We start from the raw sequence: 88980 nt of genomic DNA, 5'->3' as shown, positions 1-88980 counted from the left end.
ACACGAGAGACCTCCGTTGGTCGAGCAGGTTCCTAGACAGCTCCCACTCGACCCGGAGGTCTCTCGCTATGTCAACAACGTCCCGGGTCAGTACAGCTAGCTCGACGCGGGAGCCCGCAGGCCACCTGGCCTGCGGGCTCCCGTCGTCGTGGTGGTCGACGCGCGACCAAGAATGTCCGAGTCCGATGAGTTCAAGGGATATGTCATGAGTACGAGATCCTCACGTTTCCGACCTGCAGTTTCTGCTCTCGTCGTGTTCTTCGCTGCAGCCCTCGTCGGTGCTGGACTGCTCGTATGGACCGGCTATGTGGCAGACGCGTCGGGCGGCTCTCTACCCACCTGGCGTTTCGTGGTTCCCTGGGCGGTCTTTTTCGGCGGTGTTCTGGGGACCGGCGCGTCGGGCATCGTCGTACTGGTCAAGCTGCTCAGGTCCTAGGAGCGCCTGAGCAATCCGCGTGTCAGTCAGGCCGTCTATCGTTGCGGGGGTGAGCACCGCCCTCTACCGCCGCTACCGGCCCGAGACGTTCGCCGAGGTGATCGGCCAGGAGCACGTCACCGGTCCCCTGATGCAGGCGCTGCGGACCGGGCGCGTGAGTCACGCCTACCTGTTCTCCGGGCCGCGAGGCTGCGGCAAGACCACGTCCGCGCGGATCCTGGCCCGCACGCTCAACTGCGCGCGCAACACCCCCGAGAAGCCGCTCGACCTGCCGTGTGGGGAGTGCGACTCGTGCGTCGAGCTGGCGCGCGGCGGCTCGGGCTCGCTCGACGTGGTCGAGATCGACGCCGCCTCGCACGGTGGTGTGGACGACGCTCGGGACCTCCGCGAGCGGGCCACGTTCGCCCCGGCGCGCGACCGCTACAAGATCTTCATCGTCGACGAGGCGCACATGGTGTCGCCGGCGGGCTTCAACGCGCTCCTCAAGATCGTCGAGGAGCCGCCGCCGCACATCAAGTTCATCTTCGCCACCACCGAGCCGGACAAGGTCATCGGCACCATCCGGTCGCGGACTCACCACTATCCGTTCCGGCTGATCCCGCCCGACGTGCTCGGTCCGTACGTGGAGCAGCTCTGCGTCGCCGAGGGCGTCGAGGTCGGGGCCGGGGTGGTGCCCCTGGTCACCCGGGCGGGCGGCGGCTCGGCTCGCGACACCCTGTCGGTGATGGACCAGCTCATCGCCGGTGCCACCGAAGGCATCGTGGACTACGACCTCGCCGTGGGGCTGCTCGGCTTCACCCACGCGTCGCTCCTCGACGACGTGGTGGACGCGCTCGCCGCCCGCGACGGCGCCTCGATCTTCCGGGTGGTGGACCAGGTCATCGCCACCGGTCACGAGCCGCGCCGGTTCGTCGAGGACGTGCTGGAGCGCCTGCGCGACCTCATCGTGATCTCGGTCTCGGGCGACGAGGCCGACGCCGTCCTGCGCGGCGTCCCTGCCGACCAGCTCGAGCGGATGGGGGTCCAGGCCTCGCGGATGGGGATCGCCGAGCTGTCGCGCGCGGCCGACCTCGTCAACACCGCCCTCACCGAGATGACCGGCGCCACGTCGCCGCGGCTGCACCTCGAGCTGCTCTGCGCGCGGCTCCTGCTGCCCGGCGCGGACGACGGCGCGGCGGGGCTGGCCGCCCGGATCGAGCGGTTGGAGCGCGGCGGTCTTGTCGCGGGGTCCGCAGGCTCTGCAGGTCCTGCCGTGGCTTCTGGTGGGGTCGCACCCGGGGCGGACGAGGGCACAGCCTCGGCGTCGAGCGGCCTCTCCGGGGCGGCTGCCGCGCGTGCAGCGCTGGAGGCACGGCGCGCGGCGCGCGGCGGTCAGGCCGTCGCGGCTCCGGCCCCGGTCGCGGCTCCCGCCCCGGTCGCGGCTCCCGCCCCAGTCGCGCCCGCGGCGCCTGTGGCGACCCCCGATCCTGCTCCGACGGCGGAGCCCCCGATCCCCGCGCCCGCCGTCCCTGAGCAGCGCGAGCCGGTTGCTGCCGCCCCCGAGCCCGAGCCCGAGTCCGAGCGTGCTGCCGCGGCACCCGCCACCGGGGTGACCACCGAGGTGGTGCGCCGGCGCTGGGACGAGGTGCTCGGCGCGCTGGCGAGTGCTCGCGTGACGTGGTCGCTGGTAGGACCCAACGCCCAGGTCGCGGCGCTGGAGGGTGGGGTTCTCAAGCTGGCGTTCGCCACGGAGGGCATCGCCCGGGCCTTCTCGAACCCGCGGCACGTGAGCGCCGTCGAGGACGCGGTCTATCAGACGCTCGGGATCACCGTGAAGATCGAGGCGATCGTCGGCGACGTGCCGCCCCCCACGGGTGGTGGTGGGTCCTCGGCGCCTGGCGGTACCCCGGCGCCCGGTGTGCCCGCCGCCTCGGGCTCGGACAACACCAGCTCGGGCTCAGGACCCGCCTCTCCGGGACCGGGCCGTCCCGCGACCCCTGCGGCGGACACGGCCTGGCCGGAGGTCGCGCCGCCCGGCGGGAACGGCGCGGGCGCCGCCGTCGCCCAGGCCACCGTGTCGGCCCCGGGAGTGTCGCCGGCGCAGGGGGCAGGTCGCGGCACGCGTGCGACGGTGTCCGTCGCGTCCGCGCCAACCCAGGTCTCTGCACCGGTGCAGGCCTCGGCCTCGGTCGGGTCCGCCGTCGCGGTCGCTGATCGCCCGGGAGCCCCGGAGCGCCGGACGGAGGTGGCCGGGACGCCGTCGGCCGCGACGGTGGCCGACGAGGCCTGGCTCGCGGGTGTGTCACTGACGGAACCGCCCCCGGACTATGACGACGCACCCGAGCCCGCGCCGGTCTTCGACGAGCCCGCGGAGGTGCCCGCGCCCCAGGAGACGCGACCGGCTGCGGCGAGCCCCGGTCCGGCCGGTGCGGCTGGTCCGGCGCCTACGAGCACCGCCCCCGCCCCTGCCCCCGCTTCCGGCGGCGGTGCCGCGCGCGCCCGCGAGGTGCTGCGTCAGGCCCAGCAGCGCGGAGCCGAGGCGGGCGGCGCGAGCGCGGCCGGGAGCGGCGCGGCCGGGACCCGGACGCACGGGGCGGCCGGGACGACGTCGGGCGGCGGGGTCGAGCCTGACTACGACGAGTCGTCCGTGGACGACCCGGACATCGCCTCGAACGGGCTGATGGGCGTGCCGCTCGTGGTGCAGGTTCTCGGGGGCACCGTGATCGACGAGATCGTCGACCAGGGCTGATGAGTGTGCCTGTGACGACGCTGCGGATCGTCGCGGCCGTGGTGGTGCGCCCGGACGGGCGGCACCTGCTGGTGCGCAAGCGTGGAACATCGGCGTTCATGCAGGTGGGCGGCAAGATCGAGCCGGGTGAGGAGCCTCTGTCGGCGCTCCTGCGGGAGTTCGAGGAGGAGGTCGGGATCGTGCTCGATCCCGCGGCCGTGGAGCCGCTCGGGCGCTTCTCCGCCCAGGCGGCGAACGAGCCCGACCACGAGGTCGACGCCTACGCCTACCTTGTGCGTCTCGGCGACGGTGTCCAGGTCGAGGTCCGGGCCGAGCTGGAGGAGCTCGTGTGGATCGACCCGGCCGCGCCGGTGACGAGCCACCCCGTCGCGCCGCTGTCACTCGACCTCCTCGCCGCGGCCGGTCACTGAGCCGCCTACTCGCCCGCCCGGTACCGCGCCACGCGCTCGGCGCGCTCCCGCTCGAGCCGGCGGCGGGGGTCTGCGTCGCCGGACAGCTGGGCCGGCCCGGCCACGTGCAGCAGCAGCCAGTTGAGCCGCCAGGTGAACCGGTACCAGAGGGTGAGGCCGTCGCGGTCGCGCATGCCGTCTCCAATCAGTTTGTGTACCAACAGTTTGTACCCCAACTGATAGCCTGGTCAACATGACCGATCTCCTCGCGCTCGACCGTCAGGTCTGTTTCGCCCTGGCGGTGGCCTCGCGGAGCGTCAACGCGCTCTACCGCCCCCTGCTGGAGCCGCTGGGCCTCACGCACCCGCAGTACCTCGTCATGCTGGCGCTGTGGGAGCGGTCGCCGCTCTCGGTCAAGCAGCTCAGCGGGCTACTGCAACTCGACCCCGGCACACTGTCCCCCCTGCTCAAGCGGCTGGAGGCTGCCGGGTACGTGGTGCGGCGGCGCGACCCGCGCGACGAGCGCGCCCTGGCCGTCGAGCTCACGGAGACCGGCCGGGACCTGCGGGAGCAGGCGCTGGCCGTCCCGCCCGCGATCATGGCGCGCCTCGGCATGTCCGTGCCCGAGCTCGAGGCGCTGCACCGCAGCCTGGGCCGCGTCATCGCGGCGGTGGCGGGATGACGCGCGGCGCGCTCCACCACGTCGAGCTCTGGGTCCCGGACCTGGTCCGGTCCGAGCGGTCGTGGGGCTGGCTCCTCGCCAGCCTCGGCTACGCGGAGCACCAGCGCTGGGAGCACGGCGTGAGCTGGATCCTCGGCGGCACGTACGTGGTGGTGGAGCAGAGTCCGGCGCTGACGTCGTCGGACCACGACCGCACGCGGCCCGGGCTCAACCACCTCGCGTTCCACGGCGGCACGCGCGAGGAGGTGGACGCCCTCGTCGAGGCGGCGCCCGCCCACGGCTGGGCGCTGATGTTCGCGGACCGGCACCCGCACGCCGGTGGACCCGACCACTACGCGGCCTATCTCGCTGACGAGGACGGGTACGAGGTGGAGGTCGTCGGGGGCTGACAATGGGCCCGACCATCACTCAGAGAGGATCGCGATGACGCGCAGCCTTCCCCGTGCCACCCCCGAGTCCCAAGGTCTCGACCCGGCCGCCGTGAGCCGGCTCGTCGCCGGCCTGGACGGGCTCGAGGACGTGCACAGCTTCATGCTCCTCCGCCACGGCGCGGTGGTCGCCGAGGGCTGGTGGGACCCGTACGGCCCGGACCTTCCCCACGTGATGTTCTCCGTGAGCAAGAGCTTCGCGTCGACCGCCGTGGGGCTTGCCGTCCACGAGGGACTGCTCTCCCTCGACGACCGGGTGATCGACCACCTTGCCGCGGAGGCGCCCGCCGAGCCCTCCGAGAACCTCGCCGCCATGCGCGTGCGCCACCTCCTCACCATGACCTCCGGCCACGCCATGTCCACGATGGAGGCCGTCGACACGACCTCGATCGGCCGCGAGGGCGGCGACTGGGTGCGCCAGATCCTCGCGATGCCCGTGGACCTGGAGCCGGGTTCGCGCTTCGTCTACAACACGGGCGCCACGTACCTCGCGGGCGTGATCGTGCAACGGCTCACGGGGCAGCGCCTCGTCGACTACCTGCGCCCCCGCGTGTTCGACCCGCTCGGCATCACGCGCGCCACGTGGGAGCAGGACCCGGACGGCCTGGACGTTGGCGGCTACGGCCTGTCGGTGACCACGGAGGAGCTCGCCGCCTTCGGGCAGCTCTACCTGCAGCGCGGGGAGTGGGAGGGCCGGCAGCTGGTCCCCGCCGAGTGGATCGACGAGGCCACGTCGGCACAGGTCGTGAGCGAGCATCCCGACTGGCCGGAGTGGCGGCAGGGCTACGGGTACCAGTTCTGGCGCTCGCGCTTCGGGGCGTACCGCGCCGACGGCGCGTTCGGCCAGTACGCCGTCGTCTGGCCCGAGCACGACCTCGTCCTCGCCATCACCTCGGGCATCCAGAACCTGCAGTCCGTCCAGGACGCCGTCTGGGCGGCGCTCCTGCCGACGCTCGACCCGGGGGCCGCGGCCGAGGCGGGCTACGCGGTGCCCGACGCCGAAGGCGCCCCGGGGTCCCCGCGAAATGCCGCAGCGAAGCCAGGCATTTCGTGGGGTGGGGGTGCCGGTCCCGCACCTTCCGGCCCCGCCGCGCCTCGTGAGGGAGTCACCTGGGACGTCGCCCTCCGCGTCCCCGAGGGCGCTGCCGCCTCGCCCCTCGAGGAGTCGGTGCTCGGCGTCACGTACGAGCTGGCGGAGAACGACGAAGGCCTCCGGTCGCTCACGATGACGCGCGACGGCGAGCGGCTCGTTCTCGCCCAGGACGTCCGCGGGACGGTCCGGACCGCAGCCCTGGCCCACGCTGCGTGGGAGGTGGCCGACGCCTCGCTCGCCAAGGGGCCGGTCCGCCTCGCATCGGCCTACGCCTGGGCCGACGACACGACGCTCAGCCTCCGGATGGTCGACACCGGTTCACCGTTCGGGTGGACCATCCAGCTGCGGTTCGACGGCAGCGGTGCGTCGGTGGCCGTCCTCCACGACCAGAACGTGTCCTTCGGCGGCGAGACGCGCCTGCTCGACACGACGGGCACGGCGACCACCGCGACCACGACGGCTAGCTGAGGGACAGCACGTACGGCGTCGTCGTCGAGACCTGGTGCAGCCCGGCACGCTCCAGCACCGGCCGGGAGTCGCGGGACGCGTCGACCCGGAGGTACGGGTGGCCGGCGTCGAGCGCAAGGCGCGCCCGGTGCGCCACCGTGGCCCGGTAGAGGCCACGGTGGCGCCAGCCCGGGTGCGTCGCTCCGCCCCAGAGGCCGCCGAAGTCGGTGCCCTCCACCAGGCGCAGCCAGGACCCGCACAGCGCCGGGCCGTCGCGCGACTCCTCCACGAGGCATCCCATCACCAGGTCCGGGCGGGCGCGCATCTCGGCGCGGAAGTGCTCGGAGACGGCGCGGGAACCGGGCCACACCAGCTCGTGCAGGTCGGCGAGGCGGTCGACGTCGGCGTCGTCGTCCACCGCACGGACCGTGAGCCCGGACGGGAGCGGCGAGGCCACCTCCACGACGTGCGCCGTCTCGCCGAGGATCAGCGCCTCGTCGTCCTCCGGCACAAAACCGGCCGCGACGAGGAGCATCCCCAGGTCGGCGGGCTCGTCGTAGGCGTAGGTCTTCCACTCCACCGGCTGGCCGCGGTCGAGGAAGAAGTCGCGCTGGCGGGCGATCGTGGCGGCAGGGTCGTCACCGAGGCCCTCGGGCGACTCGACGTACGCGGTCCGGACGCCCACCTCGGCGGGGTAGTGGCGGCGCACGGGCCCGTCGTGCTCGACGACGTCGCCCTGGTCGGCGTCGCGGTCGGCCAGCCGGACCTGCTCGTGGAAGGCGGCGCGAAGCTCTTCGAGGGTCATCTGCCGAGCCAAGCAGACAGGTGCCGGGGCGCGACACCTGATTCTTGGTGGGGAACGGCTACCGTCGTGGCGTGCGCAGCATCCCCGGCTCGATGGACCCCGCGGTGGTCGCCGCGATCGACGACAGGCTCGACCGTGTCGAGTCCGACCACGGCGTCCGTGTGCTCTGGGCGATCGAGAGCGGGAGCCGGGCGTGGGGATTCCCCTCGCCGGACTCCGACTACGACTGCCGCTTCCTGTACCTCCATCGGGTCGAGGACTACCTGGGCCTCCGTGCCCGCCGCGACGTGATCGAGACGCCGCTCGACAAGGTGTTCGACGTCAACGGCTGGGACGTCCGCAAGGCGCTCGCGCTCATGGTCAAGGGCAACGCGACGGTGGGGGAGTGGCTGAGGTCGCCGATCGTGTACCGGGGCGACGCCGCGTTCCGCGACGAGCTGCTCGCCGTCGCCGACGACGTCGTCGACCGCGCCGCGCTGGTGCGGCACCACGTGCACGTCGCGCGGAACAACCTCGGGCTGCTCGACTCGAGCGGTGCCATGAAGAAGTTCTTCTACGCCCTGCGGCCCGCGGTCACGCTGGTCTGGCTGCGGGAGCACGAGGAGGCGGCGGTGCCGCCCATCGACTTGGGCACTCTCCTGGTCGAGGTCACGGCGCCCGACGACGTCCGGGCCGCCGTCGCCAACCTTGTCGCCACCAAGTCGCGCACCCGGGAGATGGGGACCGCGCCCGTGCCCGGGCTGCTGCGGGCGTTCGTGGACGCCGAGCTGGAAGCGGCGGAGGCATCGCTGCCCGGCCTGGAGTCCGCGCGGGAGGACCCGTCGCGCGAGCGGGAGTGGGCGCGCGCGGAGGAAGCGTTCCTGAGCCTGCTGGAGCGGGCGGTGGACTGAGGTCACCCAGCTGTCGTCGGTGTCAGGCCGCTGTGGTGGGTGGTTCGACGGCCTCGGGGAACCCGAGGGCGTCGAGGAGGTCGAAGAAGATGTCGTCGCCGCCCTGCTCGGAGCGCATCACGTTCTCGATGGCTGGCTCTGTTGTGTCTCCGTAGCCGGCTCTGCGGGCCCAGGCAAGAGCCCCCGTGACGGTCCGAGGCAGCGATTCCTCGAGCTGTGCGAGGACGCTCGGGTCGCCTTCCTCATCCGCGGCTGCCGTCCACATGCTGATGACGCCGTCCCAGCAGACGCTCTCCGCCTCCGGGCCGCCGGGAGCTGCGCCGTCGACGACGGCGAGGTCGCTGTCCATGATCCACGCCACGCAGGCGGGAGCCCCCGTCCAGGTCGCGAGTGCTGCGACCTCCTGCTGTCGGAAGTCCAGGCCGAAAACTTGGAGCGTCTGCCAGCCACCGGGGCGCGGCCAGAGGTCATGGATGTCCACGTGGCGCCCAGTCTGGTTCGCCAGCTGAGCGAAGATCGGCGCTTCGCGCAGCGGACGGTCGCTGCGGCCGAAGATGTAGTGGCCGGTGAATCCCATGCCGCGCACCCTAGATGGGACCGCTGACATGCCACGATGACGTCAGACGCCGAGGGTGAGCCGGAGGCCTTCGTCGATCTCGTCGACGAGGTACGTCGGCAGGCTGCCCACCTGCGAACCGAGGTGTTCCTTCGACAGGGTGACGATGCTGGTCAGGTTGACCGCGGAGTCCTTTGGCAGGCCTGACGCGGATGCCGACACGAACACGTTCCCGGGGTGCTCTGCTACCTGGGTGTTCGACGTGATCGCAGCGACGACCACGGTGGCGATACGGCTCGCGTTGAACCGGTCGCTCGAGATGACGACTACCGGGCGGTGCTTCGCCGGTTCACTGCCGCGAGCGGGGCCGAGGTCGGCCCAGTGGACGTCGCCCCGGCGGATCACCACTCGTCGTCCGCGGTCAGTCCAGCCAGGTGTGCCCGCCCGAGCTCGGCGAACTCGCGCGACTCAGCCTCTACGGTGTCCCCTCCGCGCTCGAGGGCCTCGTTGATGCGAAGCGTCAGGTCGTGTTCGTCGAGCTCGTTGATGTAGTGCTCCGCGGCGCGCGCGAAGAACTCGGAGCGGCTCATCCCGAGCGCCTTGGCGCGTGACTCGATGCGCTTGAACGTCGCATCCGGTACGGAGATGGCTGTCTTCATGATTCGAGTATGACTCGGTTATACCCGCGCGGCAAGGGACGAGCGGCTGGCACACTCCACGCATGAGCTCGCCTGCCACGCCCGCCCAGGCCCGGTCCGTCGCCGACCTGATCGCCCTCGTCGACGCCGGCGTGCTGGTGAAGTACCTGCACTTCTGGGGCCACCAGCCTGAGCTTCATGGTGGGCCGGGCCGAGGGTGCCTGAGCCAGTGGTGGCCGTCGACCTTCACCGTCGACGGGATCCCGTACGCCACCGCCGAGCACTGGATGATGGCGGAGAAGGCGCGGCTCTTCCGGGACAAGGACGCGGAGCAGCAGGCGATCGACGCGCCCAACCCGGCACTGGCCAAGGCGGCAGGCCGGACTGTGAAGGGTTTCGACGAGGCGGTCTGGCAGCGCGAGCGATTCGAGATCGTGGTGCGGGGGAGCGTCCACAAGTTCTCGTCCGACCCAGGATTGCGCGACTACCTGCTGCGGACCGGTGACCGGGTGCTCGTCGAGGCGAGCCCGCGGGACCGGGTGTGGGGAATCGGCATGGGAGCCACGAACGACGATGCCGAGAACCCGTCCGCCTGGCGCGGCCTCAACCTGCTGGGCTTCGCCCTCATGGAGGCCCGTGCCTGGCTCCGCGCGATCACGTGAGGCTGGCCCCCTGGCCCGAGCCTGGCTCGAGGTACCGTTCCAGGCCGTCGAGGAGGCGTTCGAGGCCGAACGAGAAGTGGTCCCGGAGCAGTGCCGATTCCTGGAAGTGCCCTTCGGTGACGAGGTCGGCGAGGGCGGGGAACCGCTGCATGGCGCCGTCGTCGGCGAGGAAGGTGAACCAGAGCGGGTCTTCTTGGCCGCCGTGGAGCTCGGGTCGGACAGCGCCGCCGACGTAGTTGTTGACTGCCATGACCGAGGCGAGGCTGAGGTCGGTGGCGAAGCCGGATGCGCCGACCGCGCGCATGGCGGAGTCGAGCCAGCCGGCCTCGCCGGGTCCCAGGACGTGGTTGACGGTGGCGAGCGGGAGCGCCCAGGGGTGGGCGAGGAACAGGTCGCGGACGGCGTGGGCCCATGCGGTGAGCGCGGCGCGCCAGCCTTGGTCGGCCGGGAGGTCGGGGGGTGTGCTCATGATCGAGTCGTACATGAGGGCCACGAGCTCGTCCTTGCCCGGGACGTGGCGGTAGAGGGACATGACGCCGCTGCCGAGGCGTTCGGCGAGGTGCTTCATGGAGACTCTTGGGAGTCCTTCGGCAGCGGCGATGGCGACGGCTTCGGCCACGATGCGCTCGCGGCTGAGTCCGGCGGGTCGGCCGCGCCCGGGCCCGGCCGGGTTGCCCCACAGCAGTTCGTACCCGCCTTGTCCCACTGGTGCCTCCCGCTCCGTTCTCAAACCGTCTGCAGCCTACGTGGTTGGCCGTGCCGGACGGGTCCGTCACGTGCGCGTATGCTGTACGCTAATTAGCGTAGCGCGTACGCATCGGTATCGGCCGGTGCCACTGCAGCGATCGGAGAACACCGTGGCAACCTCCCCCGTCCTCACGCGCCCCGAGCCCGAGTCCCCGCCGGCCGAGACCAGGCCGAAGTGGTACCGCCGCCCGTGGATCGTGCCGCTGTTCGTCATCGTGGGACTCTTCGTGGCCCTGCGCCTCCCCGACTACCTCGCCTTCGACACCAGCCGGTCCCTCGTCCCGCTCCAGGAAGCCTTCCCCGAGACGCACTACCTGATGCTGACCGGGCACATCCTGTTCGGCTCGATCGCGATCATCACCTGCTCCCTGCAGGTATGGCCGTGGCTGCGGCAGCACCACCCGAAGGTCCACCGCATCTCCGGCCGCGTGTACGTGTTCGCCGGGGTCATCCCCTCAGGGCTGTTCGCCCTGGTCGTCGGCGTCATGACCGTGATCGGCCCCGCGGGCAAGATCGGCAACGTCCTCCTGGCGGTCCTGTGGCTCGGCACCACCGTCGCCGGCATCGTCGCCGCCCGCCAGCGCCGGTACCAGGATCACCGGCGGTGGATGATCCGCAGCTTCGCCCTGTGCACGTCCATCGTGGCCAACCGGGTGTGGGTGACCCTGCTCGTGCTCGGGCTCATGCCCTTCCTCGACACGTACTACGGTGGTGAGATGGACCTTCTGATCCAGGACGCGGCGCTCGCCTCGATCTGGATCAGCTGGATCGTCAACCTGATGATCGCGCAGTGGTGGCTCGACCGGAAGCCGCGCCGCGGCAAGAGCCGGGTCCGCGCCTGAGCCCAGCTCCGCCCGCCGCGCCGCGAGGTACGCCCGCTCCCGTTCGTGGCCGCACAGCGCCAGGGCGCGGTCGTACTCGGTGCGGGCCTCGGCGGGCCTCTCGAGCCGGGCGAGCAGCTCCGCGCGCACGGCGGGCAGCCGGTGGGACCGGGGGAGGAGCGGGTCGAGCCCGTCGAGCAGCTCCAGCCCGGCCTCGGCGCCGGACGCCTCCGCCACAGCGACCGCCCGGTTCAGCCGCACCACCGGTGACCCCGTCAGCTCCTCGAGCTCCGCGTACGAGCCCGCGATGCGGTCCCACCGGGTCGCGGCCGCGGTGGGCGCGACGGCGTGCTCCGCCGCCACGAGCGCCTGCAGGAAGTACTCCCGGGCGAGGCGCGCCTCGGCGGGGTCGGCCCCGGCGTCGGCCCCGGCGCGAGCGTCGGCCCCGGTGCCACCCCCGAACACCTCCCCCTCCCGCTCGACCAGCGGCGTGAGCACCTCCAGCGCCTCGGCGATCTCGTCGTGCCGCCAGAGCGACCGGTCCTGGTCGGGCAGGAGCACGGGCTCGCCGTCGGCCCCGGTGCGGGCGCCGCGGCGGGCGTGCTGCAGCAGGACGAGGGCGAGCAGCGCGTCCAGCACCGGCCGGCCGGGCAGCAGGGTACGCACGACCCGGACCAGCCGGACCGCCGGCTCGGCGAGCGACGCCCGCAGCACCTCGTCCCCCGAGCCGGGTGCGTAGCCCGCGGTGAACGCCAGGTAGGCGACGGACGCCACCACGGCGACCCGCGCCCCCAGCCGGTCGGGTGCAGGTACGGCGAGGGGCGCCCCGACAGCAGCGAGACGTCGCTTCGCCCGGGTGAGCCGAGCGGCCATCGTCGGCTCTGGCACGAGGAAGAGCCGCGCGACCTCCGCCGTCGGCACGCCGAGCACCAGGCGCAGGGACAGGGCGGCCGCAGCCTCCGGCGCGAGCGCGGGGTGCGCGCACAGCAGCACCAGACGCAGGAGGGCGGCGTCGTCCGGGTCCACACCGGGGACCACCACACGCGGCCCGACGGCGGACCGGTCGCCCGGGTGCACCGGCTCGTCCATGGTCTGCTGCGCGCTCAGGCGCAGCTCCTCGGCCACGACGAGCAGCGGCTCCTTCCGCGCGGCGACCGCCTCGGCCCGGAGCCGGTCGAGGATGCGGCGCCGGGCGGCGGTGAGCAGCCACGCCGCGGGGTTGGCGGGCGCGCCGTCGGGCCAGGTGCGGGCCGCGGCCTCGAAGGCGTCGGCGAGCCCGTCCTCGGCGAGGTCGAGGCGCCGGTACCGCGCGACCAGCAGGGCCAGGACATGGCCCCACTGGTCGCGGAAGGCGGTCTCGACCGGGGTCACTCAGCCCTCGAACCCCTCGATCGTCACCACCGGCCGGATCTCGATCGTGTACGACGCCGGAAGCAGCGCGCACAGGTCGGTGACGATGTCCAGGTTGTCGGCGTCGAGGAGGTAGAAGCCGCCGATCTGCTCCTCCGTCTCGGCGAACGGCCCGTCGGTGAACGTCACCCGCCCGTCGGTACGGCGCAGGGTGGTGGCGGCGTCCGGCTCGGCGAGGGCCTCTCCGGCGACCATCGTGGCGCGCTCGCCGACGGCCTTGGAGAACGCACTGTGCGCGTCGAAGTACGTCTGACGCACCCCCTCGGTGGCCGCCGCCCAGATGCCGGGCTTCTCAGCCGTGAGGACCAGATATCTCATCGGGTCGCCGCAGCCGCGTCGTCCGTGCTCGCCGCGCCGTCCGACGGGTCCCCCCTGAGGCACTCGCGCACCTCGACGCCGGCAGAGCCCGCGATCAGGGCGCAGATCTGCAGGAGGTCGTCGAGGTCGTCGGTGTCGACGACGTAGAACCCCGTGAGCTGCTCCACGGACTCCGCGTAGGGCCCGTCGGTGACGGAGCCGTCGGCGCGCACCACCTTGGCCTGCGACGACGGCGCGAGCTCCGCGCCCCCGGTGATCTTGTGACCGCGCTCCGCGAGCGCGCGCGAGAACTGGGTGTGCTTGCCGTAGACCGCGGCCCGCTCTTCGTCGGTGGCGTCCAGCCACGGCTGCTCGTTCCCGGGCAGAAGGACGACGTACTCGGTCATGGTTCCTCCTCGGTGGACCTGAGGACCGGTCGGCCCTCACCACCATGACGGGTGACGCCGAGAAAATCGACAGGAGCGCCGAACTTCCGCCCGGGGAGGTATGGCGGCAGGATGAGCCGATGCGCAGCCCCACACAGCAGGACCTCCAGCCGGAACAGGTGTCCCGTCTCGTCCGCGACACGGTCGGCGCCGAGCCGGTGCGGTGCACCGAGCTGGCGGGCGGCGGGTTCGCCGCGGTCTGGCGTGTGGACCTGGCGGAGCCGGTCGCCGTTCCGGGCGCCGAGCCGTCGTCGGCCCTCGTGCTCAAGGCGGGCCCGCCGCCCGGCACCCCGCTGCTCACCTACGAGGCCGACCTGAGCACCGCGGAGGGCGAGTACCTCGACCTCGTCGCGGCGGGCGCGCCGGAGGTCCCGGTGCCGCGGGTCGTGGCGCGAGGGTCCGCCGCCGACGGCGCGCCGGACGGCCTCGGGACGGACTGGTTGCTCACCAGCTTCCTTCCGGGCACGTCGCTCACGGACCTGCCGGCGGACGCGGCGGGGCCGGTGCGCCGCGACGTGGGGGCGGCGCTCGCGGCGGTCCACCGCATCAGCGGCGACCGGTTCGGCTACAGCGGTGCCCGCCCGCACGGCGCCACGTGGGGTGCGGCCTTCGCCGCGATCCTGGGCGCGCTGCTGTCCGACGCCGAGGCGTGGGGCCTCCCGCCGGCTCACGTCGAGGAGGGGCGGGTCCGGGCGGCGCTCGACCGGCACGGCCCCGTGCTCGACGCGGTGGACCGGCCGGCCCTGCTGCACTTCGACCTGTGGGACGGCAACGTGCTGGTGCTCCCCGGGGGCCGAGGCGAGGGGCAGCGGATGTCCGGGCTCGTGGACGGGGAGCGATACCTGTTCGGCGACCCGCTGGTGGACCTCGTCTCTCCGGTGCTCTTCGGCAGGATCGAGGACGTGCCGGACCACCCGGTGCTCCGGGGGTACGCGGAGGCGGCCGGGGTTCCGCCGGTGCTCGACGCGTCGGCACGCACCCGGCTCGGGCTCTACCGGGTGTGGCTCTACGTGCTCATGCTCGCCGAGATGCCGAGCCGCGGGATGGACGGGCCGGAGCACGACGGGCGCCGTGAGCACGTCGCGCGCCTCCTCGACGAGGAGCTGACCCGGCTGGGCGCCTGAGGTGGGCGCTGACCTGCACCAAGATCATCCTGTGGGCTGACGGGCGGCGAGGACGGCGGCGGCTACTCTCGCCGCATGGTCAATGAAGGTGGCGGGATCCGCGCGCAGGGCGTGCGGCGGGCGTTCGGCATCGTTCAGGCCGTGGCTGATGTGGACCTGGTTGCCGAACCGGGTCGTGTCACCGCGCTGATCGGGCCCAACGGCTCGGGCAAGACGACTCTTCTGCTCATGCTCGCGGGGCTGCTGCAGCCCGACGCGGGGAGCATCCGGATCGGCGGGTTCGACCCGGTGACGGAGAGCTACGCGGCGCGCTCGCGGACCGGCTGGATGCCCGACGTGTTCGGCACCTGGGACTCGCTCACGGCGCGCGAGGTGCTCACCACGGTGGCCGCCGCGTACCGGATGGACCCGGCGGCCGGCGAGGCGCGGGCGGCGGAGCTGCTGACGCTCGTGCACCTCGGCGACCTCGCCGACGCGCCCGCGCACGTGCTGTCCCGCGGTCAGAAGCAGCGCCTGGGGCTGGCCCGGGCGCTCGTGCACGACCCCGAGGTGCTGCTCCTGGACGAGCCGGCGTCGGGCCTCGACCCCAGGTCCCGGGTGGACCTGCGGATCCTGGTGCGGCAGCTGGCGGCGTCGGGCAAGACGGTGCTGGTGTCGTCGCACGTGCTGACCGAGCTGGACGAGATGGCCGACGACGCGGTGTTCATCTCGGGTGGCCGCACGGTCGCCACCCAGTCCGTGACGGGCGCGACGGGCGAGGCGCGGGAGTGGCGCGTCACCGCGCTGGACCCCGCTGTGCTGACGACCTGGCTGGACGGCGCCGGGCTGACGTACCGGACGGAGGACGGCGGCGCCGTCGTCGTCCGCCTGGCCGGGGACGCGGCGGCGGCCACGCTGCTGCGCGACGCCATCACGGCGGACGTCCCCGTGGTGAGCCTCGCCCCCGCGGGCGGCGTGCTGGAACAGGCCTACCTGGCCCTCGAGGAGGAGCGGCGATGAACGTGGAGACTGCCCGCGGCACCTGGTCGGTCACGTGGCACGGGCTGCGTACCGTCGCCCTGCTCGAGCTGCGGCAGCGGCTCCGGTCCACGCGGTGGAAGGTCGCGCTCACGGTGTGGTTCGTCGCGGTGGGCGGCATCACCGCGCTGACCTCGGGTGCGCTCCCCCTGTACGGCGGCGGTGACGACGCCGGCGGGATGATCTACACCATCGTCGTGTTCTTCGTGCTGTTCCTCGGCCTGCTGGTAGCACCGGCCCTGACGGCCGCGTCGATCAACGGAGACCGGAACGCAGGGACGCTGGCCACTCTCCAGGTGACGCTGCTGACGCCCGCCGAGATCGTGTTCGGCAAGCTGCTCGCGGCGTGGGCCGCCGCGCTGGCGTTCCTCGTCGTGAGCGTGCCGTTCATCGTGTGGGCGCTGCTCGAAGGTGGCGTGGAGCCCTTCTCGATCGTGACGACCATGCTCATGCTGGCGCTCGTGCTGGGCGTGGTGTGTGCCATCGGCCTCGGCTTCTCGGCGCTCGTCAGCAAGTCTTCGGCGTCGGCCGTGCTCACCTACCTGACGATCGGCACCCTCACCGCGGTGCTCCCGGTCGTGTTCGGGCTGCTCGTGCCGCTGACGACCACGCAGGACGAGGTCCGGGTCTGGGCCGTGCCGCACGGCTTCGACTGGGCGGTTGACGAACGCCCACCGGAGTGCGAGTGGCGCACGGAGACGGAGCACGTGTGGCACAGCGAGCGGACGTGGTGGCTCCTGGCGCCCAACCCCTTTGTCGTGGTCGCCGATGCGCAGCCGCTCGGGGACCCCGACGACCAGGGGAGCCCGCCCAGCGGTCTGAAGGACCTGCAGTACGGCGTGCGGTACGCGCGCACGGGCCCGTCCCTGGAGATGGACTACTGCGGAGGGCTGGACCGGGCGCCCTCGCCGGTCGAGGAGGTGGAGCCCACCGACGCGATGGTGTGGCCCTGGGGTCTGGGCCTGCAGCTCCTGCTTGCCGGGGGAGGGGTCGTGGTGGCCGTGAACCGGCTGCGCATCCCGCAGCGCGTGCTGCCGCAGGGGACGCGGGTGGCCTAGCTCTCAGCCTCGGCCCTCAGGCGTGGAGGGCGTCGTACTCCGCCTCGGTGGCGACGTCGTCCTCCACGTCGAGGCGCAGGTGTGCCAGGACGGCCTGGAGCACCCGCAACGCCGAGGCGGCGCGCTCTCCCCACAACGAGAAGTAGGAGAACTGCCACCACCACAGGGCCTCGAGCTCGTGGCCGCCGTCGAAGTGCTGCAGGCCCTTGGCGACGGCCTCGGTCACGCAGGCGAGCTCGCCGGAGAGGGTTGTGCTCTCCACGTCCGGGCCGAGCACGGGGTCGACGACCTCGAAGTACTCGTCGAAACCGTCGAAGATCTTGCCGAGCGCCTCGCGCAGCGGGTCCATGTCGGTGTCGGGGCCGGCGTCCGGCTCGAACCGCTCCAGCGGCACCACGTCCACGATCGCGGCCAGGCGCGCTCCGGCGGACAGAAGGTCTGACGTCGCGAGGATCAGCAGGGGCAGCTCCGCCCCCGGCAGCGCCCCGGCCGCGACCTGGGTCACGGTGCTCAGGAACGTCCGCACCTGCCCGGACACCTGGTCCGCGACCTCCTGGAGGTCATCGCCTGCTGCGATCTCGCTCACCTGGACCACCCTGCCCGTCTGTCGTGTCGGTGCCGTGCTCTTTCTCGTGATGCCGTAGGCCGGTCAGCCGCCGACGACCCTGCGCCCCTCGAACGCCCGGCCGAGCGTGACCTCGTCCGCGTACTCCAAGTCTCCCCCGACGGGCAAGCCGGAGGCCAGCCTCGAGACAGTGATACCGATCGGGCCGATGAGCCGGGCAAGATAGGTGGCCGTCGCCTCGCCCTCGACGTTGGGGTCCATCGCGAGGATGACCTCCTTGACCGCGCCGTCGGCCAGCCGGGTCAGCAGCTCCTTGATGCGCAGGTCGTCCGGGCCGATGTTCTCCATCGGGTTGATGGCGCCACCGAGCACGTGGTACCGCCCGCGGAACTCCCGGGTGCGCTCCACGGCGACCACGTCCTTGGGCTCCTCGACGACACAGATCACCTCGTCGCTGCGCCGCGGGTCCAGGCAGACGCGGCACCGCTCGGCCTCCGCGACGTTGCCGCACAGCTCGCAGAACCGGACGCGCAGCTTCACCTCGGTCAGCGCGTCCACGAGCCGCTTCACCTCGTGGCCCTCCGCGGCGAGCAGGTGGAACGCGATCCGCTGCGCGCTCTTGGGGCCCACGCCGGGTAGCCGGCCGAGCTCGTCGATCAGGTCCTGGACCGCGCCTTCGTACACGGCCCCCAGCCTACGGGCCGTCACCCACAGCCGTGCGTGGGGGAGGATGCCCCTGTGCTCGAGCTCGACGTCCTGACCATCGTCCTCCTCCTCCTCGCGGGTCTCGCCGCCGGCTGGGTCGACGCCGTGGTGGGCGGGGGCGGGCTCATCCAGCTGCCGGCGCTCCTCCTGGTCCCCGGGATCACGCCGGTCCAGGCCCTCGCCACCAACAAGCTCGGCAGCATCATGGGCACGTCCACGAGCGCGATCACGTACTACCGGCGGGTCCAGCCCGACCTGCGCACAGCCGCCCCCATGGCGGTCACGGCGCTCGCGGGCGCCGTCGGCGGGGCCGCGCTCGCGTCGCGGATCCCGTCCGAGCTCTTCACGCCGATCATCCTCGTGGTCCTGGTCGGCGTGCTGCTGTGGACGCTCCTGAAGCCGAGCGTCGGTGCCCACGACGACCTGCGCTGGGTGGGCAACGGCCACAAGCGGATCGCGGCGGCCATCGGCCTGGTGATCGGCTCCTACGACGGGCTGCTCGGGCCGGGGACCGGGACGTTCCTCGTGATCTCCCTGGTGAGCGTCCTCGGGTACTCCTTCCTGCCGGCGTCGGCCATCGCGAAGATCGTGAACTTCGCGACCAACGCCGGCGCCCTGATCTGGTTCGTGCCCAGCGGGGCGGTCATCTGGGGCCTCGGCCTGGGGATGGGGGTGGCCAACCTGGTGGGGGCGTACATCGGGGCCCGCATGGCGGTGGCACGCGGCTCACGCTTCGTGCGCGTGGTGTTCGTGCTGGTCGTGGCCGCGCTCGTCTGCAGGTTGGGATGGGACGTCCTGACGCGCTGAGCGGGTCGTACCATCGACGGGCAAGCACACGCACCCGGCGGGCCGTTGAGAGAGACGGAGGCCGGCGACAGATTGGTAGCGAGCATGGCACTTGTCGTGCAGAAGTACGGTGGATCCTCGGTGGCGGACGCGCACAGCGTCAAGCGGGTCGCCAAGCGGATCGCCGAGGCCAAGCGGGCGGGGAACGACGTCGTGGTGGTGGTCTCCGCCATGGGCGACACCACCGACGAGCTCCTCGACCTCGCGCAGCAGATCACCCCCCTCCCGCCGCAGCGGGAGCTCGACATCCTCCTCACGGCGGGCGAGCGCATCTCCATGGCGCTCCTCGCGATGGCGATCAACAACCTCGGGGTCAAGGCGAAGTCCTTCACGGGCCAGCAGGCCGGCGTCATCACCGACGCCGTGCACGGCCGGGCCCGCATCGTCGACGTGGTGCCCCACCGCATCCGCGAGACGATCGAGAAGGGCCAGGTGGCGATCGTCGCCGGGTTCCAGGGCGTCACGACGGAGACCAACGACGTCACCACGCTCGGCCGCGGCGGCTCCGACACCACGGCCGTGGCGCTCGCGGCGGGCCTGGGCGCGGACGTCTGCGAGATCTACACGGACGTGGACGGCGTGTTCACGGCTGACCCGCGCATCGTCCCCGCGGCCCGCAAGATCGACCGCGTCACCTACGAGGAGATGCTGGAGCTGGCGGCCAGCGGCGCCAAGGTGCTGGCCCTGCGCAGCGTGGAGTACGCGCGGCGCTACGGCGTCCCGGTGCACGTGCGCAGCTCGTTCAGCGCCGCGTCCGGCACCCTCGTCACGGCCGCCGAGGCCGCTCACACGCCGGTGCCCGGCGTCATCGTCACAGCTCCCCAGGAGGATGCAGCAGTGGAAGCCCCCATCATCTCCGGCGTGGCGCACGACCGGTCGGAGTCCAAGATCACCGTCGTCGGCGTCCCGGACGTGCCGGGTACCGCTGCGCGCATCTTCGAGGTCGTCGCCGGAGCCGGCGCGAACATCGACATGATCGTCCAGAACGTGTCGGCGGCCGCGACCGGCCTCACCGACATCTCGTTCACGCTGCCCGACGGCGACGGCCCGGGCACCATGGCGGCGCTCGCCGGCGTACAGGCCGAGATCGGCTTCGCGTCGCTGCAGTACGACGACCAGATCGGCAAGCTGTCGCTCGTGGGCGCCGGCATGCGGTCGCACCCGGGCGTCTCGGCCCGGCTCTTCGGCGCGCTGCGCGACGCCGGGATCAACATCGAGATGATCTCCACCTCGGAGATCCGGATCTCGGTCGTGACCCGCGAGGACTCGCTGGACGACGCGGTGCGCGCCGTCCACAGCGCCTTCGGGCTCGACACCACCGACGGCGAGGCCGTCGTCTACGCAGGGACGGGGCGCTGACATGGTCGAGGTGAGCTCTGTAGGGGTCAACGTCGCGGTCGTGGGTGCGACCGGTCAGGTCGGTGCGGTCATGCGCCGCCTCCTGGAGGAGCGCGAGTTCCCCGTGGCGTCGGTCCGGTTCTTCGCGTCGTCCCGGTCCGCCGGGACCACGCTGTCCTTCGCGGGCTTCGACGTGCCGGTCGAGGACACGGCGGCCGTGGCCACCGACGACCTCGCCGACATCGACATCGCCCTCTTCTCCGCGGGCGGGTCCACGTCCCGCGAGCACGCGCCCCGGTTCGCGGAGGCGGGCGCCGTCGTGGTCGACAACTCGTCGGCCTGGCGGCTCGACCCCGAGGTGCCGCTCGTGGTCTCCGAGGTCAACCCGGAGGCGATCGGCGACGCGGTCAAGGGCATCGTCGCCAACCCGAACTGCACCACGATGGCCGCCATGCCCGTGCTCAAGCCCCTCGCCGACGCGGCGGGCCTCGAGCGCCTGAAGGTCGCCACCTACCAGGCGGTCTCCGGCTCCGGCCTCGCCGGCGCGGAGGAGCTCGAGGGCCAGGTCCGCGCCGCCGTCGGCCAGGACACCCTGGGCGGCCTGGTGCACGACGGCGGGGCGGTCACCTTCCCCGACCCCGTCAAGTACGTGGCGCCCATCGCGTTCAACGTGCTGCCGCTGGCCGGCTCCCTCGTGGACGACGGCTCCGGCGAGACCGACGAGGAGCAGAAGCTCCGCAACGAGTCCCGCAAGATCCTGGGCCTGCCGTCGCTGGCCGTGGCGGGCACCTGCGTGCGGGTGCCGGTCTTCACGGGCCACTCGCTCGCGATCCACGCCGAGTTCGCCCGGCCGATCTCGCCCGAGGAGGCCCGCGCGCTGCTCGAGGGCGCGCCGGGCGTGGCCCTCGCCGACGTGCCGAACCCGCTCCTGGCGGCCGGTGCGGACCCGTCGTTCGTGGGCCGGATCCGGACGGACCAGTCGGTGCCCGACGGGCGCGGCCTGGTGTTCTTCGTGTCCAACGACAACCTGCGCAAGGGCGCGGCGCTCAACGCCGTGCAGATCGCGGAGCTCGTGGCCGCCGACCTCGCGGAGCTGAGGGCCCTGGAGGCCGTCGACGCGGAGTGACGCGCCGCTCGCCCCCCGCTCGTCCGAAGCTCCCCGGTGAATGCACCGGGGAGCTTCAGACGTCTCCGGGGTGATGGGGCTTGCGCGCGCCCGTGGGTCTGTGGTTCATTGGTGGAGTAATGAACCACAGAACGTCGGTACCGCGATGAGCGAGGCAGGGGGTGAATCGGGTGTTCGACGGGCCTGAACCCATCTACGTCCAGATTGCCCAGATGATTCGCGGCCAGGTGCTCGCAAGAGAGCTCACGGAGGAGGACCAGGTCATGTCGACCACGCAGTTCGCCACCACGTTCCGCATCAACCCCGCCACCGCGGCGAAGGCGTTCGGCCAGCTGGTGGACGAGGGCGTGCTCTACAAGCGCCGGGGCCTCGGGATGTTCGTCGCTCCCGGCGCGCGGGAGCGGCTGCTCGACGAGCACCGCCGCAGGTACTTCGCCGAGGTGCTCGAGCCGGCACTGGTCCAGGCCGAGCTCCTGGAGATCCCGCTCGACTCGATCGTCGACCACGTCCGGGGCCGTGCGCACGGCACGACCCGGGGTACCGACCCGGAGGTGTCCTCATGACCGCGCCCTTCGGCGCCCGCCTGGACGACGTCGTCGTCCGCTATCCCGCCCCGGCGCGGCTGCGCCCCTCGCCCGACGACGCCCCCGCGCTGGACGGCGCCACCTGCACCGTCCGGGCCGGGTCCATCACCGGCGTGCTGGGCCGGAACGGTGCCGGCAAGACGACCCTCCTGTCGCTCCTCGCGGCGTTCCGGCGGCCCACCGGCGGGACCGTCCTCGTCGGGCCGGACGGCTCGCTGGAGGACCCGTGGGAGAACACGTGGATCACGTCGGGCGTCCAGCTCGTCCGGGAGTCCGGTGACGTCTACCCGGAGGAGGCCGTGAGCGAGACGTTCGAGTACCTGGCGAACGTCCGCCCCGACTGGGACGGGGACCTGGCGTCCCGGCTGCTCGACCAGTTCGAGGTGGACGTGCGGAAGAAGCCCGCGGCGCTCTCGCGCGGCAAGCGCTCGGCCGTGGGCGCGGTGATCGGCCTGGCCTCGCGGGCGCCGCTGACGATCTTCGACGAGGTGTACCTGGGCATGGACGCACCCACCCGGTACGCGTTCTACGACGCGCTCCTCGAGGACTACGCCGAGCACCCCCGCACCGTCCTGGTGTCGAGCCACCACGTCGAGGAGGTGGAGCGGCTGTTCGAGGACGTGATCGTCCTCGACGAGGGCCGGGTGCTCCTCGCCGAGCCGGCCGACGACCTTCGCGCCCGCGCCGTCTCGCTCACCGGGCCGTCGGCCGCCGTGGAGCGCGTGGCCGACGGGCGGCCGGTGCTCCACCGGCAGCAGCTCGGACCGACGCTCCAGGTCGTCGTGGACGGACCGCTCGCTCCGGACGAGCGTGCCGCCGCCCAGGACGCCGGGCTCACCCTCGGCCCCGTGCCGCTGCAGGACCTGTTCGTCCACCTGACCCGGACGCCGGCAGGCACCACCACCGAGGAGGTCCCCTGATGAGCGCCCCCACGGACCGCACAGCGGTCGAAGCGCTCCGCGCCCGCGCGGACGACGTCCACAAGCGGGCGGTGAAGGCCGTCGAGAACACGGTGGCCGGTGCCGTCATCGTCGTCGGGCTGTGGTTCTGGCTGATCCTCCTGCTCGTGGCCGCGGTGCTCGTGGTGATCGAGCTCCGCACCGGGTCGATCGGACCGGGCAGCGTCGTGGAGAACATCCTCGTGAGCCCGCGGTGGTTCGCGCTGGTGATGGGGCTGATCGTCCCGGTCGGCGTCCTGACGGTGCACCTCGCCGCCGGTGGGACGCGTAAGGCGCTGGTCGACGGGATCGTCCGGGCGGCGCTGTTCTCGGGAGGCGCGTACGGGGTCGCCACCGCCGCCCTGCTGCTCCTGGAGCGCCTGGCGTTCTTCCTGGCCGACCGGGAGTGGTTCCGCGGCGACGGGTCGGCGGACGCGCGAGGGTTCTCGATCAGCATCCTGTCGGAGGGTCTCTCGATCGCGACCTACCTGCTCGTGGGCGTCGCGATCGGCATCGGCTACTACCGGTACGGCGGCTGGCTCGGGACGGTCCTTATCCCGCTCTTCCTGATCCCGTGCGCGGTGGCCGACGCGTTCCGGCTGGAGCGCCTGCGCGACCTGGTCGAGCCGTTCCCCGGACCGCTGGGGCCGCTGTCGCTCCTCCTGCTGGGCATCGGCGGTGTCCTGCTGGCGATCCTCGCCGCCGAACGGCTGCTCCGCGACGTCCCGGTACGGCCCTCCCGTTGACGGGATGGGAATAATGTCCGATAAGCAACTCCACAGGAGGAGCGCACTCATGACAGACCCCGCACCGCCCGTCATCGACGTCCGCCACCTACGCAAGACCTATGCGGGACCCGAGGGCACCACCAAGGTCGCGGTCGACGACGTCTCGTTCACCGTCGGCCGCGGCGAGATCTTCGGCATCCTCGGTCCGAACGGCGCAGGGAAGACCACCACCGTCGAGTGCGTCGCGGGCCTGCGCCGTGCCGACTCCGGCGAGATCAGCGTGCTCGGGCACGACCCGCAGGCCGATCCGGCGTCGATCCGAGAGAGCGTCGGCGTCCAGCTCCAGGAGTCGGCGCTGCACGACAAGATCACCGTCGACGAGGCCATGCGGCAGTTCGCGGCGTTCTACGAGCACCCGTCCGACGTCGAGGAGCTGCTCCGCCTCCTCGACCTCGCCGACCACCGCGGCGTGCAGTTCGCGAACCTCTCCGGAGGTCAGAAGCAGCGGCTGTCCATCGCGCTCGCCCTGGTGGGCAACCCCCAGGTGGCCATCCTGGACGAGCTCACCACCGGCCTGGACCCGGCTGCGCGGCGCGCGACGTGGGACCTCGTGGAGCGGGTCCGCGACAGCGGGGTGACCGTCCTGCTGGTCACCCACTTCATGGACGAGGCCGAGCGGCTCTGCGACCGGCTCGTCATCATCGACGGCGGGACCGTCGTGGCTGAAGGCACCCCGGCAGACCTCATCGACGGGCTCGACGGCTCCCGGGCGGTCCGGCTCCGCTTCACACCCGACCGCACCGACCGGGCGCTGGCCGTCCTCACGGCGCTCGCGGCGGACGGCGCCGACGTGGAGTCGGTCAACCGCAGCGGGAGCGAGATCGAGGTGACCGGCACGCGCAAGGTCCTGTTCGCAGTCGTCCAGGCGCTGGCTGCGGACGACCTCGTTCCCGAGGACGTCCGCACGGTCTCGCGATCCCTGGAGGACGTGTTCGTCCAGTTCTCCGGCCGGACGTACCAGGACGAGACCACGGCGGAGGTGGCGGCATGAACCGGGGTTTCGGCACTCTGCTCAGTACGGAGGCCAGGGTCTGGCTCCGGGAGCCCGTCGCGGTGTTCTTCGCGCTCGCCTTCCCGGTGGTCCTCCTTGTCGGCTTCGGCTACCTGATCCCGGGCCTGCGCGAACCCATGAGCGACGCACCGCCGCCGTGGAACGACGAGTCGGCGATGTCCTTCTACCTCCCCTCGGTGCTCGCGCTGTCGATCGCCACCGTCGCGCTCACGGTGATCCCGGTGACCTTCGCGACCTTCCGTGAGAAGGGGGTGCTGCGCCGGCTGGCGACCACCCCCATGCGTCCGCAGGCGATCGTGGGGGTGCACCTCGTGATCAACCTCGCCGCGGTGCTCGTGGCGTCGCTGCTCGCGGTGGCCGGGGCGATGCTCGCCTTCGGGGTCCCCCTCCCGGAGAACCCCGGGGTGGTGCTGCTCAGCTTCGTCCTCGGGGTGGCCGCGATGTACTCGCTGGGGCTGCTGGTCTCCGCGCGGGCCCCGCGTGGCACGACGGCGTCGGGCGTCGGCATGCTCCTGTACTTCCCGTCCATGCTCGTGAGCGGCCTCTGGACCCCCGGTCCGGCCATGCCGGACTGGCTCGAGACGCTGGGGAAGTTCACGCCCATCGGCGCCTCCGCACAGGGGATGACCATCGGCTGGCTCGGGGAGGTCATGACCGGTGAGGTGTTCCCGGCCGTGCAGATCATCGTGATGGTGGTCTGGACCGCCGTCCTCTTCCCCCTGGGCGTGAAGCTGTTCCGGTGGACCTGAGGCCGGACTGAGAGGAACGCCTCTACCCTCTTCCCATGAAGCCGTTCCTGCTGCTCGCCACCCGCGCGGAGGACGCCGCGGCCGACGGCGAGTACGAGGCGTTCCTCCGGTACGGCGGGCTCCAGCCGCGCGAGCTGCACCGCGTGCGGCTGGAGTCCGGTCCTCTCCCGCCGGTCGACCTCGACGACTACTCCGGCGTGCTCGTCGGCGGCAGCCCGTTCAACGTCGCCGAGGCGCCGGAGCGCAAGGGACCGGTCCAGCGGCGGGTGGAGGCGGAGGTCGCTGCGCTCCTCGACCACGTCGTGGCCCGCGACTTCCCGTTCCTCGGCGCCTGCTACGGCGTGGGCACGCTCGGTGCCCACCAGGGCGCGGTGATCGACGGCACGTTCGCCGAGCCGGTGGGTCCCGTGACGATCGAGCTCACGCCCGAGGGGACGGACGACCCGCTGCTCGCCGGGATGCCCGCGCGCTTCGACGCCTACGTGGGGCACAAGGAGGCAGTCCGGACGCTCCCGCCCGGCGCGGTGTGCCTCGCGACGTCGGCCGCGTGCCCCGTCCAGATGTTCCGCGTGCGCGAGAACCTGTACGCCACCCAGTTCCACCCCGAGCTGGACCTCACGGGCCTGCTGCAGCGCATCGACGTCTACCAGGGGTTCGGCTACTTCCCGCCCGGCGAGGCTCACGCCGTCGGGTCCAGGGCCCGCGCGGCGTCCGTGACGGAGCCGTTCCGGATCCTCAAGGCGTTCGTCGAGCGGTACGCCCGCTGACCGAGGCCGGCTACGGCGCGAACCAGGCGCCCGCCGCCGGGTCAGCGGCGAGCCGCAGCCCCAGGGCGAGGTGGTGGCGCACGTTGCGCCCCAGGTTCTCCGGCAGGTCGTCCGGGGCGAACCAGCCGACGGCGAGCGACTCGTCGTCGGCCACGTGCAGCGCCGCGGCGGCCTCGGGCGACTCGGGCCGGCACAGGAACGTCAGCGTGAGGTACTGGGCCCGGTCACCGTTCGGGTAGACGGTCACGTCGTTCGACCCGACCGCGGCCAGCCCCTCCACCCGCACCGCGACCCCGGTCTCCTCGAGCACCTCCCGGACGATCCCGGGCGCGGGCTGCTCGCCCGGCTCCAGGAACCCCGCGATCAGTGACCAGCGGCCGTCGTCGCTGCGCTCGCCCAGGAGCACGCGCCCGTCGTCGTCCAGCACGACGGCGTTCACGCCGGGGAGCCACAGCAGGTCGTGACCGACCTGCTTGCGCAGGCCGAGGATGTACTCGGGGACAGGCATGCCGCGAGCCTATCGGCGCCGGCCCCTGGTTCGACCGGACCGGGCGGCCCGCCCGCATGATGGAACGGGGTGGACAACGTCCAGGGCGCGGGTGCTACCGTCGCTCCGTGATCATTCGTTGGTATTGGCGCTTTACGCCGGCTCCTGGTGGAGCCTGGCGGGCGTCAGCCTGACCAACCTTCACCGGAGCCACCTGGGCCTTGGACACCACAGTGTCCGGGCCCTTCGTCTTGAACAGACGGGCCGCTCCGGACCACGAGGCGGCAGCGGCGCCGTCTGGGACCTTCCCGCACGTACCCAGAACACGCTGTCACCTCACCAGGAGTCTTGATCATGACCCCCACGGCCCCCGTCAGTCCCGCTGATACCGAGCCCGCCGCGAGCACCCCGCCCGGGCAGCGCGGCGAGCTGCGAGCCCGTACGTCCGACCTGCGGATCCGCGCCCTCGACGCCCTCCCCGCGCCGCAGGACCTGCTCGCCGAGATGCCGTTGAGCACCCAGCAGAGCGACCTCGTGACGACGTCCCGCCGCGAGGTGCGCGACGTGCTCACGGGCGACGACGACCGGCTGCTCGTGATCGTCGGCCCGTGCTCCGTGCACGACGCCCAGGCCGCGCTCGACTACGCGGGCCGCCTCGCCGCCCTCGGCCAGGAGCTGGCGGGCGACCTCCTGACCGTCATGCGCGTGTACTTCGAGAAGCCGCGCACCACGGTGGGGTGGAAGGGTCTCATCAACGACCCGCACCTGGACGGCAGCCACGACGTGCACCATGGCCTGCGGCTGGCCCGCGAGGTCCTGCTCGGCGTGCTGGACGCGGGCGTGCCGGCGGCGTGCGAGTTCCTGGAGCCCACCAGCCCCCAGTACATCGCGGACGCGGTCACCTGGGGCGCGATCGGCGCCCGTAACGCGGAGTCGCAGGTGCACAGGCAGCTCGCCTCGGGCCTGTCCATGCCCGTCGGCTTCAAGAACGCCACGGACGGCGACGTCCAGATCTCCGTCGACGGCTGCGTCACCGCCGCGAGCGAGCACGTGTTCTTCGGCGCGGACGCGCAGGGCCGGGCCGCCGCGGTCGCGACAGCCGGCAACCCCGACTGCCACGTGATCCTGCGGGGTGGCCGCAGCGGCCCCAACTACGGGGCCGACGACGTCGCGGCGGCGCTGGCCGTGGCGCGCACCTCGGGACTGGGCGGGGCTGTCGAGACCGGGGTGATCGTCGACGCCTCGCACGGCAACTCGGGCAAGGACCACGTGCGGCAGGCGGGCGTCGTGCGCGAGGTCGCCGGGCGCCTCGCCGCGGGGGAGCAGGGGATCACCGGCCTGATGATGGAGTCGTTCCTGGTCGCGGGTGCGCAGAATCCTGCGCCGCTCGCGGAGCTCACCTACGGCCAGTCGGTGACCGACAAGTGCATGGACTGGGACACCACGGAGGTGCTGCTGCGGGAGCTGGCGGCCGCGGTGCGGGAGCGGCGGGCGCTGGAGTCCTGACGGGGCCGGAACGACACGGGGCCGCTCACCGGACGGTGAGCGGCCCCGCGTCAGGACTCGTTCGAGTCACTTCACGATCTGGACCTCGACGAGGTACTTCGTCGGCTGGCCGTTGTTCACGGCCATGAAGTTGATGATGCCGTAGATGAGGCCGACGATCCACGGAACGAAGATCAGCCAGGCAAGGACCACGGTGATCGTCAGCACGACGTAGACGATCGCGATGAGGATGCCCCAGTTGAGGGCCTTCTTGGCCTCAGCGTTGAGATACGCGTTGTTGCGGTCCTTGAAAACGAGCCAGATGACAAGCGGCGCGACGAAGCTGAGGATGCCGCCGAGGAGGTGGGACAGACCTGCCCACTGCTTGGCCTCGGCATCGGAGAGCGGCTGCTGGGGCACTGCAGCCGGCGTGGGCTCGGACAAGGGGTTCTCCTTAGATTGGTCTGACGAACGCATCGAATCGTAGAGAACCCCGGCGTTTGTGAACAGGCCGGAAACGGAACGTCTCAGAACACGGTGATCGCCGCGGCGAGAACGTATAGCGCACCGAGGGCGCTGAAGAGAGTGATGACAGTCCTCGCGCGTGGATTCACCCGCCGAATGGTGCCAGAGATCCGTTACGCCGTAAATCCTTCGAGCTCGTCGCGCGGCACCTGCCGTCCGGAGCGGATCAGTTCCTCGATGCGTTCGGTCTGCTCCCAGACGTTCACGGCCATACCGGCGGCGACGCGCCCGTCGGCCACCCAGAACGCCACCAGCTCCCGGTTCTCCCGCGACCCGGAGATCACGACGTCGTCGTACCCGCCGGGGACGTCGACCCAGCCCACGTACTCCATCCCGAGGTCGAACTGGTCGCTGTAGAAGTAGGGCAGGCGGTCATAGTCCCCGGCAAGACCGAGCATCGTCCGCCCCGCGTGCGTGCCGCCCTCCTGGGCCGCGGACCAGTGCTCCACCCGGAGCGGGCGGCCATAGTGGGGCGACGGGATGCTGGCGACGTCCCCGGCGGCGAACACGTCGGGATGGGAGGTCGCGAGGGTCCCGGACACGGCGATCCCGCCTCCCTCGGCGGCCGACCGCAGCGTCAGGCCGCCCGCCTCCGCGAGCCCGACGTTGGGCGCCACGCCGACGCCCACCACCACCACGTCGGCCTCGACGTGCGACCCGTCGGACAGGTCGACGCCCGTGACCCAGCCGTCGGTGTGCGAGAGCGCCGCCACCGTGGCGCGTGACACCAGGCGCACGTCCTGCTCCTCGTGCAGGTCGCGGAAGACCGCGGCGAGCTCCGGCCCCAGGACGCCACCGAGCGGGATGCTGCCACGCCCGATCACCGTCACGTTGAGGCCCAGCTGGCGGGCGGACGCCGCCACCTCCATGCCGATCCAGCCGTCGCCCACGACCGCCACCCGGCCTGCTCCCTCGAGCGAGGCGTCGAGCAGCCGCCCGGACAGCCGGTCGGCATCGTCCAGGGTCCGGAGGTAGTGCACGCCCGACAGGTCCATGCCCGGGACGTCGAGCGTCCGCGGCGTCGACCCGGTCGCGAGGAGGAGCTTCGCATAGGTGAGCACGCCGCCGTCGGACAGCGTGACGCGATGCTCGCCCGGGGCGAGGCCGACCGCCGTGACCGAGGTACGCATCTCGACGCCGTTGTTCGCGTACCAGGACTCGTCGAGCGGGAACACCGACTCCCGGTCGTCGTCGCCGCGCAGGTAACCCTTGGAGAGCGGCGGTCTCTCGTACGGCCGGTGCGCCTCCGTGGTCACCACGACCAGGTCGCCGTCGTAGCCCTCCTTGCGGAGCGTCTCGGCGGCGCGTGCGGTGGCCAGGCCACCTCCGAGCAGGACGTACGGGTCGGCGGTCATCCGGTCTCCTCGGCGTCGGCAGGACGGGTGGGACCCCGCCCGGACAGTTTCGCACCGGGGCAGGGATCCCGTCGCGCCGCAGGACGGCCGTGCGCGAGCCTCAGTCCGTGCCGGCCTCCATCGCGGCGCGGTCCAGCATCTCCTCGTCCTCGGACACCTCGCCACGGGACGCGATGGCCTCCGCGCCGCCCTGCGGCATGCTGCCGATCAGCCCGGTCGCGGCCGCCTGGGCGGCGCCGATCGAGGGACCGCCCACGCCGATGAGCCCGAGGCTGGCGTACTGCTCCAGCTTGGCGCGCGAGTCGGCGATGTCGAGGTTGCGCATGGTGAGCTGGCCGATGCGGTCCACCGGGCCGAACGCCGAGTCCTCGGTGCGCTCCATCGACAGCTTGTCCGGGTGGTAGCTGAAGGCCGGGCCCGTGGTGTCGAGGATCGAGTAGTCCTCGCCGCGCCGCAGCCGCAGGGTCACCTCGCCCGTGACGGCCGCGCCGACCCAGCGCTGCAGCGACTCGCGCACCATGAGGGCCTGCGGGTCCAGCCAGCGGCCCTCGTACATCAGCCGGCCGAGGCGCCTTCCCTCGTTGTGGTACTGCGCGACGGTGTCCTCGTTGTGGATCGCGTTGACCAGACGCTCGTACGCCGCGTGCAGCAGGGCCATGCCGGGAGCCTCGTAGATGCCGCGGCTCTTCGCCTCGATGATGCGGTTCTCGATCTGGTCGGACATGCCCATGCCATGTCGACCGCCGATGGCGTTGGCCTCCATCACCAGGTCGACGGGGGAGGCGAACTCCTTGCCGTTGATCGTGACCGGGCGGCCCTGGTCGAAACCGATCGTCACGTCCTCGGCGAGGATCTCGACCGAGGGGTCCCAGAACCGCACGCCCATGATGGGGTCGACGGTCTCCACGCCCGTGTCCAGGTGCTCCAGGGTCTTGGCCTCGTGGGTGGCGCCCCAGATGTTGGCGTCCGTCGAGTAGGCCTTCTCCGCGCTGTCGCGGTACGGGAGGTCCCGGGACGCGAGCCACTCCGACATCTCCTTGCGGCCGCCGAGCTCCGTCACGAAGTCGGCGTCCAGCCAGGGCTTGTAGATCCGCAGGTGCGGGTTGGCGAGCAGGCCATAGCGGTAGAACCGCTCGATGTCGTTGCCCTTGAACGTGGAGCCGTCGCCCCAGATCTGGACGTCGTCCTCGAGCATCGCCCGCACCAGGAGGGTGCCGGTGACGGCACGGCCGATCGGCGTCGTGTTGAAGTAGGCCCTACCACCCGAGCGGATGTGGAACGCGCCGCAGGTGAGCGCGGCCAGGCCCTCCTCCACGAGCGCCTCGCGGCAGTCCACGAGGCGCGCGATCTCCGCGCCGTACGTCTTCGCGCGGCCGGGCACCGAGGCGATGTCCGGCTCGTCGTACTGGCCGATGTCGGCGGTGTACGTGCACGGGACCGCGCCCTTGTCGCGCATCCATGCGACCGCCACGGACGTGTCGAGACCACCGGAGAAGGCGATGCCGACGCGCTCGCCGACGGGGAGGGAGGTGAGGACCTTGGACATGGCAGAAGTATGCAGAGTTTCGCATGAGTATGCAACGTGGCTCGTCGAGGTCGTGCCGCTGCCGTGGGTAGGCGGCCAGGTCCGGGCAACGCGAAAGGCCCTCCGGTGCAGCGTTTCCGCTGCCCAGAGGGCCTTTCACATGGTCGGGGTGACAGGATTTGAACCTGCGACCTCTTCGTCCCGAACGAAGCGCGCTACCAAGCTGCGCCACACCCCGAGGGATCACTCCCGCTGGCAGGGACTGAACCCAGCGGCGGAAGCGTGCCCAGAATAGCCCACGTTCGGACCGGAACGGAAACTGAAAGCCCGTGGGCAGGATCACGGCCCGTCGCGGATCTCAGACGGACGACGCCACGAGGGTCAGGAGGGTGGCCTCGGGCCGGCACGCGAAGCGGATCTGCCAGTAGGGCGACGTGCCCGCACCGGCAGAGACGTGCAGCCAGGTGGAGCCCTCGCCCCCGTCCCGGTCAGGTCGGGGGCCCGGCCAGCCGTGCAGGCCGCTCGCCCTGCGGCGGTCGACGTCGCAGTTGGTCACGAGGGCGCCGTAGAAGGGGACGCGGAGCTGCCCGCCGTGCGTGTGGCCGGCGATGATCGCGTCCACGTCGTCCTCCCGCAGGGCGTCGAGCGCGCGGACGTACGGTGCGTGCACGACGCCGAGGCGCAGCACCGCCCGGTCCTCTCCAGGCGCGCGGCCCGGGGCGGGCATGGTGTCCCGGTCGATGTGCGGGTCGTCCATCCCGACGAACCCGATGAGCCTGCCGTCCGCGAGCTCGACGGCGTCCCGGCGGTTGTTCAGGTCCTTCCAGCCGGCCCGGGAGAACGCCGTCGCCAGGGCCTCTGTGGGCAGCGCCTCGGGAGCGGCCTGCTCCACGCGGGCGTCCGGGAGGAGGTACCGGGCAGGATTCTTGAACTGGGGCGCGAAGTAGTCGTTGGAACCCATCACGAAGGCTCCGGGCACCTCGAGGAGCGGGCCGAGGGCGTCGAGCAACGGGGCGAGGGCCTGCCGGTGGCCGAAGTTGTCGCCGGTGTTCACCACGACGTCGGGACGGAGGTCGGCCAGGGACCGGATCCAGGCCTGCTTGGCCCGCTGGCCGGGCGTCAGGTGCAGGTCGCTGATGTGCAGCACCCGGACCGGGCGCTCACCGCGGGGCAGGATCGGGAGCGTGGCACGCCGGACCGTGAACAGCTTGGTCTCCAGGTGCGCGTACGCCAGACCGCCGACGGCGATGCCGCCGGCGATCCCGAGCGCCTTCAGGACCCCCACGCCGTTCAGGGCCGGCCGCCGTTGCCGCCGCCAGGGGGCGGGAGCGGGCTGCCGTTGCCACCGGGGGGCGGGAGGATGACGACACCGCCGCCGTCACCGCCGTCATCGCCGCCGCCACCGCCGTCACCACCGCCGTTACCGCCACCGCCACCACCGTCGCCGCCACCAGGGCCGGGACCGCCGGGTGTCGGTGCGGGCGGCGGAGGCGGGGGCTTCGGCGCGCCGACCAGATTCGGGTCGGGCGGTCCGAAGCCGACGTGCGGCATGCCTACGCTCGCGGCGTTGGTGTACTGCTGCCAGATCGGCGCGGCGACGTAGCTGCCGTACAGGTAGCCACGCCAGTACTTGCCGTTGACGGTCATGTTCTTGTGCTCGATGGAGCCCTCGACGTCGCCCACCCACACGGACGTCGACAGCTGGGCCGTGTAGCCCGTGAACCAGGTGTGCGACGACAGCTGGGTGGTGCCGGTCTTGCCGGCCGCGGGCCGTCCACCCTCGGGACCCTTGCCGATCGCGGTGCCCTTGGTGAACACGTTCTGCATCGCGAACGTCATGGTGTTGGCGATGTTCCCCGCCAGGGCGTTCGGGTTGCAGTTCGCCGAGGGGACCGGGAGCTCCTTGCCGTCGGTGTTCGTCACCTTCAGGATCGCGACCGGCTCGCAGTGGGTGCCGCCGCTGGCGATCGTGGCGTAGGCCGCGGCCTGGAACAGCGGCGAGGACTCCTGCGTGCCGATGATCATGGGCGCCTGCACGTCGATGTTCTCGACGGTGGCGTCGTACACCGTTCCACCCTGGGAGTCCGTGGGCCGGAACCCCACATGCCAGGCGGTCTGCCGTAGGTCGCACAGGTTCAGCTGGAACCCCATGCTTGCGTAGGCGGTGTTGACGGACTTGTACGTTGCCTCCAGCGCCGACATGGTGCCGCCGCCGTTGCCGTCGGAGTTGGCCGGCGCCCAGGCCTTTCTGTCATACAGCCGTGCGCACGGCGCGTTGAAGTCCTGTGGGAACCGCTCGACCTTGCTCGCGTTGACGGTGTCGTACAGCCGGTGACCCGAGCGGAGCCACTCCGCCAGGACGAACGGCTTGAAGTTCGAGCCCACCTGGAAGCCGTGCGAGCCGCCGTGGGCCGCGTCAGCGGCGTAGTTGATGGCGGTGGTCCGAGGGGCAGGTTCCTTGTTGGCGTCGAACGGAACGTTCTGGGCCATGGCCAGGATCTTCCCCGTGCCCGGTTCCACCGACGCGATGGCCGCCTCCAGCTGGCTCGCGTCGCCCGCCGGTACGGCACTGCTCACCGCCGCCTCTGCCGCCACCTGCTTGGTGATGTCGAGCGTGGTGATGATGTCGAGACCGCCGCGGTAGAGCAGCGCCTGCCGGTCGGCCGGAGTCTCCCCGAACTCGGGGCTGAGGATGATCTCCTTGATGACGTACTCGCAGAAGAACGCGGACCCGCCTGCGGACTGGCAGCCGAGGTCGACCGGCGTCACCTTGAGGGTGTCGGCGATCGGCGTCGCGATGAGGGCCTCGTACTCCTCGCGGGTGGAGATGTAGCCCTCCGTGTACATCGCGTACAGCACGAGGTTGCGCCGCTCCTGGGCCTTCTCCGGGTTCGTCAGCGGGTCGAACTGCGTGGGCGCCTTGGTGATGCCCGCGATCGTCGCCGCCTCGAGCTGGGAGAGCTCGGACGCGTGCTTGCTGAAGTAGTAGCGGGCCGCGGTCTCGACGCCGTACAGGTTGACGCCGAACTGAGCGATGTTGAGGTAGCCCTCGAGGATCTGGTCCTTCGGCGTCGTCTTCTCGAGCGCGATCGCCAGCTTGGCCTCCCGCATCTTGCGCTCGAGCGAGTCCTCGCGCGCCTTCATCACGCCGAAGTCGTCCCCGGCCTTGTCGGCCTCCTCGATGAGGACGTTCTTCACGTACTGCTGCGTCAGCGTCGACGCGCCCTGCGTCGCCTCGCTGCCGCCGAGGTTCTTGGCCGCCGCACGCATGATGCCCTCAGGGTCCACGCCGCCGTGCTCGTAGAAGCGGCGGTCCTCGATGGCGATGGCCGCGTCCTTCATGGCCTGCGACACCTGGTCGAGGGGCACCACGATGCGGTTCTGCGAGTAGAACGTGGCGAGCAGGGTGGTGCCGTCGCTCGCGTAGACACGGGACTGCTCCGACAGCGGTGCGCGCACCAGCTCGTCCGGGACCTCGTCGAACAGCTTCACCGCGGTGTCCGTCGCGGCGTCGGCGCCCGCCGCGAGCGGGATCACCAGACCGGCGGCGAGGACACCGCCCGCGGCCGCCGTGAGGACGAACGCCAGCAGCAGCGCGATCAGCTGCGTGGCGGGAAGCGTGCGTGTGATCCGACGTGGCTCGCGGGGGTTGGCCATGTGCCTAGGTTAAGGGTTTCGGCCCGACGGGTGCGCCGTGAGCAGCCCCTGGGCCTGTGCAGGTCCTGTGGGGGATCGCGGGCTAGCATCGGGCACATGGCAACTACGTGGGAGTACGCGACGATCCCCCTCCTCATCCACAACACGAAGGCGATCCTCGACCAGTGGGGCGCTGACGGCTGGGAGCTCGTCCAGGTGGTCCCCGGACCCGACGGCACCGGCCTCGTCGCCTACCTGAAGCGCCCGACCGGCGGTCAGGGCTGACCGGGATGGGCCACGAGGCACGTCTCGCCGAGCTGGGCATCACCCTGCCCGAGGTTGCCGCGCCGGTCGCGGCCTACGTCCCGGCGGTGCGCTCGGGAAACCTGATCTTCACCTCAGGCCAGCTGCCGTTCGTCGACGGCGCCCTGCCGGAGGCCGGCAAGGTGGGCCTGGGCGACGGTCTGGTGTCCCCCGAGGACGCCGCCGCCTATGCCCGGACCTGCGCGCTGAACGCCCTCGCCGCGGTCCGCTCCGTGACGGGCAGCCTGGACGCGGTCGCCCGCATCGTCAAGGTCGTCGGTTTCGTCGCGAGCGACCCGTCGTTCACCGGGCAGCCGGCCGTCATCAACGGCGCCAGCAACGTCCTGGGCGAGATCTTCGGCGACGCGGGCGTCCATGCCCGCAGCGCCGTGGGCGTCTCGGCCCTCCCGCTCGACGCGCCGGTCGAGGTGGAAGTGATCGTCGAGCTGGCGTAAGGCACCCGTAAGGTCCGGCCTGCCGGGTTCGGGACGAGACTGGGTACATGCGACGACCGGCTGTTCCGTTGATCCTGCTCGCACTCCTCCTCGGCGGGTGCGCCGGCAGCCCCGAACCCGGCGCGGGTCCGGGACCCGGCGCCTCGCCCTCGGCGGCCGCCTCGAGCGAGGCCGCCGAGGGCGCGGCCTCGTCGAGCGAGGCGCCCGGTCCCACCCCGGAAGGGGCAGGACCCGTCCCCGAGGTCTACGCCTTCACGGGCACCACGCCGGACGGCGCCACGTTCTCCGGCGAGGAGCTGGTGGGCAACCCCGCCGTGCTGTGGTTCTGGGCGCCGTGGTGCCCCACCTGCCGGTCCCAGATACCCACCGTCACGGCCCTGGCCGAGGAGTTCGACGGCGAGGTGGCCGTCGTCGCCGTCGGCGGCCTCGACGGGGAGGACGCGATCCTCGACCTGGCGGGCGACATCCCGCACGTGGTCCACCTCGTCGACGACGAGGGCTCGGTCTGGCGGCACTTCGGCGTCACCCAGCAGAGCACCTACACGGTCCTGGACGCCCACGGCGAGGTCGTCTCCGAGGGCTACCTGTCCGACGGCGACATCTCCGCGCTGGTCGCCGACCTCGCCGGCTGACGGGGCCTGACCGTGTCCCAGGATCTCGCCCTCGCCCTCGGCGCCGGGCTGGTGGCCGCGGCGAACCCGTGCGGGTTCGCGCTGCTGCCCGCCTACCTCTCGCTGATGGTGCTCGACGGACCCGGCGACCGGCGCTCCGCCGTCGGCCGGGCCCTGCGCTCGACGGCGGCGCTCACCGCCGGGTTCGTGGCGGTGTTCGCGGTCTTCGGGCTCGTCGTCGCCCCCGTGGCGAGCGCGGTCCAGCAGTACCTCCCCGCGTTCACCGTCGTGCTCGGCGTGGCGCTCGTCCTGGCGGGCGGCTGGGTCGTCGCGGGGCGGGAGCTGCCGGGTCTCCGCCTCGGTCGCGGCCCGGCGCGCCCGGTCACCGGGTCGCTCGCCTCGACGGCCGCCTTCGGCGCCTCCTACGCGATCGCGTCGCTGGGCTGCACGATCGCCCCCTTCCTCGCCGTCGTCGTCACCGCGTTCCGCTCCGGGTCGGTGGGGGAGGGCATCGCGCTGTTCGCGGCGTACGCCGCAGGGATGGGTCTGCTGGTGGGCTGCGCCGCCGTCGGTATCGCGCTCGCGGGGAACGCCTGGGTGGCGCGCGCCCGGAGCGCGGGCCGCTGGCTCCCGCGGGTCGGGGGAGCGCTGCTCCTGGTGGCCGGCGCGTACGTGGCCTGGTACGGCGCCTGGGAGCTGCGGGTGCTCCACGGGGGAGCGGGGGCGGACCCGGTCGTCGAGGCGGCGGGACAGGTCCAGCGGTCCCTGGCCGGGGCCGTGGAGTGGATCGGACCGGCGGGGCTCGTCGTGCTGCTGGTCGTCCTGGCGGCGCTCGGCCTCGGGATACGGGCCGTCGGGATGCGGAGCCGCCGGCTCCGGGAACGCCGGCGCGAGGACGCCTGACGGGGCACGACGAAGGGGTCGCCTCCCGCGGGAGGCGACCCCTTCGTCGTCGGGCAGCGGGCGGCTAGCGCGCGCGGCGCTCCAGGCGGTCCAGGTCCAGCAGGACCACCGCGCGGCCCTCGCGCCGGACCCAGCCGCGGGTCGCGAAGTCGGCCAGGGCCTTGTTCACGGTCTCGCGAGAGGCGCCGACGAGCTGGGCCAGCTCCTCCTGCGTGAGGTCGTGCGCCACGCGGATGCCGTCGTCGTTCGGCTCGCCGAAGCGGGTCGACAGGTCCAGCAGCGCCTTGGCGACGCGGCCGGGGACGTCCGAGAACACGAGGTCCGCGAGCGAGTCGTTCGTGCGGCGCAGCCGGCGCGCGAGCGCTCCGAGCAGGCGCATGGCCACGTTCGGGTGCTCGGCGACCCACTTCACCAGCGCGTCGTGGCGCAGCTCGTAGACCATCGCGTCCGAGACCGACGACGCGGACGCCGTACGGGGGCCCGGGTCGAACAGCGAGAGCTCGCCGAACATCTCACCGGGGCCGAGGATCGACAGGAGGTTCTCGCGGCCGTCCGTGGAGCGGCGGCCGAGCTTGATCTTGCCCTGTGCGATGACATACAGCCGGTCGCCCGGCTCGCCCTCGCGGAAGAGGACGTCGCCTCGGACCAGCTCCACGGGAACCATGGAGTCGAAGAGCGCACGGGTCTCCTCGCGGTCCATGTCCGCGAAGAGGGGGGCAGAGAGTACGACGTCGTCGTCCACCAGGGGTGTCCTCACGTGTCGGGGACTTTCGTCCATAGGGGTTTCCACCAACCAGTCTGCCTTACCTTGGCGAGTTTGCCGGGCATTAGCCCCCCGGCGCCCGACGCCGGAGAGCAGGTTGGGCGATTATGTCGCCTTTGCGAGGGCTGCGGTCAGGGCACGTCCCGTCGCTCGGCGCCGACGTACGCGCACACGGGCCGGATCAGCGCGTTGGCGGCGCGCTGCTCCATGACGTGCGCCGTCCAACCGGTCACCCGGGAGGCGACGAACAACGGCGTGAAGATGTTCGTGTCGAACCCCATCAGGTGGTACGCGGGACCGGCCGGGTAGTCCAGGTTGGGCAGGATGTTCTTGCGCTCGGTCATGGCAGCCTCGAGTGACCGGTAGAGGTCGAGCAGGTCCGGGCGGTCGTAGTGGGCCGAGAGGTCCTCGAGCACGCCGCGCATCGTGGGTACGCGCGAGTCGCCGTGCTTGTAGACGCGGTGGCCGAAGCCCATGATCTTCTTCTTCTGCGCGAGGGCGTCCTCGAGCCAGCCCTCTGCGCGGTCCGCCGAGCCGATCTCCTCGAACGTGGCCATGACGGCCTCGTTGGCGCCGCCGTGCAGCGGGCCCTTGAGGGCACCGATCGCGCCGGTGACCGCCGAGTGCAGGTCGGACAGCGTGGACGTGATGACCCGCGCGGTGAACGTCGAGGCGTTGAACGAGTGCTCGGCGTACAGCACCATCGACACCTCGAAGCCCTTGACCACCGTGGGGTCGGACTCCTCGCCGAACGTCATCCACAGGAAGTTCTGGGCGTAGCCCAGGTCGTCGCGCGGCTCGACGAGGTCCTGGCCGCGCCGGCGGCGCTGGTCGTAGGCCACCACGGCGGGCAGCACCGCGAACAGGCGCAGCGACTTGGCGAGCTCGGCCCCGGGGGACGAGTCCTCGGCCTGCGGGTCGTGGGCGCCCAGGACCGACACCGCGGTGCGGCACACGTCCATCGGGTGGCAGCCGAGGGGGAGCGCGTCGATCGCCGCGCGGACCTCCGGCGTGAGCGCGCGGTGCGCCCGCTCGACGGACGTCTGGTCGGCGAGCTGGGCCGGCGTCGGCAGCTCGCCGTGCCACAGCAGGTACGCCACCTCCTCGAACGAGGTGCGGGCCGCGAGGTCCTGGACCGGGTAGCCCCGGTAGAGCAGGGAGTTGGACTCCTGGTCGATCTTCGAGATCGACGTGGTGTCGGCGACCACGCCGGCAAGGCCCTTGCGGATCTCGGGGGTGGGTTCGGCGATCGTCATACGGTCACTCCTTCGTGAGCGGGTGGTCAGGGTCGGTAGGTGAAGACCTGGTCGTCGAAGTGGTTGTAGCCCGCGTAGTCCACGAGCTCGTACAGGCGGGCGCGCGTCTGCATCTGCGGCACCAGCGCGTCCTGGGTGCCCGCCGACGCGATCTCGTCGAGCCCTCGTTCGGCGGCACCCATCGCGATGCGCAGCAGGGTCACCGGGTAGATGACGATGCGGGCGCCGGCGTCGGCCAGCTGCTGGGCGGTGAACAGCTCCGACTTGCCGAACTCCGTCATGTTGGCCAGGACGGGGACGTCGAGGGCGGACGCCACCGCCTCGAACTCCGACAGGTCGCTCATCGCCTCGGGGAAGATCGCGTCGGCCCCGGCGTCGGCCAGCGCCTTGGCGCGGTCGATCGCGAGCCGCAGGCCGCGCTCGCCGGGCTCGGTGCCGCGCACGTCCGTGCGCGCCATGATGAGGAAGTCGGGATCGCGGCGCCCGTCGACGGCGGCCCGGACGCGGCGCACCGCGTCGCCGAGCCCCACGACCTCCTTGCCGTCGAGGTGCCCGCAGCGCTTCGGGTTGACCTGGTCCTCGACGTGGATGCCGGCCACCCCGGCGTCTTCCATGGTCTGGACCGTGCGCGCCATGTTCATCGGCTCGCCGAAGCCGGTGTCGGCGTCGACGAGCGTCGGCAGGTCGGTCACCCGGGCGACCTGCGCGGCCCTGCCCGCGACCTCGGTCAGGGTGGTGAGGCCGATGTCCGGCAGACCGAGGTCGGCCGACAGCACGGCGCCCGACACGTAGACGCCGTCGAACCCCTTCTCCTGGATCAGCCGCGCGGAGAGCGGGTTGAACGCGCCGGGGAGGCGCAGGATCTCGCCGCCGGCGAGGCCCTCCCGCAGGGCACGCCGCTTCGCCGCGGGGGTGGTCCGGCTGAACAGCATCACGCGACCCCGAGGTCGAAGAGCCCGCGCGGGGAGCCGGCCGACTCGAGGAGGCCCGGGCGGGCCACGATCGTCAGCTCCCGGACCTCGGCCGCGGTGAGGTCGGGCAGGCGCTCGGCCAGGGCGAGGAAGCGCTCGATCTCCGCGTCCTCCAGGACGCCGGCCGCCAGCGTGCGGAACTTGGCGACGTACTGCGCGCGGGCGAACGGGCGTGCGCCGAGGGGGTGCGCGTCGGCCACGGCGATCTCGCGCGTCACCACCTCGCCGCTCGTCAGCGTGATCTCGACGCGGCCGCCGAACGCCTTCTCGGCCGGGTCCGTCGAGTGGTAGCGGCGGGTCCACTCCGGGTCCTCGGCGGTGGTGACCCTCTGCCACAGGTCGACCGTGTCAGGGCGTTGGGCGCGCTCGGGGGCGTAGGAGTCCACGTGGTGCCAGCCGCCGTCCTGCAGGGCCACGGCGAAGATGTACGGCACCGAGTGGTCGAGGGTCTCGCGGGACGCCGTCGGGTCGTACTTCTGCGGGTCGTTCGCACCCGAGCCGATCACGAAGTGGGTGTGGTGGCTCGTGTGCAGCACGATGCTCGCGACGTTCGCCGGGTCGCGGACCTCTGGCCGCTCGGAGCCGAGCGCGCGGGCCAGGTCGATGATCGCCTGCGCCTGGTACTCGGCGCTGTGCTCCTTCGTGTAGGTGTCCAGGATGCCGGTGCGCGGCTCGCCCGGGGAGGGCAGGACGACGTCGTACGCGGCGTCCGGGCCGTCCAGGAGCCAGGCGACCACGCCGTCCTCACCCTCGTACACCGGCTCGGGGGAGGTCTGGCCGCGCATCGCGCGGTCCACGGCCTCGACGGCGATCTTGCCGGCGAACGCCGGGGCGTGGGCCTTCCACGTGGAGATCTGGCCCTTGCGGGACTGGCGGGTGGCCGTCGTGGTGTGCAGCGCCTGCCCGATCGCCTGGAACACCGTCTCGGTGTCCAGGCCCAGGAGCGTGCCGATGCCGGCCGCGGCGCTGGGACCGAGGTGGGCCACGTGGTCGATCTTGTGCTTGTGCAGGCTGATCGCCTTCACGAGGTCCACCTGGATCTCGTAGCCGGTGACGATGCCCCGGACGAGGGCGCGGCCGTCGCACCCCGCGTGCTGCGCCACGGCGAGGACGGGCGGGATGTTGTCGCCCGGGTGGGAGTACTCGGCGGCGAGGAACGTGTCGTGGAAGTCGAGCTCCCGCACCGCCACGCCGTTGGCCCACGCGGCCCACTCGGGGCTGCTCGTCGCCTCCGGCGCGAGGCCGAACACCGTGGAGCCGGGCCGGTACGGGTGTGCGAGGGCCTGGGCCCGGGACGCGACGGCGGGCCCACGGGTGAGGCTGGCCGCGGCGACCGCGGCGTTGTCGATCACGCGGTTGATCACCATGTCGACGACCTCGGGCGCCGGCTCGACGGGGTCGGTGGCGAGCTCCGCCAGCTTCCAGGCCAGCTGGTCCTTGCGGTCGAGGTTCTCGGCGCTCTTGTAGACGCGGAGGTGGTGCGTGTACGGCATCGGTGCTCTCTTCTCGGGTACGTGCCCGCAGTCAGGGGGTCGTGGACGTCTGGTCGGTCAGGGCCTGCTCGGTCATCTCGGCGCTCCGCTCGATGTGCGCGCGCATGGCGGCCTCGGCCGCGGCGGGGTCGCCGCGCCCGATCGCACCGGCGACGGCGCGGTGCTCGTCGACGTGGTCGGTGGTGCCGGCGCGGCGCCGGGCCGCCAGCAGGCGGTAGCGGTCCACGTGGCCCCGGATCTGCCGCAGCAGGGCCGAGCACCACGCGTTGTCCGCCATGCGCTCGATCTCGCCGTGGAACTGCGCGCCGAGGCGCAGCACCTCCTCCTCGTGGCCGCGGACGGCCGCCATGAGGTCGACGAGGCGGTGGAGCCGGGCGACGTCCTCCGGTGTGGCGCGCTCGCACGCCTCGGCGGTCAGCAGGCCCTCCAGGCGGGCTCGCACGGCGGACACCCGCCGGGCGTCCGCCAGGTTCAGGGGAGCGACCCGGACGCCGCCCGTCGGCAGCTCGTCGACGAGGCCCTCGGCCTGGAGCAGGCGGAGCGCCTCGCGGAGCGGGGTACGGGAGACGCCGAGGCTGCCGCTGAGCAGCGGCTCGGTGAGGCGCTCGCCGGGCGCCAGGGTGCCGGCGATGATGCGCTCGCGGAGCAGCTCGTAGACAGCCCGGGCGCCGGACTGCCGCCGCGGGGCGGGTCCGGGGCGGACCTGCGGCTGCGTCGTCATGCGCCCACTCTTGCACCGTTGTGCACTTGTATACAACCCGTGGGCGCAGCGGGTGTGGGTAGCCGTGGCTAGCCTGTCGGACATGACGGAGAAGCTTGCGGGGGAGAGTCGCCTGGCACTCGTGCGCCGGGCCCGGCGCATCAACCGGGAGCTGGGGCAGACGTACCCGGACGCGCGAGCCGAGCTCGACTTCACGACGCCGCTCGAGCTGCTCGTCGCCACGGTCCTGAGTGCCCAGACCACCGACCTGCGCGTCAACGCCACGACCCCGGTGCTGTTCGCGCGGTACCCGGACGCCGAGGCGTACGCGTCGGCGGACCCGGACGAGCTCGAGGAGCTCCTCAAGCCGCTCGGCTTCTACCGGTCCAAGGCCAAGGCGGTCATCGGCCTCGGCAAGGCGCTGGTCGAGCGGTTCGACGGCGAGGTGCCGCCCCGGCTCGCCGACCTCGTGACGCTCCCCGGCGTGGGGCGCAAGACCGCCAACGTGGTGCTCGGCAACGCCTTCGGCATCCCGGGCATCACGGTGGACACGCACTTCGGCAGGGTCGCGCGGCGCCTGGGCTGGACCACCGCAGAGGACCCGGTCAAGGTCGAGACCGAGGTGGGAGAGCTCATCCCGCGCCGCGAGTGGACCGACCTCAGCCAGCGGCTCGTCTGGCACGGCCGGCGGGTCTGCTTCGCCCGGCGTCCGGCCTGTGGCGCCTGCACGGTGCGGACGTGGTGCCCGTCCTACGGGATCGGGGAGGTGGACCCGGAGAAGGCGGAGCTGATGGTGAAGACGAGCCCGGTCCGGCCGGTCCCGGACCGGCTCACATCCCCGCTGTCGCCCGAGGGAGCCAGTCCAGCAGGATCCCTGTGACGTCGTCGGGCGCCTCCTCGGGAAGGAAGTGCCCGGCCCCACGGACCAGCTCGAAACGGAAGTCGCGGGCCAGCACCGCAGCGTCGGCGTCCGCGACGTCGCGGCGCAGCAGGCCGTCCCGGGCGCCGTGCACCTGCAGGGCCGGGACGTGGAAGGGCCGGCGGAGCGCGGCGAGGTACCGGCGTCCGGCCGGACGTGAGCGGGACCGCACCGACCAGCGCAGCGCCTCCATGGCGGTGTGCGCGGCGAAGGGGATCCGCACCACGTCCCGGTATCTCGCCACGACGTCCTTGTCGAAGGGCGACGCGGCGCCCGCGGCCAGCACGCGGTCCACGAGGTCGGCCTGGACGAGGGCGCGCTCGGGGAACGTGGGCACCTGGTAGAACGCCAGCTGCCGGCGCGCGACCGGGGTGAGCAACGAGTACGGCGCCACGCGCACGCCGGCGGGGTGCGGCGCGGCGAGCGCGGCCACCGCGGCGGTCACGTCCGGCTGCAGAGCGGCCATGCCCCAGGCGAGGGTGCCGCCCTGCCCGTGCCCGACGACGACCGCCCGTTCCCGGCCCAGCGACCGGATGACCCCGGCGACGTCGCTCGTCCGGGTGGGGGCGTCGTAGCCCCACGGCGGCTTGTCCGACGCGCCCGTGCCCCGCAGGTCCATCGCCGCCACCCGGTACCCCGCGTCGGCGAGGGCAGGAACCTGGTGCCGCCACGTCCACCAGAACTGCGGGAACCCGTGCAGGAGGACGACGAGCGGCGCGCTCCGTTCGTCGGGCCCCGCGAGGGCGACATGGAAGCGCGACCCGTTGGCCGGCACGAACTCGTGCCGCCACGGGCCCTCGACGAGAGCCGAGGTGTAGTCGCTCGTGGTGGCCGAGGTCACCGGCTGCCGTGCGGGCGCGGAACGATTCGGGTCCGCGTCCGTGCGCGCGGTGGCGCTGTCGACTGCCGTCACGAGAACGAACCTACGCGGCAACCGGTGAGGTCGGCCACCGGCGCGCGGAGCGGTCAGCCACCCGCCGGGGCGGGAGCGGCCGTCTCGGCGGCGGCAGCAGGGCCGGCGTGGGCCGCCGGGCCAGACCCGGTGCCGATGGTGCCGGACGCGCCCGAGGAGGCTCCGTCGTCGGCCGTGCGCTGCTCCTTGGGCGGGTCGAAGCGGTAGCCGACGTTGCGGACCGTGCCGATGAGCTGTTCGTGCTCCGGGCCCAGCTTGGCGCGGAGGCGACGCACGTGGACGTCGACCGTGCGGGTGCCGCCGTAGTAGTCGTAGCCCCAGACCTCCTGCAGCAGCTGGGCGCGCGTGAAGACGCGGCCCGGGTGCTGGACGAGGTACTTGAGGAGCTCGAACTCCTTGTAGGTCAGGTCGATGGGGCGGCCGCGGAGCCGGGCGGTGTAGCCGCCCGCGTCGATCGCGAGCTCGCCCGCGGAGATCTCCTGCTGGCTCTCCTCGGCGTGACCGCGGGCGGAGCGCTCCACGACCAGGCGGAGCCGCGCCTCGACCTCGGCGGGGGAGGCGTTCTCGAGCAGGAGGTCGTCGGCGCCCCACTCGTGGGTGACGACGGTGAGCCCGCCCTCCGTGAGGACCAGCACGAGCGGGACGGTGAGCCCCGTGGCGTGGAGGAGGCGGCAGGTGGTCCGTGCCGCGACCAGGTCGCGGCGCGCGTCCAGCAGGACGACGTCGGCGTCGGGGGCGTCGACCAGGGCCGACGGCTCCATGGGAAGAACCCGGACGCGGTGGGACAAGAGACCCAGTGCTGGAAGCACCTCGGCCGAGCCCCCCGTCGCGGGAGTGAGGATCAACAGCTCAGCCATACTCGACGCACCTCCTCTCGGACCGGCGCCATGCAACCGTCCCGGCTCGACAACATCCGCGCGAGCGACGCCGCCCCGTAGCCTCCGTGGCTTCCGGAAGTCTGCCTTGTTGCTTGTTGCGTGCATGTTACACGCCCTTTTCCTTCGTACCACGGTGCAGGTCAGGGGCATGTGAGTTGGTTGTGACCTGGTCGTCACGAGGGGTGCCTGAGGCCTGTGCGTGGCCTTGGCCGCCCGATCTGGGACACTCGGGGTCGTGTCTGTCTCAACCCGTGCCGTCGTGACCGCCGCGCTTGCCGCAGGAGTGGCCGCAGCGGCCTTCGTCAGCACGCTCGCGCTCGCCGGCGCCGCCGTCGCCCTCGTCGTGCTGCTCGCGCTGGGCTGGCCGGGCCTCCTGCGGCTCCCCGCCGAGGGCGGAACGCGTCTGGTCGTGATGCTCTCCGGCATCGGTTCCGTGGCGGTCGCGTACGCGACCCCCGGAGAGCCGGTCCTGCGGTACCTGCCCATGGTGCTGGCGGCCGGCATGGTGCTGGCGTTCCTCGCGGAGATGATGCGCCGTGGCGGCCGTCCGCGGCTGGTGGAGTCGGTCTCCGGCTCCGTCGCGGGCGTCGTGGTCGCCCTCGCGTGCGCCGGGTGGGTGGCCGCCGGGCGGTCCGAGGCCGGTGCGGCCCTGGTGGTCACGAGCGCGGCCGCGATCGCGCTCGCGGCGGCGCTGTCCGCGGTGCCGCTCAAGGGCTGGGCCCGGCTGGCGGTCACGCTGGGCGCGGCGGTGGTCGCGGGCGGGGCGGTGGCCACGGTGCTGCCGAACATCGACACGGTGAGCGGGCTCTGGTCCGGCGTGGTCGCGGGTCTGGTGGTGGGGGCGCTGCACCTGCTGCTCGAGCAGCTGCCCGCGCTCCGGCGCCGCCTGCCCGGGCTCGCTGCGAGCGTGCTCCCGGTGGCGGTGGGCGGGATCCTGGTGTTCGTCGTCGGCCGGATGGTCGTGGGCTGAGACCCCGTCGGAGCCGTCGGCCCCGTCAGGCCTCGCGGATCGCCTCGCCGGCGAGCTCGATCCTGACCTTCCTGGCGACGAGGACGCCGCCCGTCTCGAGGGCCACGTTCCAGAGCAGGCCGTAGTCCTCGCGGTCGATCTCGCAGGTGGCACTGAATCCGAAGATGTCGCGCCCGTAGGGGTCGCGTCGGGCACCCCCGAACTGGCACTCCAGCTCGACCGCGCGGGTGACGCCCTTGATGGTCAGCTCTCCGGGGACCACGAAGCGGCCCGTCGAGCGGTCGGGCTCGTCGAGGTTCGCCGGGCGGTGCCCGGACGCGTTCGCCTTGAGCCGCGCCCAGGAGAAGATCGGGTCCACCTGGTCCTTCAGCTTCATCCCGGTGCTGCGGAACTCGATGGTGGGATGGTTCACCACGTCGAGAAAGTCCGGACTCATCAGGTGGGCGTCGCGCTCGGGGTTCAGCGTGTTGATCGTCGCGGCGGCGATGGTCGCGCTGATCTGCGAGGAGAGCGGGTCGTCCGCCACGTGCACCGTTGCCGCACCGTCGCCGAACTCACCGCGGACGGGGCTCACCATCATGTGCATGGCGAGGAAGCCGAGCCGCTTGTGCGCGGGGTCCAGCGTGTAGACACCGGGAGCGGGGATCACGAGCCCATTCCAGGGCCTCGTGGGAAAATCGTCCATTACCACACATTCCCCCCAGAAGACGTTCGCTCAGGCAACTTATCACGCGGAAATGAGATAGTTGAAAACCGTTCGGATTATGTCTCGGCGCCACGTCTCGGTTCACTGCGCGAAGTGGGACAGAATGGTCCGGCGGTTGATACTGCTGACGTAGCACGTCGAGAGGGAGCGCATGGCGGACGGAATCGTGACGCTGGCGGTGGTGATGGCGGTCACCGCGGCGATCGGGTGGTGGTGGTTGCGCCGCCAGGGCGCGGTGCGGACACGGCCCGGTACGGACGCCCGCGACTGGACGGACCAGGGTGTGCTCCTCGGCGCCCGCGCGACGTTCGTCCAGCTCTCCGCCGCGGTGTGCGCTCCCTGCCGGGCCACCGCCCGCGTGCTCGGCGAGCTCGCGAACGCCCATCCCGGCGTCACGCACCGGGAGCTCGACGTGGACGAGAACCTCGACCTCGTCCGGGAGCTGAGCGTGCTGCGTACGCCGACAGTGCTCGTGCTCGACCCCGCGGGGCGTGAGGTGGCACGCATGAGCGGCGTGGTCTCTCGCAGGCAGGCGAACGAGGCGCTCGGCACGGTGGACCACCAGATGATCGACGACGGAAGGACGCGCACGTGACGCGGACGGGAACGGCACAGGGGACCGGCCTGGGGATCGATCCCCGGGGGCCGCGGTTCGGTGCGGGCGTGACGGCGGCCCTGCTCGCGGTGGTGGTGCTGCTCGGCGGGAGCACCGCCGGCCTGGTGCTCCTGGCGGTCGTGGCCGCAGGCTTCCTGCTCGGGACGATCCGTGGGGCGGAGGGGACCTGGCAGGGCTGGGTGTTCCGGACGCTCGTGCGGCCGCGGCTCGCGCCGTCCCACGAGCTGGAGGATCGTCGGCCGCCACGGTTCGCGCAGGGTGTCGGGCTGCTCGTGACGGGCGTGGGCGTGGGGCTCGGCCTGTCCGGCGTCCTCGTCGCGGTGCCGATCGCAGCCGCCGTCGCCTTCGTCGCCGCGGCGCTCAACGCCGTCGTGGGCCTCTGCCTCGGGTGCGAGCTGTACCTGCTGCTGCGGCGCCTGCGGCCCCGGTCCGCGGGCGGCGGCGCTCAGTAGACGATCGCCTGCGCCCCCTCGCGGAGGATCTCTTCCGCGAAGACTGCCGCTCCGGCGATGCGGATCCCGGGCAGCACGTCGGCCTCGGTGATGTCCCGCCGCGCCGCGCACTGGGTGCAGAGCGTGACGGTGCCGGCCTCGAGGACCGTCGCGAGCAGGTCGGGCAGGGGGGCGGCGTGCTCAAGCACGAGGTCGCCCGCCCGGCCGGGCAGCGCGAACCACGCGGACTCGCCGGTGAGCCAGAGGCTGACCTCCGCGCCGGCGACCGCCGCGGCGGCCGCGACGGTGAACGCCTGGTTCGTGGCTTCGGGCCGGTCCAGGCCGGATGTGGTCTTGATCACCAGGGAACGTGGGGTGCTGGTCATGGCCGAAGCGTAGGCACCGGCGGTTAGGATCGTCGTCATGTACCACACGCTCGAAGCTGTCTTCATCGGCCTCCTGATCGCGGCGACGCTGACGATCACCTGGTTCGCCGGCTACGTCGTCTACAAGCTGTTCTCCGGCCAGCGCTGATGCCTTTCACGTTCCCGGAAGGGCTCGCGCCGGAGGTCTACCCTCTGGCGTGGCTCGTCGGTAGCTGGCGTGGCGAGGGCGTGATCGAGTACCCCGGCATCGACCGGCGCACCTTCGTGCAGGACCTGGTCTTCGACCACGACGGCGGTCCCTATCTGCGCTTCGAGTCGACGCTCCGCGTGCTCGACGCGGAGGTGCCGGAGCGGGTCCCCGCCGACGGCGAGTGGCCTGAACCGGTGGCCGACCCGACGGACGGCGACGACGCCGCGCCCGTCGTGCCCAGCAGCGACGCGGGCACCGTGTGGTCCACCGAGACCGGCTACTGGCGCGTCTCCACGGACCGTCCGGACGGCCTGGAGGAGGACCGGCACGCGGTCGAGGTGCTCGTCACCGACGCCTCGGGCCGACTGAGCCTCTACCTGGGTGCCGTCGGCAACGGCCGCATCGACCTCGCGACGGACTTCATCGCGCGCACCGCCACCGCGTCGGTGGTGAGTGCCTCCAAGCGGCTCTACGGACTCGTCGAGGGACGTCTCCTCTGGGTCGAGGAGCTCGCGGCGTTCGGCGAGCCCCTGCGGTCCTATGCGTCCGCGGAGCTGGACAGGCTGTGACCATGCCGTCTGTGACCATGCCGTCTGTGACCATGCCGTCTGTGACCATGCCGTCGGGAATGGCGGCACCTCGCACGACGCTGCACGGTAGGTGACCCTCATGACCGACTACACGAGCCCTCTCCTGGCGCGCCACGGCGCGGTCTCCGCGACCGGGCCGGACGCCGGGATCGCCTGGCACTACGGCGACCCGGTGGCTGAGCAGCGCGCACTGGCCCGCGGCGGTGCCGTGGTGGACCAGTCCCACCTGGGCGTGGTCCGCGTGGCCGGGCCCGACCGCCTGGGTTGGCTGCACTCGATCACCTCCCAGGACCTCGCGGACCTGCGCCCGCACGAGTCCACCGAGCTGCTCGTGCTGTCGCCGCAGGGTCATGTCGAGCACGCCGCCGCGGTGGTGGACGACGGCGAGTCCACCTGGCTGATCACCGAGCCGTCGCACGCGCCCGACCTCGCCACCTGGCTGCAGCGCATGAAGTTCATGATGCGCGTGGAGATCACCGACGCGACCGCAGACTACGCGGCGATCGGCGAGGCGGTGGACGCCGAGGGCGCCGAGGGGGAGCCGGTCACCTGGCGCGACAGCTGGCCCCGCGTCACCGGCGGCGGCACCCGCTACGGTCCCCCCGAGGCCGAGCACCCGGGCATGCAGCGGCCGTGGCGCCTGGTCCTGGTGCCGCGCGACGGCCTGGAGGCCGCGGTCTCGGAGCGGGAGGCCGCCGGCTGGCGGCTCGCCGGCACCTGGGCCTCGGAGGCGCTCCGCGTCGAGGCCTGGCGTCCGCGCCTGGCCCGCGACGTGGACCACCGGTCCATCCCGCACGAGCTCGACTGGCTCCGCACGGCCGTCCACCTGCACAAGGGCTGCTACCGCGGCCAGGAGACCGTGGCCCGGGTCCACAACCTCGGCCGCCCGCCGCGCCGGCTCGTGATGCTCCACCTCGACGGTTCGGGGCACCTGCTGCCGGAGCCCGGCGCCGAGGTCCGGCTCCGCGCCGAGGGCGACGACCCGGCGTCGGGCAAGGTCGTGGGCACGCTGACCTCGATGGCGCGTCACCACGAGCTGGGGCCGATCGGCCTCGCGGTGGTCAAGCGCAGCGTCCCGGACGACGCGGAGCTCCTCGTGGTGTCCGACGCCGGGGGCTTGCCTCTCGCGGTCGCGGCGGCGCAGGAGGTCGTGGTCCCGGGCGACGGCGTGTCGGTGGACCGGCCGCAGCAGCGCGGCCCCGTCACCCCGGGCCTGCGGGGGCCAGGCAGCCTGATCTGACCCGGACAGGTCCGACGGAGCCCTGACCCCGGCCGGGCCTGTGACGCACGTCCTGTGGCCCGTGGTGCCCGGGCCGGGAAGGATGCTCCTGTGAGCGCGCTCCCCGGTCCGGCCGACGAGGTGCTCCGCCGCGCCATGCGGTCCCTGGTGCTCCGCACCCGCGCCCGCCAGGGCTGGACGCGTGTGCGGTCCGGGCTGGTGCCGATCGGCCAGGCGGCCCTGGCGGCGGGCGCGGCGTACGCCGTGGCGCTCCACGTGCTGGGCCACCCGATGCCCTTCTTCGCCCCGGTCGCCGCCTGGATCTGCCTCGGGTTCACGGCGCAGCGGGACGTGCGGCGCGTGGCAGAGCTCGCGGTGGGTGTCGCCGTGGGCGTAGGTATGGGCGACCTGGTGGTGCACCTGATCGGGTCCGGCTGGTGGCAGCTCACCGTCGTGCTCTTCTTCTCCGCCCTGGTGGCACGCTTCATCGACCGGGGAGCCCTGCTGGTCACGCAGGCCGGCGCCCAGGCGATCATCGTCGTGGGACTGCCGGCCGTCTCCGGTGGCGCGGTGGGCCGCTGGACCGACGCCCTGGTGGGCGGTGCCTTCGCTCTGCTCGTGGCCGTGCTGACTCCCGGAGACACCCGCCGTCGCCCCCGGGCGCTGGGCGAGCGGGCGCTCGTCGAGCTGGCGCAGACGCTGGAGACGCTCGCCCGAGGGCTGCGCTCCCACGACGAGGAGGACGTGGCGGCGGCCCTCGTGCGCGGGCGGGCCTCCGAGCCGGTCCTCGACGAGTGGCTCGAGGCCTCCCAGGGAGCCCGCGAGCTCGCACGGGTGAGCGTGGGCCGGGGTCACCGGACAGAGCTCGCCCGCCTCGAGGTCCAGGCGGTCCTGGCCGACCGTGCCATGCGAAGCATCCGTGTCCTGGCCCGGCGGGCTCAGCCCGTGGTCCGCGCCGGCACGCACGATCTCAGGACCGTGGCGGGCCTGGTCGAGCGGTTCGCGGCCGGTGTACGGCTCCTCGCGTCCGCCGTCGCCGTGAACGGGGACACCGCCCCCGCGCGGCGCCTCCTCACGGAGGTCACGGCGCTGGCCGACCCCCGCGGCGCGGGCGACGGCGACTGGCAGGTCCAGTCGATGGTCATGCTCCTCCGTTCCCCGCTGGTGGATGCGCTCGAGGCGGCCGGCGCCTCTCCCGGCGAGGCCCGGGACGCCCTGCCCGAGCTGTAGCCCGTTCCCGGCTGTGGTCCTGGTTCGACCGGGCCGGGGAGCCCAGGAGCAGACTGCCCGGCGAGGGTGACGTAGGCTCTGAGCCGTGTTCGGAGCCCTGCAGCAGCTCGTTTTCATCATCCTGGCCATCGTGGTCTTCGTCGTGCAGGTGGTGGCTCTGGTCGACGCCGTGCGGCGACCGGCGCGGGGGTTCGAGGCGGAGGGCAAGCTCACCAAGCCGATCTGGCTGGTCATCCTGGGCGTGGCCGCCGTCTTCGGCCTCCTCGGGCTGCCGCCGGCGGGCTACACCTCCCACTCGTTCCTCAACGTCCTCGCGGTCATCCCGGCGATCGTCTACTGGGCGGACGTGCGGCCGCGCCTCAAGGAGCACGGCCCGGGTCGCGGTAACGGGCCACGGAGCGGCTGGTGAGCGGCGTGTCGGAGACCACGGCGGACGAGGTCGTGGGCCAGGCCCATCCCGTCGCGACCGGAACCGTGCTCGACGGCGCGGCACCTCTCGCCGAGGTGGTGCGCGGTGACCTGGTCGAGTCCGTGCACCTGGGGCACCTGGTCGTCCTCGACCCGGCGGGCCAGCCGCTGCTCACGGTGGGCAACCCCGACACGATCATCTGGCCGCGGTCGTCGGTGAAGCCGCTCCAGCTCGTGGCGATGCTGCGCTGCGGGCTGGACCTCCCGGACCGGCTGCTCGCCCTCGCGTCGGCCAGCCACAACGGGGAAGCGGTGCACCTGGACGGCGTGCGCGAGATCCTCGCGTCGGCCGGGCTCACGTTCGCGCACCTCCGCAACACGCCCGACCTGCCCCTGTACCCGCCGGCCTCGGTGGCCTGGCAGGTCGAGGAGCTGCGCGAGGGTCGCGACGGACCGTCCTCGCTCACGCAGAACTGCTCGGGCAAGCACGCGGCGATGCTCGCGACGTGCGTGATCTCCGGGTGGGACGCCGCCGACTACCTCAACCCCGAGCACCCCCTGCAGCAGGTGATCCGGAGCACCATCCTCGAGCTCACGGGGGATGCACCGGAGTCGCTGCACGTGACCGTCGACGGGTGCGGCGCCCCGCTGTTCTCCACGTCCGTCACGGGGCTCGCGCGGGCGTTCGCCGACATCGCCTCGGCGGCGTCGCAGGATCCGGCGTCGCCGGAGGGCTGGGCGGCGCGGGCGGTGTCGGCCTACCCGGAGATGGTGGGCGGCACGGGCCGCGACGTCACGCTCGCGATGCAGGCGGTGCCCGGCCTGGTCGCCAAGGACGGCGCGGACGGCGTCTACGCGGCGGGCCTCGCCGACGGCTCGGCGCTGGCGTTCAAGGTCCTCGACGGGGACAAGCGTCCCCGGCCTGCTGTGCTCGCGGCGGCACTCCGAGCGGCGGGCGCCTCCCGGGCCCCGGGTGCGTATCCCGGCGGTCTCGACGCGCTGGGACGAGTTCCCGTCCTCGGCGGCGGGCACCCGGTGGGCGAGGTGCGCCCGGCGTTCACCGTGGGCGACACCCGCTCGGACCCCGCGGACCACGAGCAGCGGCTCGCGCGATGAAGGCGGTGGTGCAGCGCGTCACGCGCGCGAGCGTCGCGGTGGACGGCGAGGTCGTCGGCAAGATCGACCGGCCGGGCCTCCTGGTGCTCGTGGGGGTCACGCACGACGACGGGCCGGGTCAGGTGGAGGTCATCGCCCGCAAGATCGCCGAGCTGCGCATCCTCCGCGACGAGCGCTCGGCGTCGGAGGCGGGCGCCCCCGTGCTCGTGGTCAGCCAGTTCACGCTCTACGGGGACGCGCGCAAGGGCCGCCGTCCCACGTGGAACGCGGCGGCCCCCGGTCCCGTGGCGGAGCCCCTCGTGGAGGCCGTCGTCGCGAACCTCCGGGCCCGGGGTCTCGAGGTCGCGACTGGCCGGTTCGGGGCCGACATGGCGGTGGAGCTGGTCAACGACGGACCGGTGACGATCCTTCTGGAGGCCTGAGGCGGAGTCCTCCGACGTTCGACCGGCTTGACACCCGTGTCAGGATCCGTGCGGTACAGGTGTTCAGCACGCGCTGTGGCAGGTCCGACGTCGGGTCGGTCATGTGCGTGAAACGTTCGATCGTGATACTTGCGAGCACCGTGAACGAATCCGGGAGGCTCGACGATGACTGACCTGGCACGTGAGGCGGAGGCGCTCGCCCTGCTCGCTGCGGAGTGTCGCCATCCCGTCGCGCCCCATGTGGCCGCCCAGCTGACGTGGCTCGTGGGGCACGAGCCCGCCTGCCTGCTCGAGACCGCCGCGGTCCTCACGCCGGAGCACCTTGCGGGAACGGCGATGCTGCCCGACCCGCTCCCGGTCGTCCCGGCCGTGCGGGCTGCCGTGGAACCGCTCGACCTCGACGACGACGCCCGCCACCTCCTCGTCGTCGCGGCGATCGCCGTGGTTGACCGCACCGAGGTGCTGCTCGCGGCATCCGGTACGAGCATCGACACCCTGCTCTGCGGCCCGGCCGCCCAGCACCTCACCCTGGCCGCCGGCCGCTTCGCGTTCCGCGACCCACGGACCCGGTCCGTGGTCCACGGCGACGCCGACCTGGCGTCCCGGACCGCCGCCCACGCCGCGCTCGCCCAGGTCCACCGTGCTGCGGGGGAGCCCCTGATCGCGCTGTGGCACACGTCGCTGAGCACGATCGCGGGCGACGCGCTGCTCGCGGACGGCCTCGTCGAGGTCGCGGAGCAGCACCTCTCGCGCGGCGACGTGCGGCGGGCGCACGAGGTCGCGCGCGAGGCGGCCAGCCACGGCACGGGTCTCGTGCGGGCCCGGGCGTTCGCCGTCGCCGGGCGGGCCGCGCTCTGGGGAGGCCACGTGCACGACGCCGTCACCTGGTTGCGCAGAGCCGCCGACCCGGGCACCGGCGGCGGGCCGCGCACTGCCACGCCGCCGCTCGCACCTGGCCGGACCGGGCGTGAGCCCAGCGACGCAGGGCCGCTGGCGGCCGCGCTGGCGGTGCTCGACACCCCGACGCCGCCCTCGGGCCCACGCCATCTCGCCACCCTGGCCGATCCTCTGCTCGCGGCGGCAGGGCCGGAGGCCGACCGGGTCGCCCTCGACGCCGCACGCAGAGCGCTGCTCCTCGCCCACGACGCGCCGGGCGAGGCCGGGGCCGTGCTCGCCCAGGCGGAGGCGTCGCTCAGCCCGGCGAGGCGGTCCGGCTGCTGGTTCGACGGCCCGGACTCCGCCATGACGCCGCTGGCCGAGGCGCACCTACGGGTGGCGCAGGCGATGCTCGCCCTGCGGTCGGGCGACGCCGGGCACGCCGCCGAGCTCCTGGACGAGGCCGCCGACACCCTCCCCGTCGCGCTCGCCTTCGGCGGGCTCGGTGTGGCGCTCGCCCGCCGCCTCGACCTCGTGCGACGGGGTGACGTCGGCGTGGTCGCCGCTGCGCTCGAGGCGTCGGTGCCCGGCGCCGTCGCCCCGCCGGTCCGTGCGGCGATCCTGGGCGACCGTGCCCTGGTCTCGGCGTACGCGGGCCGCCACGCGCAGGCGGCGACGCTGCTCACCCTCGCCGCCGAGCGCGGCGGCGAGGACCTGCGCGCCCTCTGGCTCCCCACGCCCGATCCCGTCGAGCTCTACCTCCTCGCCGGCCAGCGTCGCGCCGCGGTCCAGACCCTTGCCCGGCTGCGGGGCAGTCTCGCCCAGGTCGGTGCGCCCGGACCGACGTCGCGCCGGCGGCCCGGCACGCTGCGCAGGTCCCTCGACGTGGCCCGCGCCGAGGTGGTGCTCGCCGACGCGGCGGGTCTTGCCCGGGCGTGCGAACGGGCCGTCGGAGTCTCGCTCCTGGTCGGCTCCACGCTCGAGCGGGGGATGACCGAGCTGGTCGTCGGCAGGGCCTACGCGCGGCTCGGCGCCGTGGAGGAGGCGGCCTCCCACCTGCTCGCGGCGCAGGAGCTCTTCGACGAGTCGGGGGCCCACGTGTGGGCGGGCGTCTCCGAGCGCGCCCTCGCCCAGCCGGCCGAGCGACCCGCCGAGCGACCGGCGGAGCGACCCGCCGAGCGACCGGCCGCCCAGCAGACCGAGCGGGCGATCCCTGCGGAGACGCTCCCGGCAGGCGTGGGCGAGCGACGTGTCGGTGAGGTGACCGCCGAGGCGGTGTCCGGCGTCGTGCCGGGTGGGCGGGAGGCTGCTGTTCCCGCGGCTGCGGCGGCCTGCGCGTCGTGGGCCGACGTCCTGACCGAGCGCGAGCTCGACGTGGCCCGCCTGGTGGTGCAGGGCAAGGCGAACCGCGAGGTCGCCGAGACGCTCTACGTCTCGGTGCGGACCGTCGAGGTGCACCTCGGCCGGGTGTTCCGGAAGCTCGGCGTGCGGTCGCGGACAGAGCTGGTGGTGCTCGCCCACCGGGCGTGACCACGGCGTGACCGCGGCGTGACGCTCCGTCACCTACGGGTTTTCCCGTACATCGGCCGGATCCTGCGGTTCACGATGTGGGGAACACTGATTCATTAGATAGGAACCTGTCCTTACTTTCATCTCGGAAACACTGTTCTTCCCGATGAGAGGCAAGACCATGGGAGCTCTCCCTCACCGTCGGCGGCGCCTGACCGCACTGACGACGACGCTCGCGCTGGTCGGCGCGACCGTCGCCTCAGCGGCTGTCGGCACCTGGGCCGCATCCAGCGCAGCGGCCGCCGAGTGCGCGCCGGCGTGGTCGTCCACCGCGACGTACACCCAGAACAACCAGGCGTCCTACAGCGGTCAGAACTGGCGCGCCAAGTGGTGGACCCAGGGCGAGACCCCGGGTTCCCAGCAGTGGGGCGCCTGGGAGTCGCAGGGCGCGTGCGGTGGCACGACGCCGTCGCCGACCCCCACCCCGAGCGTCACGCCGAAGCCGACCCCCACGCCGACCCCCACCCCCACACCCACCCCGAGCGTCACGCCGACGCCGAAGCCGACCCCCACGCCGACGACCCCGCCCGCCGGGGGCAACCCCGACGAGGTGTGCCGCCCCGACGGCATGCAGCCCACGCCGGGTGTCAGCACGCCGTACTGCGACGTCTACGACGCCAACGGCCGGGAGATCCTGCCGAACGGCCTGGACCGCCGCGTCATCGGCTACTTCACGAGCTGGCGCACGGGCAAGAACGGCCAGCCCGCGTACCTGGCGAGCGACATCCCGTGGGACAGCCTCAGCCACATCAACTACGCGTTCGCGCACATCGGCCCGGACGACAAGATCTCGGTCAACGAGAGCGCCGCGGGCAACGCCGCCACCGACATGACCTGGCCGGGCGTCGCGGGCGCGGAGATGGACCCGAGCCTGCCGTACACGGGCCACTTCAACCTGCTCGCGAAGTACAAGGAGCAGAACCCCGGCGTGAAGGTCATCCCGGCAGTGGGTGGCTGGGCCGAGACCGGCGGCTACTTCGACGCGTCGGGCAAGCGCGTGGCGTCGGGCGGCTTCTACACGCTGACCGAGTCGCAGGCCCGCATGGACACGTTCGCGCGGTCGGCGGTCGATTTCGTCCGGGAGTACGGCTTCGACGGCATCGACATCGACTACGAGTACCCGACGTCGAACGCGCAGGCCGGCAACCCCGACGACTTCGCGATCTCCGACGCGCGCCGCGCCCAGCTCTTCGACGGCTACGTCGCCCTCATGAAGACCCTGCGGGAGCACCTCGACCGCGCCGGCGCCGAGGACGGCGAGTACTACCTGCTGACCACCGCGACGCCGTCGTCCGGCTGGCTGCTCCGCGGAATGGAGGTCTACCAGGTCACCGAGTACGTCGACTACGTCAACATGATGACCTACGACCTGCACGGCTCCTGGAACCAGTACGTGGGCGGCAACGGCGCCCTGTTCGACGACGGCAAGGACCCCGAGCTCGCCGCCGGTGGCACCTACACCGCGTACAAGGGCATCGGCTACCTCAACGGCGACTGGGCCGCGCACTACTTCCGCGGCGCCATGCAGGCGGGCCGGATCAACCTCGGCGTGCCGTTCTACACCCGCGGCTTCACGGGCGTGACCGGCGGGACCAACGGCATGGGCGGCACCGCGGTGCCCCCCGCGGGCTACACCTGCCCGGCCGGCACCAACGGCAAGTGCGGCCACGGCGCCGCTGGCATCGACAACCTGTGGTTCGACTCCGACCCCATGGGCAACGCCATCCCGGCCGGCGTGAACCCGATCTGGCACGCGCTCAACCTGCAGAAGGGCGTTGCGGGCGACTACACGGACGAGTACGGCGTGCCCTCGGCCCTCACCGGCACCTACACGCACCACACGGACCCCGTCACGAAGAACGAGTGGTGGTGGAACGCCTCCACGAAGACCTTCCTCTCGGGCGACAGCGCGTGGGCCATCGGCCAGAAGGCCGACTACGTGGCGAACGAGGGCCTGGGCGGCGTCATGATCTGGGAGCTCGCGGGCGACTACGAGCTCAACTCCGCCAAGGGCCAGTACGAGATGGGCTCCACGATGGTGGACCTCCTCCACTCGAAGCTCTCCGCCACGTCCGCGTACGGCGCCTCGAAGGCGGAGACCGCGGGCCCCACCCAGGCGCTCGACGTCGACCTCGACTACACCGAGTTCGCGCTCGGCGACAACAACTACCCGATCGCGCCCAAGGTCGTCTTCCGCAACAAGGGGACGACGACGATCCCGGCCGGCGCCAAGGTCACCTTCCAGTACTCCACCACCGACACCGGTGAGATGTCCGACTGGAGCGGCTACGGCACCACGACCACGCCCGGTCGTACCGGCCCCAACGTGGGCGGCCTCGGGGCGGACTTCCACACGGCGACGTTCACGGTCCCCACGGGCGGCATCCCCGCCGGCGGGTCCATCACGAACCAGCTCAAGTGGGCCCTGCCCGTCGCCCAGTTCTCCAACGTGGTGGTCACCATCGACGGCGTGAGGTACGCGACGACGTACGACAACCCGCGCGGCGTCACCGTCGTGGGCGTCCCGTCGACGCAGCCCTCGCCCTCCCCGTCGCCGTCCGCGCCGGGCGGTGGCACCGGGGGAGGCACCTGCACCGCTGCGGCCTGGAGCTCCACCTCCGTCTACACCGGCGGCCACCTCGTGAGCCACGGCGGCCGCACCTACAAGGCCCAGTGGTGGACGCAGGGCGACACGCCCGGCACCAACGCTGTCTGGACCGACCAGGGCGCCTGCTAGAAACCCACAGACGTCGCGCCCGCCGGGTGCCGCCCCTCCCGGCGGGCGCGACTGCACCGCCGAACCACCCCAGCACCACTCGACCCCACCTCCGCACAACGAAAGGGAACGACATGTACGAGACGTACGTGCCGCCGTCGGGCACCGACGGCCGGAAGACGGGGCGCACGCGCCCCTGGAAGGGTGTCGCCGCCGCGGTGGCGACCCTCGCCATGGCCGGCACGGCCGCGATCACGGGCATCGCCGCCTCGACCGCAGCCAACGCCGCCACCGACTCCACCGCTGCCGCCGTCCAGACGGGCGACTCGCAGATCAACGGCTTCCGCAACGTCGCGTACTTCGCCCAGTGGGGCGTGTACGGGCGCGGCTACACCGCCAAGGACATCAAGACGGCCGGCATCGCCGACGACCTGACCCACATCAACTACTCGTTCGGCAACATCCACCACCAGACGCTCGAGTGCTTCATCGCCAACAAGGCGCAGGGCACGGGCCCGAACGGGTCCGACGGCGCGGGCGACGCCTGGGCCGACTTCGGCATGGGCTACACCGCCGCGAACTCCGTCTCCGGCGTGGCCGACACCTGGGACCAGCCGCTCGCCGGCTCGTTCAACCAGCTCAAGCAGCTCAAGGCCGAGAACCCGAACCTCAGGGTCATGATCTCGCTCGGCGGCTGGACCTGGTCCAAGAACTTCTCGCTCGCGGCGGCCACCGCCGCGTCGCGCCAGAACTTCGTCGAGTCCTGCATCGACCTCTACATCAAGGGCAACCTGCCGGTGATCGACGGCCGCGGCGGCGCCGGCGCAGCCGCGGGCGTGTTCGACGGCATCGACATCGACTGGGAGTGGCCCGGCTCGCTCAACGGTGAGGTCGGCAACCACGTCGACGTGGCCAACGACCGCGCCAACTTCAAGCTGCTCCTCGAGGAGTTCCGCCGCCAGCTCGACGCGTACGGCGCCACGAACGGCAAGGACTACCTGCTCTCCGCGTTCCTCCCGGCCAACCCGGACGACGTCGCGGCCGGCGGCTGGAACGACCCGGCGATCTTCCGGTCGCTCGACTTCGGCAACGTCCAGGGCTACGACCTGCACGGCGCCTGGGACCCGGCGCTCACCGGCCACCAGGGCAACCTCTACGACGACCCGCGCGACACCCGTCCCGCGAACAAGCGGTTCAGCGTCGACAAGGCGATCAACGCCTACGTGAACAACGGCGTCGATCCCGCCCAGCTCGGCCTCGGCCTGGCGATGTACGGCCGCGGCTGGACCGGTGCGACGTCGTCGGCCGCGTGGGGTCCCGCGAGCGGCGCGGCGCCCGGCACGTGGGAGGCCGGCAACGAGGACTACGACCTGCTCAAGTCGCGCGGCACCGACTACTTCGACGCGGCGGTGGGCGCCGCCTGGCGCTACGACGGCACCCAGTGGTGGAGCTACGACAACGCCCGGTCCGTGCAGCAGAAGGCGGACTACGTCCGCTCGCGCGGCCTCGGCGGCGGCATGTGGTGGGAGCTCTCCGGCGACGAGTCCGGCGACCTCGTCAAGACGCTCATGGGCAAGCTCGGGACCGGCGCGCGCGGACCGGTGAACGGTGGCGGCGTGGTGAACCCGTCGCCGACGGCGTCGCCCACGGCCTCCCCGACGGCGTCCCCGACCGCCTCTCCGACGGCGTCCCCGACGCCGGGCACCTGCTCGGCCGCCGCGTGGAGCGCGTCGACGGTGTACACGGGCGGCAAGCTCGTGAGCCACAACGGCCGCACCTACAAGGCCCAGTGGTGGACCCAGGGCGAGACGCCCGGCACCGCCGCGGTCTGGCTGGACCAGGGCGCGTGCGCCGGCTCCACGCCGACGTCGTCGCCCACCGCTTCGCCGACGGCCTCGCCCACCGCGAGCCCGACGGCCCCGACCGGCTGCTCCGCCGCAGCCTGGGTCTCGACCACCGCCTACTCCGGCAGCGCCGTGGTGAGCTACGCCGGCCACACGTGGCGGGCGAAGTGGTGGACCCAGGGCGACACCCCCGGCGTCGGCCAGTGGGGCCCCTGGGAGGACCAGGGCGCCTGCTGACGCCCTGACCCGAGGTACGACGACGGCTGCCCGCACCTTCCGTACGGAAGGTGCGGGCAGCCGTCGTCCTCACCGGTTCAAGGTGTCGTCACACCCGGTTCCACTTCTGGTTGTTCCCGCCCGAGCAGGTGTACAGCTGGACGGCCGCGCCGTCGCTGCCGCTGTAGATGTCGAGGCAGACGCCGTACTGGGCGTTCCGGATCTCGCCGTTCGTGTTCTGGGTCCACTTCTGGTTGTTGCCACCGTTGCAGGTGTAGATCTGCACGCGGGTCCCGTTGCTGCCCGACGGCGCGTCGACGCACTTGCCCTTGACGGTCAGCGTCCCGTCGGAGCCGAACGTGAACCGCTGGTTGTCGGTCTGCCAGCAGGAGTAGGTCTGCAGCTGGGTGCCGTTGGCCGTGTTGCCGCCCGGCAGGTCCAGGCACTTGCTGTACTGGACGTTCTGGAGGCGCGTGACGGTGCCGGTGGTGGGCGGCGGGGTCGTCGTCGGCGGCGGGGTGGTGGTGGGCGGCGGCGTGGTGGAGCTGCCGGCGTTCAGCGCGTCGAGCGTGTACGTGTAGGCGACCTTCTTGTTGCCGCTGCCGTCGAACAGGAGCGGGGTGCCGCTGGCACGCCACGAGTCGGTGTCACGCACGCCCCACACGGTGATGCCGGTGCAGCGCGAGACGGCGAGGCAGGCCTGGACGATGCCGCGGTACTGCTCGCCCTGCGAGGTGCCGGAGCCCTCGATGTCGAGCTCGGTGACCTGGACGTCGACGCCCAGGGCCGCGAAGCTCGACAGCGTGGTGTGGTAGTTGCTCGGGACCGGGTTGCCGCTGTTGAAGTGGGCCTGGAAGCCGACGCAGTCGATGGGCACGCCGCGGGCCTTGAAGTCGCGGACCATGTTGTACACGGCCTGGGTCTTGGCGTGCGTCCAGTTGTCCGTGTTGTAGTCGTTGTAGCAGAGCTTGGCGTTCGGGTCGGCGGTGCGGGCGGCGCGGAACGCGGCCTCGATCCAGTCGTTGCCGGTGCGCTGCAGGTTGGAGTTGCGGCGGGCGCCGGACGAGCCGTCCTCGAACGCCTCGTTCACCACGTCCCAGGAGTGGATCTGGCCGCGGTAGTGCGTGGCGACCTGGGTGACGTGGTTGAGCATGGCGTTGCGCAGGGCGGTGCCCTCCATGTTCTGCATCCAGCCCGGCTGCTGCGAGTGCCAGGCCAGGGCGTGGCCACGGACCTGCTTGCCGTTGGTGCGAGCCCAGCTGACGATGCGGTCGCCGTTGGTGTAGGTGAACTGGTTCTGCGACGGCTCCGTCGCGTCCATCTTCATCTCGTTCTCGGCCGTGATCATGTTGAACTCGCGGTTCGCGATGGTCGTGTAGACCGAGTCGCTCAGCTTGTTCGCGGCGATGGCGGTGCCGAAGTAGCGGCCCTTCTCACCCGCGGCGGCCTGAAGCGTGCTGCCGGCGGCCTGCGCCGAGGTGACGGCCACGCCGCAGGTGAGAACCACCGCGGTCAGGGTGGCGAGCGAGACGGCTCGCAATGAGCGCCCGCGACCTCGCGGGTTCAGTGATCGGGTCATCGTCGATCCTTCGTTCTGGACGCGCCACCTTTGGCGCGTCGGGACATCGAAAAGGATTTCGATACGGCGTGTCGGGTGTCAAGGGGTTTCGCTAAACGTTTTCGAACGGTAATCGACCTTGAAACGTTTAGGTTTGCCCGACCGTCGAACGAGGTCGTTGGAGTCCTGTCCAGCCCTCGGCGAAGGTGCCGAGGGGTGCGGCGAAGGTGCAAGGAGTCTGTGGGCCGCGACACAGTGAGGGCATGGAGGGCCCCCGTAGACCCAGTACCCGCGACGACGCACCATCGAGCGGCGCCGGCGCGCGCCCGGAGGAGGACGCCTGGTTCGCGGCGCTCTTCGACGCGCACGCCACGACGCTGTACCGGTACTTCGTCCGCCGCCTGCCCGCAGCAGGCCGCACCGCCGACGCCGAGGACCTCTCCGCCGAGGTCCTGGCCGTCGCCTGGCGCCGCCGCGAGGACGTGCCCGACGGCGCCGAGCTCCCTTGGCTCTACCGCACCGCGGGCTTCCTGCTCGCCAACCACCGGCGCAAGCTTCGCGCCCTCCCGGTCGCCGTGGTGCCCGACGAACCGGACGACGCCGACCCCGAGACCCTCGCCATCGCCGACGACGCCGTGCGGCGTGTGCTCGGTCGGCTCGCGCCCCGGGACCGCCGGATCCTGCTCCTCGTCGCCTGGGACGGCCTGTCGGGCGACGAGCTCGCACAGGTGCTGGGCGTCTCGCGCGGAGGGGCCGACGCCGCCCTCTCCCGCGCCCGCGCACGGCTGCGCGAGCTCTGGGCCCAGGACGAGAACGAGGGCGCGGACCGGGTCTCGGCGCGCTGACCGGCCGCCCGCAAGGCGGCCCCCGGCCGCGACACAGAAGGGGTGTGGGCGCCCGGCAGGGGACGCACCACAGCTCGCGACACGGAGGACGACGATGGACAACAACGAGCGGGACACTTCTGAGGGAGCCGTGCCGGACGAGGCGTTCGAGCGTCTCGCGGCGGCCGACCCGGCGACCTCGGCGCCGGAGCCGGTCGCGGGCGTGCTCCGCGCCCGGATCGACGCCCTGGTGGGCGACGGTGCCGGCGGGTCGGAGGCAGCCGGGTCGGTGGCCGCCGGTGCGGGTACGGCCGCTGCGGCGCACGCCGTAGACGGCATCGACGGCACCACGGCCGACGGCGCCCCGGTGGACGAGCTGGCCGCGCGCCGTCGTCGGCGGTCCCGCTGGCTCGCCGTCGCCGCGGCAGGCGCGGTGGCGGTGGCCGGCGGTGGCGGCTACGTCGCCGGTGCGGGCACGGGGGGACCCGTCGTCGTCGCGAGCACTGCCGCGCCGGCGATCACGCTCGGGGACGTCACCCGTGGCAACGCCGAGGACTCCGCCGCGCAGGCGCCGGCGCCCATGAACGGCGCTGCCACTTCCAAGGAGCTGTACGCGGCCGACTCCACCTACCCCGCCGGGCTGTGGGGTCGCCTCGTGTTCCACGCGGGGCCCGGCCTGGCCGGGGACGCGGGTCAGGCGCCCGCCTACGGCCTCGACGCCGAGCAGGCGGCCACCGCCGAGGCGGCCGCCCGCGCTGCGGAGGTGCTCGGGATCTCCGGCGAGCCCCGCGAGGAGTGGGGCTGGGCCGTGGGACCGACGGACGGCAGCGGCCCCATGGTCACCGTCGGGGCGGACGGCGAGGCGAGCCTCCAGTACTGGGACCCCACCAAGGACCCGTGGTACTGCCCGGTTCCGGCCGACGGCGGCGGCACGTCCGGCTCGGAGGGCTCCAGCACCTCGGAGAGCCCCGACAGTGCGGCCGAGCCCGGCCTCCTGCCCGTCCCGGAGTGCCCGGATGGGGAAAGCACCCCGGAGGCCCCCGACACGGAGTCCGCCGTCTTGGCGTTCCGGGAGATCCTGCAGCGTCTGGGTGTCGACCTCACCCAGTTCGAGATCGAGACGGGTGGGACCTTCGAGGGCGACCCGTACCGCAACGTCACGGCGCACCACGTCGTGGACGGGAAGCGCTCGGGCCTCACCTGGAACGCCTCGGTGACGGGGGAGGGCCTCTCGGGCCTGTACGGGTTCCTCGCCCCCGTGGTGGAGCTGGGGGAGTACCCGGTGATCAGCGCGGCCGAGGCCGTCGAGCGCCTGGGCGACCCGCGGTTCGGGGCCTCCGGCGGGTTCACCCCGATGGACGACCTCGTGCGGCAGGAGCAGAGCGACTCCATGGCCGCGCCGGAGCCCACCGTCCCGCCGGCCCCGACGCCGGGTGACGCCATCGGCTGGCCGGTCACGGACGTCACGATCACGTCCGCCCGGCTCGGCCTCGCCCGGCACTCCGAGGTGGACGGGACCACGCTCCTCCTGCCCTCGTACGAGCTGCGGGATGCGGAGGGCAGCACCTGGTCGGTGGTCGCCGTCGCGGACGAGGCCCTGGACTTCGCTCCGTAAGCGCACCGGCACACGACGACGGGGTCACCTCCCAGCGGGAGGTGACCCCGTCGTCGTGCGGTCGCTCAGGACTCGAAGGTGACGTCCAGCGTGATCTCCGGGACGGAAGCGAGCGCCTTCGAGACGGGGCAGCCGGCCTTGGCCTTCTCGGCGGCCTCCTGGTAGCCGGCGGCGTCGATGCCCTCGGCCTCGCCGCGCAACGTCAGCGCGATCGAGGCGATCTGGAAGCCGCCGGCCGGGTCGGGGCCGAAGGTGACGTCGGCAGTGATCTCGTGGGAGATCGGCGTGGCGCCGGCGCCTGCCAGCTCGCCCGAGAACGCCATGGCGAAGCAGGACGAGTGGGCTGCGGCGATGAGCTCCTCAGGGCTGGTGACGCCGTTGGCGTCGTCGCCGGACCGGCGCGGCCAGGACACGTCGAACGTGCCGGTGCCGGAGCTGGTGAGCTCCACCTGACCCGACCCCTCCGGGAGGGTTCCGTTCCAGGCGGTGCGGGCTGTGCGGACGACCATGATGGCTCCTCGACGAATGCTCAGGGGGCGTCGCGGTGACGACCCCGCGGACGCCACCGACGCTACCGGAGGCGGACCCCGCACGACACACGGGCATGGCTGACGGTCATGGCGGATGTGCGGACGGGCCGGGCGTGCGACCAGGCATGGTGCGAGAATCGCGTCGTGCCTTCCCAGACCTACGACGCCATGAAGCGCCCCGCCGAGGCCGAGGGGACCGCCGTCGGGACCATGGAACCGGCGCGCGAGGCCGCTGAGGCCGAGGCGCGCCGCGCGGCCGACGCCGCGCGGGAGGCGGTCGCCCAGGCGCTCCGGACCGTGGTGGGCTGCGGCGTGGACACGTCGACCCGCCGGCGGGCCGAGTACTCGACCGACGCGTCGAACTACCGGGTGGTCCCCGAGGCGGTCGTGTTCCCCGAGTCGGTGGACCACGTCGTCGCGGCGCTCGAGGTCCTGCGCGAGCTCAAGGTGCCGGTGACCGCCCGGGGAGCCGGCACGTCGGTGGCCGGGAACGCCGTCGGCCCGGGGGTGGTGCTCGACTTCTCCCGCAGTCTCGGTTCCGTCCTCGCGGTCGACCCGGAGGCGCGGACGGCTCGCGTCCAGCCCGGCACGGTCATGTCGACCCTGCAGAAGGAGGCGGCGCCGCACGGGCTGCGCTTCGGCCCCGACCCGTCGACGCAGAACCGCGCCACCCTCGGCGGCATGATCGGCAACAACGCGTGCGGCCCGCACGCCGTGGCCTACGGGCGCACCGCCGACAACGTGGTGTCGCTCGACGTGGTGGACGGGCGAGGACGGCGCTTCACCGCCGGCGCGGGCGACCCGACGTTCGCCGCGGTCCCCGGCCTCGCCGAGCTCGTGCGCGACAACCTCGCGCTGATCCGGACGGAGTTCGGGCGGTTCGGCCGGCAGGTGTCGGGCTACTCGCTGGAGCACCTGCTGCCGGAGAACGGGTCCGACCTCGCCAAGGCGCTCGTGGGCACCGAGGGCACCGTCGTCACGGTGCTGGAGGCCACGCTCCGGCTCGTCCCGACCCCGGGCGCGCCCACGCTCGTGGTCCTCGGTTACCCCGACATGGCCACGGCGGCCGACGACGTCCCGGCGCTCCTCGAGCACCAGCCCCTCGCCATCGAGGGCCTGGACGCGCGTCTGGTCGACGTGGTGCGCCGCGCCCACGGCGCCGGCTCGGTGCCCCCGCTGCCCCAGGGCGGCGGCTGGCTCATGATCGAGGTGGGCGGCGAGACGCAGGCCGAGGCCCTCGCCCGGGCCGGCGCCATCGTCGCGGCGGCGTCGACCTCCGCGTCGGACGTGCTCCCCGCTGGTCCGAACGCCACCAAGATGTGGAAGATCCGGGCCGACGGCGCCGGGCTCGCCGGCCGTACACCCTCCGGCGAGCAGGCGTGGCCGGGCTGGGAGGACTCCGCCGTGCCGCCCGAGAGGCTGGGCGACTACCTGCGCGACCTCGACACCCTCATGGCGCGCTACGGCGTGGACGGCCTGCCGTACGGGCACTTCGGCGACGGGTGCGTGCACCTCCGGATCGACATCCCGCTGGAGACGTCGGGCTCCGTGCTGCGCACGTTCATGACCGAGGCGGCCGAGCTGGTCGCCAAGTACGGCGGGTCGCTGTCGGGCGAGCACGGTGACGGGCGAGCCCGGTCCGAGCTCCTGCCGCTCATCTACTCGCCGGCCGCGATCCGACTCCTGGAGCAGTTCAAGGCGCTGTTCGACCCGGAGGACCTGCTGAACCCCGGCGTCGTCGTGCACCCGCGGGCCGTGGACGAGGACCTGCGACGGCCCGCCGCCCACACCGTGCGGTCGCGGCTGCCGATCGTGTCGACGGGTCCCGTCCCCGGCGGCGCCCGGGAGGGGAAGCTGCACGGGGTCGCGAAGCGCGCCGGGTACGCGGGCTTCTCGTTCCGGCACGACCACCACGACCTCACCACCGCAGCGCACCGCTGCGTGGGCGTCGGCAAGTGCCGGTCCGTGGAGCCGGGGCAGTTCATGTGTCCCTCGTACGCCGCGACCCGGGACGAGAAGGACGTCACCCGGGGCCGGGCGCGCGTGCTCCAGGAGGCGCTGAACGGTACCCTCGTGGGCGGCCTGAGCGCGCCGGAGCTGCGCGAGTCGCTCGACCTGTGCCTGTCGTGCAAGGCGTGCTCGTCCGACTGCCCGGCCGGCGTGGACATGGCGCAGTACAAGTCCGAGGTGCTGCACCGCACCTACAAGGGTCGCCTGCGGCCCGTGGACCACTACGCGCTGGGCTGGTTGCCGCGGTGGGCCCGACTCGCGGGCGGGATGCCGCGGTTCCTCAACAAGGTTCTCGGTGTTCCCGTGATCGCCAAGGCGGTGCTGTGGGCGGGCGGCATGGACACGCGCCGGTCCGTGCCCAAGTTCGCCGACGTGCCGTTCCGGACCTGGTGGAAGCGTGGCGGGGCCACCCACGGCGTGCCCGGGCTCCGCATCCTCGGCACGCCCGGCCGCGCCGCGCACAACGATGCCGAGCTGGCTCGCCGCCCCAAGGTGGTGCTGTGGACGGACTCGTTCAGCGACTCCCTCGCGCCGTCCGTGCCGCAGGCCGCGGTGAACGTCCTGACCGCCGCCGGGTACGACGTGATCGTGCCCGACGAGAGCGCCTGCTGCGGCCTCACGTGGATCTCCACGGGCCAGCTCGACGGGGCCCGCCGTCGGCTCGAAGGGCTCCTGTCCGTGCTGGGCCCGTATGCCGTGAACGGCATCCCGATCCTGGGGCTGGAGCCGTCCTGCACCGCGGTGCTGCGGTCCGACCTGGTGGACCTGTTCCCCGAGGACCCGCGCGCGCTGGCCGTGCGCGACGCGGCGGTCACGCTCGCCGAGCTCCTGACCCGGCCCGAGACGGCGCCCTCGGCGGAGTCCGGCTGGACCATGCCGGACCTCTCTGACGTCACCGCCGTGGTCCAGCCCCACTGCCACCAGTACTCCGTCATGGGCTACGGGGCGGACCGGGCGCTGCTGGAGTCGGCAGGGGCCACGATCAAGGTCCTCTCCGGCTGCTGCGGGCTCGCCGGGAACTTCGGCATGCAGAAGGGCCACTACGAGGTGTCGGTCGCCGTCGCGGAGGCGGCGCTGCTCCCCGCCCTGCGTGAGGCGGCGCCGGGCGACGTCTTCCTCGCCGACGGCTTCTCCTGCCGCACCCAGGCCGACCAGCTCGCCGGGGTGCAGGGCAAGGCCCTGGTCGAGCTGCTGGCGGAGCGGCTGTAGCGGGCGTCTCCCACTCCAGGACGACCTGACCAGCAGGAACTCCTCCTTCCGGCTGATCCGGGCGGTCCTCGTGGCCGTCAGGATGGAGCCACGTCGAGACGAAGGAGGATCCCCATGGATCGCACGGCCCGTCGTACGAGGATCGCCGTGGCAGCGGCAGCGGCAGCGGTCGTGGCCATGGCCCTGCCGCTCGCGGTCGCCGGCGCCGCACACGCGCAGACCGCCCCGCCGCCCGTGACCCCGCCGGCCGACGACGCGAGCAGCATCGCGGCGCTCGTGGCCGACGCCGCCCAGCAGGCCTCGGCGCAGGCCGCGGCGCAGCAAGCCGGCCCGCGGCTCCGCGCGCAGGGCGGCGAGCCCGGCCCGGACGGCTCGGTCTACCGCGGGCTTGACCAGGCCCTGGACGCCCTTGTGGCCGACGGCGCCGTGGCGGTCACCGCGCGCGTCGAGACGCCCGCAGGTAGCTGGGCCGGCGCGGCCGGGACCCGCGAGCGTGACGGCCGGTCGCCCGCCCGCACGCAGGACCGCTTCCGCGTGGGCAGCATCACCAAGCCCATGATCGCGACCCTGGTGATGCAGGAGGTCGAGAAGGGGACATGGTCCCTCGACACCGCGGTGGCGGACGTGCTGCCCGGCGTCCTGCCGCCTGGGGTGACGATCGAGCAGCTGCTGAGCCACCGGTCGGGGGCCCCGACTGGGACGGACTGGCTGGTCGCCCTGCGGATGACCGACCCGAACTCGGTGGACGAGTACTTCGAGGTCGTGGGGCAGGAGTTCACGGAGGCGGACCACGTCGTGGTGCTCCGTACGGCACCGTGGGTGCTCGAGCCCGGGACCGGGTACTCCTACTCCAACGCCGGCTACGTGGTGCTGGGTCTCATGCTGGAGCGGGTCACCGGCGAGGACGTCGACGACCTGCTCGAGGACCGGGTCTTCGCACCCGCGCGGATGCGGCACAGCGACCTCGCCGAGCGGCCTGGTACCCGTGGCCCGTTCCTCGAGGAGTACGCGTTCACGGGTTCCGAGGGGGCCGGCTGGTACTCGCTGGAGCACTTCCACCCGAGCCTCTTCCGCTCCGCCGGTGCGGTCACGAGCACCACGGGGGACCTCGCGGACTTCACCACGGCGCTCGTGACGGGCAGCCTCGTCTCCGAGGAGACCACGGCCGGCATGCTGGCCCCGCGGACCGTCGACGACTACCCGAACCCGGACTACGGGCTGGGTGTCTACCGGGTCCCGGACCCGTGCGTCCCGGGCGAGTTCCTCTACGGGCACGACGGCGCCACGTACGGCACCTTGGCCGTCGCCCTGACGTCGGCGGACGGTGCGCGCACGATCACGCTCGGCGTCACCGGGCGGGACGTCGCCTTCCCGTTCTGGTCCGACGAGCCGCTCTACGACCTGAACACCGTTCTGGTACCGATGCTGGTGGCGACCTGCTGAGCCCCTCGCGGGCTACTCCAGCCACTCCGTGACGAAACGGTCGTTCGCGTGGATGTGGATCGCCTCGTAGACGTCGTCCGTCAGGGTGCGGAACATGTGGGGAACCAGCGCCGGCACGACGAGGATCTGGCCTCCGACAGCCTCGATCTTCTTGTCGCCCACAGTGAACAGGGCCGAACCCGACCGGATCACGAACGTCTCCGAGTAGGGGTGCCGGTGCAGTCGTGGGCCGACACCCGCCCGCTCCACCCGTTCGAGGATGAGGGACACGTCCGAGCCGAACTGATATCCCTCGAAGTCGCCGCCGAGCGCCGCCTGGTCGATCGTCTGAAGAGTCATGCCTCCAGGGTGCCCGCTCCCGACTCGCCTGGCTGCCCCGGTCAGCGCGCCGCGCGGACCGCCTCTCCCAGGCGGCGCACCGCCTCCTCCAGGCGGGCGTCCGCGAGGTTGCCGTAGCCGAGCACCAGCACCGTCGAACGCGTGGCGGGGGCTGCCTGGTAGCGGCGCAGGTCGGCCACCGCCACGCCACGGGCGGCCGCCTCACGCACCACGTCGGCCGCGTCGGCGCTGCCCGGTCCGGCGCCCGGTCCGGCGCCCAGGTCCACCACCGCGTGCAGCCCGGCGGAGATCCCGCCGACCCGGGCGCCGGGCAGCTCCTGCGCCAGCGCCGCGACCAGCGCGCTCCGCCGCCGCCCGTACCGCGTCCGGGCAGCGCGCAGGTGCCGCCCGTACGCGCCGCCCGACACCAGCCGCGCGAAGGCGAGCTGGTCCAGGGTGGAGGGGGCCGGCGTCGGGCCGCTCGCTGCGGCGACCGCCGCCCGCCACCGGGCCGGGACCACAGCCCAGCCGAGGCGGAACGCGGGAGAGAGCGTCTTGCTGACCGACCCCAGGAGAAGAACTCGGTCGGGGTCCAGGCCCTGCAGGGCAGCGACGGGTCGGCGGTCGTAGCGGAACTCGGCGTCGTAGTCGTCCTCGACCACGAGCCCGTCCACGTCGCGGGCCCAGGCGAGGAGGGCGGCGCGACGCTCGTCGGACAGGGCGGCCCCGGTCGGGAACTGGTGCGCGGGCGTGACGAGGGCGGCGCGCGCCCCGGTGCGGGCCGCGGCGTCGACGAGTGCGCCGACGTCGAGCCCGTCGTCGTCCACGGGGACGGGGACGGGAGTGAGGCCGTGCGCGGCGGCGACGTCGCGCAGCGGGGCCCAGCTCGGGTCCTCGACGAGGAGGTGCGTATGGCCGGCGCGGGCGAGCGCCGCGGCGACCCGGCCCATCCCGTCGGCGGCGCCGCGCGTGAGGACGACGGCGTCCTCCGGCCCGCCGGCCATCCGTGCCCGGCGCAGGTGCCCCGCCACCGCGGCCCGCGCCCGCGGGTGGCCGCTCCACGGCTGGGCGGCGAGGTCGTCGTTGCTCGCCTCCGCGAGCGCCTCCCGCGCCGCCCGGAGCCACGCCTCGCGGGGCACGTGGCGCAGGTCGGGCACGCCGGGGGCGAGGTCGTACGGCGCGCGCGCCGGGGCGCCTTCGAGCGGGGTGCCCGACGCCGGTCGCTCGGCTCTCGCGGTCGCCTTCCGCCTCGATGCGCTCGCCCCGGGCGGCGGGGCTGCCGCTACCGGCGTCGGGCCTGTGACGGCGCTCGCGGCGACCCGGGTCGCGGAGCCGACACGGGCCTCGAGGAAGCCCTTGCCGACGAGGTGGCCGTAGGCCTCGGTGACGACCCACCGGGAGATGCCGAGGGCGTCGGCGAGGGCTCGGCTCGGCGGGAGGGCGGTCCCGGGCGCGAGACGCCCGGAGGCGACGGCGTCGATGATGCCGCGCTCGAGCCTGTTCCGGAGGGTGCCCGGGCCCGCGGCGAGGGCGAGCAGCACGTCGTCCTCGGCGGGATTGGTCTGGTTCCTGCTCATGGCATTGGACCGTACTACCGGACCGATCCGTCCCTAGCGTGGAGGAGTCGCGCGGGGCAGGCCCGCACGACGTGCGAAGGAGATCACCGATGCAGTTCCGCACGCTGGACAACGGGCACACGTCGTTCGAGGTGTCGACGCTGTGCCTCGGCACGATGAACATGGGGACGACCACCGACGAGGAGACGTCGATCGCGATCCTGGACCGGTTCTTCGAGGCGGGTGGCACGTTCCTCGACACGGCGAACAACTACGCCGTCTGGAACGGCGGGTACGGGCGTGACTCGGAGGACGTCGTCGGCCGCTGGCTGGCGTCACGGGGCAACCGGGACGCCGTACGCGTCGCCACCAAGCTGGGGGCGGCGAAGAAGGACCCGGCGTTGCCGTTCTCGCCCGCCAACTTCCAGGGGCTGTCGGCCGAGGTGATCGGGCGGGAGGCGCACGAGAGCCTGCGCCACCTGGGGATCGACCGCATCGACGTGCTCTACGGGCACGTGGACGACCGGGAGACGCCGCTCGAAGAGACGGTCGGTGCGTTCGGCAAGCTGGTCGACGAGGGTGTGGTCGGCATCCCCGGCATCTCCAACGTGGCCGCGTGGCGGGTCGTGGAGGCGCGGGAGGAGCAGGCCCGGCTCGGGGTGGCGCCGTACGGGGTGGTGCAGCAGGCCCACAGCTACGTCTACCCGCGGCCCCTGCCCGTGCGGACCGACTGGGCCACGTCCGAGCTCCTCGACTACGCGGCTTCCACGGGCGTGGACGGCAGGCCGGGCCTCGCCGTCGCGGCGTACTCGCCGCTGCAGCAGGGGGTCTACGCGCGCGACGACAGGTTGCTGGCCCGCGGCTCCGACCACCCGAGCTCCCGGGAGCGTGTGACGTTGCTGCGCCAGGTGGCTGCGGAGATCGGGGCGACGCCGAACCAGGTGGCGCTGGCCTGGCTCCTCGGCGGCGAGCACCCGGTGATCCCCGTGGTGGGGGCGAGCACGGTGGCGCAGGTCGACGAGATCCTCGGCGCGGCGGACCTGGTGCTGGACGAGGAGGCGCGGGCGCGGCTCGACGCGGCGTGAGCCGGGGGTGGGGCCGGGCGCGGCCGGGCCGGGCGCGGCGGGGCCGGCGCGCGGGGCAGGATGGGGCGCATGGAGTTCCAGGACGTGGTGCGCAAGCGCCGGATGCATCGCCGCTTCACCGCCGAGCCCGTGCCCGCCGAGGCGGTCGACCGGATGGTCCGCAACGCGGTCCGCGCGCCGAGCGCCGGCTTCTCGCAAGGCTGGGCGTTCGTCGTCCTCGACCGGCCGGAGGACACGGACCGCTTCTGGCGGGCGGCGTCTCCGGCGTCGGGGCGGGACATGTCGTCCTGGCTCGCCGGGATGACGACGGCGCCCGTCCTCATCCTGGCGCTCGCGTCCAAGGCCGCGTACCTCCGGCGCTACGCCGAACGGGACAAGGGCTGGACCGACCAGGACGAGGGCCGCTGGCCGGTGCCCTTCTGGCACGTCGACGTGGGGATGGCCTCGTTGTTGATCCTGCAGACGGCGGTGGACGAAGGGCTCGGCGCCTGCTTCTTCGGGGTGTCCCCGGACGAGGTCCCGGCGGTCCGCACCGAGCTCGGCATCCCGGACGAGTTCGAGATCACGGGGGTGGTCGCCGTCGGGCACCCGGCTGACGGTGGGGCGGCGGGCTCTCCCGCCCGCCGCACCCGCCGCCCGCTCGACGAGGTGGTGCACCGCGGCGGCTGGACCTCGCGCGGCTGAGCCTCAGGGCTCCTGGACCACCAGCGCGGCGACCCGGCGCATGGTGCCCGGGATGTCAGCGTCCCGGTCTCCGGCCATCAGCCACCGGCAGATCTGCGTCGAGGCCTCGACCACCGTCGTCGCCCGGGGGACCCGGCGTGCGTGGAACGCGTCCCACAGGGCGTCGCCGACCGCGTCGTGGGCGAGCAGCACCTCCGCGAGGACCAGTGCGTCCTCGACGGCCTGGGCAGCGCCCTGGGCCACCGTGGGCGGGCACGAGTGGGCGGCGTCGCCGATGATCACCGTGCGCCCTCGGTTCCACGGCCCGGCGACCAGGTGGCTCGTGAACCAGGCGTAGCTCACGGACTCCACGGCGCCGGACCCGAGCTGGGTCCGGATGTCGTCCCACGGTCCGCCGTAGCCCTGCGAGAGGCCTGCCATCAGCGCGGCGGCCTCGGCCGGCGTGGCGTCGAAGTGGTCGGCGGCGTCGTGCACCAGGTAGGCGTACATCGTGTCCGGGCCGGTGGGGCAGTAGCCCGCGATGTAGCACCGCCCGCCGAAGACCAGCTCCGTGTGGTCCACGGACGCCGGTCGCTTCACGAACGCCCGGAAGATTCCCATGCCGACCGGCTCGGGAGCCGTCTCGATGCCGATCAGGCCGCGAACGGCGGAGCGCACGCCGTCGGCGCCGACGAGCACGTCGTGGGTGGCGGTGGCGGTGCTGTCTGGGCTGTCCACGAGGGTCACCGTGACGCAGTCGGTGCCCTCCTCGAGCGCCGTCACCGTCCGGGAGAAGTGCACCCGCACCCCGAGCTGCTGCGCGCGGGAGAGCATGATCCGGGCGAGGTCGGGCCGGTACATGCCGGCGGTGGCGGGATAGTCGGGGCCACCGGTCCGGCTGTCCGGGAACGTCGCGATCACCGGGGCCTCCGGGCCGGGCGCGCGCAGGCCGAGCAGGTCGAACGAGAAGGAGCGATCCTGCACCTCGCCCCAGATCCCGAGGCGGTCGAGCGCGCGCAGCAGGTTGCCCTGCAGCGTGATGCCGGACCCGAGCGCGTCGAGCGTCGGCCGCGCCTCGTAGACGTCGACCTCCACGCCGGCCTCGGCGAGCAGGATGGCGGTCGCGAGCCCGGCGGTACCCGCCCCGGCGATCCCGACCTTGCGAACTGCGGTCATGACGTGCCCCTTTCACGCGGACGTGGCGTGGGCAAACTACACGAAAGGTGCGACTCGACGCGGCGGTGGGCACTGTTGCCGCCAGCGATGTCACTACCGGTCGACAGTGTGTACGGAGAGTGACATCGCTGGTGCACCAACAGTCCTGCGGCGGGCGGCGGGCGGCGGGCGGCGGGCGGCGGGCGGCGGGCGGCGGGCGGCGGGCGGCGGCCGAGGCGCCGCCCTTGCGTCAGGGCGTCGCGCCGAGGCGCGGAACATCCTGCCCGACGGCGGCGCGCACCGAGCCCGGGAGCTCGTCCCAGTCGTCGGTCGTGTCCAGGTCGACCGCCGTGCCCGGACGGCTGACCGTGACGCGGCGCAGCCCGAGCCGTTCCGCCTCGGCCTCGTGCGCGGCCCGGCTGCCGAGCCCGAACCGGAAGCGGAAGCCTGCCGAGCCTGGGACAGCCAGCAGGTTGGTACCCGTGCCGAGCCGGTCCGTCGCCACCACGACGTCCGCGTCCTCCGCGAGCAGGGACTCGACGTCGTCCACCGTGAGCGCGGGCAGGTCGGCATGGGCGACGAGCAGCCGAGCCCCGCCACGAGCCGCCCCCCGCACGCCCGCCCCCCGCACGTCCGCCCCCCGCACGTCCACCCCGCGGACGTCCACCCCGCGGACGTCCACCCCGCGGACGTGATCCCGCGCGACGTCGAGGGCAGCATTCAGTCCCGGCCGGTCGGCGGGCTGGGCAAGGATCTCCACGCCGCCGATCCCGACGCCGACCCCCGCGAGGGTCGAACGGGCGAACCCAGGGTCCGCCGTCACCACCACGACCTGGTCGACAGCCCTGACCGCGACCAGCGTCGACACCACGTGCCGCGCCAGGACGGCCACCAGCCGCGTCCGGGACGCCGGGTCCAGCACCGACGCGAGCCGTGACTTGCCCGAGACGCCGTCGCGCAGCGGCACCACCGCGACGACCGGGCCGTCGGCAGGCAGGCTCACGCGAGGGCCAGGAGCTCGCGTGCCAGGCGCTCGCGGCCCGGCGGGCCGCCCATGACGGTGCGGGTCACCAGCACGTCGAACCCGAGCTCCTCGATCGGGCCGGCGAGCGCCGCGTCCGCCTCGTCGATGCACATCACGTCGACGAGGCCGGTGTAGAGGCGGGCGACGCCCAGGGCCGACACCTCGTGGCCCAGCGTCTCGAGGATCTGCGCGGCCGGGCCCTTGATGGCCTGACCGCCGACGATCGGGCTCACCCCGACCCGGCGTGCGTGCGTCGCAACGAGCGCCTCCCGGACACCGGGAACGGCGAGCTGGGGGTGGATCGAGAGGAAAGGGTTGGAGGGCGCGAGCACCACGAGCCCGGCGTCCGTCAGGGCGGGCAGCACGCCGGGGGCGGGGCGGGCGTCGTCGGCCCCGTCGAAGGTGAGGCCCAGGACGGCGTCGGCGTGCTGCCTGCCCACGAAGTACTCCTGGAAGCCGAGCCGGCCGGAGGGCGTGTCCACCAGGGTCACGAGCGGGTCGTCCGTGACGGGAAGCACCCGGGGGCGGACGCCGAGCGAGGCGGCGATCCCGGCGGTCACCGAAGACAGGGGCTCGCCGCGCCGCAGCCGTGCCGTCCGCACGACGTGCGTGGCGAGGTCACGGTCGCCGAGCGTGAACCACGTGTCCTCGCCCAGGCGTGACATCGCCTCGAGAGTGGCGTAGGTCTCCCCCCGGAGCCCCCAGCCGCGCTCCTCGTCGTTCAGCCCCGCGAGGGTGTAGACGACGGTGTCGATGTCGGGGGAGATGGCGAGGCCGTGCAGCTCGGTGTCGTCGCCGACGTTCACGACCACCGTGAGGTCGTCGTCGCTGTCGAGCGCGAGGTCGAGGCCGTGGGCCAGGCGGGCGCCACCGACGCCGCCGGCGAGGAGGGTCACTCGTGTCACGTCATGAGCCTACGTGCCACGATGGGTGCCATGGCCGTCTTCGCTTTCTCCGTCGCCCCCATGACCGCCGGCGAGTCCGTCGCCGAGCACGTCGCCGAGGCTGTCCGTATCGTCCGGGAGTCGGGCCTCCCGAACCGGACCACCTCGATGTTCACCGAGATCGAGGGCTCCTGGGACGAGGTGATGCCGGTGATCCAGCGCGCCACCGAGACCATCGTCCGCGCGGGCTACCGCACGTCCCTCGTGATCAAGGCCGACATCCGGCCTGACGACCGCACCGGCGAGCTCGACGGCAAGGTCGCGCGGGTCGAGGAGCGGCTCGCCGACGACGAGTCGGAGACGGGCCACAGCTGACAGTGCCTGCTGACCCGGCCATCGACCCGGCCGGCTCACCGCACGAGCATCACGACCGCCAGCGCCACCATCAACGCTGACGACACGAGCGCCGTCGTCAGCCGGCCGCGCGGCCCGGACAGCACCGTGCCCAGCAGGGTCCCGCCCAGGGCGAGCGCCAGCTGCCACGACGCCGAGGCGACCCAGGCGGCGACGCCGAACACCGTCGCCCCGAGCAGCCCGAGCCCGGGTGCGTCGCCGGCCGGGGGCGACCCACCGGCGTCGGGCAGGAGCGCGCCCCCGGCCACCACCACTGCGAAGAACAGGACCGTCGCGGGGTTGACGGCGGTGATGGCGACGAACCGCCCGAACGCGCGCGGCGCGGTGAGGTCGCGCGGTGGCGCCGTGCGCGGAGAGCGAACGGAGCCGCGGTCCCGCCAGGCGCGGACGGCCCCGGCCGCACCGTGGACCGCGAGGCCCACCAGCAGCACCGCCGACGCGACCCGCAGGGGTACGGCCACCGGCTCCACGAGCCGCGTGACAGCCGCCCCGAACAGGCCGGCGAGGAGCGCGTAGCCGCCGTCGACGGTCGCGATGCCGAGGGCGCCCGCAGCACCCACGCGCCAGGGATGCCGCGCCGCGACGGCGACGAGATACGTCGCGACGGCCCCCACCGGCAGGGCGACCGCATAGCCGGCCACGATGCCCGCCCATAGGGCGGGCCCGGCGTCCATCAGCGTCCGGCGGGGCCGGATCCTGCGTGGAGGCGCTGCTGCTGTCGGACCGCGCCGACGGTGCGGCGGGTCGGGACGGCAGCGGCAGCACGGGTCATGGGGGCAGTATGGGCGCGTTCCGGCCGATTAACAAGGGTCACGATCTGGGTGGTCCCGGGCGTTTCGGGACGCGCAACTACCGCCTTGTAGGCTATGCCGGACCGTGGCCACGGGGGCTACAGGTCAGGATCCCGGGAGCTTGCTCTATGCCACTGTTCGAGGTCGACGCCACACGGCCCCTCCTCGTGCAGTCCGCGCGCGGCGGCGCGGGCGGCGAGCCAGGTGTCCACACGACGGCCCACAGGGTGGTGGAGTCGCATATCGACGGCCTGCTCGGGGAGCAGGTGTTCCCGATCGCGCAGGGTACGAGCCCCGACGAGCCCCACCTCCTCGCTCTGGACGCGGCAGGCTCGCCCGTGGTCGTGGAGCTGGTCGCGGAGCTCGACAAGGAGAACCTCACCAAGGCGCTGGACCACGCGGGGGCGGCCGGACGGCTCACCCGTGGCGAGCTCGGGGAGCGGTACCACGGCGGCGCGCAGGCCTTCCCCCACGACGTGGCGGAGTTCTACGACAGCGTCCCGGTCACCCGGTCGCAGCACAGCAAGGGCAGCGGCGCGCGCCTCATCATCATCTGCCAGGAAGCGCCCCAGGAGATCCTCAACGCGGTCGACTTCCTGCGCCAGCCGTCGATGCCCGTCGAGGTGCTGAAGATGGGCGTGGTCCACTCGGCCGACGGCCGTCGCTTCCTCGACGTGTCCCCGCTCGTCATCCACCTCCCGCCGGGTCTTCCCATGCCCAAGGGCAAGCAGGCGGCGACCGTGCCGCCCCGCCCCGCCGGCACGGCCGCGAAGCAGAGCGGCCACGCGCAGGAGGCCTTCGCCGAGGGCGTCAAGGTGGGCTACGCCCTGACGGGCAAGATGCCGGTGATCGCGCAGGCCCCGCAGCAGCGCGGTACGACGACGGAGCGCGCGCCCGCGGATCGCCGCACCTCGGGCGCCGAGACCGTAGTACCCGCGCCCGAAGCCGCGCCCACCGTCGCCAGCCTGCGCGCCGGGCTGCGGCGCGCGGCCGGGGACGCGGACGCTGCGCTCCAGGCACAGGCCCCTCCGGCGGCCCAGGTCCCCGCCGCTGCCGCGGAGCGCCCCGCCCTCCCGGCCGAGAGCTCACGAACCGGCTCGACCCGGTCGTCCCGCGGCGGCATGACCCGGGGCGCAGCGGCTCGCGCGGCGCTCGCGGCAGGCGAGGCGGCGGACGCCGACGCCGCGAACGGTCATGGCGGCAGGTCGGTGGCCGGCATGCGTGCCAGCCTCGAGGCGAGCGGGGCCGGCGGAGCGGCGGTCGCGGCGACAGCCGCCGCCGCGGCGGCACCCGCCGTGCCCGACGCCCAGCTCGCGGAGGCGTCGTCGTCCGGCGCGCCGGGAACGCGGGCCGGCCGACGGGCCCGTGCGGCGCAGGAGGCGGACCGCACGGCCGCCGAGCCGGCCGCTCAGAGCCCCGCCCCGGAGCGGCAGGCCCTCGCCTCCGAGCGCGGCCTCGACAGGGAGACCGGCGCCGCCCGACCGGCGCTCTCGACGCGGCGGTCGGAGGTGAGCGCGGCGATCCCGACGATCCCGAGCCCCCCGCCTGCCGCCGCGTCCCGGACGCCGTCGACCCCTCGGGCCCAGGAGCCGGCGCCCGCGCCGGAGCCCGCACCCGCGCCCCGCCGCCGGTCGCGCTCCGACCGGTTCTCGGGGTCGTCGGACAGCCCGTCCGACGCGTTCGCAGCGTCCGAGTCGTTCGCCCCGTCCGGTCCTCAGGACGCCGTGCCGCACGCCCCGGTGCCGCCGCCCCCGCCGGCGGCCACGGTGCCGCCGGCGCCGGAGCCTGCCCAGGGCCTCTGGCAGCCGCCCACGTTCGACGCGGCGCCCGAGTACGCGGCGCCCGACTACTATGCGACGCCGGAACCGCCCCGCTACGACGCGGAGCAGGACGCGCCGCCCGCCTACGTGACCTCTTTCGAGCCGCGGCCGAGCTTCGACGCGGGGCCCGCGTTCGACGCGGGTGGCGGTCTGGGCTCGATGCCCTCGTTCGGTGCGGAGCCGACCTCGCCGGACGCCCCGCCCGCGTACGACCAGCCGCCCGCCCCGCCCACCTACGAGACCGTGCCGGCGTACGACTCGTACGCGACCTCCCCGGCGGGCGACGGCTACGGGTACGACGCGCCCCCCACCCCGGCCCGCGGCTTCGCCGCCTACACCGACGAGCAGTACGGCGCCGGCTACGGCGACACCCCGGCGCAGGGTTACCCGGCGCCGTTCGAGCCGCCGTACCTCGCGACCCCCGCGGCCCCCGAGCCGGACGACCGCCCCTGGGAGCAGGGTGCCGGGTACCAGCCTGCTCCGTACGAGGCCCAGGCCTACCCGGCCGCGGGCTACGAGGAGCCCACGGTCCCCGTGCCGGCGGGCATCCGCACCAACACCCCGATGCTCTTCGAGGAGGAGGACGACCCGGACCTCGCGGCCCTCGCCCACAGCATCGGCGTCCCGACGCGGATCTTGTGGTCACGCCCCCGGCGCGGCCAGCACTACGAGGCTGTCCTGTACCCGGACGGCACCATCGAGCTGCCCGACGGCGGCCGGTTCCGCCACCCCGACACGGCCGCCACCGCGGTCTCCGGGTCGTACACGGCGGACGGCTGGAGCGTGTGGCGCCTCGGTGAGGAGGGCCCCACGTTGACGGAGGCCTTCCGCCTGCGCTTCTCCTGACGCTCGGCCTCCGTCAACGCGTGACCTACTGGTAGACGCGGACGTAGTCCACGATCATGCGCGACGGGAACGGCGTGGTCGCGTCCGGAGCACCGGGCCACGCCCCGCCCACGGCGAGGTTGAGGATCATGTAGTGGTCGTGGTCGAAGATCCACGGGCCGCGGGTGGACTCGACGGTGGCCTTGGACGCGTAGAACACCTCACGGCCGTCCAGGAAGTAGCGGATGCCGTTGCTGTCCCACTCGGCGGCCCAGACGTGATAGCCGTCGGACAGCTTGGCGCCGCCCGGCAGCCCGTAGCTCTGCCCGTAGCCGCCCGCACCGTTGTACGCCGGGGCGTGCAGCGTGGAGTAGGCGGTGGCGGTGTCCTGGCCGAGCACCTCGAGGATGTCGATCTCGCCGTTGTACGGCCACGGGCGACCGTCGAGGAAGTCCGAGCCCATCATCCAGAACGCCGGCCACAGGCCGCGGCCCTCCGGCACCTTGACGCGTGTCTCGAACCGGCCGTACTGCGTGTTGAACGTGCCCGAGGTGTTCATGCGGTGCGACGTGTACTGCCGACCCTCGTAGGCCTGGCGACGGGCCTCCAGGACGAAGTTGCCCTGGCCGTCGTGGAAGCCGTTGCCGCTCGGCGTGTAGTACTGCTCCTCCCCGTTCTGCGGCACGCCGGGGTCGATCGTCCACCTGGCGGTGTCGGCCGGGGCGTTGGCCGGGGCGTTGAACTCGTCGGCCCACACGAGGCGGAGGTTGCTGAAGTCCGGGTTCGCCGGCTCGGCCGGGGGAGTGACGGGTGCGCCGCCGGTGCCGAACACCTGGAGCTCCCACAGCGAGTAGCCGTACGGGCTGGAGCGGTCGGTCATGTGGACGCGGACATGCCGGCCGTCGGCGTCGAGCGGGATCGTCTGCTTGAAGCCGGTGCTGGTCGTGGTGCTGTAAACCGTCTGCCAGGACGTGCCGTTCGCCGACACGTCGATGCTGTACGAGGTGGCGTACGCCGGGTCCCACTGCAGCACGACGCTCGTCACGTGCGCCGTGGCGCCCAGGTCGACGGCGATCCAGCCCTCGTCGACCCAGCCCGTGTCGGGGCTGCTCGCCCAGCGGCTGGCGGGGTCGAGGTCGAGGGCCTCGCCCGGGAAGCACTCCCAGCAGGCGCTGCTGTTCTCGCTGCTGGAGGCGGTGCCGGGCTTGTTGTAGGAGAGGAGCCGCGAGGTGCCCGGCGGCGGGGTCGGCGACGGGCTGGGCGACGGCGTGCCACCGCCGGGCCCGAACACCTGGAACTCCCAGAGGGAGACGCCGTACCCGGTTGCCCGCTGGGTCGCGAGGAGGCGCACGTAGCGGCCGCTCCCGGACACGGCGAAGGACTCGTCGCCGCCGGTGCCGTTCGTCGTGGTGTGGATCGTGGTCCACGCGACCCCGTCGTTCGAGACCTCGACCCGGTAGCCGGAGGCGTAGGCACCCTCCCAGTCGAGGGCGACCCGGCCGAGGGCCTGCACCGAGCCGAGGTCGACCCTGAGCCACTGGTTGTCCGCGGCGGCGCTGGACCAGCGGGTGCCGGCGTCGCCGTCGACGGCGTTGGAGGCGACGCTCCAGGCGAACTCGGTGCTGGAGGCCGTGGCCGGCCGGCCCTGGCTCAGCGGTGACCCCGAGGCGGGCGGCGGGGTGGACGTGCCGCCGCTGCCCTCGAACACCTGGACCTCCCACAGGGAGACGCCGTACTGGGTGCCGCGCTGCGTCACGAACAGGCGCACGTAGCGGCCGCTGCCGGTGACGGTGAGCGACTCGTCTCCGCCGGTGCCGTTGGTCCGGGTGGCGACGGTGGTCCACGCGACCGCGTCGTTCGAGACCTCGATGCGGTAGCCGGAGGCGTAGGCGGCCTCCCAGTCGAGGGCGACCCGGCCGATCGGCTTGACGGACCCGAGGTCGACCTGGAGCCACTGGTTGTCTGCGGCGGCGCTGGACCAGCGGGTGCCGGCGTCGCCGTCGACGGCGTTGGACGCGGCGCTCCAGGCGAACTCGGTGCTGGAGGCGGTGGCCGGCCGGCCCTGCGAGATGTTGTCGCCCGGTGCGGCGGCCGCGGTGGTCTGTGCGGCCAGCCCCAGGGTGAGGAGGGTGACGACCGCTGCCGTAGCAGCGAGTAAGCGTCTGGGCATGCTGATGCTGCGCATGGACGTGCTCCTTCGAACGTCGGGTGTGGATGCGAGAGCGCTCTCTCGGATTCACCCTGTCGGACGGGACGGGCACGGTCAAGGGAGTGAAGGGCATTTACTTACAGACCTGTCAGTTCCGGCTCGCCGAGACGGTGCGTTGGACGGACGCACCGTCTCGGCAAGCCGGAGGGCTAGTCCGCCGAGCGGACCATCGCTCGGACTCCCACCAGGAGACCGACGGCCGCAGTCAGCACCGCCGCCACCCAGCCCCAGGCCACGGCCGAGGACGCCACGTCGCCGGCGAAGGCCGCACGGCCCGAGTCGACGACGTACCGGAGCGGGTTCACGGACGAGACGGCGCGCATCCACGCGGGACCGGTCTCGAGCGGCAGGAGCATGCCCGACAGCATCATGACCGGGAAGAGGACCGTCTGCTGCACCACCCAGAACATCCACTCCTGCTTGCGCACGGCGAGCGCGAGCGCGTAGGACAGCGAGCCCACGCCGACACCCAGCACCGCGAGCTGCGCCAGCGTCACCGCCGCGCCGAGGGGGTCGGGCCGCAGGCCGAACGGCAGCATGACGAGCAGCACCACCACCGACTGGGCCACGACCGGCACGATCTCCTTGAGGCCTCGTCCCACCAGGAGGGCCGGCCGCGAGAGCGGCGTGACGAGCATCCGCTCGTGCACACCCGACGACAGGTCGAGCTGGAGGTTCGAGCCCGTCACCGACGAGCCGAACAGGGTGGTCATCGCGAGCACGGCCGGGACGAACCAGAGCCAGACGTCGCCGCCGAGGACGCCGCCCGCGCTGCCGACGAGGAGCGGGCCGAACAGGCCGAGGAACACGAGGGGCTGCACCAGCCCGAAGACGAGCGAGAACGGCTCGCGCACCACCGGGCGCAGCTCCCGCACCATGACGATCCGGGTGTCACGGAGGAAGCTGCGGCGGGGAAGGGTCCGGACGGCCGGGGCCGACGGCGTTCCAGGTGTCAGGGTCGCGGTGCTCATGCGAGGACCTCCTTCGGGGTCGGGCGGACGGCGGCGGTGTCGGCGGGGCCGGAACCGTCGGCCGTCTCCCGGAGGCTCCGGCCGGTCAGTGCGAGGAACACGTCGTCGAGGGTGGGCCGGGTGACGTCGACCCGCATCACCTCCACGCCCGCGGCGTCGGCGGCGCGGAGCAGCCCGGGCGTCGCGCCGGGGCCGTCCGCCGTGCGGACCTCGACCACGTCGGCCGCGGTGCGGACCGAGCGGGTGCCCGGCGCGCGGTCGGCGATCGCGGCGAGCGTCGCGGCCCGGTCGGGGTCCACCCGGAAGGTCACCAGGTCGCCGGCGAGCTCCGCCTTCAGGGCGTCCGCCGTGTCGTCGGCGATGACCTCCCCGTGGTCCACCACGAGGACCCGCTCGGCGAACGTGTCCGCCTCGTCGAGGTAGTGGGTGGTGAGCACGATCGTCATCGGCTCGGGCGAAGCCGTGCGCATCCGCAGGATGTGCTCCCACAGGTTGGCGCGGTTGTGCGGGTCGAGCCCGGTCGACGGCTCGTCGAGGAACAGCAGCGAGGGCGAGTGCACCAGGCCGACGGCCACGTCGAGGCGTCGCCGCTGACCTCCGGACAGGCTCTCGACCTTCCGGTCGGCCTGCTCGGTCAGGTCGAGCGCGTCGAGGAGCTCGTCGGCCCGACGGCGTGCCGTGCGCCGGTCGAGGCCGTAGACCTCGCCCTGGGTGAGGAGCTCGTCGCGCACGCGCTGGGACGCGCCCGCGGCGTTGCCCTGGCCCACGTACCCGATGGCGGCGCGGACCCGGTCGGGGTGCGCGACGACGTCGTAGCCGGCCACCTCCGCCGTGCCGGACGTGGGCGGGATGAGCGTGGTGAGCATGCGCAGCGTCGTCGTCTTGCCGGCCCCGTTGGGACCCAGGACGGCGACGAGCTCGCCGGGCTCCACGTCGAGCGAGATGCCGCGGACGGCATGGACGGTTCGGGTGCGGCTCACCACAAAGTCCTTGGTGAGCTCTCGGGTGCGGATCACGATGCCTCCAGGTCGGTGTTCGGTACGTGCACCACTCTTGCGGCAGTAGCGGTCAGGTTCTGTCCTCTGTTGCATGCGATCCTCGATCCATGCGCGAGACCTCAGGACGCCTCCTCACCCTGCTGTCGCTGCTCCAGGCGCGCCGGGACTGGCCCGGGCCTGCCCTCGCGGACCGGCTCGGTGTCAGCCCGAGGACCGTGCGCCGCGACGTCGACCGGCTGCGCGAGCTCGGCTACCCGGTCAACGCCACCAAGGGGCCCGACGGCGGCTACCGCCTCGACGCGGGCACCGACCTCCCGCCCCTGCTGTTCGACGACGAGCAGGCGGTGGCGGTCGCGGTGGCCCTGCGCACCGGGGCGACGCCCGGCGTCGAGGAGGGCGCGCTCCGGGCCCTCGCCACCATCCGGCAGGTCATGCCCGCCCGGCTGCGGGCGCGGCTGGACGCGCTGGAGGTGACCAGGGTGCGCCGTCGGCCCGGGCCTGCCGAGCCGGCCGTGGACCCGGACCTGCTCCTCGCGCTCGGCTCCGCGTGCCAGGCCCGCGAGGTGGTCCGGTTCGACTACGAGGGCGGCACGATGGCGTCCTGGGGCGAGGGGGAGGCCGCGTTCCGGCCGCCGCGCCGGGTCGAGCCGCACCACCTGGTCACGTCGGAGGGGCGTTGGTACCTCGTCGCGTTCGACCTCGACCGCGACGACTGGCGTCTCTTCCGCGTGGACCGGCTCGCCCTCCGGTCGGGCAGCGGGCCGCGGTTCCGCCGGCGGGAGATCCCGGGCGGGGACGTGGCGCGGTTCGTGGGCGAGCGGCTCACGCGGCCCTCCTCGCCGGTGCGCGGGGAGGCGGTGCTCCACGCGGCGGCCGAGGTGATCGCGCCGTGGGTCGGCGCCCAGGGCGTGTGCGAGCCGCTGCCCGACGTCGACGGCGCCCCCCGCTGCAGGGTCGTGCTCGGGTCCTGGTCCTGGGGCGGGCTCGCCGGCCACCTCGGGGTGTTCGACGTGCCCTTCGAGGTGGTGGGACCGCCCGAGCTCGTCGAGGCCGCCCGCACCCTGGCGGACCGCTACCGGGCGGGCCTGCCGGGATAGCGTCCCGGCTCAGACGGTCACGACCACCTTGCCGAACTGGGTCCCCTCCACCAGACGCGACACGCCCTCGCCGGCGCGGGTCAGCGGCACCTCGGCGTCGATCACGGGGCGCAGCCCGGTCCGGGCGAGGAACGAGAGCAGCGCGGCGAGGTCGTCACGCGAGCCCATGGTCACGCCCTGAACCGTGAGCTCCTGGAAGAAGACGCGCGTGAGCTCGGCCGGGGGAGCGTCACCCGACGTCGCCCCGCACACCACGATCGTGCCCCCGGGCCGGACGGACCGGACGGAGTGCCCCCAGGTGGCCTGGCCCACGGACTCGACGACGACGTCGACCCGGGCGGGCACCCGAGCACCCGGCTCGAGCGCCACGGCCGCGCCCAGAGCCAGGGCGCGCTCCCGCTTGCCGGCGGAACGCGACGTGGCGAACACCTCGAGCCCGGCCGCCGCCCCGAGGGCGATCGCGGCCGAGGCGACGCCGCCGCCCGCACCCTGGACCAGCACCCGGTTGCCCGGCCGGAGGCCACCCGCCGTGAAGAGCATGCGGTACGCGGTCAGCCAGGCGGTCGGGAGACAGGCGGCCTCCTCGAACGACAGCTCCGCAGGCTTGGGGACGAGGTTCGCCGTCGGCACCGCCACCCGCTCGGCGAGGGTGCCGGGGTACTTCTCGGAGAGCAGCGTCCGGGACTCCCGTGGCCCGACGCCGTGGCCGTCCGCGCCGATCACTCCGTGCACCACCACCTCGGTGCCGTCCGCTGCCACGCCCGCGGCGTCCGTGCCCAGGATCATCGGCAGCTGCTCCGCGCGCAGGCCGACGCCGCGCAGCGACCACAGGTCGTGGTGGTTCAGGCTCGCTGCCCGGACCTCGATGGTGGACCAGTGCTCTCGCGCCTCGGGCTCGGGGCGTTCCCCGACCTCCAGGCCGTCGAGCGGAGCGTCGGGCGAGAACCGGGTGGCATAGGCGGCGAGCACGGTCCCAACCTACCCATGCCGGCGCCGCCGGGGGCGTGCGCGGCGAGCTGCTCCGGCGGGAAGCGCTGTTGACCCACTGAGCGCCTCCCGCCGCTGCAACCGTCAGGCAGGCTGCTCCGTGCTGCCGACGTCGAACATCCACGAGATGCCGAACTTGTCGGTGAGCTGGCCGTAGTAGTCGCCCCAGGGCGCGAGGTCGAACGGCAGGGTCGCGGTGTCGCCGTCGGACAGCTTGTCGTACGCCGCCTGGATGTACTCGTGGTCGTCCGGGCCGCCGGTCAGCGCCACGGTGACGCCGCTCGAGGGCGCGACGTACTCCATGAACGACGGGGTGTCCGACGCCATGAGCGTGAGGCCGCTCGGCGTGTCGAGCTGCCCGTGCATCACCAGGCGCGCCTCGTCCGGGTTGGTGTCCATGCCCTCCATGGGCATGTCGCCGAACGCGTTGATGTCCAGCTCGCCACCCAGCACGGACTGGTAGAACTCGAGCGCCTCGCGGGCGTTGTCCTTGAAGCTGAGGTAGGGGTTGAGCTTCGCCATGCTGATCTCCAGGGTCGAGCCGGGCGTGCCCCGGCGGGGTCCGGCCGGACGGACGCCCGGCGTGCGGGGCGGCGCCGTCGTCCGTCCCGGGACCACGCTAGGACCGGCCACCGACACGCGCGCGGCAGCCGGGTGCTCAGCCCTCCGCGAGGAACTCCGCCACGATCGGGCCGAGCTGGTCGAACTCGATGAGGAACCCGTCGTGCCCGAAGTCGCTCGTCACGATCCGCAGGGGCTCGGCCCGGGGGATCCAGGACGCCAGCCGGGCGGACTGCGTGGGCGGGAACAGCCGGTCGCTGTCCACCGCGACCACGAGGGCCCGGGCCGTCACCTGCGTGAGCGCCGTCTCGACGCCGCCGCGGTCCCGGCCGAGGTCGTGCGACAGCATCGACTCCGTGAGCACCAGGTAGGAGTTCGCGTCGAACCGCCGGGCGAGCTTGTCGCCGTGGTGGTCCAGGTACGACTGCACCGCGAACCGGCCCCGCGCGAACGGGTCCTCGCCGCCCTGCGGCAGCCGGCCGAACCGCTGGTCCAGCTCGAACGCCGACCGGTACGTCGTGTGCGCGATCTGCCGGGCGATGCCGAGCCCGAGGTGCGGCCCGGAGCCGTCGGGCGCGTCGTAGTACTGGCCGTCGCGGAAACCCGGGTCCATCCGGATGGCCGCGAGCTGCGGGTGCGCCCAGGCGATCTGGTCGCCGCCGATCTGAGCGGTGGTGGCGATCGCCGCGAGGTTCCGCACCTCGATCCCGGACTCCGGCCCCTGCAGCGCCCACTCGAGCGCACGCAGTCCGCCCATCGAGGCACCGGCCACGAGCTCCCAGGACGTGATCCCGAGCTCGCGCGCCAGCGCGACCTCCACCGCGACCTGGTCCCGCGTGGTGACGAACGGGAACCGCCCGCCCCAGGGGAGACCGTCCGGCGCGGGCGTCGACGGCCCGGTGGTGCCCTGGCAGCCGCCCAGAACGTTCGGCACGACGACGAAGTACCGGTCGGTGTCGATGGGCCGGCCAGGTCCCACCATGGCGTCCCACCACCCGGCCGTGGCGTGCCCCTCCTCGGCGGGGCCCGAGACGTGGGAGTCGCCCGTCAGGGCGTGCAGCACCAGCACGGCGTTGGAACCGTCCGGGGCGAGCTCGCCCCACGTCTCGTACGCGACCCGGACGGCCGGCAGCCGTCCGCCGGCCTCCAGGTCGAAGGCGCCCAGGTCGACGAAGAGCCGGCGCCCCACCGGGTCGCTCTCGCGCCACGCCCCGGACGCGGGCACGAGAGGCCTGGCGGGCGCGAGCGGCCTGGCGGGCACGGTGGGCGCCGGCGTCGTACAGCCCAGGTGTGTGGAGGCGGTCGCCGTCACGCCTGGTCCTCGTCGCCCAGGAGGTCCTTGGCGGCGGTGAAGCCCACCTCCAGGTCGGCCAGGATGTCGTCCACGTGCTCGAGCCCCACCGCGAGGCGCACGAGCCCGGGAGTGACGCCCGACAGCGCCTGCTCCTCGGGGGTGAGCTGCGAGTGCGTGGTCGACGCGGGGTGGATCACGAGCGACCGGACGTCGCCGATGTTCGCCACGTGGGAGTGCAGCTGCAGCGCGGAGACGAAGGCCTGGCCCGCCGCGGCGCCGTCGGCGTCGGCCACGTCCAGCTCGAAGGCGAGGACGGCGCCCGCGCCGAGCGGTGCGTACTTCTGGGCGTTGGCGTGCCAGGGCG

88 protein-coding genes, 1 tRNA gene and 1 pseudogene (1 of these 90 running past the window's edge) are annotated in these 88980 nt (G+C 73.0%); 48 read left to right on the top strand and 42 right to left on the bottom strand.

All coding sequences use genetic code 11. From position 1 onward, the window contains the following. Positions 1–253: 253 nt before the first annotated feature. Genes D1350_RS12820 through D1350_RS12810 form a run of 3 tightly spaced genes read left to right on the top strand, consistent with a single transcriptional unit; the run spans position 254 to position 3574 of the window. On the top strand, positions 254–436 hold the full coding sequence (locus D1350_RS12820; protein WP_125776388.1) for a hypothetical protein: 183 nt from the start codon (positions 254–256) through the stop codon (positions 434–436). Positions 437–485: 49 nt separating this feature from the next. Beyond that, positions 486–3164: a DNA polymerase III subunit gamma and tau gene (locus D1350_RS12815; protein WP_125776387.1), complete on the top strand. Its 2679-nt coding sequence runs from the start codon at positions 486–488 to the stop codon at positions 3162–3164. Beyond that, positions 3164–3574 (top strand): NUDIX hydrolase, encoded by a 411-nt coding sequence (locus tag D1350_RS12810; RefSeq protein WP_125776386.1) that lies wholly within the window; start codon positions 3164–3166, stop codon positions 3572–3574. The genes D1350_RS12815 and D1350_RS12810 overlap by 1 nt, the downstream gene beginning before the upstream one ends. A gap of 5 nt (positions 3575–3579) precedes the next feature. Here the strand turns inward: D1350_RS12810 and D1350_RS23760 are convergent, their stop codons facing one another. Next, complete coding sequence (locus D1350_RS23760; RefSeq protein ID WP_164545156.1) at positions 3580–3747, bottom strand: hypothetical protein; 168 nt, start codon at positions 3745–3747, stop codon at positions 3580–3582. A gap of 59 nt (positions 3748–3806) precedes the next feature. Here D1350_RS23760 and D1350_RS12805 point away from each other — a divergent pair, with 59 nt between their 5' ends. The 3 genes from D1350_RS12805 to D1350_RS12795 are packed head-to-tail and all read left to right on the top strand — an operon-like array spanning position 3807 to position 6224. Further along, the gene (locus tag D1350_RS12805; protein ID WP_125776385.1) at positions 3807–4235 is read left to right on the top strand and encodes a MarR family winged helix-turn-helix transcriptional regulator; all 429 of its coding nucleotides are present in this window, start codon (positions 3807–3809) and stop codon (positions 4233–4235) included. Continuing rightward, on the top strand, positions 4232–4624 hold the full coding sequence (locus D1350_RS12800) for a VOC family protein (protein ID WP_125776384.1): 393 nt from the start codon (positions 4232–4234) through the stop codon (positions 4622–4624). The genes D1350_RS12805 and D1350_RS12800 overlap by 4 nt, the downstream gene beginning before the upstream one ends. Positions 4625–4658: 34 nt before the next feature. Then, positions 4659–6224, top strand: coding sequence for a serine hydrolase domain-containing protein (locus D1350_RS12795; protein WP_125776383.1), 1566 nt, complete (start codon positions 4659–4661; stop codon positions 6222–6224). On the opposite strand, the gene D1350_RS12790 is transcribed toward D1350_RS12795, so the two are convergent. Further along, positions 6217–7008: a GNAT family N-acetyltransferase gene (locus D1350_RS12790; protein WP_125776382.1), complete on the bottom strand. Its 792-nt coding sequence runs from the start codon at positions 7006–7008 to the stop codon at positions 6217–6219. The two genes, D1350_RS12795 and D1350_RS12790, sit on opposite strands and share 8 nt — an antisense overlap. A gap of 71 nt (positions 7009–7079) precedes the next feature. Between D1350_RS12790 and D1350_RS12785 the strand changes: the two genes are divergently transcribed. Continuing rightward, positions 7080–7898: a nucleotidyltransferase domain-containing protein gene (locus D1350_RS12785; RefSeq protein WP_125776381.1), complete on the top strand. Its 819-nt coding sequence runs from the start codon at positions 7080–7082 to the stop codon at positions 7896–7898. A gap of 22 nt (positions 7899–7920) precedes the next feature. On the opposite strand, the gene D1350_RS12780 is transcribed toward D1350_RS12785, so the two are convergent. From D1350_RS12780 to D1350_RS12770, 3 genes are read right to left on the bottom strand one after another with little or no spacing between them, the layout of a single operon-like run. Then, entirely contained in the window at positions 7921–8475 is a 555-nt protein-coding gene (locus tag D1350_RS12780) for a hypothetical protein (protein ID WP_125776380.1), read from the bottom strand. A gap of 42 nt (positions 8476–8517) precedes the next feature. Beyond that, on the bottom strand, positions 8518–8859 hold the full coding sequence (locus D1350_RS12775; RefSeq protein WP_240644073.1) for a type II toxin-antitoxin system PemK/MazF family toxin: 342 nt from the start codon (positions 8857–8859) through the stop codon (positions 8518–8520). Beyond that, positions 8856–9113 (bottom strand): ribbon-helix-helix protein, CopG family, encoded by a 258-nt coding sequence (locus tag D1350_RS12770; RefSeq protein ID WP_125776378.1) that lies wholly within the window; start codon positions 9111–9113, stop codon positions 8856–8858. The genes D1350_RS12775 and D1350_RS12770 overlap by 4 nt, the downstream gene beginning before the upstream one ends. A gap of 62 nt (positions 9114–9175) precedes the next feature. Between D1350_RS12770 and D1350_RS12765 the strand changes: the two genes are divergently transcribed. After that, a complete protein-coding gene (locus D1350_RS12765; protein WP_125776377.1) occupies positions 9176–9754 on the top strand; it encodes an NADAR family protein in 579 nt (192 codons plus the stop codon). Here the strand turns inward: D1350_RS12765 and D1350_RS12760 are convergent. Then, on the bottom strand, positions 9747–10373 hold the full coding sequence (locus D1350_RS12760) for a TetR/AcrR family transcriptional regulator C-terminal domain-containing protein (protein ID WP_276313736.1): 627 nt from the start codon (positions 10371–10373) through the stop codon (positions 9747–9749). The genes D1350_RS12765 and D1350_RS12760 overlap by 8 nt on opposite strands. On the opposite strand from D1350_RS12760, the gene D1350_RS24910 reads away from it, so the two are divergent. Continuing rightward, positions 10285–11343: a DUF2306 domain-containing protein gene (locus D1350_RS24910; RefSeq protein ID WP_420807808.1), complete on the top strand. Its 1059-nt coding sequence runs from the start codon at positions 10285–10287 to the stop codon at positions 11341–11343. The two genes, D1350_RS12760 and D1350_RS24910, sit on opposite strands and share 89 nt — an antisense overlap. A 483-nt stretch (positions 11344–11826) precedes the next feature. Here D1350_RS24910 and D1350_RS24905 read toward each other — a convergent pair. The 3 genes and pseudogenes from D1350_RS24905 to D1350_RS12740 all read right to left on the bottom strand — a co-directional run. After that, a pseudogene (locus D1350_RS24905) lies at positions 11827–12693 on the bottom strand (DUF6596 domain-containing protein); the annotation flags it as partial. Beyond that, positions 12694–13050, bottom strand: coding sequence for a YciI family protein (locus D1350_RS12745; RefSeq protein WP_125776375.1), 357 nt, complete (start codon positions 13048–13050; stop codon positions 12694–12696). It abuts the pseudogene before it with no gap. Next, positions 13047–13436: a YciI family protein gene (locus D1350_RS12740; RefSeq protein WP_125776374.1), complete on the bottom strand. Its 390-nt coding sequence runs from the start codon at positions 13434–13436 to the stop codon at positions 13047–13049. Before D1350_RS12740 ends, D1350_RS12745 begins: the two co-directional genes overlap by 4 nt. Before the next feature lie 119 nt (positions 13437–13555). Here D1350_RS12740 and D1350_RS12735 point away from each other — a divergent pair, with 119 nt between their 5' ends. The 3 genes from D1350_RS12735 (at position 13556) to D1350_RS12725 (ending at position 16674) form a co-directional block, all read left to right on the top strand. Continuing rightward, complete coding sequence (locus D1350_RS12735) at positions 13556–14599, top strand: phosphotransferase family protein (protein ID WP_125776373.1); 1044 nt, start codon at positions 13556–13558, stop codon at positions 14597–14599. A gap of 75 nt (positions 14600–14674) precedes the next feature. After that, on the top strand, positions 14675–15598 hold the full coding sequence (locus tag D1350_RS12730) for an ABC transporter ATP-binding protein (RefSeq protein WP_125776372.1): 924 nt from the start codon (positions 14675–14677) through the stop codon (positions 15596–15598). Further along, positions 15595–16674, top strand: a complete 1080-nt coding sequence (locus tag D1350_RS12725; RefSeq protein ID WP_125776371.1) for an ABC transporter permease — start codon at positions 15595–15597, stop codon at positions 16672–16674. The genes D1350_RS12730 and D1350_RS12725 overlap by 4 nt, the downstream gene beginning before the upstream one ends. Positions 16675–16690: 16 nt before the next feature. On the opposite strand, the gene D1350_RS12720 is transcribed toward D1350_RS12725, so the two are convergent. Further along, positions 16691–17260 carry a DUF5063 domain-containing protein gene (locus tag D1350_RS12720; RefSeq protein ID WP_125776370.1) on the bottom strand — a complete coding sequence of 190 codons (570 nt, stop codon included), beginning with the start codon at positions 17258–17260 and terminating at the stop codon, positions 16691–16693. Between the two features lie 63 nt (positions 17261–17323). After that, a complete protein-coding gene (gene recR / locus D1350_RS12715) occupies positions 17324–17923 on the bottom strand; it encodes a recombination mediator RecR (RefSeq protein WP_125776369.1) in 600 nt (199 codons plus the stop codon). A gap of 54 nt (positions 17924–17977) precedes the next feature. On the opposite strand from recR, the gene D1350_RS12710 reads away from it, so the two are divergent. The 9 genes from D1350_RS12710 to D1350_RS12670 all read left to right on the top strand — a co-directional run bounded on the left by D1350_RS12710 (position 17978) and on the right by D1350_RS12670 (position 26092). Next, positions 17978–18751, top strand: a complete 774-nt coding sequence (locus D1350_RS12710; RefSeq protein WP_125776368.1) for a TSUP family transporter — start codon at positions 17978–17980, stop codon at positions 18749–18751. A gap of 84 nt (positions 18752–18835) precedes the next feature. Further along, positions 18836–20149 carry an aspartate kinase gene (locus tag D1350_RS12705; RefSeq protein ID WP_125776367.1) on the top strand — a complete coding sequence of 438 codons (1314 nt, stop codon included), beginning with the start codon at positions 18836–18838 and terminating at the stop codon, positions 20147–20149. A 1-nt stretch (position 20150) separates the two neighbouring features. After that, positions 20151–21254 (top strand): aspartate-semialdehyde dehydrogenase, encoded by a 1104-nt coding sequence (locus tag D1350_RS12700; RefSeq protein WP_125776366.1) that lies wholly within the window; start codon positions 20151–20153, stop codon positions 21252–21254. A 170-nt stretch (positions 21255–21424) separates the two neighbouring features. Continuing rightward, entirely contained in the window at positions 21425–21817 is a 393-nt protein-coding gene (locus D1350_RS12695) for a GntR family transcriptional regulator (RefSeq protein WP_125776365.1), read from the top strand. Continuing rightward, on the top strand, positions 21814–22758 hold the full coding sequence (locus D1350_RS12690; protein ID WP_125776364.1) for an ATP-binding cassette domain-containing protein: 945 nt from the start codon (positions 21814–21816) through the stop codon (positions 22756–22758). Before D1350_RS12695 ends, D1350_RS12690 begins: the two co-directional genes overlap by 4 nt. Further along, the gene (locus D1350_RS12685; protein ID WP_125776363.1) at positions 22758–23522 is read left to right on the top strand and encodes a hypothetical protein; all 765 of its coding nucleotides are present in this window, start codon (positions 22758–22760) and stop codon (positions 23520–23522) included. Before D1350_RS12690 ends, D1350_RS12685 begins: the two co-directional genes overlap by 1 nt. Before the next feature lie 49 nt (positions 23523–23571). Continuing rightward, the gene (locus D1350_RS12680) at positions 23572–24555 is read left to right on the top strand and encodes an ABC transporter ATP-binding protein (protein ID WP_125776362.1); all 984 of its coding nucleotides are present in this window, start codon (positions 23572–23574) and stop codon (positions 24553–24555) included. Continuing rightward, positions 24552–25325, top strand: a complete 774-nt coding sequence (locus D1350_RS12675) for an ABC transporter permease (RefSeq protein WP_125776361.1) — start codon at positions 24552–24554, stop codon at positions 25323–25325. The genes D1350_RS12680 and D1350_RS12675 overlap by 4 nt, the downstream gene beginning before the upstream one ends. A 35-nt stretch (positions 25326–25360) precedes the next feature. Beyond that, positions 25361–26092 (top strand): glutamine amidotransferase, encoded by a 732-nt coding sequence (locus D1350_RS12670; protein WP_125776360.1) that lies wholly within the window; start codon positions 25361–25363, stop codon positions 26090–26092. Between the two features lie 10 nt (positions 26093–26102). On the opposite strand, the gene D1350_RS12665 is transcribed toward D1350_RS12670, so the two are convergent. After that, on the bottom strand, positions 26103–26600 hold the full coding sequence (locus D1350_RS12665; RefSeq protein ID WP_125776359.1) for an NUDIX hydrolase: 498 nt from the start codon (positions 26598–26600) through the stop codon (positions 26103–26105). 333 nt (positions 26601–26933) lie between these two features. Here D1350_RS12665 and D1350_RS12660 point away from each other — a divergent pair, with 333 nt between their 5' ends. Beyond that, entirely contained in the window at positions 26934–28085 is a 1152-nt protein-coding gene (locus D1350_RS12660; RefSeq protein WP_125776358.1) for a 3-deoxy-7-phosphoheptulonate synthase, read from the top strand. Positions 28086–28151: 66 nt separating this feature from the next. On the opposite strand, the gene D1350_RS12655 is transcribed toward D1350_RS12660, so the two are convergent. The 6 genes from D1350_RS12655 to D1350_RS12630 form a co-directional block, all read right to left on the bottom strand. Further along, entirely contained in the window at positions 28152–28508 is a 357-nt protein-coding gene (locus D1350_RS12655; protein WP_206074523.1) for a DUF4870 domain-containing protein, read from the bottom strand. A 194-nt stretch (positions 28509–28702) separates the two neighbouring features. After that, positions 28703–29944 (bottom strand): NAD(P)/FAD-dependent oxidoreductase, encoded by a 1242-nt coding sequence (locus D1350_RS12650; RefSeq protein WP_125776356.1) that lies wholly within the window; start codon positions 29942–29944, stop codon positions 28703–28705. Positions 29945–30044: 100 nt separating this feature from the next. Beyond that, on the bottom strand, positions 30045–31490 hold the full coding sequence (gene argG, locus D1350_RS12645; RefSeq protein WP_125776355.1) for an argininosuccinate synthase: 1446 nt from the start codon (positions 31488–31490) through the stop codon (positions 30045–30047). Between the two features lie 140 nt (positions 31491–31630). Next, positions 31631–31707: transfer RNA gene (locus tag D1350_RS12640), tRNA-Pro, on the bottom strand. Positions 31708–31827: 120 nt separating this feature from the next. Further along, positions 31828–32745, bottom strand: a complete 918-nt coding sequence (locus D1350_RS12635; RefSeq protein ID WP_125776428.1) for a metallophosphoesterase — start codon at positions 32743–32745, stop codon at positions 31828–31830. 14 nt (positions 32746–32759) lie between these two features. Next, positions 32760–35126, bottom strand: coding sequence for a transglycosylase domain-containing protein (locus tag D1350_RS12630; RefSeq protein WP_125776354.1), 2367 nt, complete (start codon positions 35124–35126; stop codon positions 32760–32762). A 96-nt stretch (positions 35127–35222) separates the two neighbouring features. Between D1350_RS12630 and D1350_RS12625 the strand changes: the two genes are divergently transcribed. The 4 genes from D1350_RS12625 to D1350_RS12610 are packed head-to-tail and all read left to right on the top strand — an operon-like array spanning position 35223 to position 37377. Beyond that, positions 35223–35390, top strand: a complete 168-nt coding sequence (locus D1350_RS12625; RefSeq protein WP_125776353.1) for a Sp36 family protein — start codon at positions 35223–35225, stop codon at positions 35388–35390. A gap of 5 nt (positions 35391–35395) precedes the next feature. After that, positions 35396–35863, top strand: coding sequence for a RidA family protein (locus tag D1350_RS12620; protein WP_125776352.1), 468 nt, complete (start codon positions 35396–35398; stop codon positions 35861–35863). 47 nt (positions 35864–35910) lie between these two features. Next, positions 35911–36495 (top strand): TlpA family protein disulfide reductase, encoded by a 585-nt coding sequence (locus D1350_RS12615; RefSeq protein WP_125776351.1) that lies wholly within the window; start codon positions 35911–35913, stop codon positions 36493–36495. Positions 36496–36507: 12 nt separating this feature from the next. After that, on the top strand, positions 36508–37377 hold the full coding sequence (locus D1350_RS12610; protein WP_125776350.1) for a cytochrome c biogenesis CcdA family protein: 870 nt from the start codon (positions 36508–36510) through the stop codon (positions 37375–37377). 64 nt (positions 37378–37441) lie between these two features. On the opposite strand, the gene D1350_RS12605 is transcribed toward D1350_RS12610, so the two are convergent. From D1350_RS12605 to D1350_RS12585, 5 genes are all read right to left on the bottom strand, one after another. Then, a complete protein-coding gene (locus D1350_RS12605) occupies positions 37442–38119 on the bottom strand; it encodes a Crp/Fnr family transcriptional regulator (protein ID WP_125776348.1) in 678 nt (225 codons plus the stop codon). A 152-nt stretch (positions 38120–38271) separates the two neighbouring features. Next, entirely contained in the window at positions 38272–39396 is a 1125-nt protein-coding gene (locus tag D1350_RS12600; RefSeq protein ID WP_206074522.1) for a bifunctional 2-methylcitrate synthase/citrate synthase, read from the bottom strand. A 26-nt stretch (positions 39397–39422) separates the two neighbouring features. Then, positions 39423–40328, bottom strand: a complete 906-nt coding sequence (gene prpB / locus D1350_RS12595) for a methylisocitrate lyase (protein WP_125776346.1) — start codon at positions 40326–40328, stop codon at positions 39423–39425. Next, positions 40328–41860 carry an MmgE/PrpD family protein gene (locus tag D1350_RS12590; protein ID WP_125776344.1) on the bottom strand — a complete coding sequence of 511 codons (1533 nt, stop codon included), beginning with the start codon at positions 41858–41860 and terminating at the stop codon, positions 40328–40330. The genes prpB and D1350_RS12590 overlap by 1 nt, the downstream gene beginning before the upstream one ends. Before the next feature lie 31 nt (positions 41861–41891). Beyond that, complete coding sequence (locus tag D1350_RS12585; protein ID WP_164545154.1) at positions 41892–42581, bottom strand: GntR family transcriptional regulator; 690 nt, start codon at positions 42579–42581, stop codon at positions 41892–41894. Between the two features lie 82 nt (positions 42582–42663). On the opposite strand from D1350_RS12585, the gene nth reads away from it, so the two are divergent. Next, positions 42664–43440, top strand: coding sequence for an endonuclease III (gene nth / locus D1350_RS12580; protein WP_125776340.1), 777 nt, complete (start codon positions 42664–42666; stop codon positions 43438–43440). Here nth and D1350_RS12575 read toward each other — a convergent pair. Together D1350_RS12575 and D1350_RS12570 are read right to left on the bottom strand one after the other, a co-directional pair. After that, on the bottom strand, positions 43391–44320 hold the full coding sequence (locus D1350_RS12575) for an alpha/beta fold hydrolase (RefSeq protein ID WP_125776426.1): 930 nt from the start codon (positions 44318–44320) through the stop codon (positions 43391–43393). The genes nth and D1350_RS12575 overlap by 50 nt on opposite strands. A 125-nt stretch (positions 44321–44445) precedes the next feature. Then, positions 44446–45249 (bottom strand): winged helix-turn-helix transcriptional regulator, encoded by an 804-nt coding sequence (locus D1350_RS12570; RefSeq protein ID WP_125776338.1) that lies wholly within the window; start codon positions 45247–45249, stop codon positions 44446–44448. Positions 45250–45505: 256 nt separating this feature from the next. On the opposite strand from D1350_RS12570, the gene D1350_RS12565 reads away from it, so the two are divergent. After that, positions 45506–46240, top strand: a complete 735-nt coding sequence (locus D1350_RS12565; protein WP_125776336.1) for a hypothetical protein — start codon at positions 45506–45508, stop codon at positions 46238–46240. Between the two features lie 25 nt (positions 46241–46265). Here D1350_RS12565 and D1350_RS12560 read toward each other — a convergent pair whose 3' ends face one another. Beyond that, a complete protein-coding gene (locus tag D1350_RS12560; RefSeq protein ID WP_338068167.1) occupies positions 46266–46889 on the bottom strand; it encodes a YceI family protein in 624 nt (207 codons plus the stop codon). Between the two features lie 208 nt (positions 46890–47097). Between D1350_RS12560 and D1350_RS12555 the strand changes: the two genes are divergently transcribed. Both D1350_RS12555 and D1350_RS12550 read left to right on the top strand, forming a co-directional pair. Then, positions 47098–47541, top strand: a complete 444-nt coding sequence (locus D1350_RS12555; protein WP_125776333.1) for a thioredoxin family protein — start codon at positions 47098–47100, stop codon at positions 47539–47541. Further along, positions 47538–48014, top strand: coding sequence for a DUF4395 domain-containing protein (locus D1350_RS12550; RefSeq protein ID WP_125776332.1), 477 nt, complete (start codon positions 47538–47540; stop codon positions 48012–48014). Before D1350_RS12555 ends, D1350_RS12550 begins: the two co-directional genes overlap by 4 nt. On the opposite strand, the gene D1350_RS12545 is transcribed toward D1350_RS12550, so the two are convergent. After that, complete coding sequence (locus D1350_RS12545) at positions 48008–48379, bottom strand: DsrE family protein (RefSeq protein WP_125776330.1); 372 nt, start codon at positions 48377–48379, stop codon at positions 48008–48010. The two genes, D1350_RS12550 and D1350_RS12545, sit on opposite strands and share 7 nt — an antisense overlap. A gap of 147 nt (positions 48380–48526) precedes the next feature. Between D1350_RS12545 and D1350_RS12540 the strand changes: the two genes are divergently transcribed. The 9 genes from D1350_RS12540 (at position 48527) to D1350_RS12500 (ending at position 60796) form a co-directional block, all read left to right on the top strand. Further along, on the top strand, positions 48527–49138 hold the full coding sequence (locus D1350_RS12540; RefSeq protein WP_125776329.1) for a heme-binding beta-barrel domain-containing protein: 612 nt from the start codon (positions 48527–48529) through the stop codon (positions 49136–49138). Between the two features lie 100 nt (positions 49139–49238). Beyond that, the gene (gene ygfZ, locus D1350_RS12535) at positions 49239–50399 is read left to right on the top strand and encodes a CAF17-like 4Fe-4S cluster assembly/insertion protein YgfZ (protein ID WP_125776328.1); all 1161 of its coding nucleotides are present in this window, start codon (positions 49239–49241) and stop codon (positions 50397–50399) included. A 90-nt stretch (positions 50400–50489) separates the two neighbouring features. Then, positions 50490–51608 (top strand): FUSC family protein, encoded by a 1119-nt coding sequence (locus tag D1350_RS12530; RefSeq protein WP_240644069.1) that lies wholly within the window; start codon positions 50490–50492, stop codon positions 51606–51608. An 85-nt stretch (positions 51609–51693) separates the two neighbouring features. Next, entirely contained in the window at positions 51694–52017 is a 324-nt protein-coding gene (locus D1350_RS12525; RefSeq protein ID WP_125776326.1) for a DUF2516 family protein, read from the top strand. Continuing rightward, positions 52014–53132 carry an asparaginase gene (locus D1350_RS12520; RefSeq protein WP_338068166.1) on the top strand — a complete coding sequence of 373 codons (1119 nt, stop codon included), beginning with the start codon at positions 52014–52016 and terminating at the stop codon, positions 53130–53132. The genes D1350_RS12525 and D1350_RS12520 overlap by 4 nt, the downstream gene beginning before the upstream one ends. Then, the gene (gene dtd / locus D1350_RS12515; protein ID WP_125776325.1) at positions 53129–53554 is read left to right on the top strand and encodes a D-aminoacyl-tRNA deacylase; all 426 of its coding nucleotides are present in this window, start codon (positions 53129–53131) and stop codon (positions 53552–53554) included. The genes D1350_RS12520 and dtd overlap by 4 nt, the downstream gene beginning before the upstream one ends. Positions 53555–53719: 165 nt before the next feature. Then, the gene (locus D1350_RS12510) at positions 53720–55960 is read left to right on the top strand and encodes a helix-turn-helix domain-containing protein (protein ID WP_125776323.1); all 2241 of its coding nucleotides are present in this window, start codon (positions 53720–53722) and stop codon (positions 55958–55960) included. A 160-nt stretch (positions 55961–56120) separates the two neighbouring features. Continuing rightward, positions 56121–58736: a glycosyl hydrolase family 18 protein gene (locus tag D1350_RS12505; protein ID WP_125776322.1), complete on the top strand. Its 2616-nt coding sequence runs from the start codon at positions 56121–56123 to the stop codon at positions 58734–58736. Positions 58737–58849: 113 nt separating this feature from the next. Then, positions 58850–60796, top strand: a complete 1947-nt coding sequence (locus D1350_RS12500) for a glycosyl hydrolase family 18 protein (RefSeq protein WP_125776320.1) — start codon at positions 58850–58852, stop codon at positions 60794–60796. Positions 60797–60884: 88 nt separating this feature from the next. Here the strand turns inward: D1350_RS12500 and D1350_RS12495 are convergent, their stop codons facing one another. Beyond that, positions 60885–62354 carry an endo-1,4-beta-xylanase gene (locus tag D1350_RS12495; RefSeq protein WP_125776319.1) on the bottom strand — a complete coding sequence of 490 codons (1470 nt, stop codon included), beginning with the start codon at positions 62352–62354 and terminating at the stop codon, positions 60885–60887. Positions 62355–62596: 242 nt separating this feature from the next. On the opposite strand from D1350_RS12495, the gene D1350_RS12490 reads away from it, so the two are divergent. Further along, positions 62597–63178 carry an RNA polymerase sigma factor gene (locus D1350_RS12490; protein WP_125776318.1) on the top strand — a complete coding sequence of 194 codons (582 nt, stop codon included), beginning with the start codon at positions 62597–62599 and terminating at the stop codon, positions 63176–63178. Positions 63179–63272: 94 nt separating this feature from the next. Continuing rightward, positions 63273–64772, top strand: coding sequence for a hypothetical protein (locus D1350_RS12485; RefSeq protein ID WP_125776316.1), 1500 nt, complete (start codon positions 63273–63275; stop codon positions 64770–64772). A 65-nt stretch (positions 64773–64837) separates the two neighbouring features. Here the strand turns inward: D1350_RS12485 and D1350_RS12480 are convergent, their stop codons facing one another. Beyond that, positions 64838–65281 carry an OsmC family peroxiredoxin gene (locus D1350_RS12480; RefSeq protein WP_125776315.1) on the bottom strand — a complete coding sequence of 148 codons (444 nt, stop codon included), beginning with the start codon at positions 65279–65281 and terminating at the stop codon, positions 64838–64840. A 231-nt stretch (positions 65282–65512) separates the two neighbouring features. Here D1350_RS12480 and D1350_RS12475 point away from each other — a divergent pair, with 231 nt between their 5' ends. Next, positions 65513–68521 (top strand): FAD-binding and (Fe-S)-binding domain-containing protein, encoded by a 3009-nt coding sequence (locus D1350_RS12475; RefSeq protein ID WP_125776423.1) that lies wholly within the window; start codon positions 65513–65515, stop codon positions 68519–68521. Positions 68522–68635: 114 nt separating this feature from the next. After that, positions 68636–69964, top strand: coding sequence for a serine hydrolase domain-containing protein (locus D1350_RS12470; RefSeq protein ID WP_125776313.1), 1329 nt, complete (start codon positions 68636–68638; stop codon positions 69962–69964). A gap of 12 nt (positions 69965–69976) precedes the next feature. Here D1350_RS12470 and D1350_RS12465 read toward each other — a convergent pair whose 3' ends face one another. Together D1350_RS12465 and pdxR are read right to left on the bottom strand one after the other, a co-directional pair. After that, on the bottom strand, positions 69977–70303 hold the full coding sequence (locus D1350_RS12465; RefSeq protein WP_125776311.1) for a cupin domain-containing protein: 327 nt from the start codon (positions 70301–70303) through the stop codon (positions 69977–69979). A gap of 41 nt (positions 70304–70344) precedes the next feature. Beyond that, positions 70345–71859 (bottom strand): MocR-like pyridoxine biosynthesis transcription factor PdxR, encoded by a 1515-nt coding sequence (gene pdxR, locus D1350_RS12460; protein WP_125776310.1) that lies wholly within the window; start codon positions 71857–71859, stop codon positions 70345–70347. An 89-nt stretch (positions 71860–71948) separates the two neighbouring features. Here pdxR and D1350_RS12455 point away from each other — a divergent pair, with 89 nt between their 5' ends. Both D1350_RS12455 and D1350_RS12450 read left to right on the top strand, forming a co-directional pair. Then, on the top strand, positions 71949–72923 hold the full coding sequence (locus D1350_RS12455) for an aldo/keto reductase (protein WP_125776308.1): 975 nt from the start codon (positions 71949–71951) through the stop codon (positions 72921–72923). A 69-nt stretch (positions 72924–72992) separates the two neighbouring features. Then, positions 72993–73607, top strand: a complete 615-nt coding sequence (locus D1350_RS12450) for a nitroreductase family protein (protein WP_125776307.1) — start codon at positions 72993–72995, stop codon at positions 73605–73607. Between the two features lie 3 nt (positions 73608–73610). Here D1350_RS12450 and D1350_RS12445 read toward each other — a convergent pair whose 3' ends face one another. The 3 genes from D1350_RS12445 to cofD form a co-directional block, all read right to left on the bottom strand. Continuing rightward, complete coding sequence (locus D1350_RS12445; protein ID WP_125776306.1) at positions 73611–74762, bottom strand: FAD-dependent monooxygenase; 1152 nt, start codon at positions 74760–74762, stop codon at positions 73611–73613. A 229-nt stretch (positions 74763–74991) separates the two neighbouring features. Then, positions 74992–75744 carry a CofC family guanylyltransferase gene (locus D1350_RS12440; protein WP_240644068.1) on the bottom strand — a complete coding sequence of 251 codons (753 nt, stop codon included), beginning with the start codon at positions 75742–75744 and terminating at the stop codon, positions 74992–74994. Next, complete coding sequence (cofD, locus tag D1350_RS12435; RefSeq protein WP_125776305.1) at positions 75741–76670, bottom strand: 2-phospho-L-lactate transferase; 930 nt, start codon at positions 76668–76670, stop codon at positions 75741–75743. Before cofD ends, D1350_RS12440 begins: the two co-directional genes overlap by 4 nt. Before the next feature lie 30 nt (positions 76671–76700). Here cofD and D1350_RS12430 point away from each other — a divergent pair, with 30 nt between their 5' ends. After that, positions 76701–77024: a thiamine-binding protein gene (locus tag D1350_RS12430; protein ID WP_125776304.1), complete on the top strand. Its 324-nt coding sequence runs from the start codon at positions 76701–76703 to the stop codon at positions 77022–77024. Positions 77025–77059: 35 nt separating this feature from the next. Here the strand turns inward: D1350_RS12430 and D1350_RS12425 are convergent, their stop codons facing one another. Continuing rightward, complete coding sequence (locus tag D1350_RS12425; RefSeq protein WP_125776303.1) at positions 77060–77737, bottom strand: LysE family translocator; 678 nt, start codon at positions 77735–77737, stop codon at positions 77060–77062. A 245-nt stretch (positions 77738–77982) separates the two neighbouring features. On the opposite strand from D1350_RS12425, the gene D1350_RS12420 reads away from it, so the two are divergent. Next, positions 77983–80520, top strand: coding sequence for a restriction system modified-DNA reader domain-containing protein (locus D1350_RS12420; RefSeq protein WP_125776302.1), 2538 nt, complete (start codon positions 77983–77985; stop codon positions 80518–80520). A 25-nt stretch (positions 80521–80545) separates the two neighbouring features. Here the strand turns inward: D1350_RS12420 and D1350_RS12415 are convergent, their stop codons facing one another. The 3 genes from D1350_RS12415 to D1350_RS12405 form a co-directional block, all read right to left on the bottom strand. Then, on the bottom strand, positions 80546–82669 hold the full coding sequence (locus D1350_RS12415) for a discoidin domain-containing protein (RefSeq protein WP_125776301.1): 2124 nt from the start codon (positions 82667–82669) through the stop codon (positions 80546–80548). 188 nt (positions 82670–82857) lie between these two features. Then, positions 82858–83679 carry an ABC transporter permease gene (locus tag D1350_RS12410; protein ID WP_125776300.1) on the bottom strand — a complete coding sequence of 274 codons (822 nt, stop codon included), beginning with the start codon at positions 83677–83679 and terminating at the stop codon, positions 82858–82860. Beyond that, on the bottom strand, positions 83676–84695 hold the full coding sequence (locus D1350_RS12405; RefSeq protein WP_125776299.1) for an ATP-binding cassette domain-containing protein: 1020 nt from the start codon (positions 84693–84695) through the stop codon (positions 83676–83678). Before D1350_RS12405 ends, D1350_RS12410 begins: the two co-directional genes overlap by 4 nt. Positions 84696–84784: 89 nt before the next feature. Here D1350_RS12405 and D1350_RS12400 point away from each other — a divergent pair, with 89 nt between their 5' ends. Further along, a complete protein-coding gene (locus tag D1350_RS12400; protein ID WP_125776298.1) occupies positions 84785–85774 on the top strand; it encodes a helix-turn-helix transcriptional regulator in 990 nt (329 codons plus the stop codon). Positions 85775–85783: 9 nt separating this feature from the next. On the opposite strand, the gene D1350_RS12395 is transcribed toward D1350_RS12400, so the two are convergent. From D1350_RS12395 to D1350_RS12380, 4 genes are all read right to left on the bottom strand, one after another. Beyond that, on the bottom strand, positions 85784–86743 hold the full coding sequence (locus D1350_RS12395) for a zinc-binding dehydrogenase (protein ID WP_125776297.1): 960 nt from the start codon (positions 86741–86743) through the stop codon (positions 85784–85786). 102 nt (positions 86744–86845) lie between these two features. Continuing rightward, a complete protein-coding gene (locus D1350_RS12390) occupies positions 86846–87283 on the bottom strand; it encodes a VOC family protein (protein ID WP_125776296.1) in 438 nt (145 codons plus the stop codon). 136 nt (positions 87284–87419) lie between these two features. After that, positions 87420–88634: a homoserine O-acetyltransferase MetX gene (metX, locus tag D1350_RS12385; RefSeq protein WP_125776295.1), complete on the bottom strand. Its 1215-nt coding sequence runs from the start codon at positions 88632–88634 to the stop codon at positions 87420–87422. Beyond that, on the bottom strand, positions 88631–88980 hold the final stretch of the coding sequence (locus tag D1350_RS12380; RefSeq protein ID WP_125776294.1) for a bifunctional o-acetylhomoserine/o-acetylserine sulfhydrylase. It continues 1003 nt past the right edge of the window; only the last 350 of its 1353 coding nucleotides appear in the window; its start codon lies off the right edge, out of view; it ends in the stop codon at positions 88631–88633. Before D1350_RS12380 ends, metX begins: the two co-directional genes overlap by 4 nt.

The sequence above is a fragment of the Antribacter gilvus genome, from assembly GCF_003946865.1.
GTDB lineage: Bacteria > Actinomycetota > Actinomycetes > Actinomycetales > Cellulomonadaceae > Antribacter > Antribacter gilvus.
This window is presented reverse-complemented; position numbering and strand designations above follow the sequence as displayed.

Excerpts from the sequence above, each read along its gene's own strand:
- D1350_RS12810 (WP_125776386.1), top strand. The coding sequence starts at position 3,164 with ATGAGTGTGCCTGTGACGACGCTGCGGATCGTCGCGGCCGTGGTGGTG.
- D1350_RS23760 (WP_164545156.1), bottom strand. The coding sequence starts at position 3,747 with ATGCGCGACCGCGACGGCCTCACCCTCTGGTACCGGTTCACCTGGCGG.
- D1350_RS12805 (WP_125776385.1), top strand. The coding sequence starts at position 3,807 with ATGACCGATCTCCTCGCGCTCGACCGTCAGGTCTGTTTCGCCCTGGCG.
- D1350_RS12800 (WP_125776384.1), top strand. The coding sequence starts at position 4,232 with ATGACGCGCGGCGCGCTCCACCACGTCGAGCTCTGGGTCCCGGACCTG.
- D1350_RS12795 (WP_125776383.1), top strand. The coding sequence starts at position 4,659 with ATGACGCGCAGCCTTCCCCGTGCCACCCCCGAGTCCCAAGGTCTCGAC.
- D1350_RS12790 (WP_125776382.1), bottom strand. The coding sequence starts at position 7,008 with ATGACCCTCGAAGAGCTTCGCGCCGCCTTCCACGAGCAGGTCCGGCTG.
- D1350_RS12780 (WP_125776380.1), bottom strand. The coding sequence starts at position 8,475 with ATGGGATTCACCGGCCACTACATCTTCGGCCGCAGCGACCGTCCGCTG.
- D1350_RS12770 (WP_125776378.1), bottom strand. The coding sequence starts at position 9,113 with ATGAAGACAGCCATCTCCGTACCGGATGCGACGTTCAAGCGCATCGAG.
- D1350_RS12765 (WP_125776377.1), top strand. The coding sequence starts at position 9,176 with ATGAGCTCGCCTGCCACGCCCGCCCAGGCCCGGTCCGTCGCCGACCTG.
- D1350_RS24910 (WP_420807808.1), top strand. The coding sequence starts at position 10,285 with ATGACGCCGCTGCCGAGGCGTTCGGCGAGGTGCTTCATGGAGACTCTT.
- D1350_RS12745 (WP_125776375.1), bottom strand. The coding sequence starts at position 13,050 with ATGAGATATCTGGTCCTCACGGCTGAGAAGCCCGGCATCTGGGCGGCG.
- D1350_RS12740 (WP_125776374.1), bottom strand. The coding sequence starts at position 13,436 with ATGACCGAGTACGTCGTCCTTCTGCCCGGGAACGAGCAGCCGTGGCTG.
- D1350_RS12735 (WP_125776373.1), top strand. The coding sequence starts at position 13,556 with ATGCGCAGCCCCACACAGCAGGACCTCCAGCCGGAACAGGTGTCCCGT.
- D1350_RS12730 (WP_125776372.1), top strand. The coding sequence starts at position 14,675 with ATGGTCAATGAAGGTGGCGGGATCCGCGCGCAGGGCGTGCGGCGGGCG.
- D1350_RS12725 (WP_125776371.1), top strand. The coding sequence starts at position 15,595 with ATGAACGTGGAGACTGCCCGCGGCACCTGGTCGGTCACGTGGCACGGG.
- D1350_RS12705 (WP_125776367.1), top strand. The coding sequence starts at position 18,836 with ATGGCACTTGTCGTGCAGAAGTACGGTGGATCCTCGGTGGCGGACGCG.
- D1350_RS12700 (WP_125776366.1), top strand. The coding sequence starts at position 20,151 with ATGGTCGAGGTGAGCTCTGTAGGGGTCAACGTCGCGGTCGTGGGTGCG.
- D1350_RS12690 (WP_125776364.1), top strand. The coding sequence starts at position 21,814 with ATGACCGCGCCCTTCGGCGCCCGCCTGGACGACGTCGTCGTCCGCTAT.
- D1350_RS12685 (WP_125776363.1), top strand. The coding sequence starts at position 22,758 with ATGAGCGCCCCCACGGACCGCACAGCGGTCGAAGCGCTCCGCGCCCGC.
- D1350_RS12680 (WP_125776362.1), top strand. The coding sequence starts at position 23,572 with ATGACAGACCCCGCACCGCCCGTCATCGACGTCCGCCACCTACGCAAG.
- D1350_RS12675 (WP_125776361.1), top strand. The coding sequence starts at position 24,552 with ATGAACCGGGGTTTCGGCACTCTGCTCAGTACGGAGGCCAGGGTCTGG.
- D1350_RS12670 (WP_125776360.1), top strand. The coding sequence starts at position 25,361 with ATGAAGCCGTTCCTGCTGCTCGCCACCCGCGCGGAGGACGCCGCGGCC.
- D1350_RS12665 (WP_125776359.1), bottom strand. The coding sequence starts at position 26,600 with ATGCCTGTCCCCGAGTACATCCTCGGCCTGCGCAAGCAGGTCGGTCAC.
- D1350_RS12660 (WP_125776358.1), top strand. The coding sequence starts at position 26,934 with ATGACCCCCACGGCCCCCGTCAGTCCCGCTGATACCGAGCCCGCCGCG.
- D1350_RS12650 (WP_125776356.1), bottom strand. The coding sequence starts at position 29,944 with ATGACCGCCGACCCGTACGTCCTGCTCGGAGGTGGCCTGGCCACCGCA.
- argG (WP_125776355.1), bottom strand. The coding sequence starts at position 31,490 with ATGTCCAAGGTCCTCACCTCCCTCCCCGTCGGCGAGCGCGTCGGCATC.
- D1350_RS12630 (WP_125776354.1), bottom strand. The coding sequence starts at position 35,126 with ATGGCCAACCCCCGCGAGCCACGTCGGATCACACGCACGCTTCCCGCC.
- D1350_RS12625 (WP_125776353.1), top strand. The coding sequence starts at position 35,223 with ATGGCAACTACGTGGGAGTACGCGACGATCCCCCTCCTCATCCACAAC.
- D1350_RS12620 (WP_125776352.1), top strand. The coding sequence starts at position 35,396 with ATGGGCCACGAGGCACGTCTCGCCGAGCTGGGCATCACCCTGCCCGAG.
- D1350_RS12615 (WP_125776351.1), top strand. The coding sequence starts at position 35,911 with ATGCGACGACCGGCTGTTCCGTTGATCCTGCTCGCACTCCTCCTCGGC.
- D1350_RS12600 (WP_206074522.1), bottom strand. The coding sequence starts at position 39,396 with ATGACGATCGCCGAACCCACCCCCGAGATCCGCAAGGGCCTTGCCGGC.
- prpB (WP_125776346.1), bottom strand. The coding sequence starts at position 40,328 with ATGCTGTTCAGCCGGACCACCCCCGCGGCGAAGCGGCGTGCCCTGCGG.
- D1350_RS12590 (WP_125776344.1), bottom strand. The coding sequence starts at position 41,860 with ATGCCGTACACGCACCACCTCCGCGTCTACAAGAGCGCCGAGAACCTC.
- D1350_RS12585 (WP_164545154.1), bottom strand. The coding sequence starts at position 42,581 with ATGACGACGCAGCCGCAGGTCCGCCCCGGACCCGCCCCGCGGCGGCAG.
- nth (WP_125776340.1), top strand. The coding sequence starts at position 42,664 with ATGACGGAGAAGCTTGCGGGGGAGAGTCGCCTGGCACTCGTGCGCCGG.
- D1350_RS12570 (WP_125776338.1), bottom strand. The coding sequence starts at position 45,249 with ATGGCTGAGCTGTTGATCCTCACTCCCGCGACGGGGGGCTCGGCCGAG.
- D1350_RS12555 (WP_125776333.1), top strand. The coding sequence starts at position 47,098 with ATGGCGGACGGAATCGTGACGCTGGCGGTGGTGATGGCGGTCACCGCG.
- D1350_RS12545 (WP_125776330.1), bottom strand. The coding sequence starts at position 48,379 with ATGACCAGCACCCCACGTTCCCTGGTGATCAAGACCACATCCGGCCTG.
- D1350_RS12540 (WP_125776329.1), top strand. The coding sequence starts at position 48,527 with ATGCCTTTCACGTTCCCGGAAGGGCTCGCGCCGGAGGTCTACCCTCTG.
- ygfZ (WP_125776328.1), top strand. The coding sequence starts at position 49,239 with ATGACCGACTACACGAGCCCTCTCCTGGCGCGCCACGGCGCGGTCTCC.
- dtd (WP_125776325.1), top strand. The coding sequence starts at position 53,129 with ATGAAGGCGGTGGTGCAGCGCGTCACGCGCGCGAGCGTCGCGGTGGAC.
- D1350_RS12510 (WP_125776323.1), top strand. The coding sequence starts at position 53,720 with ATGACTGACCTGGCACGTGAGGCGGAGGCGCTCGCCCTGCTCGCTGCG.
- D1350_RS12505 (WP_125776322.1), top strand. The coding sequence starts at position 56,121 with ATGGGAGCTCTCCCTCACCGTCGGCGGCGCCTGACCGCACTGACGACG.
- D1350_RS12500 (WP_125776320.1), top strand. The coding sequence starts at position 58,850 with ATGTACGAGACGTACGTGCCGCCGTCGGGCACCGACGGCCGGAAGACG.
- D1350_RS12495 (WP_125776319.1), bottom strand. The coding sequence starts at position 62,354 with ATGACCCGATCACTGAACCCGCGAGGTCGCGGGCGCTCATTGCGAGCC.
- D1350_RS12490 (WP_125776318.1), top strand. The coding sequence starts at position 62,597 with ATGGAGGGCCCCCGTAGACCCAGTACCCGCGACGACGCACCATCGAGC.
- D1350_RS12485 (WP_125776316.1), top strand. The coding sequence starts at position 63,273 with ATGGACAACAACGAGCGGGACACTTCTGAGGGAGCCGTGCCGGACGAG.
- D1350_RS12480 (WP_125776315.1), bottom strand. The coding sequence starts at position 65,281 with ATGGTCGTCCGCACAGCCCGCACCGCCTGGAACGGAACCCTCCCGGAG.
- D1350_RS12475 (WP_125776423.1), top strand. The coding sequence starts at position 65,513 with ATGGAACCGGCGCGCGAGGCCGCTGAGGCCGAGGCGCGCCGCGCGGCC.
- D1350_RS12470 (WP_125776313.1), top strand. The coding sequence starts at position 68,636 with ATGGATCGCACGGCCCGTCGTACGAGGATCGCCGTGGCAGCGGCAGCG.
- D1350_RS12465 (WP_125776311.1), bottom strand. The coding sequence starts at position 70,303 with ATGACTCTTCAGACGATCGACCAGGCGGCGCTCGGCGGCGACTTCGAG.
- pdxR (WP_125776310.1), bottom strand. The coding sequence starts at position 71,859 with ATGAGCAGGAACCAGACCAATCCCGCCGAGGACGACGTGCTGCTCGCC.
- D1350_RS12455 (WP_125776308.1), top strand. The coding sequence starts at position 71,949 with ATGCAGTTCCGCACGCTGGACAACGGGCACACGTCGTTCGAGGTGTCG.
- D1350_RS12450 (WP_125776307.1), top strand. The coding sequence starts at position 72,993 with ATGGAGTTCCAGGACGTGGTGCGCAAGCGCCGGATGCATCGCCGCTTC.
- D1350_RS12445 (WP_125776306.1), bottom strand. The coding sequence starts at position 74,762 with ATGACCGCAGTTCGCAAGGTCGGGATCGCCGGGGCGGGTACCGCCGGG.
- D1350_RS12430 (WP_125776304.1), top strand. The coding sequence starts at position 76,701 with ATGGCCGTCTTCGCTTTCTCCGTCGCCCCCATGACCGCCGGCGAGTCC.
- D1350_RS12425 (WP_125776303.1), bottom strand. The coding sequence starts at position 77,737 with ATGGACGCCGGGCCCGCCCTATGGGCGGGCATCGTGGCCGGCTATGCG.
- D1350_RS12420 (WP_125776302.1), top strand. The coding sequence starts at position 77,983 with ATGCCACTGTTCGAGGTCGACGCCACACGGCCCCTCCTCGTGCAGTCC.
- D1350_RS12415 (WP_125776301.1), bottom strand. The coding sequence starts at position 82,669 with ATGCCCAGACGCTTACTCGCTGCTACGGCAGCGGTCGTCACCCTCCTC.
- D1350_RS12410 (WP_125776300.1), bottom strand. The coding sequence starts at position 83,679 with ATGAGCACCGCGACCCTGACACCTGGAACGCCGTCGGCCCCGGCCGTC.
- D1350_RS12400 (WP_125776298.1), top strand. The coding sequence starts at position 84,785 with ATGCGCGAGACCTCAGGACGCCTCCTCACCCTGCTGTCGCTGCTCCAG.
- D1350_RS12390 (WP_125776296.1), bottom strand. The coding sequence starts at position 87,283 with ATGGCGAAGCTCAACCCCTACCTCAGCTTCAAGGACAACGCCCGCGAG.